General features: G+C 63.7%; 106 protein-coding genes, 1 tRNA gene and 2 pseudogenes (2 of these 109 cut by a window edge). 43 read left to right on the plus strand and 66 right to left on the minus strand.

Annotation, left to right across the window (positions count from 1 at the left end):
- The 3 genes in view from NHH73_12875 to NHH73_12885 are tightly spaced (at most 9 nt apart) and all read left to right on the plus strand, a layout consistent with a single transcriptional unit that may run on beyond the window.
- Nucleotides 1-1490: the 3' portion of a carbamoyltransferase gene (locus tag NHH73_12875; protein USX29114.1), read on the plus strand. It extends 211 nt beyond the left edge of the window; only the last 1490 of its 1701 coding nucleotides appear in the window; its start codon lies off the left edge, out of view; its stop codon occupies nt 1488-1490.
- Between the two features lie 9 nt (nt 1491-1499).
- Nucleotides 1500-2900 (plus strand): hypothetical protein, encoded by a 1401-nt coding sequence (locus NHH73_12880; protein USX29115.1) that lies wholly within the window; start codon nt 1500-1502, stop codon nt 2898-2900.
- Nucleotides 2897-3940, plus strand: a complete 1044-nt coding sequence (locus NHH73_12885) for a glycosyltransferase family 9 protein (protein ID USX29116.1) — start codon at nt 2897-2899, stop codon at nt 3938-3940. The genes NHH73_12880 and NHH73_12885 overlap by 4 nt, the downstream gene beginning before the upstream one ends.
- Nucleotides 3941-3974: 34 nt before the next feature.
- Here NHH73_12885 and NHH73_12890 read toward each other — a convergent pair whose 3' ends face one another.
- The 4 genes and pseudogenes from NHH73_12890 to NHH73_12905 all read right to left on the minus strand — a co-directional run bounded on the left by NHH73_12890 (nt 3975) and on the right by NHH73_12905 (nt 6893).
- A complete protein-coding gene (locus tag NHH73_12890; GenBank protein ID USX29117.1) occupies nt 3975-5066 on the minus strand; it encodes a glycosyltransferase family 9 protein in 1092 nt (363 codons plus the stop codon).
- Between the two features lie 7 nt (nt 5067-5073).
- Nucleotides 5074-5922 (minus strand): glycosyltransferase family 2 protein, encoded by an 849-nt coding sequence (locus NHH73_12895; protein ID USX29118.1) that lies wholly within the window; start codon nt 5920-5922, stop codon nt 5074-5076.
- Nucleotides 5919-6590: a DUF4254 domain-containing protein gene (locus NHH73_12900; GenBank protein USX29119.1), complete on the minus strand. Its 672-nt coding sequence runs from the start codon at nt 6588-6590 to the stop codon at nt 5919-5921. Before NHH73_12900 ends, NHH73_12895 begins: the two co-directional genes overlap by 4 nt.
- A 132-nt stretch (nt 6591-6722) precedes the next feature.
- Nucleotides 6723-6893 (minus strand): annotated as a pseudogene (locus tag NHH73_12905) (DUF2795 domain-containing protein).
- Nucleotides 6894-7111: 218 nt separating this feature from the next.
- Here NHH73_12905 and NHH73_12910 point away from each other — a divergent pair.
- From NHH73_12910 to waaF, 6 genes are all read left to right on the plus strand, one after another.
- Complete coding sequence (locus tag NHH73_12910; GenBank protein USX29120.1) at nt 7112-8986, plus strand: ABC transporter ATP-binding protein/permease; 1875 nt, start codon at nt 7112-7114, stop codon at nt 8984-8986.
- A gap of 62 nt (nt 8987-9048) precedes the next feature.
- Nucleotides 9049-10002, plus strand: a complete 954-nt coding sequence (locus NHH73_12915) for a glycosyltransferase family 4 protein (protein USX29121.1) — start codon at nt 9049-9051, stop codon at nt 10000-10002.
- A gap of 15 nt (nt 10003-10017) precedes the next feature.
- A complete protein-coding gene (locus tag NHH73_12920) occupies nt 10018-11367 on the plus strand; it encodes a glycosyltransferase (protein USX29122.1) in 1350 nt (449 codons plus the stop codon).
- Nucleotides 11364-12107, plus strand: coding sequence for an SDR family oxidoreductase (locus tag NHH73_12925; protein USX29123.1), 744 nt, complete (start codon nt 11364-11366; stop codon nt 12105-12107). The genes NHH73_12920 and NHH73_12925 overlap by 4 nt, the downstream gene beginning before the upstream one ends.
- Complete coding sequence (locus tag NHH73_12930) at nt 12098-12673, plus strand: HAD family hydrolase (protein ID USX29124.1); 576 nt, start codon at nt 12098-12100, stop codon at nt 12671-12673. The genes NHH73_12925 and NHH73_12930 overlap by 10 nt, the downstream gene beginning before the upstream one ends.
- On the plus strand, nt 12655-13920 hold the full coding sequence (waaF, locus tag NHH73_12935) for a lipopolysaccharide heptosyltransferase II (GenBank protein ID USX29125.1): 1266 nt from the start codon (nt 12655-12657) through the stop codon (nt 13918-13920). Before NHH73_12930 ends, waaF begins: the two co-directional genes overlap by 19 nt.
- Here the strand turns inward: waaF and NHH73_12940 are convergent.
- The 5 genes from NHH73_12940 to NHH73_12960 form a co-directional block, all read right to left on the minus strand.
- Nucleotides 13802-15004 (minus strand): acyltransferase family protein, encoded by a 1203-nt coding sequence (locus tag NHH73_12940; GenBank protein ID USX29126.1) that lies wholly within the window; start codon nt 15002-15004, stop codon nt 13802-13804. The genes waaF and NHH73_12940 overlap by 119 nt on opposite strands.
- A gap of 113 nt (nt 15005-15117) precedes the next feature.
- A complete protein-coding gene (locus tag NHH73_12945) occupies nt 15118-15618 on the minus strand; it encodes a VOC family protein (GenBank protein ID USX29127.1) in 501 nt (166 codons plus the stop codon).
- Between the two features lie 77 nt (nt 15619-15695).
- On the minus strand, nt 15696-16445 hold the full coding sequence (locus NHH73_12950; protein ID USX29128.1) for a response regulator: 750 nt from the start codon (nt 16443-16445) through the stop codon (nt 15696-15698).
- Nucleotides 16433-17503: a histidine kinase gene (locus NHH73_12955; protein ID USX29129.1), complete on the minus strand. Its 1071-nt coding sequence runs from the start codon at nt 17501-17503 to the stop codon at nt 16433-16435. The genes NHH73_12950 and NHH73_12955 overlap by 13 nt, the downstream gene beginning before the upstream one ends.
- Before the next feature lie 8 nt (nt 17504-17511).
- Nucleotides 17512-19146, minus strand: a complete 1635-nt coding sequence (locus NHH73_12960) for a Na+/H+ antiporter (GenBank protein USX29130.1) — start codon at nt 19144-19146, stop codon at nt 17512-17514.
- A gap of 117 nt (nt 19147-19263) precedes the next feature.
- On the opposite strand from NHH73_12960, the gene NHH73_12965 reads away from it, so the two are divergent.
- The 3 genes from NHH73_12965 (at nt 19264) to NHH73_12975 (ending at nt 21243) form a co-directional block, all read left to right on the plus strand.
- Nucleotides 19264-19339 (plus strand) — tRNA-Gly (locus NHH73_12965).
- Nucleotides 19340-19584: 245 nt separating this feature from the next.
- Nucleotides 19585-20556 carry a chemotaxis protein gene (locus NHH73_12970; protein USX29131.1) on the plus strand — a complete coding sequence of 324 codons (972 nt, stop codon included), beginning with the start codon at nt 19585-19587 and terminating at the stop codon, nt 20554-20556.
- Nucleotides 20557-20718: 162 nt separating this feature from the next.
- A complete protein-coding gene (locus NHH73_12975; protein USX29622.1) occupies nt 20719-21243 on the plus strand; it encodes a DJ-1/PfpI family protein in 525 nt (174 codons plus the stop codon).
- Here the strand turns inward: NHH73_12975 and fghA are convergent.
- A complete protein-coding gene (gene fghA, locus NHH73_12980) occupies nt 21233-22084 on the minus strand; it encodes an S-formylglutathione hydrolase (GenBank protein USX29132.1) in 852 nt (283 codons plus the stop codon). The two genes, NHH73_12975 and fghA, sit on opposite strands and share 11 nt — an antisense overlap.
- Before the next feature lie 86 nt (nt 22085-22170).
- Between fghA and NHH73_12985 the strand changes: the two genes are divergently transcribed.
- Both NHH73_12985 and NHH73_12990 read left to right on the plus strand, forming a co-directional pair.
- Entirely contained in the window at nt 22171-23358 is a 1188-nt protein-coding gene (locus NHH73_12985; protein USX29133.1) for a cation:proton antiporter, read from the plus strand.
- A complete protein-coding gene (locus NHH73_12990) occupies nt 23359-24477 on the plus strand; it encodes a YbdK family carboxylate-amine ligase (protein ID USX29134.1) in 1119 nt (372 codons plus the stop codon).
- Between the two features lie 148 nt (nt 24478-24625).
- On the opposite strand, the gene NHH73_12995 is transcribed toward NHH73_12990, so the two are convergent.
- Together NHH73_12995 and NHH73_13000 are read right to left on the minus strand one after the other, a co-directional pair.
- Nucleotides 24626-25630 (minus strand): type 1 glutamine amidotransferase, encoded by a 1005-nt coding sequence (locus NHH73_12995; protein USX29135.1) that lies wholly within the window; start codon nt 25628-25630, stop codon nt 24626-24628.
- 66 nt (nt 25631-25696) lie between these two features.
- Nucleotides 25697-26608 carry a LysR family transcriptional regulator gene (locus NHH73_13000; protein ID USX29136.1) on the minus strand — a complete coding sequence of 304 codons (912 nt, stop codon included), beginning with the start codon at nt 26606-26608 and terminating at the stop codon, nt 25697-25699.
- A 230-nt stretch (nt 26609-26838) separates the two neighbouring features.
- Between NHH73_13000 and NHH73_13005 the strand changes: the two genes are divergently transcribed.
- The gene (locus NHH73_13005; protein ID USX29137.1) at nt 26839-27825 is read left to right on the plus strand and encodes a DUF4105 domain-containing protein; all 987 of its coding nucleotides are present in this window, start codon (nt 26839-26841) and stop codon (nt 27823-27825) included.
- A gap of 18 nt (nt 27826-27843) precedes the next feature.
- Here NHH73_13005 and NHH73_13010 read toward each other — a convergent pair whose 3' ends face one another.
- The 7 genes and pseudogenes from NHH73_13010 to NHH73_13040 form a co-directional block, all read right to left on the minus strand.
- Entirely contained in the window at nt 27844-28545 is a 702-nt protein-coding gene (locus NHH73_13010; protein USX29138.1) for an ABC transporter ATP-binding protein, read from the minus strand.
- A complete protein-coding gene (locus tag NHH73_13015; protein USX29139.1) occupies nt 28538-29263 on the minus strand; it encodes an ABC transporter ATP-binding protein in 726 nt (241 codons plus the stop codon). The genes NHH73_13010 and NHH73_13015 overlap by 8 nt, the downstream gene beginning before the upstream one ends.
- The gene (locus NHH73_13020) at nt 29256-30239 is read right to left on the minus strand and encodes a branched-chain amino acid ABC transporter permease (protein ID USX29140.1); all 984 of its coding nucleotides are present in this window, start codon (nt 30237-30239) and stop codon (nt 29256-29258) included. Before NHH73_13020 ends, NHH73_13015 begins: the two co-directional genes overlap by 8 nt.
- The gene (locus tag NHH73_13025) at nt 30236-31108 is read right to left on the minus strand and encodes a branched-chain amino acid ABC transporter permease (GenBank protein USX29141.1); all 873 of its coding nucleotides are present in this window, start codon (nt 31106-31108) and stop codon (nt 30236-30238) included. Before NHH73_13025 ends, NHH73_13020 begins: the two co-directional genes overlap by 4 nt.
- Before the next feature lie 16 nt (nt 31109-31124).
- Complete coding sequence (locus NHH73_13030) at nt 31125-32297, minus strand: ABC transporter substrate-binding protein (GenBank protein USX29142.1); 1173 nt, start codon at nt 32295-32297, stop codon at nt 31125-31127.
- A gap of 20 nt (nt 32298-32317) precedes the next feature.
- A pseudogene (locus NHH73_13035) lies at nt 32318-33907 on the minus strand (AMP-binding protein).
- Between the two features lie 82 nt (nt 33908-33989).
- Nucleotides 33990-34313 carry a hypothetical protein gene (locus NHH73_13040; protein ID USX29143.1) on the minus strand — a complete coding sequence of 108 codons (324 nt, stop codon included), beginning with the start codon at nt 34311-34313 and terminating at the stop codon, nt 33990-33992.
- Between the two features lie 174 nt (nt 34314-34487).
- Here NHH73_13040 and NHH73_13045 point away from each other — a divergent pair, with 174 nt between their 5' ends.
- The 3 genes from NHH73_13045 (at nt 34488) to trxC (ending at nt 37634) form a co-directional block, all read left to right on the plus strand.
- Complete coding sequence (locus NHH73_13045; protein USX29144.1) at nt 34488-36119, plus strand: OFA family MFS transporter; 1632 nt, start codon at nt 34488-34490, stop codon at nt 36117-36119.
- Between the two features lie 293 nt (nt 36120-36412).
- Nucleotides 36413-37054, plus strand: a complete 642-nt coding sequence (locus NHH73_13050) for a phasin family protein (GenBank protein ID USX29145.1) — start codon at nt 36413-36415, stop codon at nt 37052-37054.
- A 118-nt stretch (nt 37055-37172) separates the two neighbouring features.
- The gene (gene trxC, locus NHH73_13055) at nt 37173-37634 is read left to right on the plus strand and encodes a thioredoxin TrxC (GenBank protein USX29146.1); all 462 of its coding nucleotides are present in this window, start codon (nt 37173-37175) and stop codon (nt 37632-37634) included.
- On the opposite strand, the gene NHH73_13060 is transcribed toward trxC, so the two are convergent.
- From NHH73_13060 to dctP, 10 genes are all read right to left on the minus strand, one after another.
- The gene (locus tag NHH73_13060; GenBank protein ID USX29147.1) at nt 37635-38564 is read right to left on the minus strand and encodes an acyltransferase domain-containing protein; all 930 of its coding nucleotides are present in this window, start codon (nt 38562-38564) and stop codon (nt 37635-37637) included.
- Nucleotides 38561-39499, minus strand: a complete 939-nt coding sequence (gene mdcB, locus NHH73_13065; GenBank protein USX29148.1) for a triphosphoribosyl-dephospho-CoA synthase MdcB — start codon at nt 39497-39499, stop codon at nt 38561-38563. The genes NHH73_13060 and mdcB overlap by 4 nt, the downstream gene beginning before the upstream one ends.
- A 2-nt stretch (nt 39500-39501) precedes the next feature.
- On the minus strand, nt 39502-40140 hold the full coding sequence (gene mdcG / locus NHH73_13070; protein USX29149.1) for a malonate decarboxylase holo-[acyl-carrier-protein] synthase: 639 nt from the start codon (nt 40138-40140) through the stop codon (nt 39502-39504).
- Nucleotides 40141-40204: 64 nt separating this feature from the next.
- A complete protein-coding gene (gene mdcE, locus NHH73_13075) occupies nt 40205-40921 on the minus strand; it encodes a biotin-independent malonate decarboxylase subunit gamma (protein USX29150.1) in 717 nt (238 codons plus the stop codon).
- 1 nt (nt 40922) lies between these two features.
- Nucleotides 40923-41855 carry a biotin-independent malonate decarboxylase subunit beta gene (locus NHH73_13080; protein USX29151.1) on the minus strand — a complete coding sequence of 311 codons (933 nt, stop codon included), beginning with the start codon at nt 41853-41855 and terminating at the stop codon, nt 40923-40925.
- Complete coding sequence (mdcC, locus tag NHH73_13085) at nt 41852-42166, minus strand: malonate decarboxylase acyl carrier protein (GenBank protein ID USX29152.1); 315 nt, start codon at nt 42164-42166, stop codon at nt 41852-41854. Before mdcC ends, NHH73_13080 begins: the two co-directional genes overlap by 4 nt.
- 10 nt (nt 42167-42176) lie before the next feature.
- Nucleotides 42177-43838: a malonate decarboxylase subunit alpha gene (gene mdcA / locus NHH73_13090; GenBank protein USX29153.1), complete on the minus strand. Its 1662-nt coding sequence runs from the start codon at nt 43836-43838 to the stop codon at nt 42177-42179.
- Nucleotides 43839-45188, minus strand: a complete 1350-nt coding sequence (locus tag NHH73_13095; protein USX29154.1) for a TRAP transporter large permease — start codon at nt 45186-45188, stop codon at nt 43839-43841.
- Nucleotides 45185-45754, minus strand: coding sequence for a TRAP transporter small permease (locus NHH73_13100; protein ID USX29155.1), 570 nt, complete (start codon nt 45752-45754; stop codon nt 45185-45187). Before NHH73_13100 ends, NHH73_13095 begins: the two co-directional genes overlap by 4 nt.
- A complete protein-coding gene (gene dctP / locus NHH73_13105; GenBank protein USX29156.1) occupies nt 45751-46767 on the minus strand; it encodes a TRAP transporter substrate-binding protein DctP in 1017 nt (338 codons plus the stop codon). Before dctP ends, NHH73_13100 begins: the two co-directional genes overlap by 4 nt.
- Before the next feature lie 158 nt (nt 46768-46925).
- Between dctP and NHH73_13110 the strand changes: the two genes are divergently transcribed.
- Complete coding sequence (locus NHH73_13110; GenBank protein USX29157.1) at nt 46926-47588, plus strand: GntR family transcriptional regulator; 663 nt, start codon at nt 46926-46928, stop codon at nt 47586-47588.
- A 16-nt stretch (nt 47589-47604) separates the two neighbouring features.
- On the opposite strand, the gene NHH73_13115 is transcribed toward NHH73_13110, so the two are convergent.
- Nucleotides 47605-48066: an Rrf2 family transcriptional regulator gene (locus NHH73_13115; protein USX29158.1), complete on the minus strand. Its 462-nt coding sequence runs from the start codon at nt 48064-48066 to the stop codon at nt 47605-47607.
- 117 nt (nt 48067-48183) lie between these two features.
- Between NHH73_13115 and NHH73_13120 the strand changes: the two genes are divergently transcribed.
- Nucleotides 48184-48435 (plus strand): hypothetical protein, encoded by a 252-nt coding sequence (locus NHH73_13120; protein USX29159.1) that lies wholly within the window; start codon nt 48184-48186, stop codon nt 48433-48435.
- Between the two features lie 137 nt (nt 48436-48572).
- Here the strand turns inward: NHH73_13120 and NHH73_13125 are convergent, their stop codons facing one another.
- On the minus strand, nt 48573-49754 hold the full coding sequence (locus tag NHH73_13125; protein USX29160.1) for a multidrug effflux MFS transporter: 1182 nt from the start codon (nt 49752-49754) through the stop codon (nt 48573-48575).
- Nucleotides 49755-49921: 167 nt separating this feature from the next.
- Here NHH73_13125 and NHH73_13130 point away from each other — a divergent pair, with 167 nt between their 5' ends.
- Nucleotides 49922-50845, plus strand: coding sequence for a serine acetyltransferase (locus NHH73_13130; protein ID USX29161.1), 924 nt, complete (start codon nt 49922-49924; stop codon nt 50843-50845).
- On the opposite strand, the gene NHH73_13135 is transcribed toward NHH73_13130, so the two are convergent.
- From NHH73_13135 to NHH73_13155, 5 genes are read right to left on the minus strand one after another with little or no spacing between them, the layout of a single operon-like run.
- Entirely contained in the window at nt 50842-52230 is a 1389-nt protein-coding gene (locus NHH73_13135) for an LLM class flavin-dependent oxidoreductase (protein USX29162.1), read from the minus strand. The two genes, NHH73_13130 and NHH73_13135, sit on opposite strands and share 4 nt — an antisense overlap.
- Entirely contained in the window at nt 52230-53078 is an 849-nt protein-coding gene (locus NHH73_13140; protein USX29163.1) for a MetQ/NlpA family ABC transporter substrate-binding protein, read from the minus strand. Before NHH73_13140 ends, NHH73_13135 begins: the two co-directional genes overlap by 1 nt.
- Before the next feature lie 11 nt (nt 53079-53089).
- The gene (locus tag NHH73_13145) at nt 53090-53782 is read right to left on the minus strand and encodes an ABC transporter permease (protein ID USX29164.1); all 693 of its coding nucleotides are present in this window, start codon (nt 53780-53782) and stop codon (nt 53090-53092) included.
- On the minus strand, nt 53775-54605 hold the full coding sequence (locus tag NHH73_13150) for an ATP-binding cassette domain-containing protein (GenBank protein ID USX29165.1): 831 nt from the start codon (nt 54603-54605) through the stop codon (nt 53775-53777). The genes NHH73_13145 and NHH73_13150 overlap by 8 nt, the downstream gene beginning before the upstream one ends.
- Complete coding sequence (locus tag NHH73_13155; GenBank protein USX29166.1) at nt 54605-55813, minus strand: acyl-CoA dehydrogenase family protein; 1209 nt, start codon at nt 55811-55813, stop codon at nt 54605-54607. The genes NHH73_13150 and NHH73_13155 overlap by 1 nt, the downstream gene beginning before the upstream one ends.
- Nucleotides 55814-56075: 262 nt before the next feature.
- Between NHH73_13155 and ssuE the strand changes: the two genes are divergently transcribed.
- The 7 genes from ssuE to NHH73_13190 all read left to right on the plus strand — a co-directional run bounded on the left by ssuE (nt 56076) and on the right by NHH73_13190 (nt 63147).
- Nucleotides 56076-56663 (plus strand): NADPH-dependent FMN reductase, encoded by a 588-nt coding sequence (gene ssuE, locus NHH73_13160; GenBank protein USX29167.1) that lies wholly within the window; start codon nt 56076-56078, stop codon nt 56661-56663.
- 20 nt (nt 56664-56683) lie between these two features.
- A complete protein-coding gene (locus NHH73_13165) occupies nt 56684-57676 on the plus strand; it encodes a sulfonate ABC transporter substrate-binding protein (GenBank protein ID USX29168.1) in 993 nt (330 codons plus the stop codon).
- A gap of 15 nt (nt 57677-57691) precedes the next feature.
- Nucleotides 57692-58834, plus strand: a complete 1143-nt coding sequence (gene ssuD, locus NHH73_13170) for an FMNH2-dependent alkanesulfonate monooxygenase (protein USX29623.1) — start codon at nt 57692-57694, stop codon at nt 58832-58834.
- Between the two features lies 1 nt (nt 58835).
- On the plus strand, nt 58836-59672 hold the full coding sequence (ssuC, locus tag NHH73_13175; protein USX29169.1) for an aliphatic sulfonate ABC transporter permease SsuC: 837 nt from the start codon (nt 58836-58838) through the stop codon (nt 59670-59672).
- A gap of 18 nt (nt 59673-59690) precedes the next feature.
- Nucleotides 59691-60503, plus strand: coding sequence for an ATP-binding cassette domain-containing protein (locus tag NHH73_13180; protein USX29170.1), 813 nt, complete (start codon nt 59691-59693; stop codon nt 60501-60503).
- A gap of 212 nt (nt 60504-60715) precedes the next feature.
- Nucleotides 60716-61282, plus strand: a complete 567-nt coding sequence (locus NHH73_13185) for a YceI family protein (protein ID USX29171.1) — start codon at nt 60716-60718, stop codon at nt 61280-61282.
- Between the two features lie 89 nt (nt 61283-61371).
- Nucleotides 61372-63147 (plus strand): amidohydrolase, encoded by a 1776-nt coding sequence (locus NHH73_13190; protein USX29172.1) that lies wholly within the window; start codon nt 61372-61374, stop codon nt 63145-63147.
- Between the two features lie 223 nt (nt 63148-63370).
- Here the strand turns inward: NHH73_13190 and NHH73_13195 are convergent, their stop codons facing one another.
- Together NHH73_13195 and NHH73_13200 are read right to left on the minus strand one after the other, a co-directional pair.
- Nucleotides 63371-65467 carry an AAA family ATPase gene (locus NHH73_13195; GenBank protein USX29173.1) on the minus strand — a complete coding sequence of 699 codons (2097 nt, stop codon included), beginning with the start codon at nt 65465-65467 and terminating at the stop codon, nt 63371-63373.
- 449 nt (nt 65468-65916) lie between these two features.
- Nucleotides 65917-66792: a hypothetical protein gene (locus tag NHH73_13200; protein ID USX29174.1), complete on the minus strand. Its 876-nt coding sequence runs from the start codon at nt 66790-66792 to the stop codon at nt 65917-65919.
- Between the two features lie 385 nt (nt 66793-67177).
- Between NHH73_13200 and NHH73_13205 the strand changes: the two genes are divergently transcribed.
- On the plus strand, nt 67178-67816 hold the full coding sequence (locus NHH73_13205; GenBank protein ID USX29175.1) for a hypothetical protein: 639 nt from the start codon (nt 67178-67180) through the stop codon (nt 67814-67816).
- Nucleotides 67817-67847: 31 nt separating this feature from the next.
- Here NHH73_13205 and NHH73_13210 read toward each other — a convergent pair whose 3' ends face one another.
- Together NHH73_13210 and NHH73_13215 are read right to left on the minus strand one after the other, a co-directional pair.
- Nucleotides 67848-68435: a chromate transporter gene (locus NHH73_13210; protein USX29176.1), complete on the minus strand. Its 588-nt coding sequence runs from the start codon at nt 68433-68435 to the stop codon at nt 67848-67850.
- The gene (locus NHH73_13215) at nt 68432-69010 is read right to left on the minus strand and encodes a chromate transporter (protein ID USX29177.1); all 579 of its coding nucleotides are present in this window, start codon (nt 69008-69010) and stop codon (nt 68432-68434) included. Before NHH73_13215 ends, NHH73_13210 begins: the two co-directional genes overlap by 4 nt.
- A gap of 175 nt (nt 69011-69185) precedes the next feature.
- Here NHH73_13215 and NHH73_13220 point away from each other — a divergent pair, with 175 nt between their 5' ends.
- Nucleotides 69186-69410 (plus strand): hypothetical protein, encoded by a 225-nt coding sequence (locus NHH73_13220; GenBank protein ID USX29178.1) that lies wholly within the window; start codon nt 69186-69188, stop codon nt 69408-69410.
- Nucleotides 69411-69662: 252 nt separating this feature from the next.
- On the opposite strand, the gene NHH73_13225 is transcribed toward NHH73_13220, so the two are convergent.
- Together NHH73_13225 and NHH73_13230 are read right to left on the minus strand one after the other, a co-directional pair.
- Nucleotides 69663-70556 (minus strand): PAS domain-containing protein, encoded by an 894-nt coding sequence (locus NHH73_13225; GenBank protein USX29179.1) that lies wholly within the window; start codon nt 70554-70556, stop codon nt 69663-69665.
- A gap of 332 nt (nt 70557-70888) precedes the next feature.
- Complete coding sequence (locus NHH73_13230) at nt 70889-71272, minus strand: hypothetical protein (protein ID USX29180.1); 384 nt, start codon at nt 71270-71272, stop codon at nt 70889-70891.
- Between the two features lie 215 nt (nt 71273-71487).
- Between NHH73_13230 and NHH73_13235 the strand changes: the two genes are divergently transcribed.
- Nucleotides 71488-74490, plus strand: a complete 3003-nt coding sequence (locus tag NHH73_13235) for a histidine kinase (protein ID USX29181.1) — start codon at nt 71488-71490, stop codon at nt 74488-74490.
- A gap of 34 nt (nt 74491-74524) precedes the next feature.
- Here the strand turns inward: NHH73_13235 and NHH73_13240 are convergent, their stop codons facing one another.
- Entirely contained in the window at nt 74525-74938 is a 414-nt protein-coding gene (locus NHH73_13240; GenBank protein USX29182.1) for a hypothetical protein, read from the minus strand.
- Nucleotides 74939-75094: 156 nt separating this feature from the next.
- Between NHH73_13240 and NHH73_13245 the strand changes: the two genes are divergently transcribed.
- A complete protein-coding gene (locus tag NHH73_13245) occupies nt 75095-75781 on the plus strand; it encodes a hydrolase (GenBank protein ID USX29183.1) in 687 nt (228 codons plus the stop codon).
- Between the two features lie 140 nt (nt 75782-75921).
- Here NHH73_13245 and NHH73_13250 read toward each other — a convergent pair whose 3' ends face one another.
- The 11 genes from NHH73_13250 to NHH73_13300 all read right to left on the minus strand — a co-directional run bounded on the left by NHH73_13250 (nt 75922) and on the right by NHH73_13300 (nt 86692).
- On the minus strand, nt 75922-76545 hold the full coding sequence (locus tag NHH73_13250; protein USX29184.1) for a response regulator transcription factor: 624 nt from the start codon (nt 76543-76545) through the stop codon (nt 75922-75924).
- Nucleotides 76524-77372 carry an ATP-binding protein gene (locus NHH73_13255; protein ID USX29185.1) on the minus strand — a complete coding sequence of 283 codons (849 nt, stop codon included), beginning with the start codon at nt 77370-77372 and terminating at the stop codon, nt 76524-76526. The genes NHH73_13250 and NHH73_13255 overlap by 22 nt, the downstream gene beginning before the upstream one ends.
- Nucleotides 77373-77374: 2 nt before the next feature.
- Entirely contained in the window at nt 77375-77920 is a 546-nt protein-coding gene (locus tag NHH73_13260) for a DNA starvation/stationary phase protection protein (GenBank protein ID USX29186.1), read from the minus strand.
- A gap of 185 nt (nt 77921-78105) precedes the next feature.
- The gene (locus NHH73_13265) at nt 78106-78948 is read right to left on the minus strand and encodes an alpha/beta hydrolase (protein ID USX29187.1); all 843 of its coding nucleotides are present in this window, start codon (nt 78946-78948) and stop codon (nt 78106-78108) included.
- Nucleotides 78949-79056: 108 nt separating this feature from the next.
- Nucleotides 79057-80049, minus strand: a complete 993-nt coding sequence (locus NHH73_13270) for an MBL fold metallo-hydrolase (protein ID USX29188.1) — start codon at nt 80047-80049, stop codon at nt 79057-79059.
- A gap of 98 nt (nt 80050-80147) precedes the next feature.
- A complete protein-coding gene (locus NHH73_13275) occupies nt 80148-82529 on the minus strand; it encodes a tetratricopeptide repeat protein (protein USX29189.1) in 2382 nt (793 codons plus the stop codon).
- Nucleotides 82530-82567: 38 nt separating this feature from the next.
- Complete coding sequence (locus tag NHH73_13280) at nt 82568-83395, minus strand: alpha/beta hydrolase (GenBank protein ID USX29190.1); 828 nt, start codon at nt 83393-83395, stop codon at nt 82568-82570.
- A gap of 58 nt (nt 83396-83453) precedes the next feature.
- Nucleotides 83454-83951 carry a GNAT family N-acetyltransferase gene (locus NHH73_13285; GenBank protein USX29191.1) on the minus strand — a complete coding sequence of 166 codons (498 nt, stop codon included), beginning with the start codon at nt 83949-83951 and terminating at the stop codon, nt 83454-83456.
- A gap of 15 nt (nt 83952-83966) precedes the next feature.
- The gene (locus NHH73_13290) at nt 83967-85688 is read right to left on the minus strand and encodes a molecular chaperone HscC (protein ID USX29192.1); all 1722 of its coding nucleotides are present in this window, start codon (nt 85686-85688) and stop codon (nt 83967-83969) included.
- A 68-nt stretch (nt 85689-85756) separates the two neighbouring features.
- On the minus strand, nt 85757-86029 hold the full coding sequence (locus NHH73_13295; protein USX29193.1) for a hypothetical protein: 273 nt from the start codon (nt 86027-86029) through the stop codon (nt 85757-85759).
- 36 nt (nt 86030-86065) lie between these two features.
- Complete coding sequence (locus NHH73_13300; GenBank protein ID USX29194.1) at nt 86066-86692, minus strand: response regulator transcription factor; 627 nt, start codon at nt 86690-86692, stop codon at nt 86066-86068.
- A gap of 148 nt (nt 86693-86840) precedes the next feature.
- Between NHH73_13300 and NHH73_13305 the strand changes: the two genes are divergently transcribed.
- Nucleotides 86841-87107, plus strand: a complete 267-nt coding sequence (locus tag NHH73_13305) for a UBP-type zinc finger domain-containing protein (GenBank protein USX29195.1) — start codon at nt 86841-86843, stop codon at nt 87105-87107.
- A 14-nt stretch (nt 87108-87121) separates the two neighbouring features.
- Here the strand turns inward: NHH73_13305 and NHH73_13310 are convergent, their stop codons facing one another.
- Nucleotides 87122-87526, minus strand: coding sequence for a hypothetical protein (locus NHH73_13310; GenBank protein ID USX29196.1), 405 nt, complete (start codon nt 87524-87526; stop codon nt 87122-87124).
- 170 nt (nt 87527-87696) lie between these two features.
- Here NHH73_13310 and NHH73_13315 point away from each other — a divergent pair, with 170 nt between their 5' ends.
- The 3 genes from NHH73_13315 to NHH73_13325 all read left to right on the plus strand — a co-directional run bounded on the left by NHH73_13315 (nt 87697) and on the right by NHH73_13325 (nt 90599).
- Nucleotides 87697-89142, plus strand: a complete 1446-nt coding sequence (locus NHH73_13315) for an NAD-dependent succinate-semialdehyde dehydrogenase (protein ID USX29197.1) — start codon at nt 87697-87699, stop codon at nt 89140-89142.
- A gap of 88 nt (nt 89143-89230) precedes the next feature.
- Nucleotides 89231-90013: a hypothetical protein gene (locus NHH73_13320; protein USX29198.1), complete on the plus strand. Its 783-nt coding sequence runs from the start codon at nt 89231-89233 to the stop codon at nt 90011-90013.
- A 118-nt stretch (nt 90014-90131) separates the two neighbouring features.
- Entirely contained in the window at nt 90132-90599 is a 468-nt protein-coding gene (locus NHH73_13325) for an FKBP-type peptidyl-prolyl cis-trans isomerase (GenBank protein USX29199.1), read from the plus strand.
- 34 nt (nt 90600-90633) lie between these two features.
- Here NHH73_13325 and NHH73_13330 read toward each other — a convergent pair whose 3' ends face one another.
- Nucleotides 90634-91230, minus strand: coding sequence for a TetR/AcrR family transcriptional regulator (locus NHH73_13330; protein USX29200.1), 597 nt, complete (start codon nt 91228-91230; stop codon nt 90634-90636).
- A 125-nt stretch (nt 91231-91355) separates the two neighbouring features.
- Between NHH73_13330 and NHH73_13335 the strand changes: the two genes are divergently transcribed.
- Nucleotides 91356-92114: an SDR family oxidoreductase gene (locus NHH73_13335; GenBank protein ID USX29201.1), complete on the plus strand. Its 759-nt coding sequence runs from the start codon at nt 91356-91358 to the stop codon at nt 92112-92114.
- 40 nt (nt 92115-92154) lie between these two features.
- On the opposite strand, the gene NHH73_13340 is transcribed toward NHH73_13335, so the two are convergent.
- Entirely contained in the window at nt 92155-92805 is a 651-nt protein-coding gene (locus NHH73_13340) for a phosphohydrolase (protein USX29202.1), read from the minus strand.
- 122 nt (nt 92806-92927) lie between these two features.
- Between NHH73_13340 and NHH73_13345 the strand changes: the two genes are divergently transcribed.
- Complete coding sequence (locus NHH73_13345; protein ID USX29203.1) at nt 92928-96062, plus strand: NAD(P)-binding protein; 3135 nt, start codon at nt 92928-92930, stop codon at nt 96060-96062.
- On the opposite strand, the gene NHH73_13350 is transcribed toward NHH73_13345, so the two are convergent.
- From NHH73_13350 to NHH73_13360, 3 genes are all read right to left on the minus strand, one after another.
- Entirely contained in the window at nt 96063-96605 is a 543-nt protein-coding gene (locus tag NHH73_13350) for a GNAT family N-acetyltransferase (protein USX29204.1), read from the minus strand.
- Entirely contained in the window at nt 96605-97186 is a 582-nt protein-coding gene (locus NHH73_13355) for an XRE family transcriptional regulator (protein ID USX29205.1), read from the minus strand. Before NHH73_13355 ends, NHH73_13350 begins: the two co-directional genes overlap by 1 nt.
- Before the next feature lie 75 nt (nt 97187-97261).
- On the minus strand, nt 97262-97585 hold the full coding sequence (locus tag NHH73_13360; GenBank protein USX29206.1) for a hypothetical protein: 324 nt from the start codon (nt 97583-97585) through the stop codon (nt 97262-97264).
- Between the two features lie 297 nt (nt 97586-97882).
- Here NHH73_13360 and NHH73_13365 point away from each other — a divergent pair, with 297 nt between their 5' ends.
- Nucleotides 97883-98290, plus strand: coding sequence for a DUF3597 domain-containing protein (locus NHH73_13365; GenBank protein ID USX29207.1), 408 nt, complete (start codon nt 97883-97885; stop codon nt 98288-98290).
- A 17-nt stretch (nt 98291-98307) separates the two neighbouring features.
- Here the strand turns inward: NHH73_13365 and NHH73_13370 are convergent, their stop codons facing one another.
- Nucleotides 98308-101214 carry an ATP-binding protein gene (locus NHH73_13370; protein ID USX29208.1) on the minus strand — a complete coding sequence of 969 codons (2907 nt, stop codon included), beginning with the start codon at nt 101212-101214 and terminating at the stop codon, nt 98308-98310.
- 183 nt (nt 101215-101397) lie between these two features.
- On the opposite strand from NHH73_13370, the gene NHH73_13375 reads away from it, so the two are divergent.
- Entirely contained in the window at nt 101398-102030 is a 633-nt protein-coding gene (locus NHH73_13375) for a LysE family translocator (protein USX29209.1), read from the plus strand.
- 244 nt (nt 102031-102274) lie between these two features.
- Here the strand turns inward: NHH73_13375 and NHH73_13380 are convergent, their stop codons facing one another.
- The gene (locus tag NHH73_13380; protein ID USX29210.1) at nt 102275-103024 is read right to left on the minus strand and encodes a YceI family protein; all 750 of its coding nucleotides are present in this window, start codon (nt 103022-103024) and stop codon (nt 102275-102277) included.
- A 483-nt stretch (nt 103025-103507) separates the two neighbouring features.
- Here NHH73_13380 and NHH73_13385 point away from each other — a divergent pair, with 483 nt between their 5' ends.
- Together NHH73_13385 and NHH73_13390 are read left to right on the plus strand one after the other, a co-directional pair.
- Nucleotides 103508-104209, plus strand: coding sequence for a glutathione binding-like protein (locus NHH73_13385; GenBank protein ID USX29211.1), 702 nt, complete (start codon nt 103508-103510; stop codon nt 104207-104209).
- Between the two features lies 1 nt (nt 104210).
- Nucleotides 104211-104837: a glutathione S-transferase family protein gene (locus NHH73_13390; protein ID USX29212.1), complete on the plus strand. Its 627-nt coding sequence runs from the start codon at nt 104211-104213 to the stop codon at nt 104835-104837.
- Between the two features lie 9 nt (nt 104838-104846).
- On the opposite strand, the gene NHH73_13395 is transcribed toward NHH73_13390, so the two are convergent.
- The 4 genes from NHH73_13395 to NHH73_13410 form a co-directional block, all read right to left on the minus strand.
- Nucleotides 104847-105716 (minus strand): chemotaxis protein, encoded by an 870-nt coding sequence (locus NHH73_13395; protein ID USX29213.1) that lies wholly within the window; start codon nt 105714-105716, stop codon nt 104847-104849.
- On the minus strand, nt 105704-110617 hold the full coding sequence (locus tag NHH73_13400) for a response regulator (GenBank protein ID USX29214.1): 4914 nt from the start codon (nt 110615-110617) through the stop codon (nt 105704-105706). Before NHH73_13400 ends, NHH73_13395 begins: the two co-directional genes overlap by 13 nt.
- Nucleotides 110618-110621: 4 nt before the next feature.
- Nucleotides 110622-112529 carry an EAL domain-containing protein gene (locus NHH73_13405; protein ID USX29215.1) on the minus strand — a complete coding sequence of 636 codons (1908 nt, stop codon included), beginning with the start codon at nt 112527-112529 and terminating at the stop codon, nt 110622-110624.
- Between the two features lie 248 nt (nt 112530-112777).
- On the minus strand, nt 112778-114205 hold the full coding sequence (locus NHH73_13410; protein USX29216.1) for a CehA/McbA family metallohydrolase: 1428 nt from the start codon (nt 114203-114205) through the stop codon (nt 112778-112780).
- Between the two features lie 418 nt (nt 114206-114623).
- On the opposite strand from NHH73_13410, the gene NHH73_13415 reads away from it, so the two are divergent.
- Nucleotides 114624-115343, plus strand: partial view of a CHASE domain-containing protein gene (locus tag NHH73_13415; GenBank protein ID USX29217.1) — the beginning only. It continues 2505 nt past the right edge of the window; the window shows 720 of its 3225 coding nt (coding positions 1-720); it begins with the start codon at nt 114624-114626; the stop codon falls past the right edge of the window.

Genomic DNA, 115343 nt, shown 5'->3' on the forward strand with positions numbered 1-115343 from the left:
CGTCCGACGCCGAGATCGACAATCTGGCCGCCTACGAGCGCGAACTGGCCGCGAGCCTGAAGCTGGCGCCGCATGCGCGCCGCGCCCGCATCTCGCACCACGTGGCGCATTTATATAGCGCCTTTCATCCGTCGCCGTTCACGCGGGCCGCCGTCATGGTCATCGACGGCCAGGGCAGCGCGGTGGCAGATTTCACCGAGCATTGGGCCGACGCGGCCGCCGTGCCGGGGCACTGGCGCGAGGTGTCGTCGTTTTATATGGCCGACCGCGGCCACCCCGGCCACCCCGCGCGCATCGACTGCATCGGCAAGCAGCTGTGGGAGCGCGACGAGCAACAGCCCGCCGGCCTTGGCATGTTTTATTTCATGCTGACCCAGGCGATTTTCCCCGGCGAAGGCAATGAAGGCAAGGTGATGGGCCTGGCGCCGTTCGGCGACCCCTACGCGCTCGGCATGCCGCCGCTGGACGTCGACGGCTGCCGGGTGTTCATGCCGGATCGCTGGCGCGCGCTGCTGGCCGAGCGCCAGCGCTTCCGCTACGCGCCAACGGGCGGCGGCGTGTTCCAGGATATCGCCAATCTGGCGGCGGCGGGCCAGTCCGCCTTCGAGGATGCCCTGTTGCAGGTGGCGCGCTGGCTGCATGCGCGCACCGGCGCCGACCACCTATGCTTTGCCGGCGGCACCGCGCTAAATTGTTCGGTCAACGAGCGGCTGATGTGCGAGACGCCGTTTCGCTCGCTGTTCATCCCGCCGACGCCGGGCGATGGCGGCACCGCGCTCGGTTGCGCGGTCTACGGTCTGACCGAGCTGGCCGAACGCGGCTGCGATTTCCGCTGGCGCGACGATTATCTGGGCCCGCAGCCGGATGCCGCCGCTATCGAGGCGGCGCTGCGCGACGCGGACGACCTTGTCGTCGAGCGTTTGGATAGCCGTGAGGCGCTGTGCGCGCGCATGGTCGATCTGCTGGCGGGCAACAAGGCGCTGGCGCTGTACCAGGGGCGCAGCGAATTCGGCCCGCGCGCGCTGGGGCACCGCAGCATACTGGCCGATCCGCGCACCGAACGGATGCGCGACTGGATCAATGCCCGCGTCAAGCAACGCGAATGGTTTCGGCCGCTGGCGCCGGCGGTGCTGCTGGAGCGGGCCGGCGACTATTTCGACCTGATGCATCCGGCGCCGTTCATGCAGTTCGCGGTGCCGGTCACGCCGTTCGGCGCCGAGCGCCTGGGCGCCACCACCCATATCGACCGCAGCGCCCGGCTGCAAAGCGTGGGGCCGGACGACGACCCCTTGCTGCGCGCCTTGCTGCTGGCGTTCGAGGCGCGCACCGGCGTGCCGGTGCTGCTCAACACCTCGTTCAACCGCAAGGACGAACCGATCGTAGAGACGCCCGCCGAGGCGGTGGAGGCATTCAGGGCCACGCCGTTGCATGCCTTGGCCATGCCGCCTTTTTGGGTGCGCAAACGGGTCGAACCCGATGCGCCGTTCTGAGGGCGCGCCATGATTCAGCTCTATCCCGCGCCCGCCAGCGTGCTGCCCGGACAGCGCCTGGTGCTGCATGTGTCGACCGACCAGCCGCGCTTTCGCGTGCACTTCTTCCGCTGGAGCGTGGCCTTGCAACCCGTGCTGCGCTCGGACTGGTTGCGCGGCGAGCATGCGCCGCCGCGCGGACCGGATCAGGATTGGCACTGGCCCGCCTATGGCTTCGAAATCCCCGGGGACTGGCGCTCGGCCGTCTACATCGCCTGCTGTGAAACGGACGGCGCGCCGCCGCCGGCGCCGTGGATGCCGCAGGCGGCTGCGCTGTTCGTGGTGCGCGGCGCCACGCGCGGAAGCCTGCTGGTCAAGCTGCCATTGGCGACCTGGCACGCCTATAACCACAGCGGTGGCGGGTGCTTTTACGACAATCCGCCGCGCTCGACGCACCCTCCTGGCGCGCGGTTGTCGCTGCGGCGGCCCGGCGGTGGGATCGGCGGCGCGATCTTCGGCGCGCCGGATCATTACGACACCAGCTCGCCGCGCCAGAGCTTTGCGCACTGGGACGCGCGCTTCATCCGCTGGCTGCTGCGCAACGGCTACGAGCCGGCGTTCTGCACCGATTTCGATATTCACGCCGACCCCGATTTGTGCGGGCGTTACAGTTTGTTGCTCAGCGCCGGCCACGACGAATACTGGAGCGAGCCTGCGCGCGACCATGTGGAAGCGTTCATCGCCAACGGCGGCAACGCTGCCTTCTTCGGCGCCAATCTATGCTGGTGGCGTATCCACTACGTCGATCAGGGGCTGGCGATGGTTTGTCATCAAGGCGGTCCGCAAGGCGCGCTCGATCACTGGTGGCCGCGCGGCGGGGTTGGCCGGCCGGAGGACGCGCTCGGCGGCGCCAGCTATCGCCACGGCGGCGGATGGTGGGACGGTCCGCGCCGTGTCCCGGGCTATACGGTGCATGCGGCCGATCATTGGGTCTTCGCCGGGACCGGGCTGCGGCGCGGAGAGGTGTTCGGCGCCGCCACCCGGCCGCCGTTGATTGGCTACGAGTGCGACGGCGTTCCGTTGGAGCGCGAAGCGGAAACGGGCGCTCGCGCAGGCGCCGGCATCGGAGCGTCGGATGCGTTGCCGCGTGTCGCCTTGGCGGCGTCCAGCTACGGCACACCGGCGACCTACGAACTGCTTGCCAGCAGCGTGTTGGGCGACGACTGGCAGGAATTGCCTGCGCGCGAGCAACACGCGGCCGGGCAGGGCATACACGCCGCCTGCATGGGACTCTTCGAACGCGGCGGCACCGTGTTCAGTGCAGGCACCACGGACTGGGCCCAGGTGCTCGACAGCGGCCAGGACACCCCCGTTGAGCGCATCACCGCCAACGTCATCGACCGCCTGCTGTCGTCTGGTGGTGCGCGATGAACACGCCGTTGCTGCAGCGCATAGGCGAAGGTCCGGTAGCGGTGTTCCGCGCCTTGTACCTGGGCGACATGCTGTGCGCGGTGCCGGCGTTGAGGGCGCTGCGCGCGGCCTTGCCGCAGGCCCGCATAGTGCTGGTGGGCCTGCCGTGGGCCGAGCAATTCTCGAAGCGCTACAGCGCCTATCTCGATGGCTTCGTCGCCTTTCCCGGCCATCCCGATTTGCCGGAACAACCCGCGCTGCCGTACGCCCAGGAAGACTTCTATTCGTACATGCGCGAACAGGAGTTTGCGCTGGCGTTGCAGATGCATGGCAGCGGCGAGGTCACCAATGGAATCGTCGCCGCGTTCGGCGCCGGCACCCAGGCCGGCTACGGCACCGTTGCCAAGTCGCCGTGCGGCCGGAAGCACGCGTTGCCTTTTCCGCAGCACGGGGCCGAACCATTGCGTCTGCTGCGGCTGGCCCGATGGCTGGGGGCCGACACCATGGGCTGCCGCCTGGAGTTCCCCTTGATGCCGGAGGACTGGGAAGAGTTGGAACACACCGGCGCCGCGCGCGGCCTGCCGGCCGGCGGCTACGCATGCATTCACGCCGGTGCGCGCCTGCGCGATAAATGCTGGCCGCCGGCGCGCTTCGCCGAAGTAGCGGACCGCCTGGCCTTGGAGCATGGGCTGAAGATCGTTTTGACCGGTTCCGCCAGCGAGGCCGATCTGGCAAGCGCCGTGGCAGCGCGCATGGACACGCCCGCGATCAACGCGACGGTGCCGATGTCGGTGGGGGCGATGGCGGCGTTGATGAGCGGGGCGCGCTTACTGATTTGCAATGACACCGGGGTGTCGCATATCGCCGCCGGCCTGGGGTTGCGGAGTGTGGTGATATTCAGCAAGGCCGACATGGGGCGTTGGGCGCCGCTGAACCGGCGACTGCACCGCTGCATCCGCGATCCGGAAGGGCGCAAGACGCAGCTGGTGCTCGCGCAGGCGCGTTCGCTGCTGGCGGGGGCGCGCATGGCGGACGCGGCGGCGCGGCGGCATTGGGCCTAAGTTTTGGGTGTTGGGTGGTGGGTTAGGCCGATAGTCATTCGACGTCCCGGAACAATTCCAACGCCAGCGCGATCACGTCGTCGTGCCCCACATCGGCGACGAAGCTGACGTCATGGGTGCAGCGTGTACGCAGATTCTCCTGGCCGCACTCGGGACAGTGCACGCGTGTGGATATGGCCGGCCGCAACAGATGCTGCGCCAACGGGCACGACTCGATGATGTTCGTCAGCCAAAACACGCCAACCGCCGGCTTGCCCAGCGCCAACGCCAGATGCAGCGGCCCCGTGTCATTGGAGACGATCAGCTCGGCCCGGTCGAGCAGTCCGCACAGGCCCGACAGCGGCAGCCTGCCGGTCAGGTCGATCGGGCGGTGGCGCATGTGTTGCAGGACAGCCCTGGCGGTGTCTGCCTCGGCATCGGTGGCGCTGATGACGACTTGTGCGCCCGCATCGGCCAGCGCATCGGCCACTGCGGCAAATCCCGCCGGCGGCCAGCAGCGGCGCGGGTCGCTGGCGCCGGGATGCACGACGACCAGCCGTGCGCCGGCATGTCCGGGCAGTATCCGCTGAGCCATGGCGCGGTCGGAAGCGGTGACCTGCAGCTCCGGCGACACCAGGCACGGGCGCGCGCCGGCCAGCGCCGCGATCTGCAGCAGCTCGATGCGGCGGTTCGCCAGACGGCTGTAGGCGATGCTGCGGTCGAGCGTCGGAGCGCCCGGGGTCGTCGCGCCGGCGCTGACCATCGCGCCAAGCGAGGCGACGAAGCCGTTCGAGTAGGCGCCGCCGCCGTACATTTGCAGCGCCAGGTCGATGTGCATGCTGCGTAGCGCCGCCACCAGCTGGCGCGCGGACTCGGGTATCGGCCCGTCGGGCGGCGCGCCGATGCCCGGCAACGGCGGCATGGCGATGACATCGTCCACAGGTCCCGGCCGCCCGTGCAGGAACTCGGCATGCCAGGGCTTGCCCAACAGTGTGATGCGCGCGGCGGGATAGCTGTCACGCAGCGCGTGTAAGGCCGGCAACGCGAAGACGTAGTCGCCCAGCGCGTTCGGCCGCAATACGACGATGTGCCGGACCTCCGGCGGCAGCGAATCTGGCGGTTCCGGTTGCGTTTTTGGCGTCGACATGCTGGACTTAGCCTTGTCGCGGCGGCGGGACGTCGCCACGGAGCATCTCGGCGTGTCGCAGCACATGCGGCGCGTTGCAGGCGCGCTCCGTGATGGTGGTCGGCAGTTCCATGTGATAGGCGCCGGACGGGATGATGCCGCAACCGCCGAAGCGCGCCATCACTTGCAGCTGCGCTTGCGCGTCCTCGCCGCAATGCTCGGCGGGCAGCTGGCGCCAAAAGTCGAAACCGCCGGCCGCGCGCAGCTTTGCCGTGTCGTACAGCACGCAGCCGCCTATCCACGCCACCCGGTAACATTGGCTGTTGGCGCGGGTTATGCCCAACCTTGATTGCACGTGGAACAGGTTGGCGGCGCTGTGCAAGTGATGCCGCCGCCATGCCGGCCCGTCCGGGGCGATCGATTCCGGCGCCACTGGCGATTGCCAAAACTCAATGGCCTCCTCGTCCGGGCGCACGTCGCCGACGTGGCTCAGGCCGTGCAGTGCGCTGCCGACGAAGCCGCATCGCTGTTCTGTGATGGTACTTAGCAGCCGCTCGATCAGGTCGCTGTCGAGCAGCACATCGTCATCGAGAAACAGGCTGTAGGGCGCGCGGGCGCGGGACAGCAGGAAGGCGCGCTGTTCGGCCATGCCGCGCCGTGGCAGGTGGCGCGACGCGCTGACCTCGTGCCCTTGCGCGAGCAGAAAGCGCAGCGCGGCCAGTACCGATGGTTGCTCCAGCGAGCCGCCGCCGTCCGATTGGTCCGAGATGACCACCTGCAGATGCGGCGTGGACTGTGCCGCCAGCGATACCAGCGTTGCCGTCAGCGCTTGCGGGCGGTTGCAAGTGGGTAGCAGGACATCGACCAGGCCGCTCACGGTCCGCCCCCTTGTTTGTAGGCACGGGCTGCCCTCGTTCCATACAGCCACGGGTTGAGCGCGGGGTCGTTGTACATCTTGAACTGGCGGTAAACCTTGAAGCAGGCGGCGCCCGACGCCACCTCGGCCAGCAGGCGGTCGAGGCAGCCGGCCAGGTCGTCGCGTTGCGCCGCGAGCCGCTCGAGCCGGGCGGCGCACTCGGCCATGTGCGCCGCACCCGCCTCGGCACGGTGCGCCTGTATGCGCATGTGAAATATCTTCAGCGCGAGTATGGACAACCTGTCGATCATGGCGCCAGCCGTTTCACTGCTCAGCCGCGCGGCGGCCTGACCGGCGCCGGTGGGCGGCGGCGTCGCCAGTGCGGACAGCCGCGCCAGCAGCGCCTCGTCGATCGCTTCGACGGCGTCGTTGCGCAACTGGTTGTGGCGGTCGATCGCGCGCTTGCTGGCCGCGATGATCTCGGCGCCCACATCCTTGCGCCGCACGCGATCCTCTTCCTGCCACAGCAGGCGGTTGTGATGGTGGTTCACGCGGATGGCGCGCCAGACGGTATCCGCCACATCGCGGCGAATGGTGTCGTGTTCGCCGGCTTGCGGATGCAGCAACGCTTCGTCGTGGAAGTGGACGATGGCGCGGGCGTCCGGCGGCGAGGGCAAGTGGCCTTGCATGGTCGCCGCTCAGTGGTCGCGGCGGCGGCTGCCGATGCCGTCGCCGTCGCCGTTGCCGTCGCTATCGTCGTTATCGTCGCGGTCGGCGTCGCCACGCTCCGCGTGGTCCTGCGACGGCCCCTTGAACGCCGCGCTGACGTCGGCCGGCGTCTGGAACTGCTCATCGGGCAACTGGTCCAGCGACGCGCAAACGCTTTCGTCCGCTCCCTGCTGTTTTGCGGTGTCGATCAGCGTCTGCTTGTCCGTGGGATAGTCGACGCCTTTCAAATACTTTTGGATCTGGATCGGATTTGCATGGGCCATCTCGGTCTCCTTGAAATCTTGCGTCTTCCCGGACGCTGCGCTCGACGCTGCCGTTGACACCGCGCCTGATACATATGACCGCCGGATGGCCGTCGGGTTCCGGAGACGCGCTACAAACTTGTGCGGGATCGACGACGGGCACTTCTGCCGCCAATGCCGGTCCAACCGAAGCGCGTGCGCACCGTGCGTGCCGGGTATGGGCCAGGGGGACGGCAAAGATGAACGAGCGCAAGGACGGCGCAGGGGACGGCGCGCGGCAAGTGGAAACAGCGGTGGGCAGGGAAACGGCAACGGCCGGCGTGCGCTGGAGCGCGTGGTGGCGGCCGCGACCGGGCGAGGCCGCCTACGACATGTGGTGCCTGCTGATCGGCTACCGCTGGCGCATCGTCGCCGCGCTGCTGGTGCTGGTGCTTGCCAAGCTCGCGACCGTCGCCGTGCCTTTGCTGCTCAAGCGCATCATCGAGGCGCTCTCCGGTCCCGTGCAACTGGCCGCGCTGCCGCTGGTCCTGCTGGCAGGCTACGCGCTGCTGCGCTTCGCCGCCACCCTGCTCAACGAGTTGCGCGACCTGCTGTTTTCGCGTGTGGCGCAGAGCATGGTGGCCTTGTACGCGCAAAAGACCTTCGCCCATCTGCATGCGCTCGGCGCGCGGTTTCACACGCGGCGCCAGATCGGCGGCCTGCTGCCGGACATCGATCGCGGCACCAGCGCCATCGCCTTCCTGTTGGGTGTCGGACTGTTCACGCTGGTGCCGACCCTGATCGAAATCGGCATGGTGCTGGCGGTCATGCTGGCGCGCTACAGCGGCTCGTTCGCCGCCATCATCGCGCTGACCTTTATCGCCTACGGCGCTTACACGCTGTTGTTTACAGGGCGCCGCAGCACCCATCAGCGCCGCGTCAACAAGCTGGACTCGCACGCCAAAAGCCGCCTGGCCGACAGCCTGATCAACTATGAAACCATCAAATACTTCTGCAACGAGGCGCTGGAGGCGCGCCAGTTCGCGGCCATCATGCAGAACTGGCGCGAGGCGGTCGGCCACAACCAGCGCGCGCTGTTCATCCTGCATGTCGGGCAGAGCGCCATCATCGCGGCCGGCGTCGCCGCCGTGATGCTGCTGGCCGGGGACGCCGTCTGGCGCGGCCGCATGACGGTGGGCGACCTGGTGCTGGTCAACGCCTATGTATTGCAGGTTTGCCTGCCGCTGAACGCGCTTGGTTTCATCTACCGCGAAACGCGCGACGCCAGGGTCAACGTCGAGCGCCTGTTCGCGCTGCTGGGCGAGCGGCCGGAAGTGGACGCATCGGCGGCGCTGCCGGCGTTGCGGACGGCGGGCGGCGAAGTGGTGTTCGAGGGCGTCGGCTTTCATTACGAGCCGGAACGGCCGCTGCTGGGCGATATCAGCCTGCGCATCGCACCGGGCCGCACGCTGGCGGTGGTCGGCAGCAGCGGCTCCGGCAAGTCGACCTTGGCGCGCTTGCTGCTGCGTTTCTACGATCCCACGGCCGGCCGCATCCTGGTCGACGGCCAGGATATCCGCACCGTCAGTCCCGCCAGCTTGCGCCAGGCGATCGGCGTGGTGCCGCAGGAGACCGTGCTGTTCAACGACACCATCGCCTATAACATCGGCTACGGCCGCGTCGGCGCCAGCCTGGCGGACGTGAAGCAGGCCGCCCGCGCGGCCCATTTGCACGACTTCATCGCCGCGCTGCCGCAAGGGTACGACACGCTGGTGGGCGAGCGCGGCGTCATGCTGTCCGGCGGCGAGCGCCAGCGTCTGGCCATCGCCCGCATCGTGCTGAAGAACCCGCCGATGCTGATTTTCGACGAAGCCACGTCCGCACTTGATCCAGCTTCAGAACACGCAATTCAGCTGGAACTTAACCGCCTGTCAAAAAATCGAAGCATTATGATCATCGCGCACCGGCTCTCGACGGTCGTCGGCGCCGACGAAATCATCGTGCTGGAGCACGGTCGCATCGAGGAGCGCGGCACGCACGCCGAGTTGCTCGCGCAGCAGGGTTTTTACGCGCGGCTGTGGCAGCTCCAGCAGCGGGTGGAACAGGAAACGGCGCAACGTCACGTGGTGTTTTGAACCGGAGGCGGAATGAAAGAACCGGCAATCTCGTTTGTCATGGGCGGCGTCATGTCCGGGGGATGCCCATGCGTGCCCTAGACATCCTGACCTGGCATACGCACGGCAGCTATCTCTACTATCTGAGCCAGGCGCCGCACCGCTTCCACGTCGTGTCGCGGCCGGGCCGTCCGCCAGGTTATGGCGGGCGCTGCGGCGATATGCCCTGGGGCGACAATGTCATCGATCTGCCCGCCGAGCAAGTGCGCCGGCGGCGCTTCGATTGCATCATCTACCAGGACGACCCGCAGTATTTCCGCGACCAGTACGAGCTGATGACGCCCGAGCAACGCCATCTGCCGCGTATCTACATCGAGCACGACACGCCCCGTCCGCATGCGACCGATACCGTGCATCCGATCGACGACCCCGGCTTGCTGCTGGTGCATGTGACGCCCTACAACGCGCTGATGTGGGACAGCGGGCGCACACCGTGCACGGTCATCGAGCACGGCGTGAGCGTGCCGTCCGGCATCGCCTATCGCGGCGCCCGCGAGCGCGGGCTGGTGGTGGTCAACCACTTGGCCCGGCGCGGACGGCGGCTCGGCGCCGACCTGTTCGCCGCCACGCGCGCCCAGGTGCCGCTGGACCTGGTCGGCATGGGTTCCGACGAGCTCGACGGCCTCGGCGAGGTCGCGCACCGGCAATTGCCGGATTTCATGGCCGACTACCGCTGGTTTTTCCATCCGGCGCGCTACACCAGCCTCGGGCTGGCGGTGATCGAAGCCATGATGGTCGGCCTGCCGGTGGTCGGACTGGCCACGACGGAGCTGCCGACCGTGATCGAAAACGGCCGCAGCGGCTTCATCGATACGCGGCCCGAGCGGCTGGTCGACGCCATGCGCGCGCTGCTTTGCGAGCCGGGACTGGCGCGCGAACTGGGCGCGCGCGGCCGCGCGGTGGCGCTGGAACGCTTTCATATCGACCGTTTTGTCGCCGACTGGAACCGTGCGCTCACGCGCGTGACCGGACTTTAATCAGGAGCCCTTGCCATGCTGAAAATAGCCCTCATCAGTGATCACGCCTCGCCGCTGGCCGCGCCGGGAAGCATCGACTGCGGCGGCCAGAACGTCTATGTCGCGCACCTGGCCTGCCAGTTGGCGCGCCTCGGCTGCGCGGTCGACATCTTCACGCGGCGCGATAGTCCGGGCCAGGCCCTGCTGACGCACTGGCAGCGCAATGTGCGCGTGATCCATGTGCCGGCCGGCCCCGCCAGCTTTGTCGGCAAGGAAGAGATGCTGCCGCACATGGCCGAGTTTGCGCGCTTCGTGTCCGGTTTCGCGCGCGACCAGCGGCCCCGCTACGACATTGTGCACGCCAATTTCTTCATGTCCGGGCAGGTGGCGCGCGAGTTGCGGCGCGCGCTGGGCATCCCGTACGTGGTCACGTTCCACGCGCTCGGCATGGTCAGGCGCATGGCGCAGCGCGGCGCCGACGGCTTTCCCGACGAGCGGGTGGCGATCGAGCGCGTGCTGATGGGCGACGCCGATCGCGTCATCGCCGAATGCCGGCAAGACTTGCAGGACATGGTGCGCCTGTATGGCGCTCGGCGCGCCAACATCGACATCGTGCCGTGCGGCTTCGATCCGCTGACCTTGTGGCCGGTGCGCGAGAGGGCGCGCGCCCGGCTGGGACTGGCGGAGGACGAGTTCGTCGTGCTGCAGCTGGGCCGCATGGTGCCGCGCAAGGGCATCGACACGGTCATCGAAGGCGTCGCCGAGCTGGCCGCGCGCCATGGCGTGCGGGCCCGCCTGCTGGTGGTCGGCGGCGCGGCGGCGCCAGGCGGCGGGCACGAAACCGCCGAACTGCGCGCGCTGATGGCGCTCACCGGGCGGCTCGGCCTGGGGCAACAAGTCACCTTCACCGGGCCGAAGGCGCCGGCCGAGCTGCGCTACTGGTACAGCGCGGCCGACGTGTTCGTTACGACGCCCTGGTATGAGCCGTTCGGCATCACGCCGGTGGAGGCGATGGCTTGCGCCACGCCGGTCATCGGCGCGGCGGTGGGGGGGATCAAAAGCACCGTCGTCGACGGCCGCACCGGCTATCTGATCGCGCCGCGCGACCCGGTTCAGCTGGCCGCGCGGCTGCACCGGCTGTATGCCGATCCGGACCACGCGCGCAAGCTCGGCCGGGCCGGCTGGCGGCGCGCGCATCGTTACTACACATGGCGCGGCGTCGCCCAGCGCATCCTGTCGGTCTACGAGGGCGTGATCGCGAGACACGTGCGCCAGGCCGGCGGCGCCGGCAAGGCCGACAAGGTCGAGCAGCTCGCCCAGGTTGGGCGGCTGGAAGAAACGGCCAGCGCGCCGACGCGGGAATTTACCTTGGGAGGTGCCTCATGATGCATAGCGATCTCGATAGCAGTCTGGAGGGCAGGGTGGTGCTGGTGACGGGCGGTGGCAGCGGCCTGGGCGAGGCGCTGTGCCGGTTGCTGGCCGGCGCCCGCGCCTGCGTCACGGTCGCCGATATCGATGGCGGGAAGGCCGGTGCGCTGGCGCAGGCCTTGCGCGCGAAGGGCCTGCGCGCTGATTCCGCCGGGCTGGATGTCGGCGACGCGGACGCGGCCGAGCGCATTGTCGGGCAAACCGTCGGTGCCTGGGGGCGGCTCGACGTCTTGATCAACAACGCCGGCACGGATCTGACCTTGCCGATGACGGAGCTGGCGCCGGCGGACTGGCTACGCGTCATCGGAACCAATTTCAACGGGCCATTTTTCCTGTCGCGCAGCGCCGCGAGGCACATGATCGGGGCCGGCGGCGGGCATATCATCAACATTGCCTCGACCGCCGCCAAACGGGCCTGGCCCAACGCGTCGGCCTACCACGCCAGCAAGTGGGGCTTGCTGGGCTTGTCGCATGCGATGCATGCGGAATTGCGCCCGCACGGCATCAAGGTCACGGCCGTCATTGCCGGCGGCATGCGCACGCCGTTTCTGCTGGACCGCTTTCCCGATCTCGATCCTGAAACGCTGCAAGACCCGATGAACGTGGCGCGCGCCGTCAAGGCCGCGCTGCTGCTGCCCGCCGAATCGGTGGTGGCCGAATTGACGGTGCTGCCGCTGCGGGAGACGTCATGGCCGTGAGCGCGGCCGGGGCGGCCGTCTTTCTCGACAAGGACGGCACCTTGATCGACGACGTGCCTTACAACGTCGATCCCGGGCGCATGACGCTGGCGCCCGGCGCGGTCGCGGGTCTGCGCAGGTTGAGCTGCCTGGGCTACCGTTTGCTGGTGGTCAGCAACCAGCCCGGTGTGGCGCAGGGCCGCTTCGACGCCGGCGCGCTGGAGCCGGTGCGGCAACGGTTGGCGCAGTTGCTAAGCGAGCAGGGGGTGCGTCTGGAAGGATTTTATTACTGTCCCCACGCCCCTGACGACGGCTGCGCCTGCCGTAAGCCGCTGCCCGGCATGCTGTTGACGGCCGCCGCCGAGCACCAGGTCGATCTGGCCGCCTCGTGGATGATCGGCGACATCCTCGACGATGTCGAAGCGGGCGCGCGCGCCGGCTGCCGCACCATCCTGGTCGACAACGGCAACGAAACCTTATGGCTGCGCTCGCCCTTGCGCACGCCAACGTGGATCGCCTCCGACCTGGACGCGGCCGCGCAGCTGATACAGGCGACCCAGGGAATGTCATGCCTGGCGTCGCTATGAGTGCCGTCGCCATGGAGCGGCATGATGCGCGGGCGGGTGGCGCGCGCGCCTGGGCCGGCGCCACCCGCATCCTGTGCGTGCGTCTCGACAACATGGGCGATGTGCTCATGTGCACCCCCGCGATGCGCGCGCTGGCCCAGGCGCTGCCGGGACGTCAGCTGACATTGCTGGCATCGCCCGCGGCGGCCGCCGTCACGCCCTTCATTCCCGAGTTGCACGCCGTGCTGACGTTTTCGGCGCCGTGGGTCAAGGGCCGCCATCCGGCCGATGTCGATGACACGCGGGAGTTCGCGGGCCGTTTGCGCGCGGCCGGTTTCGATGGGGCGGTCATCTTCAGTTCGTTCAGTCAGAGCGCGCTGCCGGCGGCGTTGCTGTGTTTTCAGGCCGGTATTCCGCTCAGATTGGCGCACTGCCGGGAGAATCCGTATCAATTGCTGACCGACCGGGTGGCCGACCCCGAGCCGGAACAGGGCATCCGGCATGAGGTGCTGCGGCAGTTGTCCTTGGTCGCAGATATTGGATGCCGCACCGACAACCAGCGCTTGTCCTTCGCCGTGCGCGAGGCCGACCTGGCGTGGGTGCGGGAGCGGCTGCGTCCGGTGCTGGCCGGCGCCGCGCGGCCATGGGTGCTGATGCATCCCGGCGCCAGCGCGCCGTCGCGCCGCTATCCGGCCGCGCACTGGGCCGACGTGGTGCGCCGTTTGAACCAGGAGCGAGGATTGCCGGTGGTGCTGAGCGGCGAGGCGGCAGAGGCGGAGCTGATCGCCGCGATTATCCGCGAGTCCGGCGTGTCCCGGGCCTCGACGCGGGTGGCCGACGCGTCGGCGCACTCGCTGGCGGGCGAGCTGGATTTGGGGAAGTTGGGCGCGCTCATCGCGCTCGCGCCGGTGTTCGTTTCCAATAACACCGGCCCGGCGCACATCGCGGCCGCGCTCGGAACGCCGGTGGTCGATTTGTATGCATTGACCAATCCGCAGCACACGCCGTGGCAGGTGGAAAGCCGGGTGCTGTTCCACGACGTGCCCTGCCGCTACTGTTACAAGAGCGTTTGTCCGCAAGGGCATCACCGATGTCTGGCTGGCGTCGCGCCCGAGAGAGTGGTCTCCGCCATCGACAGCCTGCTGGCTCTTACACCGTCGTCGCCTCCGCCTGGTAACCGTGCTGCGCCTTGGCCGGCCGCCGACCCAAGCCAAACAACGGCCGCAACACCCCAACCCGCCGCACCGCTTCGAACACCCCGAAGCTGATGCAGAACGTCAGTACGACCAGGATCAAACCCTCGGTCACCGGCGCCAGTTTGAGCGGCTTGAAGCTATGCGCCATGGTGACGATCAACGTCTGGTGCAGAATGTAGACCGGGAACACGGCCTCCGTCAGATACCGACGCTTGGCGCTGTCGAACGACAGGTGCCGATGCCCGAATCCGCAAACGGCCACGATCGGCACCCACTGGCACAGGCAATAAACCAGGCGCATCACCGGCTTCCACTGTGCGACGGCCGGCGATGCCGCCTGCGCCTCCGGGATCGAGTAGTAGCAAACGATCGCCGCCCAACTTGCCAGCCATAAACCCAAACTGGTCCAGCGCAACTGCTCCACGTTCGCCCAGAAGTCGCGCTGCGTCGCCAGCAGTGCGCCCAGCAAGAACAGGTAGAAAGATTGCGCATGGTTATACCAGTCGTCGAACAGTCCATGGGTGGTCGGGAAACTATCGGCCAGCGTGAAGCGGGCGATCGCCAACCCGATCACCGGCAGGACAATGATCTTCCAGCCCGTCAACAGCCGCCCGAGCGCGTTGGAACAGGCTTGCAGGCGCGGTCCGGCCAGCCAGGCGATGCCACCGATGAGCATCGTATAAACCCACAGGTAGGCGACAAACCACAGGTGGTTCCAGGTCGGCATGTCGAGGCAGTCGTCGCCACGGCAAAATCCCTTGTAGCTGGTGATGTACAAATGCATGAATTCGCCGTAACCGCCTTTGTAGGCCACTTTCTCGACGACTTCGAAATATGCCTGCGGCGGCACGATGACCAGCATGCCAAACACCAATGGCACCAGGAGGCGCCAGCTGCGTTGCTTGAGCAGCGTGCCAACGCGGAGCTTTTTCAACATGAAGGCGCTGGCGGCGCCCGAGATCATGAACAGCAATCCCAGCCGCCATGGCGACGACAGGATCATCAGCGGTTCGATGGCGTGGCTGGTGTCGGGGCTTTTGACATGCCAGTCCCACGTTACGTAATACATGCCGGTGTGGTAAAGAATGAGCAGGAAAAACGCGAAGATGCGTATCCAGTCGAGGAAGTACAGGCGGTCGTTGTCGGGGTTGTGCATTGCTGGCTCTCGTCGTAGGGTGCGATGGAGCCAGTCTAGGTACTGCGCCCCGTGCGCGTCCAGCGCGATGGGGCGAAGCGGGATGCCGTTGGGGCGAGCCGGCCGGCGTTGGTTTATGGACCCGCGTAGGCCTTCTTCAGGCCGGCGATATCGAGCTTTTTCATTTGCAGCAACGCGGTCATGACGCGGTTGCATTTTTCCGGGTCCGGGTCGATGACCATGGAGGTCAGTATCGTCGGCACGACTTGCCACGACACGCCGAATTTGTCCGCCAGCCAGCCGCAGGCCTGGGCCTCGGTCGCGCCGCCTTCAGAGAGCCTGTCCCAGAAGTAGTCGATCTCATCCTGGCTTTCGCAATTGATCTGGAACGATACCGCAGGGGAAAACTGGAACTGCGGGCCGCCGTTCATCAAGGTGAAGCGCTGGCCGTCCAGTTCCACCGCCACGGTCATGACGGCGCCCGCTTCGTGGCCGTGGTGTTCCTTGCCGACCTCGGGGTAGCGCGAGATTTCGCACAGTTTGGCGTTGCGGAAGATGCTGGTGTAGTACTCCGCCGCTTCCTCGGCCTGGTCGTTGAACCAGAGGCATGGGGTGATCTTCTGAAGACTGTGCATGACGGCGCTCCTGATCGTTGATGGTGGCCGTTCAAGGCTAGCAGGATGAGGGCCGTTCAGGCGCACGGCTGGGTGGTCTAACGGATGCCGCCCGTTTGCAGGCGCTCCATCAGTTCGGCGCGGTATTGGCGCGAGCAGGGGACGCGGGCGCCGCTGCGCAGTACCAGTTCGCAGTCGCCTTTGTCCAGCGCTTGGACGCTGCTGATCCAGTCCAGTCGCACCGCCGCGCGGCGGTGGCAGCGCAGGAAGCGCGGACCGAGTTTTTCAATCAGTCCGGCCAGCGTTTGCCGCATCAGCGGATCGCCGTCGGCCGTGTGCAGGACGACGTAGTTATCGGCCGTCTCGATCCACTGGATTTGTTCGACCTTCACGATGCGCGTGCCGCCCCGTTCCGGCACCAGCAACTGGGTGATGGCCGGCAGCGGCTGCGGCGAGGGCGCTGTCGCCAACGTCGGCGTTGCCGGCACCGTGACGCCCAGCCGCTCGCGCACCCTTCGCAACGCCCGCTGCAAGCGCTGTTGGTCATAGGGTTTGAGCAGGTAGTCGATGGCGTTGGCGTCGAAGGCGCGGATCGCGTAGTCGTCGTAGGCGGTGACGAAGACCACCAGCGGGGCCGGCGATGGCAGCGAGGCGGCGACATCGAGTCCGCTGATCTCCGGCATCTGGATATCGAGCAGCAGCACGTCCGGGGCGAATGCCTGCAGCATCTCCAGCGCTTCGATGCCGTCGCGCGCCTCTTCGATGGCGCCGATGTCCGGTTCCAGCGCCAGCATGCGGCGCAGCTTGTCGCGCGCGGGACGTTCGTCGTCGACGATCAGCAGACGCATGGCAATCGCATTTCCGCCCGCACGCCGGCCGGCGCGAGCTGTATCAGGTTGAACGATGCGCGCTCGCCATACAATCCCGCCAGGCGTTCGCGCAGATTGCGCACGCCGATGCCGGATCCGCGTTCGATAGCCACGTCGGCCCCGGACAGCACGCCGGCGTCGTCCTCCAGCCGCACCACGATGACATCCTGCTCGCGGCTGACGGCGATGCTGATCGCGGTGTTCTGGCGGCGCCGTTCGACGGTATGCTTGAAGATGTTTTCCAACAGCGGCTGCATGCTCATGACCGGGACCGGGCAGGCCAGCAGCGAGTCGTCGATGTGCCAGGCGATGTGCACGCGGTCCGCAAAACGCTCGGTCATCAGCGAGGCGTAGCCGCGCAGCAGGCGCAGCTCCACATCCAGCGGCACCTCGTGCTGCTCGCCCACATCGAGCGTGGCGCGCAGCACGTCGGCCAATTGGATCAGCATCGCGTCGGCCCGCGCCACGTCGCTGTGCATCAGCGACGAGATGGTGTTGAGGGCATTGAACAGGAAGTGCGGCTGCAGTTGCTGCGTCAGGCGAAGCAGCTGGGCCTCGCGCAGCGAAGCGTTGACACGCTCGACCCGCAGTTTTTCGTTCAGCATGGCGTGATACGACAGCACGCCGAATGTGATGGTGGCGAAGATAAAGAAGAACACCGTCATCTTCACATCCTCGTACAGATACACCTGCGGCCACGCGTGGTGTGTGTACGTTTCGCCGGCCAAGCGGTAGACCACGTGCCGGATGCCGAAGGCGATCGGCACGAAGGCCACCCAGTAGACCGGCAGCCACGCAAGCTGGCGGAAGAACCAGCGCAGGGGGGATGAGATCAGGTGGTCATGGCGGCGTGTGAAGTAGCGCTGGAGGATGAGCAGCACCGTGCCGGTGAAGGCCGACGAGGTTTCCCACAATATCGGCTTCCACACGCCGTGATCATTCTCGCGCAGGTATTCCTGCACGGCGGTGGTGGTCATCAGGAGCCAGAACAGCACCCAGGCGACCGCGATGATGGTTTGTGTGCGTGTGGGTCGCATGGCGGGTCTTAGCGGTAGCGAGTTTCCATCAAGTCGATCTCGCGTACGAGCTTGCGCGAGATCGCATCGGAAATGCGGTCGGTGCGGGCCAGGTCGAAGACCGCGCGCCGTTCGGCCGCCAGCGCCGCCAGCCGCAGCTCGTTCTCGGCATGGTCGGTCTTGCGCCACTCCGAGTCGTCATCCCGGTCGACCTCATTGAGCCGATGCTCGTAGAACGCGATCACGCGTGCCGCCGCCTGCGGGTAGACCTCCGGGTCGATGCAGGTTTCCGCCTCCATCAGCGAGACCTGCGTCTTCTCGATCGCCCTGATGGCCGCATTGGCCGCTTCGCGGCGCGCCAGGTCTTCCTCCTGCTGCTCCTCCGGCTCGGCCGGGAAGGTCATGCCGGCCAACAGGCGGGGCAGGGCGATGCTGGCGGTCAGCAGCGAAATCAGGATCACCGAGCAGGCCAGGAAAATGACCAGCGCGCGCGCCGGGAAGGGGGCGCCGCTGGGCAACGCCAGCGGCAAGGTCAGCACGCCGGCCAGGGTGATCGTGCCGCGCGCGCCGGCCAGCGTGGTCGCCAGCAGCAGGCGCGGATTGATCTTCTGGCGCTCCTCGTGGCGGATTTTCTGCTTGAAGATGGTCAGCCGCAGCGAGGCCCACACCCACGCCATGCGCAGCACCAGCAGGCCGGCGGTGATGGCGAAGGCGTAGACCAGCAGCCACCACGGGTTCAGATGGCCGCTTTCCATGATCGACAGGCTGGCGCCGCGGAAGATGTCCGGCAGCTGCTCGCCGAGCAGCACGAACATCACGCCGTTGAGCGCGAACTGCACCGTGTCCCACACGGCGGAGCGCTGGATGCGGGTATTGGCCAGCGCATGGCCGCTCAACTCCACGTAGCTCATTGTCACGCCGGCGGCGACGGCGGCCAGGATGCCCGAGCCATGCAGGCGCTCGGCCACCAGATAGGCGCCGAACGGCAGCAGCAGGTTGACCAGGATCGGCGAGCCGACCGGTTCGCCGAAACGGCGCGACAGCCAGCGCTGCGCCCATGTCACGGCCAGGGTCACGCCGACGCCGGCGCCGATGCCGGCCACCACCAGCCAGACAAAGGTGATGGCGGCCGTACCGACCGAGAAGCTGCCGGTCATCGCGGCGGCGACGGCAAAGCGGAAGCACACCAGGCCACTGGCGTCGTTGAGCAGCGATTCGCCCTCCAGGATGTGCATCAGGCGCTTGGGGATGGGCGTGTTGGAGGCGATCGAGCTGACGGCGATGGGATCGGTCGGCGAGATGATGGCCGCCAGCGCGAAGGCGACCGGCAGCGGCATCGCCGGGATCAGCCAGTGGATCAGGAAGCCGGCGCCGACGACGGTGAAGATCACCAGGCCCAGGGCCAGTTCCAGGATGGTGCCCTTGTCGCGCAGCAGGCCGCTTTTGGGAATGCGCCAGCCGTCGAGGAACAGCAGCGGCGGCAGGAAGGCGAGGAAGAACAGCTCCGGTTCCAGATCCACGCCGTGCGAGGACTTGGCGGCGATCAGCGCGCCGAGCGCGATCTGCACCAATGGCAGCGGTATCGCCGGCGGCAGCAGCCGCTTGATATAGGCGCTGGCCACCACCGCCAACAACATCGCCAACACCACTTCGATTGAATCCATTCCCATCCTTTTCCATTGCAAATCGCTATCAAGCTTACACTATCGCCGGTCCGGTAAAAAGTTGGCGGCGAGCACTGGTCAAGCGGGGATCTTTCTGTCATAATCTGGCCTCTCCACGCGGGAGTAGCTCAGTTGGTAGAGCGCAACCTTGCCAAGGTTGAGGTCGAGAGTTCGAGACTCTTCTCCCGCTCCAGAATTCTTCAAGCTGCAACACACTCCCATGTTCGGCTACCAAAAAGAAACCCTTGAGGTTTCTTTTTTTTATGCCAATGTTTTACCTCCCGGCGACCACCAACCGTTGTAAATCGTGCTTTAAATCAATATCTTGTGGTCCAAAATGTGACGCGGGCGTGTTGCTCCCGCTATACTTGGACAGCAATGGAAGCCAAGCCCGCCGTGGGCCATTTCCTATCAGCGGACCCTAGTGGAGACCAATTTATGAAATCAGTTCAGCAGGAAGTGGATGAGCGCAGTAATTTAACAAATTCCAACAAGTTCGAACTGCTGCTGTTCCGTTTGGGCGGCGACGCCAACGGCCAACACTCCGAGTTGTTTGGTATTAATGTCTTCAAAATCCGCGAGATCGTCGCGATGCCGGAAGTAACCGCAGTGGCCGGATCCCCGCCACATATGCTGGGCGTCGTCAATCTGCGCGGTCAAATCATTACGGTGCTCGATTTGCCGGGCATCGTGGGTGTGACCCCAAAAACCGGTCTGAATATTATGTTGGTCACCGAATTCGCGCGCACCACGCAGGCGTTCGCGGTCGAATCGGTCGATGAAATCGTGCGTCTGGACTGGAGCCAGGTGCTGACCGCCGAAGGCACGGCCGGCGGCAAAGTCACCAGTATCGCGCGCGTCGACGGCGACGTGCAGAACACCCGCCTGGCGCAGGTGCTCGACGTCGAAACCATCTTGCGCGAGCTGGTGCCGCCGGAAGGCAAGGACGTCGACCCGGAAACCATCGGCCCGAAAGTGCTGTTGAAACCGGGCGCCGTGATCCTGGCGGCCGACGACTCGGTGGTCGCGCGCAACCTGATCGAAAAAGGGCTGGATGCGATGGGCGTCCACTTCATCATGACCAAGTCGGGCAAGGAGGCGTGGGAGCGCCTGCAGCACATCGCCGACGGCGCCAAGGCCGAAGGCGTGGCCATCACCGACCGCGTGGCGATGGTGCTGACCGATCTGGAGATGCCGGAAATGGACGGCTTCACGCTCACGCGCCTGATCAAGCAGGACGCGCGCTTCTCCAAGATTCCGGTGGTGATCCACTCCTCGTTGTCGGGCAAGACCAACGAAGATCACGTCAAGGGCGTGGGCGCCGATGCCTACGTGGCCAAGTTCTCGGCCGAGGATCTGGCGGGTACCATCCGCACGGTGATCGCCAAGGCCGCCGGCGCCGCAGCCTAAGCGTCCGCCAACAAATCAGGGTAGTATCGAAGGGGCCGTGACGGTGACGTCGCGGCCCTTTGTTTTTACGACGCTTTTTATAACCCGTTCTCGAAAGGACATACCGTGGCAGCTAAGAAAATTCTGTTTCTGACTGGCGATTTTGCGGAAGACTACGAGACCATGGTGCCGTTCCAGGCGCTGCAGATGGTTGGGCACACGGTGCACGCGGTTTGCCCCGGCAAGCAGTCCGGCGACACCATCAAGACCGCGATTCACGATTTCGAAGGCGACCAGACCTACACCGAAAAGCCGGGCCACCTGTTCGCGCTCAACGCCAGCTTCGACGACGTCGACGTCGCCAACTACGACGCGCTGATGATCGCCGGCGGCCGCGCGCCGGAATACCTGCGCCTCAATCCGCGCGTGATCGCCATCGTCCAGGAGTTTGCGGCCGCGTCGAAGCCGATAGCGGCGGTGTGCCACGGCGCGCAGTTGCTGGCGGCGGCGGAGGTCATACGCGGCAAGAAGATCTCGTGCTATCCGGCCTGCTCGCCGGAAGTCAAACTGGCCGGCGGCGAGTACGCCGACATCGCGGTCGACCAGGCGGTCACCGACGGTAATTTCGTCACCGCCCCCGCGTGGCCGGCGCACCCCGCGTGGCTCGGCCAGTTCCTGCGCGTGCTGGGAACGGAAATCAAACTGTAGCGAGGTTGCGGGCGTGGAAGCGGATGTGGTCTTCCATGAACGTCGAGATGAAGTAGTAGCCATGGTCGTACCGCGCGTGCCGCCGCAGTTCCAGCGGCTGCGCCGCGCTGCGGCAGGCTTCCTCGAACGCCTCCGGATACAGCTGCTCGGCCAGGAATTTATCGCCCAGTCCCTGGTCGATCAGGATGCCGGCCGGGAAGGGCGTCTTCAGGCCGGCCATCAATAAACTGGCGTCGTACTGCGCCCATGCGGCGGTATGGTCGCCGAGGTAGCCGCTGAAAGCCTTGTGGCCCCAAGGGCACTTCGATGGCGCCGCGATCGGCGCGAACGCGGACACCGAGCGGAAGACGTCCGGCCGTTTGAGCGCCATCGTCAGCGCGCCATGTCCACCCATCGAATGGCCGAAGATGCCGAGGCGCGTGCCGTCGACCGGCAGCTCTTTGACCACCAGTTCGCGCAGCTCGTGGATGTAGCTGTACATCCGGTAGTGCCGCGCCCACGGCTCTTGCGTCGCGTCCAGGTAGAAGCCGGCGCCGACGCCAAAATCCCAGCTGTCCGCCTCACCGGCGACGCCGGCGCCGCGCGGGCTGGTATCCGGCGCGATGAGGATCAGCCCCGCCTGCGCCGCCGCGCGCTGCGCGCCGGCCTTGGTCATGAAGGTCTCTTCGTTGCAGGTCAGTCCCGCGAGGTAGAACAGCGCCGGCATGCGGGTTTGATCGCCTTCCTGGCGTTCTGGAATGAAGACCGAAAAGCGCATCGGCAAGCCGATTTCGCGCGAGTCGTGGCGGTAGAAACGCTGGGTGCCGCCGAAGCAGGCGTGTTCACTGATTAGTTCAAGCATGTGTTTTTCCTATGTTCCCTAGCGAACAGTCGTGGTCCGGTTTATCGGCCATAATAATCGAAGTATGGTTTACAGAGGAGAAGTACATGCCGGATATTCAGGTCATCATGGCCGATTTGGGCTGGCCGTTCGCGATCGCGCTGGCTTGGCTGTCGGGAGAGTTCCTGCATCGCTGGACCAAGCTGCCACGCATCAGCGTCTACGGCATCGTCGGATTTTTACTCGCGCAGGCCTTCCCCGCAGCGCTCAGCAGCGGTGCGTCGAGCACCGTCACCACCCTGGCCAATCTGGCTTTCGGACTCATACTGTTTGAATTCGGTTACCGCATCAATCTGCGCTGGCTCAGGATTAATCCCTGGATCGCAGTCAGCGGCCTGGCGGAATCGGCGGCCACTTTCGGCGTCGTCTATTTCATCGCTTATCTCACCGGCATGCCGTCGCTGACGTCGCTCTTGCTCGCGTCGCTGGCCATGTCCACATCGCCGGCCGGCGTGCTGCGCGTGATCAATGAGCAGAACAGCTCTGGCCAAGTCACCGAGCGCGTGCTCCACCTGGTTGCGATCAACTGCGTACTGGCGGTATTCGTCTTCAAAGTGGTGGTGGGCTTCTGGGTGTTCCAGACCTCCGGCAGCCTGCCGCAGGCGATCTCGCACAGCCTCATCGAGCTGGTGGTATCGGCGGTCATGGGCGCGGTGATGGGCTTTATGGTCCCGGCCTTGCTGCGCCGTCTCGGCGCGCTGGCGCAGGACGGCACCGTCGCCTTCGCGCTTGGTGTGGTGCTGCTGGTCGCCGCCGCCGGCGCCTTCGATGTCTCGCCGGTTCTCGCCACGTTGACCTTCGGCCTGGCCGCGCGCCATAGCCGCGTCGCCTTCAGCCGCACCGAGCGCAATTTCGGCGGCATCGGCGAATTGCTGACGGTTCTGCTGTTCGTGTTTGCCGTCTCCACCCTGGAGTGGGAGCGCGTGGTCGACGGCGCGGGCCTCGGTATCGTGCTGCTGCTGGCGCGCTTCCTGGTCAAGACGGCCAGCGTGGCGGCATTCGCCAAGGTTGGCGGCATCTCGTGGCGCAAGGGCGTGCTGACCGGCGTCGCGCTGGCGCCGATGTCGGTCTTCGTCACGCTGCTGCTCGAACAAACTAAATACATGGGGATCGTGCTGGTCGACGAACTGGCGGCGCTGGCGGCGATGACGCTGCTGCTGGAAGTGGTCGGACCGATCGTCACGCAACGCGCGCTGATCTGGGCCAACGAAACCCAGGTCAAGGAGGAAAAGTAAATGCCATTAGAACCATTCAACACATCCGAACCGCTGACGATGGGCGTGGAGCTCGAGCTCCAGCTGATCAGCCTTTCGGACTACGACTTGACGGCGTCCAGCCCGGACTTGCTGCACCTGTTGGGACGCAAGCCGTTCCCCGGCAACGTCACGCCGGAGATCACCGAGAGCATGATCGAGATTAACAGCGACGTGCACACCAATCACACCGAACTGGTGGCGCAGTTGCAGCTGATCCGCGACACCCTGGTCACCGCTGGCGAACAGCTAAACATCGGCATCTGCGGCGGCGGCACGCACCCGTTCCAGAAATGGTCGGACCGGAAGATCTTCTCCAAACCGCGCTTCAAGGAAGTATCGGAGCTGTACGGCTACCTGGCCAAGCAGTTTACGATTTTCGGCCAACACGTGCACATCGGCTGCGCCAATGGCGACGACGCGCTGTTCCTGCTGCATTCGCTCAGCCGCTACGTGCCGCACTTCATCGCGTTGTCGTCATCTTCGCCGTACGTGCAGGGGAACGACACCTTGTTCAATTCCGCGCGTCTGAATTCGGTGTTCGCGTTTCCGATGAGCGGACGCGCGCCGTTCGTGCAGAACTGGGCGACCTTCGAGAATGAATACTTCGCCAAGATGGAACACACTGGCGTGATCAAGAGCATGAAGGACTTTTACTGGGACATTCGTCCCAAGCCGGAATTCGGCACCATCGAGCTGCGGGTGTGCGACACGCCGCTGACGGTGGAGCGGGCGGCGGCGCTGGCGGTGTATCTGCAATCGCTGTGCAGCTATCTGCTGGAGCGCCGGGAAGAGGCGCCTGCCGAGGATGACTATCTGGTATATAACTACAACCGCTTCCAGGCTTGCCGTTTCGGGCTGGATGGCACGCTGGTGCATCCGAAGAGTTATGACAGCCTGTCGCTGCGCGAGGATATTTTGACGACGCTGCGCAAGATGGAGCCGTATGGCGCCAAGCTTGGCGCCACTGCTGGTTTGCAGCATCTGATGCAGGTCACGCACGAGGGCAGCGACGCGCATTATCTGCGGCAGCAGTTCGATCGGAGTGGTAGCGCCGAGGGCATGGTCGACGCGGCGATTCACCGGTTCCGGGGCCGATAGTTTCGGTGTTGGCGGACCATGGCGGATTACGGCGTGCCGCCTAATCCGCCCTACGTGTCGCCGTTGTCAAGCAGACGATGATGAATTCTGAACCACGTAGGGCGGATTAGCGTAGCGTAATCCGCCACGATCCGCCAGCGGCGCACGTCTAAAACCGCGTCTCCCGCGCCACGCGCAGGAAGTTATCCAAAATCCCGGTGCAATCGAGCAGCTCCACACCACCCGCGCTGTGAAATTCCGGGTGCCACTGCAATCCCATCACAAACGGCGCCTTGCGATACCTGATCGCCTCCACCATATTATCCGGCACCGACAACGCCTCCACCACCATATCGCGGCCCAAGGTCTTAACGGCCTGATGGTGAATCGAATTGACCAACCCCGTCGGACGTCCCTTGAACAGTTTGCTCAACGACGACCCCGCCGGGAAGCTGATCTCATGCCGGTTGCGGTCATACTCGTCATTCACGTGCGCCAGCGAATCGGGCACGTCCGACGCGATATCCTGGTACAACGTCCCGCCGAACGCCACGTTGATCAGCTGACACCCGCGGCAAATCCCCAGCACCGGCTTGCCGGCCTCGACGAATTCGTGCAGCAGTTCCAGCTCGTACATATCGCGCGCGCGGTCGCCGCCCCATTCCGGCCGGGTCGGTGTTTCCGAGTAGCTCTGCGGCGAAACATCGGCGCCGCCCTGCAGCACCAGGCCGTCCAGGTGGCGCGCGTAGTCGCGCAGGCGGATGTTGGAAGGGTGCAGCAACCCGTCGGTATTGACGGTCGGGATCATAAAGACCAGCACGTCGCGCGACATGACCCATTGCGCAATGGATTCCTCCAGATATTGCAGGTTCTTGCTGCGCAGGCCGGTGGCACCTGCTTCCGGGTGGAAAATCCGCGCCGAGACGCCGATGTGCAGCGGCCGCTGAATAATGTGCCGCGTGACCGAGGCGGCAACCCTGCGGTAGCGCGCCATGATGACCCGGCCCCACAGGCTGAAGACGTTGTCGCCCGGATCCAGATAGCGGGGCGTCCCAACCTCGGGACGCGCCGAGCGGCGCTCGTGGTCGCTGGCGCGGCGGTGGGGCGTTTCCTGCACGTGCACGTCTTCTGGCGGTACGTCTATGATGTCCTTATCGTCCGGCCCGGTGCTCATGCTGTCCCTCATTAACTATTGACATGATGCCAGTGTGCCATACACCGGCGTCGGCGGTCGCCCGCTTCACAAATCCTTACAACTGTCGGACTTCAGGAAAGCGAGGAAGGCGTCGGCGAAGCCGGCCACCAGCGGGTCGGCCTCGCGCAGGCAGACCAGGCCGACGGACGATATCAACTTGCCGCTTGCCAGTGGCACGAAACGCACGCCCGCCGGCGCCATCAGTTGCATGCACTCAGGAACGATAGCAATGCCCAGATCGGCCGCGATAAGGCTCAGCTGTGACGATTTGCGCGACAGTGCCCGGGCCGGTATCGGAAAGAAACCCTGTTCCAGGCACAGGTTGGCGACCAGGTAGCTCAGGCCGCCCCGGTCCTTGTGCGGGATCGAGATGAACTTCTCCTTGCTCAGGTCGGCCAGTTCGACGTTGTCGAGCGCGGCCAGCGGCGAGCTCTGCGACACCGCCACCATCAGCCGCTCGGTCGACACCTCGCGCACGTGGATGTGCGGATATTTGCGCAGCGTCGGCAGGCGGATCAGGCCGATGTCGGCGCGGCCTTCCTCGATATCGAGCGTCTGGTTTTCCGACGGCGCCATCGACACCTCCAATGTCACGCCGGGGAACTGGTCGAGCAGCTGGGCGATGGCGCCGGTCAGGGTGGGCGTCAGGATCACCGAGCTCGAATGCTGGAGCCGGATCACGCCGCGCGCGCCGAGTCCGACCTGGCGCGCTTGCACCACCGTGTCGTCGATGTCGTCGAGAATGCGCTTGCCGCGTTCGAAGAACAGCTGGCCGGCGGGCGTGAGCTCGATATGGCGCGAGTCGCGCGTCAGCAGCTGCGTTTGCAGCTCGTCTTCCAGTTCCTTGATCTGGCGGCTCAGCGCCGATTGGGCCACGTACAGTTTTTCGGCGGCGCGCGAATAGCTGCCCGCCTCGACGATTTCAACGAAGTATTTGAACTGTTTAAGCGATATCACCGTGTATGCCGTTTCGAGATAGATGGCCGCCGTATTTGATATTGGCTCGAATGGGGCGGCGCCGTTAAAGTGAAGCGTCTCTTCTTCATTTATGGAACCGCCATGTTGGAGCTTATCGGAATCATCGGCATGGTCTTGAGTATTGCAGTAAAACTGATATGCGTCCAGATCGGGTGCGGCAGCGGCAAAGACGAACACGAGGATTGACGCGGCAGCCCATATAATTGGGCATGACTAAAAATAATCTTCGTATCGCGGCCCGCGCGCTGGCGTTGGTGGTGCTGTCGGTGCTGGCGGTGTGGGGCGGCCTGGCGCTGTGGTTTCAGCTGCCCGCGCTGCGCGTGCCGGCGGTGGTGGCGTGGGGCGTGGGCGCCATCGTCACGCTGGCCCTGTGGTGGCGCCGGCGCGACGCGCGCGTGGCGCTGCCATGGCTGGCCGCGATGATTGCGCTGGTGGCGTGGTGGAGCACCTTGCAGCCGACGCATAACCGCGTGTGGGCCGACGACGTGTCGCGCATGGTCGCCGGCCAGGTGCGGGGCAGCGTGGTGACCCTGGACCAGGTGCGCAATTTCGACTGGCGCAGCGATACCGACTATACGCAGCGTTGGGAAGCGCGCAGCTACGATCTGGCGCAACTGCGCTCGGTCGATGTCGCCATGTCCTACTGGATGGGACCTGCGATCGCGCATACGCTGGTGTCGTTCGGCTTTGCCGATGGACGCTACCTGACGTTTTCGATCGAGATCCGCAAGCAGCGCGGCGAGAGTTTCGACGCCATCGCCGGGTTTTTCAAGGGTTTCGAGACGGTGCTGATCGCCGCCGACGAACGTGACATCCTGCGGGTGCGCACCAATGCTCGCGGCGAGGACATGTATTTGTACCGTTTGAAGATGTCGTCCGAAGCGATGCGCTCGTTGTTTCTGGCGTATCTGGAGGAGGGCGCAGCGCTCAAACGCGAGCCGCGTTTCTACAATACGTTGACGGCCAACTGCACCACCATCATTTTCGAGATGGCGCGCCGCATCGATCCGGGACTGCCGTTCGATTGGCGCTTGCTGGCGTCGGGTTACCTGGACCGGTATCTGTTCGATATCGGCGCGTTGGCGGGCGGGCAGGATTTCGAGACGCTGCGCCGCAACGCCCACATCACCGAACGCGCGCGCGCCGCCGACAAGGCCGAGGATTTTTCAGCCCGCATACGTACGGTTCCCAGATGAGGCATCGTCCTGATTTTTCTACCGCGCGAAATACAGCTCGTTCACCCGATCGAGGCTGACCTCCGCCGCCCGCTGCGACAGCGCCACTTTCCCGCTCTGCATCAGGTAGACATGATCGGCGATGCCAATCGCCCGTTCCGTGTTCTGCTCAACCAGAATAATGGTCCGCCCGCCGGCCTTGAGCCGCTCGAGGGTCTCGAACACCTCGTTGACGATCACCGGGGCCAATCCCAGCGACGGCTCGTCGACAATCAACAAGCGCGGCTCGGACATCAACGCGCGCGCCATCGCCAGCATCTGCGCCTCGCCACCCGACAGCGAACCGGCCAACTGTGCGCGCCGCTCCCGCAGGCGCGGAAACATCAGGTACGACTTCTCCAGACGCGTTTTGACATGCGCGCGGTGCGACGGATGATACGCCCCCATGATCAAATTCTCCTCCACGCTCATGTCGCGGAAGGTCAAACGATCCTCTGTGATTAGCGCCACCCCATGGCCGGCCATATGCCAGGTCGGCGTACCGTTCAAACGCTTGCCATCGAGGCGGATCTCGCCGCCGTTCACCGGCAGCAGTCCCATGATCGTGCGCAGCAGCGTAGTCTTGCCCGCGCCATTCGGTCCGATGATCGTCGTCAGCTCGCCCGCCTGCGCCCGCATCGACACGTCCCATAACACGTTGATAGCGCCATAGCCGGCACGCACCCGGTCCATCTCAAGCATTGCCGGCTCCCACAACGGTTCCCGTATAACTGCGCATCACCTCCGGATCGCGGAACACGGCGTCCGGCGTGCCATCGGCGATCAGCTGGCCGAAATTGAGCACCACCACCCGCGGGCACAAGGCGCTGATGGTCTCGATATCGTGCTCGATCATGACGATGCCGACGCCGAAACGCGCATGCATCTCCCTGAGCATCTCCATGAAGCGCCGTTTGCCTGTGGTTTCCAGCCCGGCCAGCACTTCGTCGAGCAGCAGCAACTTGGGCGATGTGGCCAGCGCCTTCGCCACTTCCAGCGCTTTCAACTCGGTCAGCGATAGCTCCGTGGAGGCGTCGCGGGCGGCCTTGTCGGCCAGGCTGGTGAACTCCAGGATCTCGTCGATTTGCCGTGTGTCGATTTTCTCGGCGCCGAAGCGCTGGGCCACGATCAGGTTTTCGCGCACCGTCAGTTCGTGCATTGGCTGCGGCACCTGGAAGGTGCGGCCGATGCCGAGCCGCGCGCGCCGGTACATCGGCGTGCGCAGCACGTCGTGGCGATCGAAACGAATGCTGCCGCCCGTTGTGCGCACCAGTCCCGAGATGGCGTTGAACAGCGTGGTCTTGCCGGCGCCGTTGGGACCGACCAGTCCGACCACATCTCCTGCGCCGACGTTGAGCGTGACGTTGTTGACCGCTGTCAGGCCGCCGAAGCGCACCGAGAGGTTGTTCAGTTCAAGCATGGTCGTTCCTTCCTGGCTTGGATGCTGGCTTGTGCAGCAGCGGCAGCAGACCGGTGGGGCTGAAGATGATTATCGCGACGAGCAGACCGCCCAGCACCAGTTGATGTCCGGTCGGGATCAGCGACTTGAACACCAGTTGATCGAGCAGATAGACCACCAGCGCGCCGATCACCGGTCCGCCGATGGTGCGGTAGCCGCCGAAGATGGCGGCGACGATGGGCAGCGTCACCCAGACGCCGTTGAACGCGTAATCCGGTTCGAGGAAATTCAGGTAATGGGCGTTGAAGGCGCCCGCCACGCCGGCCATGAAGGCCGACACCATCAGCATCGCCCCTTTGAGCAGCGTGCTGTTGACGCCGACCACGCGGGTGGCGTCTTCGCTGTCGTGCATGGCGCGCAGGGCGAGGCCGTAGTGGCTGGCGCGGATGGCGCGGTAGGCCAGCGCGAACAGCAGCACGATGGTGAGGATGACGAGGTAGGCGCCGGTCTTGCCGCCCATGCCGATGCCGAACAGGTTCGCCGGCAGCACCGGGATATTGCCAATGCCGGCGGCGCCGCCCGTCACCGAGGTCCATTCGGTGGCGACGATGCGGAAGATGTGCGCGTACGCCAGTATCGCCAGCGCAAAGTAGGGGCCGCGCAGGCGCAGCACCGGCAGCATCGCCAGCGAGGCGATCACCGCGCCGGCCCCTCCCAGCACCATCCCGGCCGGCACCGGCAGCCCCGCCTTGAGCGTGACGATGGCCGAGACATAGGCGCCGACCCCGAAGAAGGCGCTGTGGCCGAAGCTGACCATGCCGCCCAGATTGCCCAGCAAGGCCCATGACAGCGCCACGCAGCCGATCACCAGCGCCGCGACGATCAGGCTCATAATGTATTGGTTCGCGCCGAGCATCAGCGGCACGCCGACGTAGCCGACCGTCAGCAGCGCGATGAACAGCGCCCAGTCGCGTCTCGATGCGAAGCGGCCACTCATCCGCGCCTCCGGCTCGCACCCATCAAGCCATTCGGCATCACGAACAGCACCAGCAGGAATAGCATCATGCCGGCCAGCTCCTGCAGCGCGGAACTGGCCAGCGTGACGGTCAGCGCCTCGGCGACGCCAAGCAGCACGGCGCCGAGCAGCACGCCGGGGATCGAACCGACGCCCGCCAGCACGGTGATGATGAAGGCCTTGACGGTCAGCGCGCCGCCGTACGCGGGCTGGATCACGCCGTAGCTATATAACGCCACGCCGGCGAATCCCGCCAGCATGCCGGCGACGATGAAGGACACCAGTTCCGTGCGGGCCGGCGGAATGCCCATCAACTTGGCAGCTTCGCGGTTGCTCGAGACGGCGCGCAGCGCGCGGCCATACCAGCTGCGCGACAGCCACCACCACAAGCAGGCCATCAGCAGCAGGCTGACGATGAAGAACACCGCCTCGCCGCGCATGCTGTACAGCGGCCCGACGACAAAGGCTTCCTGCAGCCAGCTGGAACTGGTCGAGCGCACGTCGGCCTTCCAGATCAGCAGGATCAGGTTGGTCATGATCACGCCGATGCCGAAGGTGAGGATCAGCGAATTGATTTCGCGGTCCTTGCGGATGCCGCTGACGATGCCGTACACGCCGGCCGACGTCAGGCTGACGACGATCACCGCGACCGGAATCGCCCACGCGGGGTTGAGTCCCAGCCCGGATTCCACCGCGTAGGCGATGTAGGCCGCCAGCAGCACCAGCTCCCCGTGGGCGAGGTTAATCACCCGCATGGTGCCGAACACCAGCGCCAGTCCCAGCGCGATCAGCGCATACGAGCCTCCCTGGAGCAGGCCGGAATACAGCGCTTGCAGTATCAGGTCGGTCATGCGCCGCGGTCCGGCGTTACCACGGCTTGGCCGGATAGATCATCTTGCCGGTGGCGTTGGAAGCCGGCCAGACGATGACGATGTTCTTGCCCTGATGCTGGGCCATGCGGTGGACGAAGTTCAGGTTGTCGCCGTTGGCGCCGAACTGCACGCGTCCGATCAGCGTTTCGCGGTCGGTCTTGCGCAGTTCCTCGGCCACGCCGCCTTTTTTAACCGTGCCCTTGTCGGCGGCCCGCGCGATGGCCTCGAACAGCAGCATCGATTGCACGTAGCCGAATTGGCCGAGGTAGTCCGGCTCCTTCTTGTACAGCGCCTTGTAGGCGGCGGCGAAAGCCTTGCCGTCGGCCGTGTCGAAGGTGGCGGGGAAGGGCAGCAGCGCGGTGCCGTACACATTGGGCATCAGGTCGGGGAATTCGGCCGCCATCTTCGGCGTCGCCAGCGACCACACGCCGATCAGCGCGTTGACGGGCGGCTTGAGCACGCGCGCCGCGCGCAGGATGCCGACGTAGTCGTTCTCGTACCCGACCATCAAAATCACTTCGGACTTGTCCTGCAATCGGATCTTGTTGACGATCGGCTTGAAGTCGGTGATGGCCGGGTCGAACGAATGCGCCGTCGCTTTTACACCTTTCCCCGCCAGCGCCTTTTGCACCGAGCTGGCCAGGTCGGAAGTGGCTTCCTTGGTCGAGAAGACGATGGACACGCTCTTGGCGCCCATGTGGGCCAGGGTGCCCAGGACGGCTTTTTCGTAGCCCGCGGTGTTATTAATACGGAAAAAATTCTTGCGGCCGCTGTTGACCAGGCTATCGTCGACGCCACCGGAGGTGATATAGGGCAGTCCCAGTTTGTTGGCCGCGTCGGAGGCCGGGGAGATATTGTTGGAGCCGTAGCCGCCGGTGATGGCGATCGCGCCATCGCTGGCCAGCTTCTCGACCGCCGCCACCGCCTTGGCCGGCGCCGATTCGTCGTCGATGGTGACGATCTTGACCTTGTGCTTGCCGTTACTCTTGTTGAAGACATCGGCGGCGACCATCACGCCTTCCTGCATGCCCGCACCCACCCGCGCCAGGGTGCCGGTCAGCGGCAGCTGCGCGCCGACGATGAATTCCTCCGCGTACGCCGGGGACGCGGTTGCCACCATTGCCGTCATCAGTACCGCGATTGACGCGGCCATCGTTATTTTTTTCATGACTGTCTCCACCTTTTGGGTTATTTTTGTGCCAGTTGCCGCAGCCGTCCTTTCAAGATCTTGCCGGTCGTTGCCGCTGGCAGTGTTTGCATCGCGATGATCTCCGACGGGCATTTGTAAGGCGACAGCCGGCCCGCCAGGTACTGCTGTAATTCCATGGTCAATTCCGCGGTCGAACCGCTATGGCGTGGATCGAGTTCGACGAAGGCGACCACCTCCTCGTTGCCGTCGCCATCGTTCGAATCGCGGCCCACCACCGCCGATTGCGTCACCGCAGGATGGGCGTTGAGCACCGTCTCCACTTCCAGCGGATAGACGTTGAAGCCGGAGCGGATGATCAGCTCCTTGGTGCGGCCGACGATGAACAGCGCGCCATCCGGCTCCTGGCGCGCCATGTCGCCGGTGTTGATCCAGCCGCCGGGCCGCATCGCCGCCGCCGTCATTTCCGGTTCGCGGTAATAGCCCAGCATGATGTTGGGGCCGCGCACCCACAGTTCGCCGTCGGCGCCTGCCGCCACATCGGCGCCGGTCTGGTCGACCACGCGCACCTCCACGCCCGGAATCGCCATGCCGACCGAGGCGTCGCCACGCGGCGCGTCCAGGCGCGTCTGGCTCACCGTCGGCGAGGTCTCGGTCATGCCGTAGCCGTTGTGCAGTGCGACGCCTAGTAAAGTTTCGACTTGCGTTTTCAGGCTGGGCGACAGCGGCGAGCCGCCGGCATAGGCGAAGCGCAGGCGGTTTTCCAGCCGGGGCGGCTGGCCGTCTTCGCCGGTCCCGAGCCTTTCCAGCAGGCGCGCGTACATCGCCGGCACGCCCTGCAGGATGGTCAGGCGGTCGTCACGTATCGCCGCGATCAGCGCGTCGGGCGTGAAGCGCGGGCACAGATACAGGCATGCACCCGCGTACAGGGTGCCCAGCATGACCGAGGCCAGTCCGTAGACGTGCGTGATCGGCAGCACTCCGTAGGCGCGGTCCTCCGGCGTCAGGCCGCGCAGCGTACTCGAAATGGCGGCGATGAACAAGAGGTTGCGGTGCGTGAGCATCACGCCTTTGGGATTGCCGGTGGTGCCGGTGGTGTAGATCAGCGCCGCCACCTGGCTTTCAGGCGCGGCATGCGGCGCCTCCTGCGCGCATTCGGCGTTCAGCGCCCCGATCATCCATGCGACATCCTCGAAGGGCGGCTGCGCCGGCTCGGCGCCGTGGCGCCGGCCGTGGGCCGTGGTTTCAGGGGAGGCTGGCATCGAGGTCTAGATCACGCGCCGCGCGCCGCTGTGGTCGAGGATCTGGTCGACCTCGCGCGCGGAGAGGCGGCCGTTGACGTGGACGATCCAGGCGCCGATGTCGGCGGCGGCGAAGGTCAGCACCACTTGTGCGACGCAGTTCTCGCCGACCACCATCAGGCGGTCGCCGGCGCGCACATCGAGGCGGCGCAGCAGCGCGGAAGTTTGATCGACCGCCGCCGCCAGTTGCGCGTAGCTCCAGTGGCGCCGGCCGTCGTGCAGCGCCGGCGCGTCGGGCGCGCGCGCCGACCAGCGGCGCGGAATGCCGCTGACGCGGTCCGGCAGCGATGTCAGCACCTGCTTGACGTCGATAGCGGCGCTATCCTTCATCCGGCCCGCGCCGGGGTTTTCTGGTCTCTTGTCATGGTCTCCCTTTCGGAAGTCCCCAATGTGCCGATTCGGCCAGACCCTGTCAAGCTTTGATGTCGATCAGCGTGCCGAGGTTTTGGTCGGCGGCCTGTATCACTTTGGCCGACAGGTCGAATTGCGCCTTGTAGACCAGCGAGTTGGTGGCCTCGGCGGCGTAGTCGGTGCCGCTGGCCTCCGACGACTGCATTTGCCGCCCCTCGACCGACAGCGTGACGCCGCCGCCGGCCGGCGAGCTTTCCTGGAACGAGGCGCGCGCCGGCTGGAATCCGGCGGTGCTCATGTTGGCGACCGAATGCGCGCTGTTGGCCAGCGCGCCGGCGCTGGCCTGCAGCCCCGAGGCCGCCGTGTGGATCGTTGATATCGCCATGATAGTTGCCTGCCTGTTAATTACTCTATGGAAATCAGGTCCAGTGTAGCTCAGATATTGCCCATATGTATGTTAACTAGATCGTTAGACAATGTATTGGTTCAAAAATCGCGGTTTCTATGCTACTCTGCGCGCCTTAGTTGTTTTTGAGAAATAATCAGGGGAGTAGTAATCATGGCGTTTTTTGATTTTCTGGAGAAGGACCGCACGATAGCGGGGTCCGGCTTCAACCGCTGGCTGGTACCGCCGGCGGCGTTGGCGATCCACCTTTGCATCGGCATGGCCTACGGTTTCTCGGTGTTCTGGCTGCCGCTGTCGCGCGCGGTCGGCGTTACCGAACCGCTGGCCTGCGCGGCCGAAATGGATTTGATGGCCCGCATCCTGTCGTCGACCTGCGACTGGCAGATCTCGATGCTGGGCTGGATGTACACAATGTTCTTCGTCTTCCTCGGCCTGTCCGCGTGGCTGTTCGGCGGCTGGCTGGAACACGCCGGTCCGCGTAAAGCGGGCGTGGTGTCGGCGCTGTGCTGGTGCGGTGGTTTGGTGATTTCGGCGCTGGGCGTATACCACCACCAGATCTGGTTGATGTGGATCGGCTCCGGCGTCATCGGCGGTATCGGCCTGGGTCTCGGCTACATCTCGCCGGTGTCCACCCTGATCAAATGGTTCCCGGACCGTCGCGGCATGGCGACCGGCATGGCCATCATGGGCTTCGGCGGCGGCGCCATGATCGGCGCACCGCTGGCCGACATGCTGATGAAACACTTCGCCACCGCCAGCGGCGTCGGCGTCTGGCAAACCTTCCTGGCCATGGCGGCGATCTACTTCGTCTTCATGATGGCGGGCGCGCTGTCGTACCGCGTGCCGGCCACCGGCTGGAAACCGGCCGGCTGGACGCCGCCGGCGACCAACGCCAACGCCATGATCACCACCCGCCACGTCCACGCCAGCAAGGTGTGGGGCATTCCGCAATTCTGGCTGGTGTGGCTGGTCCTGTGCCTGAACGTGACGGCCGGTATCGGCATCCTGGGCATGGCCTCGCCGCTGCTGCAGGAGATCTTCGGCGGCCAGCTGCTTGGCGTGACCACCGCGTTCAACGAATTGACCCTGGCGCAGAAGGGCCAGATCGCCGCCATCGCCGCCGGCTTCACCGGCTTGCTGTCGCTGTTTAATATCGGCGGCCGCTTCGTGTGGGCGTCGTGCTCCGACTTCCTGGGCCGTAAAGTCACCTACGGTATCTTCTTCGTGCTGGGCTTCGCGCTGTACGCGTCGATTCCTTCGATGGCGCACGGCGGCCATCTGGGCCTGTTCGTCGGCTTCTTCTGCATCATCCTGTCGATGTACGGCGGCGGCTTCGCCACCGTGCCGGCCTACCTGGCCGACTTGTTCGGCACGCAGATGGTGGGCGCCATCCACGGCCGCCTGCTGACCGCATGGGCAGCCGCCGGGGTGTTCGGCCCGATCCTGGTCAACTACGTGCGCGAGTACCAGATCGCCAACGGCGTGCCGAAGGCCCAGGCCTACGACTTCACGATGTACGTGCTGGCCGGCCTGCTGCTGGTCGGCCTGGTGTGCAACCTGCTGGTGCGCCCGATCGCCGACAAGCACTTCATGACCGACGCCGAACTGGCGGCCGAGAAGAAGCTGGCGCACGAGCGCGACGCGGCCGCATCGACCGGCGCGGCCGCTGCGGCGGGCGGCACCACCAGCCCGATCGCGGTCGCTTTCGGCTGGCTGGCCGTCGGCATCCCGATGGCCATCGGTATCTCCATCACGGTGCAGAAGGCTTCGGTACTGTTCAAGTAAGGCGTTAGTTTACTAGCGGCCGACGGGGCCGGTTCAGCTGATGCTGGGCCGGCCTTTTTTTATTGCCCGGATGCTGCGGCATGTCATTGGCTAGCGGCATGTTTGCTGACGGAGAGCAAAACGGGCGGGCATTCTATCGGAAGGGCGGTTCGGTGCACCTTTGATCTAGATCATATAGCGCGGGTTGGGCTGACGTAGCCTTGTCTCTCGCGCTGCAGACGCGTCGTCGAAAACCGGATCGACACCATCGCTAGATTTCAAGGCACCTTTTACTTTCTTTTCGAGGCATATTTATGTACCCATTTTCCCAGTCAGTCACCCCAGCCGCCAGAACCCATCTGGAAGCGCAGTTGTCGTTCTTTAACGACATGTCGAAATCCTTGTTTCGTACCGTTCAGCAATACAGCGACCTCAATATCCAGTTGGCCCAAACCATGCTGGAAGAAAGCACGATGAGCGGCCAGAAGTTCATCACCGCCAATCGTCCGACCGAAGCGATGGCGGCTGCGGCGGCACACGCCCAGCCCACTGCGGAAAAGCTGCGCGCCTACCAGCAGCACCTGTCGCGTATCGCCGCCGACACCCAGGTTGACCTGTCCAAAGTGGCCGAAGAGCATGTGCAGGAAACCAGCCGTACCGCCCGCGCCCTGGCCGACGAGGTGGCGCGTGTGACGTCGGAAGAAACGGAAAAAAACCTGCGCAGTCAGCAGGACGCGGTCAGCAAGTTCACCGATCCGTTCATGAGCCAGTACGACGGTTCGCGCCAGTCGCGTGGTACCGAAATGCACGGTAGCCAGTCGCTGCAGAGCGCCGGCCAGAACGGCGCCGACAGCCAGGCAGGCAGCATGCAAGGCGGTCAAGCGTCCCAGGCACAAACGGCGGCCCAGGCGGCCGCCCAGGGCAGCAAGCAAGCCGGAGCCCGCAAGGAAACTTGATAACGGTTGCAGTAAAATAAAATAAGATTTGCCGTGTGCGGGATCGGGAATCGCCGCGCGCGGCATTTTTTTCGCCCATGCTTTATCATGGCCGGCTTATGCTGTCTGGAGATAAAGTATGACGACGTCCACCACCGCGCAGCCGGAATCGCTGCACATCGTTTGCCCCCATTGCGACGCGGTCAACCGCGTGCCGGCCGCCAGGCTGTCGGCCGAGCCGGTGTGCGGCAAATGTCAGCGCGCGCTGTTCACCGGCCAGCCGGTCGATCTGTCGAGCGCGCGCTTCATCAAACATATCGAACGCAGCGATATTCCGGTCCTGGCGGATTTCTGGGCGCCGTGGTGCGGTCCGTGTCGCACGATGGCGCCGTTTTACGCACAGGCGACCCAGCGGCTGGAGCCGCAGTTCCGCGTCGTCAAGGTGAACACCGAAGAGGCGCAGGATTTGTCGGCGCGCTACGCCATCCGCAGCATTCCTACATTGGCCTTGTTCAAGGGCGGGCGGGAAATCGCGCGCCAGCCGGGGGCGATGGATGCGACCAACATCGTCGCGTGGGCCACGCAGAATAACCGTGGATGATTATTCGGCCGCGCGGTCCAGCCATTTCCTGATGCCATCGAGCGTGCGGAAGTCGGCGATCGAACGGGTGTTGATGTGCGGGTGCCTGGCTTGCATCATTTTGGTCAGCGCCGATCCGGGGCCCAATTCCAGCGCGTAGGTGATGCCGGCTTCCGCGCAGGCATCCATGCAGGCCAGCCAGCGGATTTTTTCCGCCATCTGGCGCGACAGCAGGTCGACCGCTTGGGCTTTGCTATCGACAGCCGTTGCACTGATCCCGGCCAGCACCGGTGCGGTCATCGGGCTAAATTCTGCTTGCCGCAGCAGTTCCGCGAACGGACGCACGGCGTCGCGCATGAATGGCGTGTGCGATGCCACCTCGACCGGTAGCCGCGTGCATCGTCCTCCCGCCGCGATGACGGCCGCTTCCAGCGCCTGCGCCGTTTGTGCCAGGCCGCCCGCAATACAGGCGTCGTCGCCGGTTTCTATGCTGACTTGGAATGCGTGCGATGTCGCCAGTTCCCCGAGCCGCTTTGAGCTCAGACCAGATAATGCCAGCAACGCCTGGCCCGGATGCGTCGCCAGGCACCCGTCCATCAGTTGCGCGCGCCGCGCTGCCAGTTCGGTCGCCGTCGCGGCGGTGAAGGCGCCAGCCACGCCATAAGCCGACAATTCGCCGATGCTGTACCCGGCGACCAGCGCCGGCCGCGGCGCAAACTCCCGGATCGCTTCCCACATGCCCAAGGTGGCGGCCACGATCAGCGGCTGGGCGTTGCCGTTCGCGTAAATATCGCCGCCATCGAAAGCCTGCGGCATCATGGCGGACAGGCCGTCGAGCAGGGCGGCCGCGCCGGCGCTGGTGCGCGCCAGGTCGAACATGTGCGCATGCTGCCCGCCCTGGCCGGGGCAAAGCAGCAGCAGTCGTGATTGGGCGCCGTATGACATCGTCACGGTCCGTCCGCGGCCAGCGCGGCGATGGACTGCACAAGACAGCTTGCCGCCAGCAGGTCGGCGGCGCCGCCCGGCGACAGTCGCCGCTGGACAAACACTTGATGGCTGGCCAGCGCCTGCCCAAGCCAGTTGGGGTTCGCGGTGCCGCCGGCATCGAGGAAACGCTGCGCGTGCGTCCGCACCGTTAGCGCGCCGTTCGGGCCGGCGCGGTGATACACGTTGCTGTCGCTGATGTGCGCCATCAACGCGAACAGCGCGTCGATGCGTGCCATCGTCATCGTGGCGCCGCGTGCGCGCGAGGCTTGCAGCGCCGGCACGCCGATCTCGAACACCGACGGCAGGCCAAGCGCGCCTTCCTCCCGCGCGCCGCTCGCCGCGTATTGCGCCGCCACGCGCAGGCCGTTGCTGGCCGGCGCTGCCGGCGTGGACGGCGCGCTGGCGTGCATCGCCAGGTCCTCGCCCCAGCGTATCAGCATGGTGGCGCGCAGAGCGGCCGGTGTCATCGGCGTGCCCTGGGAGCGGGCGCGGCCCGCCGCCGCGCACAGCAGGCCAAGGCTGAAGATGGCGCCCCGGTGGGTGTTGATGTCTTTCGTCGCCTTCAGCATGGCCTTTTCCGCCCCAATGCCCAGTTGCTTCAATCGAGCAAAGGGCGCGTCTTCCAGGCCCGCCAGGCAGATATCCCTGAAGTAGTGACGCAGCGAGAACAGGCTGCGCATGAAAGTGGCCGCGTTCATGTCGCTATGGCTGCCCGAATCGACCCGCGACACCAGTCCGGGCTTGGGATACAGGCATAGTTCCGTGTACAGGCTGCCGACGGCAAGCCGCGCGATCTCGCGGGCGAAGCGCCGTTGCGTCGAGGCGCTTAACTGCCGTGGCGCGGCGTGCGGAGTGATCGCGCGCAGAGCAGGGGCACGGGCAAGGCTGGTGGTGCGCATCGTTACGGCTCCAATAGCGCCAGCAGCGACGCCGTATCCGCCAGTCGCACCACGCCCAGCTCCTTGACGATCACCTTGGCCGGATTGGCGATCGCCATCCGCCACTCCTTCCACGATACGGCCGCACCGCCCGGGAAGACGATCTCGCCGTCGAGCGGCAGCAGCGCGGCATGACGGGACAGCATGGCGACGCCGTCCTCCAGTTGCCGCCGGCTCGTCGGGTGAAACAGGATGTCGACATCCGAAGTCTCCGACACATACGGAAGTTCGGTGATCGCCTCCATCGCCAGCGAACCGTAGGCCCGCAGATGCATTCCCGCCGCGTCGCGCTGGAGCGCCGCCACTTGCGCGCGCCAGGTGCTGGGCGACGAGCGCAATACGGATGCCAGCGACATCGCGGGCGCCGACTTTTTGATATGGGCCGCATGCGCCCGCAGCGAGATGCGCACCTTATGTCCGCTGTCTTCATCCGGCGGCAACGGCAGTCCAAGGCAGATTTCATCCGGCGCCGCATCCGCATCGGCGCGCCGCACGACCACCGGCCATGACTGGATTTGCCACAGCCTGAAGGCGGCCTTGTGTTGCGGCTCCTCGGTGCGCTGCGCGGCTATCCAGCCGGCGTCGTCGAGCCAGACGAGCATATGCCGTTCCAGCACCGGGACGGTTGTCGCGGCCCCGGGCTTGCCAGCGGTTTTGCCAGCTTTTTCAGGCGGTGAGTACATCGCCGTCCGTCATGACCGCTTCGATCACCGGCTGCGCCAGGCGCCGTCCGCCGCGTTCGAGGCCAAGTGCGCTGCGCCGGTCGCCGGCGGTGGGTTCGGCCAGCGCCGCTTTCAGTCGCGCCGCCAGGTCGCCCTCCCAGATCGCCTGCAGGCCGCCCATGCGCAGATAATTCTCCGGGCCGGGCGCGAACACGGGGTTACTTTGCGCGAGTTCCGTCAAACGTTCCTCGGGCACCTTGGTGATACGGGCCATCGCCGGCAACCCCATGACGCGGATGGTGGCGTCGGGCAGCGCGTAGCAGGCGTCGGCCATCAGACCGCTGGTGATGAAGCCACCCGACAAGGCCTGGTCGTACACCAGGCCGATGATCTTGTGGCCCTTGCGCCGCGCCAGGTCCACGCATTTCCCAAGGTGGGCCATATAGCTGTTGATGCCCAACATCTCGTCGCGATGACGCAAACGCTGGCCTTGCGTATCGATCAGCATCAGTATCGGCTTGCCGGGGAATTCACGCACCGTGTGCAGTATTCCGCGCGCCTGCGCCAGCGCGATCTCCACGCCGATGGGCGTGTGGCCGGTGGTGCCGATCACCGCCACCGTGTGACCATCCACCTGTCCGCTGCCGGACAGGAAATCGTCCTTTTCGATGATCGAGTGACCTTGCGGGAACAGCGCATCCGCCAGTTTTTTCCAATCCATGTCAGGCTCCCATGCGGCGCGCTGCCGCCACCGCGATAAAACTGTCCACTTCCAGCATCGGCACGTTGGCCGCGTCGGGTATCTGCATCGCGCTCCAGATGTCGACCGGATCGGGCAGGGCGCCGAAGCGGGCGATGCGCTCGCCGAGCATTTCCTGCTCGGCCTCCAGCGCCTCCAGCGACAACTCGGCCGGATCGCTGGCATACTGCGCCACCGCCTCCTGCGCGGCCGCGCGGAAGGCCGCGATGTCGTCGGCGACGATGCGCTGGCAATCGCCCATCAGGTAGCGGTGCTTGCCGCCGGTGCTGCGCCAGACCAGCGCGCGGTCGCGCGAATCGAATTCCTCGACGCCGTTGGCGGTTTCGATCACTTCCGGACCGGACATCGCCAGCCGGCCTTCCTCCGACATCACCACCACGTTGGCGCAGCGCGAGACGATGCCCATGCCGCCGAAGGCGCCGTTGGAGCCGCCCACCAGCACGATCACCGGAACGCCGGCGGCGCGCGCGTCAAGCAGGGCGCGCATCACTTCCGACACCGCGATCAAGCCGGCGTTGGCCTCGTGCAGCCGTACGCCGCCCGATTCCACCAGCAGCACCACCGCCGCGACCTTGTCGGCGACGGCGCGGCGCAGTAGGCCGACCAGCTTTGCGCCGTGGACCTCGCCCACGGCGCCGCCCATGAAACCACCTTCCTGCGCGGCGGTGTAGACCGGCACCCCGCCCAGCAGCGCGCGGCCGACGGCCACGCCATCGTCGAACGCCACCGGCGCGTTGAGCTGGCCCAGGTGCGGGCTGATGACGCGTTTGGACGGCGGCAGGAATTCCTTGAAACTGCCTGGATCGAACAGCGACTGCAGGCGCTCGCGCGCGGTCGCTTCCTGATAACTGACGGCGCGGATTGGATCGGCGGCGGGGTTCACGGCGGTGATCACGATCCTTCTCCCAGCATGGTCTGCACGGCCTGGTCGAGCCGCAGACTGACCACGGCCGGCGTCGCGCCCATGTCGTTGATCGAGATGCGGGTGTCGGCCAGTAGCCAGCGCGCGTGGAAGTCGTTCATCACGGCTTGCCAGATCGGGCCGAAGCCCACCGCCGCCGTGGTGATTTCGATGGTGCAGGCGCCATCGAGCGCCGCCGGCTCGATCAGCACTTCCAGATTGCCGGAACCGACCACGCCGACCACTTGCGGATCGGTCTTGAGGCGGCGGGTTCCTTGCTCGAATCGGTAGTTCAGGGTTTCCATAATTATTCCTTTACCAGTTGCGGAAACGCTTGGGCGGCTGATACAAGCCACCCGATGCGCGCACCAGGTCTTTCATATTGCGCGCGGCCAGCAGGTCGCGCGTGGCCAGGCGCTTGTCGACGCCAAGGTCCTCCGCACGCTGGATGATTCCACGATCGCGCAGGTTTTCCACCATCTTCGCGTCGCGCCCCAGTCCGACCGGCGTGTAGCCCGCTACGCCGCGTATCGCCTGCTCGCGTTCCTCGTCGGTGCGGCACAGCAGCAGGTTGGCGATGCCTTCCTCGGTCAGGATGTGGGTGACGTCGTCGCCGTAGATCATCACCGGTGGAATCGCCATTTTGGCCTGTTCCATCAATTCCCAGGCGTCGAGCTTTTCGACAAAGGCCGGCTGCATATGTTCGCGGAAGGTTTCCACCATCTGTACCACCAGTTTCTGGCCGCGCGGGATGGTGTTGCGGCCTTCGCGGGCCTGCTGGCCCGCCTTCAGCCATGCCGGACTGGCGTGACGGCGTCCGCGCGCGTCCGCGCCCATGTTGGAGGCGCCGCCGAAGCCGGAGATGCGGCCCGCCGTCGCCGTCGACGAGTTGCCCTGCAAATCGATCTGCAGGGTGGAGCCGATGAACATGTCGCAGGCGTAGTGGCCGGCGGCCTGGCACATGGCGCGGTTGCTGCGCATGGTGCCGTCGGGGCCGATGGCGAAGACGTCCGGCCGGGCGTGGATGTAGTCCTCCATGCCCAGCTCCGAACCGAAGGAATACACCGATTGCACGAAGCCCGCCTCGATCGCCGGAATCAGCGCCGGGTGCGGATTCAGCGCCCAGTGCTTGCCGATCTTGCCGCGCAGGCCGAGCGACTCGGCGTACGTCGGCAGCAGCAGTTCGATGGCGGCGGTGTCGAAGCCGATGCCGTGGTTCAGACGCTGCACGCCGTATTCGGCGTAGATGCCTTTGATGGCCATCATCGCCATCAGCACCTGGATCTCGGAGATCTGCGCCGGATCGCGCGTGAACAGCGGTTCGATATAGTAGGGGCGCGGTGACTGCACGACGAAATCGACCCAGTCGCCCGGCACGTCGACGCGCGGCACGCTGTCGACGATGCGGTTGACCTGCACGATGACGATGCCCTGCTTGAAGGCGGTCGCCTCGACGATGGCCGGCGTATCCTCGGTGTTCGGGCCGGTGTACAGGTTGCCGTGGCGGTCGGCCGCCTCCGCCGCGATCAGGCAGACGCGCGGCGGCAGGTCGATGAAGTAACGGCTGAACAGCTCCAGATAAGTGTGGATCGCGCCGATATTCAGCTTTCCGGCCGACGCCAGTCGCGCCACGCGCGCCGCCTGCGGGCCGGAGAACGAAAAGTCCAGCTTGGAGGCGACGCCGCGCTCGAACACATCCAGATGCTCCGGCAGCGCCAGCACCGACTGCAGCATGTGCAGGTCGTTGACACGTTCCGGATTCAGATGCGCGAGCGCGTGGCCGAGGAAGTCGGCCTGTTTCTGGTTATTCCCTTCAAGGCAAACGCGGTCGCCGCATTCGATCACCGCGTGCAGCAGATCGGCGATGCGCGCGGCCGGCAGGCTTTTGCCCGTCAGGTCGGTGCCCAACTCCGTGCCGGCGCGCTTGAGTCGTGCGGCGCGGTTAAGCTGCAAGGTGTTCCATGCGGCGACTGTCATTTACTTTGCTCCCATAATCATGTCAGGCAGGCCTGTGGCGATGGACGGGAACAGGCATAACAAAATCACCGCCACGAACATCAGCACCAGGAAGGGGAACACGCCCCAGATCACATCCTTGAGCGGTATGTCTGGCGCGATGTTCTTGATAACGAATATATTGAGCCCCACCGGCGGATGGATCAAGCCCATTTCCATCACCACGGTCATCACCACGCCAAACCAGATCAGGTCGAAACCGGCGTCCTTCAACGGCGGAAGGATGATCGGCGCGGTCATCAGGATAATCGAAACCGGCGGCAGGAAGAAGCCGAAGACGACCACCATCAGCAAAATCACCGTCAACAGCAGCCATTTCGACAGGTGCAGGCTGACCACCCAGTTGGCGGCCGACTGGCTGATGTGCAGATAGCTCATCACGTAGGAATACAGCAGCGACATCCCGATGATCAGCAACAGCATCGTCGATTCCTTGATCGATGAACTGAGGATGGGCGACAGGTCCTTCGGCTTCCATACGCCGTAGATCACGGCCAGCAGCACCATCGCCAGCAGCGCGCCCAGGCCCGCCGTCTCCGACGGGGTGGCGAAGCCGCCGTAAAGCGCGACCATGACGCCGATCAGCAGCACGATGAACGGCAGCACGCGCGGCAGCATTTCCACTTTTTGCTTGAAGGTGAAATGCTCGTCCTCCAGGTAGGGCGACTTTTCGCCGCCGTTCTGGTAGATGGCCAGCGCCATTTTGTATTCCTTCTGCGCGCGGTAGACGGCGTAGCCGGCGAACAGCGCGACCAGCAGGACGCCGGGGCCGATACCGGCCAGGAACAGGCGGCCCAGCGACTGCTCGGCGGCGACCGCGTACAGGATCATCGTGATCGACGGCGGCAGCAGGATGCCCAGCGTGCCGCCGGCGGCGATGATGCCGGCCGCGAAACCGGGCGAGTAGCCGCGCTTGCGCATTTCCGGAATCCCTGCCGAGCCGATGGCCGAGCAGGTGGCGGGCGAGGAGCCGGCCATGGCGGCGAACAGCGCGCAGGCAAAGACGTTGGCGATACCCAGGCCGCCGGGAACCTTGTGCATCCAGGTGTGGATGGCGGAGTACAGGTCCTTGCCGGCCGGTGACTTGCCGATGGCCGCGCCCTTCAGGATGAACAGGGGGATCGACAGCAAGGTAATCGATGCCATCTCCTCGTAGACGTTCTGCGTGATCGTGTCGAGCGAGGAGGACGGCATGAAGAAGTACATGAAGCCCGTCGCCACCACGCCAAGCGCGAAGGCGATCGGCATCCCGGAGAACATCACCACCAGGGTGACTGCGCCATACAGCGCGCCCAGAGTCAGTTCGCTCATGCCACACGCTCCAGCGTTGGTTTGGATTTGTTGGTCATTCTCGCCAGCGTTTGCAGCACGATCTGGAGTGTCAGCAGCGTCATGCCGGCCGCCATCATGGAGTACGGTATCCACAGCGGCGGCGCGAAGGTCGACGACGTGGTCTGGCCATCGACCCAGGCTTCGTGGAACAGCGCCCATGATTTCCATGAGAAGAAGGCGCAGAACAGCGCCGACATGATGTCGACGAACAGCAGGCGCGCCGCGTTGACGCCGCGCGGCAGCAGCGAGGCCACCGCCTCGATGCCGATATGGCCGCGATGCGACTGCACGAAGGCCGTGCAGAAGAACGTCACGCCGACCAGCATGAACACCGACGCCTCGTCCTGCCAGTCGGTGGGCGCGTTGAAGAAGTAACGCGACACCACCGAATAGGTCAGCACGAGGGCGGTGAGCACCAGCGCGATCATCGACACGAGCAGCAACGCGCGGTTCAGACGGTCGAGCAGCGCGGTTGCCGCCGCCACGACGGCGTTGTCGGGGGGCGCGGGGCCGCGCCCCGGCTCTATCTCGACGCCGTGGCTCATAGCGTTTGCTCTGCCAGTTTCAGCAGTTTGGCGCAGTTATCGTTCTTCTCGCCGTAGTCCTTCCAGGCGGTGGTGCGGGCGATGGCCTGCCATTTTTTCACCACGGCCGGATTCAGGTCGACCACCTTGGCGCCGACCTTCTGGTACACGGCGGCCACCTGCACATCGTCGGCCTTGGCCGATTTCAGGGCGAACGCTTCCAGCTCGGCGCCGACGGTCAGGATCAACTGCTGCTGGTCCTTCGGCAGCTTGTCGAAGATCGCGCGCGACATCATCAGCGGCTCGAACATGAACCAGTAGGCGCCGTTGCGGCCCGTGGTCAGCGCCTTCGACACTTCCTCGAGCCGGAAGGAGATCAGCGAGGTGGAGGAGGTCAGCGCCGCTTCCATGGCGCCGGTCTGCATGGCGGCGTAGATTTCGTTGGACGGCAGCGACACCACGGCGGCGCCGGCGGCCTTGAGGATCAGGTCCATCTCGCGCGAGCCGCCACGGATCTTCATGCCCTTGGCGTCGTCCGGATCGACCACCGGCTTGGTGCGCGAGGCGACGCCGCCGGCCTGCCAGATCCAGCTTACCAGCACGATGCCTTTGTCGTAGAGGATGCGACTCAGTTCCTTGCCCACTTCAGCGTTCTTCCAGCCGTACGCCTGTTCGTACGACGTCACCAGCCCTGGCATCAGGCCGATGTTCACCTCCGGGACTTCGCCGCCCGCGTACGACAGCGGCACCAGCGACAGATCGAGCGCGCCCTTGCGCATGGCCGAGAACTGCGCGTTGGTCTTCATCAGCGAGGAACCCGGATAGATCTCGAATTTCAGGCCGCCCTTGGAGCGTTTTTCCACTTCGGCCGCGAACATGCGGGTCATGCGGTCGCGGAAGTCGCCTTCGTTGATCGTCCCGCCGGGGAACTGGTGGGAGATTTTGAGGGTCTTGGTCTGCGCCCAGGCGGGTTGAAACAGTAACGGGCTGGTGGCCAGTGCGGCGAGTACGGACCTGCGGGTAAAAGTGGTCATACATTCCTCCAAGAAATTGATGTTTAGAAATATTATATTTATTGCATAGCTTATGCAATATTCTTTTTTGTGTATACAAGATCGTCCACCTTGGATACATTGTCAAGGTCAATTTGGCACTTATAATGAAGCCTGTATTACGGAAGGCATCGCAAACCATGACTACCCACTCCGCAACCCTGCGCGAACAAATAGAAGAAATGATCGCGGTCGGGGTGTTCAAGCCCGGCCAGCATCTGGACGAAACGGAACTGGCGACGCGCTTCGGCGTCTCGCGCACGCCGATCCGCGAAACGCTGATACAGCTGGCGTCAATGGGACTGGTGGTGATCCGCCCACGGCGCGGCGCCATCGTGGCCGAATTGGGGCCGCAGCAGCTGGTGGAGATGTTCGAGGTGATGTCGGAACTGGAGGCGACCTGCGGCCGGCTGGCGGCGCGGCGCATGACGGCGGAGGAGCAGAAGGCTTTGCTGGCGGCGCACGAGGCCTGTCAGGCGGCCATGGAGGCGCACGAGCCGGACGATTACTACTACAAGAACGAAGTGTTCCACGAGGCGATCTACGCCGGCAGCCATAACCAGTTTTTGATCGAGCAGACGCGCAATCTCTATCGGCGCCTGCGGCCGTATCGCCGCCTGCAGCTGCGCGTGCGCGACCGGCTGTCGAATTCCTACCGCGAGCATGACGGGGTGGTGCAGGCGATCGTATCGGGCGACGGCGACTTGGCGGCGCGGCTGCTGCGCGATCACGTGATGATACAGGGGCAGCGGTTTTCCGACCTGATGGCGTCCCTGCCGCAGTTGACGCAGTACGCGGCCTGATTGCGCCGCGCCGGTGTTAATCCTGGTCGGCGGCGCCGCGCATGATGCGCACCGGTTTGATGTTGGAGCTGGCCGGATCGGCCGGCAGCATGTCGGCGAGGGTCTGTCGGTCCAACACGTCGAGGAAGGCCTTGGTGGCGTCGTTGAGCGTGTGTTTGAGGCGGCAGTCCGGCGTCAGCGGGCAGGTATCGTTGGCGCGATCGAAGCACTCGGCCATGAAAAAATCCGTCTCCGTGGCCCGCACCAGCGCGCCGATGTTGATGTCCTTCGGCTCCTTGCCAAGCCGCAGGCCCCCATTGCGGCCGCGCACCGTCTCCACCAGCCCCGATTGGCCCAGCTGGTAGACCACTTTCATCAAGTGGTTTTTCGAGATCACGTGCAGGTCGGCGATATCCTGGATGGTGACCAGGCGATCCCGGTTCGCGCTGAGGAAGAGCAGCGTTCGCAGCGAATAGTCGGTAAAAGAGGTCAGTCGCATTGATGAGTACTTAAGACAGTTTAAGGCGCTATTCTAACCGCGGATGTATATTCGTGCGTGGGCGTACCGACGCTAGCTTGCAGGGACCTTACACTTAGTTAAAATCAAGGAGAAATCATGGTTAACGAAGACACGCGACGCCAGTTCGTCAACGACCTTTGGCAGCGGTTTGAAGAATTACAGAAGTGGGCGGAAGAGAACTGGCCGGACAAGGACAATCCGCTGTCCAGCGCCGATTTTGTGGAGTCGCGCAAGGAGATACTGGGCTTGCGCAATCCGGCCCAGGCCCCTGCTGGCTTGCCGGCGGACCGCGAACCGGAACAGGGCGGCGCCCAGTACGAGAATTTGAATCCCGCGCCATGGCCTTAATTAGGCAAACCTTGCATGCCACGGCGACACGTAGGGCGGATTAGGCGGAACGCCGTAATCCGCCATCTACGAGCCGCTGACGGCGCAGGCATGGCGGATTACGCTTCGCTAATCCGCCCTACGTGTTTCCAAGTAACTCAATGCGTTACCGGCTTGCCGGTTTGTGCCAGCAACCATGCAATCACGCTCAGCACCAGGCTCGCCAGCACGCCCCACGCCAGCTTCAACGCGCTGTCGAACAATAACGGCGCGACCAAGCCTGATACCAGCGCGAACAGCAGCATCTGGATGAACGACTGCATCGACGAGGCCAGCCCGCTGTTGTTCGGGAAATAGTCCAGCGCGATCATCGACAGCGGCGTCATGGCCAGCGCCAGTCCGAACGAGTAGATAAAAAGCGGCATCACAGCCCAGGGCACCGCCGCCACATAATTGTAGTTGTAGGCGACATTGATCACGCCCGCCGCGATCATGACGGCAAAGCCCACCCACGCCTGCGTCTTGCGCGCGAATTTATGCGCGAATTTGCCCGACAGCGCCGATCCCACCACCATGCCGCCGATCAGCGGCACGAACATCCACGCGAACGCCGTCTCCGGCAGATGCAGAATGTTCATGACAAAGTAGGCGGCCGAGCCGATATACAGCGCCACGCCGGCGAAGCACATGCCGACCGCGATCGACAGCAACAGGAAGTGGTGGTGGCACAGCACCTTCCAGTAGTTTTTGGCGATCGGTCCAAGGTGGAAGGGATGGCGGTCCTTGACAGCCAGGCTTTCCGGCAGCGCGCGCTGCACGGAGATGAACATCAGAAGGCCGAAGGCGGCCAGGAACCAGAACACCGAGCGCCAGCCGAAACCGACCTGCAACCATCCGCCGAGCACCGGCGCGATGGCCGGTGCCAGACCGAACACCATCATGATATGGGCCAGGATCTTCTGCGCCTCGGCGCCGGAGAACCGATCCATGACGATGGCGCGGCCCACCACCGAGCCGGCGCCGGCGGCCAGGCCCTGCACCACGCGGCAGGCCAGCAGGACGCCGATCGACGGCGCCATCGCCGCGCCGATCGATGCCGCGATATACAGCACCAGCGAAACCAGGATCACCGGACGGCGGCCGAAGGAGTCCGACAGGGTTCCGTAAAACAGCATCATGAAGGCGAAGCAGAACAGGAACATGCTCAAGGTCTGCTGGATGATCAGAGGACTGGCATCGAAGGTCTGGGCGATGGCCGGGAACGAGGGCAGATAGGTGTCGATGGCGAGCGGTCCGACCATGGTCAGCCCCGCCAGCAGCAATGTCAGCAAAATATTCATGAAAGGCGTATTGTTCGTTAGACCCGGCATTTTACGCGATATGCGATTACCGCATATGGAAGGATAAAAAGCTTCGTTCTTATTTAAAGGCGCGGCGGCTAAGCTGCACAGTGGGTGATTTCGCTCGCGTTTTGCGCCCGCGTTTTTATTTCTATATTTGAGACATCATGACCATCGATACATTTGACGGAACCGGCGTGAAGCCGTCGCACTGGAATTTGGACAGCGTCGTCGAGCAGCTGCGCGTCTCGCGCGAGGCGACGCACAACATCCGCCATCACGGCAAGGTCAGGGAGCTGCCGTCCCGGGAGGCATTGACGATCATCGTCAACGGCCTGTCGGCGGTTTTGTTCCCCACCCATTACGGCCGGCCCAACCTGACCGACGAAAGCATCGACTATTTTGTCGGCGATACCCTCAACACCACGTTGAACCGCCTCACCGAGCAGGTTCGGCGTGGCTTGCAGTTTTCGTGCGAGGAGGCGGTGGTCGACGAGGAAAAGCTGACCCGCTGCGCGCACGCCATCACGCGCGAGTTCGCGGCCGGCCTGCCGGCCATCCGCGCGCTGGTGGTCTCCGACGTGCAGGCGGCATTTTCCGGCGATCCGGCGGCGACATCGGTGGCGGAGATCATGCTGTGCTATCCGGGCACGATCGCGATCCTGTATTACCGTCTGGCGCATAGCCTGCATCGTCTCGGTTCTCCGTTCCTGGCGCGTTTGATCTCCGACATCGGCCATTCGCTGACCGGGATCGACATCCACCCCGGCGCGCAGATCGGCGGCAGCTTCTTCATCGACCATGGCACCGGCGTGGTGATCGGCGAGACGGCCATCATCGGCCAGCGCGTGCGCCTGTACCAGCACGTGACCTTGGGCGCGAAGCGCTTCCCGGCCGACGACAAGGGAATGCTGATCAAAGGCGTGCCGCGCCATCCGGTGGTGGAGGACGATGTCGTCATCTACGCCGGCGCGACGATTCTGGGCCGTATAACCATCGGCGCCGGTTCCACCATCGGCGGCAATGTGTGGCTCACGCAGAGCGTCCCGGCGGGCAGCAATGTCTCGCAGGCGCAGATGCGCAACGATTAGGCGGCGGATTTCAGCGGCTCCGTATCGATGCGCACTTGCCGGCCGGCGTGTTCCGCCGCCAGCCGCGGCCCCTGTCCGAACACCTGTTCGCGCAGGGTGCCTTGTGTGTATTCCTTGCGATAGCGCCCGCGCCGCTGCAATTCAGGCACGATCAGCTCCACTACGTCGCGCATGCTTTCATGGGCCACCGCGAACGCCAGATTGAAGCCATCGATTCCCGTTTCGTCCTGCCATGCCTCCAGTTGATCGGCCACCTGCGCCGGATCGCCCACCAGCACCGGTCCGCGTCCGCCAAGGCCGATGAACTCCGCCGCTTCGCGCACCGTCCACTTGCGGTCCGGGTCGGCCTGGCTGAATGACGCCAGCGCCGAACGTCCTGCATCCGAGTCGATATATTCGATCGTCGCGTCCAGTGCAAAACGGCTGAAGTCCACGCCGGTCCAGCCGGACAGCAGCGCCAGAGCCGCCTCGATATCGATATGCCGGCGATACTCCTCGTGCCTGGCCCGCGCCTGCGCTTCGGTCGGCGCCGTGACGATCAACGCCTGCGCGTAGATCTTCAGTTCATCGCCATCGCGTCCCGCTGCCCGCACGGCAGCCCGCAGATCGTCGGCATATTTTTTCACCACCTGCTTGCTGGGACCACTGACGAAGGTGCACTCCGCGTGCTTTGCCGCGAACGCCGTGCCGCGCGGCGAGGTGCCGGCCTGGTACAGCAACGGCGTGCGCTGCGGCGACGGCTCGCACAGATGGAATCCGGGCACCTTGTAGTGTCGCCCAACGTGATTGATCGGGTGCACACGCGACGGCTCCGCGTACACGCCGCGCTGCTTGTCGTTGACGACGGCGTCGTCTTCCCAGCTCTTTTCCCACAATTTGTAGACGACATCCATATACTCGTCCGCCAGGTCGTAGCGCTCGTCGTGGCCCAGTTGCTGGTTCAGTCCCAGGTTGCGCGCCGCGCTATCCAGGTAGCCGGTCACGATATTCCAGCCGATACGGCCGCGCGTCAGGTGATCGAGCGTGGAGATGCGGCGCGCGAAGGTGTAGGGATGCTCATACGTCAGCGCGCACGTCACACCGAAGCCCAGGTGCGTGGTCGCCTGCGCCATCAGCGGCACCAGCGCCAGCGGGTCGTTCAGCGGGGCTTGCACGCCGTGGCGCAGCGCCGCGTCGGCACCGCCTTGATACACATCGTAGGCGCCCAGTACATCTGCCAGGAAGACTGCATCGAAGCGGCCCGCCTCAAGCAACCGCGCCAGCTCGGTCCAGTGGTCAGGATCGGTGTAGCGGTGGCCGTTATCGCGCGGGTGCGTCCACAGCCCGGGCGACTGGTGGCTCACCGTATGCATCTGGAAGGCGTTAAAGCGTATTTGCTTGCCCATTATTTTCCGGCGGCGGGCTTGCCGCCGGCTTCCAGTGCCAGTTGATAGTCGGTCTTGGCGTAATCGGCGAAGTGCTTCTTGGTCACCTCCAGGAACTCGCGCGAGCGGTAGGCGGCCGCGATGTCCTTGGCGAACTGCTTATCCTTGTCGGCCGTGCGCACCGCCACCAGATTGGCGTAGTTGGGCGAGATCTTCTCGGTCGTCAGCGCATCCTTCAGTTTCAGGCCCGACGCCAGCGCGTAATTGCCGTTGACGAAAGAGTAGTCCGTGTCTTGCAGCGAGCGTGGCAACTGCGCCGCTTCCAGCGGTATCAATTTGATTTTCTTGATGTTGGAGGCGATGTCCTTTTCCGACGCCCGCACCGGATCGTATTTGTCGCGCAGCTTGATCCAGCCCAGTTGATCGAGCAGCACCAGCGCGCGCGCCTGGTTGGTCGGGTCGTTGGGCAGCGCTACGGTGGTGCCTTCCTTCACATCGTTGAGCGTCTTGTGCTTTTTGCTGTAGATGGCGATAGGGGCGGTAGGCACTTTCACCAATTCGCTCAGTTGCAGCTTGTGCTCCGTCGAGAATTTGGTCAGGTAGATAATATGCTGGAAGATGTTGGCGTCCAGCGAACCCTCCGCCAGCGCGAAGTTGGGCTGGATGTAGTCGTTGAACTCCACCAGCTTGACCTTGTAGCCCTGTTTTTCCAGGATAGGCTTGATGCCCAGCTTGACCTGGTCCGCGTACGGGCCGGCGCTGGTGCCGATGACCAGTTCCTTGGGGTCCTTGGCGTTGGCGATGGTGTTGGCGCCGGCGGCGACGAGCAGGGCTGCCAGCAGCAGTCGGCGGCGATTCGGGGTTTTCATATTGTTTTCCTCTAGCGTTTATCGATACGTTTGGCGATGCGGTTGCCGGTGAACTGGATCAGTTGCACCATGACGATCAGGATGGCGACGGTGGCGACCATGATGTCGGTCTCGAAGCGGTAGTAGCCGTAGCGGATCGCCAGGTCGCCGATCCCGCCGCCGCCCACCACGCCGGCCACGGCGGAATAGGACAGGAAGCTGATCGACAGTACGGTCAATGCCAGAACGAGTCCGGAGCGCGCTTCGACCAGCAGCACCCGCAGCACGATTTGCAGTTCCGACGCGCCCATCGCGTGCGCCGCCTCGACGACGCCGCGCGGCACATCGCGCAGGTTTTGCTCCACCATGCGGGCGAAGTAGGGGATCGCGGCGAACGACAGCGGCACGGCCGCCGCCAGCGGTCCGATCGAGGTGCCCGCGATGATGCGGGTGAACGGCACCAGCGCCACCAGCAGGATGATGAACGGGAAGGAACGCACCGTATTGACGAACCAGCCCAGCACCAGCGCGGCCGGACGGTTTTGCAGCGATTGGCCGTCGGCGACCAGGAACAGCAGGATGCCGAGCGGGCCGCCGATCAGCACCGCCGCCGTCAGGCCGATGCCCAGCATCGTCAGGGTCTGGCCCAGGGCGGTCCACATTTCGGGCAGCATGGCGATGATGTTGACCGCCGAGACGCTCAGGGAGCTGATCGACTCAAACATGGGCGCTCTCCCGGCTGGCTGCGGAGAAGCGCGAGGCCGCATCGGCGATGCCCAGGATGGCCGCGCCATGCTGCGCCAGCTCGCGCCCCAGCGCCGTTTTGCGCGGGACCGTCAGGCTGGCAGCATCGCCCAGCGCGAATTGTTCGGCGATGGCGCCGTCCTCGATGACGGCGACACGGTTGCAGATCTCGCCGATCACCGACAGCTCATGGCTGACGATCACGATGGTGACGCCAAGCCGGTGGTTGATGTCGCGCAGCGTGGCGAGCAGGGCGCGCGTGGTTTCGGCGTCCAGCGCGGAAGTCGGCTCGTCGCACAGCAGCACTGCCGGTCCGCTGGCCAGCGCGCGGGCGATGGCGACGCGCTGTTTCTGGCCGCCGGAAAGCTGCGCCGGATAGCTGGCCGACTTGCCGCCCAATTCGACCAGTTCCAGGCATTGGTTGACGCGTTCCGTAATGCGGTCGGCCGTCAGCCCGCCGTGGATGCGCAAGGGGAAGGCGACGTTATCGAACACGCTGGCGTTTTGGAGCAGATTAAACTGCTGGAAGATCATGCCGATATTGCGGCGGGCGTCGCGCAGATCGCGCTTGTTCAGCGACGTCAGCTCGCGGCCATCGACCTGGATCAGGCCTTGGTCCGGGCGTTCGAGCAGGTTGATAAGGCGTAGCAGCGTGGATTTACCGGCGCCGCTCTTGCCGATCAAGCCAAAAATATCGCCTTGGGCTATCGATAGCGAGACGTCGCGCACAGCGTGGAACGCGCCGCCGCCGGGCAGCGCAAAGGTTTTGTCCGCGTGGGTAATATTAATCAAGGGAGTCGTCATCAGGAATAAGCCGTAGGTTCGGGCACGGTACCATCGAGCGCGTAGCGTCCGAGATCGCGGATCTTGTAATCGACCGGGTCGTGCAAGGTGTGTACACGCACGTTGCGCCAGAACCTGTCGTAACCGTAGCGGGCCGAGGTCGAGCGCGCGCCTGTCAATTCGAACATCTGGTTGCTGACATCGATGCCGGCGGTGTGGGCCAGCACCTTGGCCTCGGCCACTGCGACGGCCAGTTCGCCGCGTTGGCGGGCGGTGACCGCGCTCCCGAGCCGGAACAACCGGTCCAGCTCTTGCGCCGCATGGTCGGCCAGCACTGCGGCGGGCCGTAGCTTGAGCCACAACTGGCCGAAACGGTGTTGTATCAGCGGATCGGCGGCGGCCGATGCCGCACCGGAGGCGAACCATGGCCGCGCCTCGCTCAAGGTGTAGGCCCGTGCCGCCTCGAAGGCGCCTTCGCCGATGCCCAGATAGAGATTGGCCATGATCAGCTGCGCGATCTGCGAACGCAACGTTGCCCGCGCGGTCGGCGTGTGGCCCGGCGCCTGCAGCACTTGCGTCGACGGCAGCGCGACCTGGTTGAAGTGGACGTTGCCGCTGTCGGTCTGGCGCTGGCCGAAGGCGTCCCAGTCGGCTTGAACGGATACGCCTTCCTGGCGCGTCGGCAGCACGCCGATCAAGGCGGTTTCCGTTTCCGCGTGCCAGGCCGAGATGGTGAGCCAGTCGGAGCCCACGGAGCCGGACGAAAAGCTCTTCACGCCATCGAGCACGAAGCCATAGTCGGCTTCCACGACCGTGGTGCGGCGGTCCAGCGGATTGAGCGCGTTGCCCCAGAACAGATTCTGCTCCACGGTTTGGGTGAGGAAGCGGCGCTGCTGCTGGGGCGTGCCGTATAGATCGACGCCCGCCAGTTGTAGATAGTGGAAGCCGAGGATGTGCGCCAGCGCGCTGTCGGCACGGGCGACGATGCGTATCACCTGGTAGACCGTCGGCCAGTCCGCGCCCTGGCCGCCGAAAGCGGTGGGGATCGACAGCGTGAGCAGGCCGGATTCGCGTATCCATTCGCGCTCCTGCGCCGCATGGCCGCCGGCCTGGTCGCGGGCATTGGCCGTTTCCGCCAGGCGTTTGGCCAGATCGGTGGCGACGCCCAGCGGGTCCGGTGCCGCGTCCTGTGCCGGATGCGCCGCCGGTTTAAGTAAAGCTTTAGACATGGTATGTCCGTTTAAAGGTATCGGTGCCGTCAGTATTGCACCCGAGCCCTTAAGCCGTACACGAAGAAATCCGGCTTTCCTTATGCGGAAAATTGTTGACGCGTCGCGTCCGGCGAGGTCCTGGCGAGGTAGAAGAAATTCAATTTACCTTAGTTGGAAAATTCATGGAACGTAATCCGAATATCAAAGCGTAAAACTATTCGTTTTGATTTCAAAGGTGCGGATTTATTCTGGTCGCCACAACATCAATGGGGACCAGAGCATGAGCATTCTTCTTCTAGGCGGCAGTCCTGCGGCGACATCGAGCACCGGCCGTTTGCTGGATCATGTCGGCGAACAGTTGGCCCTGCACGGCCATCGATACAGCAAGCTGCAGGTGCGCGATCTGCCGCCGCAGGCGCTGCTGCATGCCGATACGTCGGACCTGGCGATTAAGCGCGCGCTGGCAGCGGTGGCCGCCGCCGACGCCGTGGTCATCGCCACGCCGGTCTATAAAGCGTCATTCACCGGCATTCTGAAAGCCTTCCTCGATTTGCTGCCGCAGGACGGCCTGGCCGGCAAACTGGTGCTGCCGCTGGCCACGGGCGGCAGCCAGTCGCACATGCTGGCGCTGGACTACGCGCTGCGGCCGGTGCTGCACGCGCTGGATGCGCGCCATGTCCTGACCAGCGTCTACGCCACCTCCCAGCAGCTGGTATGGGTCGAAGGCTCCGGCCTGGCGCTGGATCAGGCGATTTCCTGGCGCGTGCAGGCCGGCGTCGAAGCATTGGCAGCCGGCCTGAATGCCCTCAGTGGCCGTATAGGCGACAGCTATGTGGTCCAGGCAGAACCAGTGCGCCTGGCGAGCTAAGTCACTTCAAGGAAGAATTCATGAGCATCGAACAAAAACGCGCAGCACGCCGCTACACATTGGGTCTGCTGTTCGCCGCCGCCGTGCTGGCTGCTGGAGCACCCACCATCGCCGCCGCGCAGGCCAAGCCGGAGGCGCAGACGCTCCGCATCGGCTATCAGAAATACGGCACCCTGACCTTGCTGAAAGGGCGCGGCACCCTGGAACAGCGTCTGGCGACCAAAAACATCACCGTCAAATGGACCGAATTCCCGGCCGGGCCGCAGCTGCTGGAGGGCCTGAATGTCGGCAGCGTCGATTTCGGCACGGTCGGCGAGGCGCCACCGATCTTCGCGCAGGCTGCGGGCGCGAACCTGGTCTATGTCGGCAACGAGCCGCCGTCGCCGGCCAGCGAGGCGATCGTGGTGCCCAAGGATTCGAAGATCCGCAGCCTGGCCGAGTTGAAAGGCAAGAAGGTCGCGCTGAACAAGGGCTCCAACGTGCACTATCTGCTGGTCAAGGCGCTGGAGAAGGCGGGCATCGGCTACAAGGAAATCGATATCGTCTTCCTGCCGCCGGCCGACGCGCGCGCCGCCTTTGAGCGCGGCAGTGTCGATGCCTGGGCGATCTGGGACCCGTTCCTGGCCGCCGCCGAGAAGCAGTTGGGCGCGCGCGTGCTGGCCGATGGCAAAGGCCTGGTCGCCAACCACCAGTTCTATCTGGCCGCGCGTCCGTATGCGGAGAAGAACCAGGAAGTGGTCCGCATCGTGCTCGAGGAAATCGCCAAGGTCGACGAGTGGGGCGCCAAGAATCCGAAGGAAGTCGCCACCATCCTGTCCGCGCAAACCGGGCTCGATACGGACGTGGTGGCGCTGGCCGCCTCCCGCTATGCCTATGGCGTCAAGCCGATCACCGCCGACGTGCTGCAACAGCAGCAAAAGCTGGCCGACGCCTTCTCCAATCTCAAGTTGATCCCGAAACCGATCGTGGTCAAGGACGCACAACTGCCGGCCAAACAGCTGGCGGCGCAATAAAGGAACATCATGTCATTGAATATCTTTTGGTTTATCCCGACCCACGGCGACAGCCGCTATCTTGGCACCTCGAAGGGCGCGCGCCCGGTCGATGCCGACTATCTGAAACAGTGCGCGGTCGCCGCCGACACGCTGGGCTACGACGGCGTGCTGCTGCCGACCGGCCGCTCCTGCGAGGACGCATGGGTGGTCGCCTCGTCGCTGATCAGCGTCACGCAAAAGCTCAAGTTCCTGGTCGCCATCCGCCCCGGCCTGACCACGCCGGGCCTGGCCGTGCGCATGGCCGCGACGTTCGACCGTTTGTCGAATGGCAGGCTGCTGATCAACGTCGTCACCGGCGGCGACCAGGGTGAGTTGGAGGCGGACGGCCTGTACGCCGACCATGCCAAGCGCTACGAAATTTCCGATGAATTCATCCGTGTGTGGCGCGCGTCGCTGGCGGGCGAGGGCGGCGACGCCGGCTACGATTTCGAGGGCAAGCATATCAAGGTCAAGGGCGCCAAGACGCTGTACCCGGCGGTGCAAAAACCTTATCCGCCGCTGTACTTCGGCGGCTCCTCCGAGCCGGCGCATGAACTGGCGGCCGAACAGATGGACGTCTACCTGACGTGGGGCGAGCCGCCGGCAGCTGTCGCCGAGAAGATCGCCGACATCCGCGCGCGCGCCGCCAAGCATGGCCGCACTGTGAAATTCGGCATCCGCCTGCACGTGATCGTCCGCGAGACAAACGAAGCCGCCTGGCGCGCCGCCGATGAATTGATCAGCCATCTGGACGACGACATCATCGCCAAGGCGCAGGCCGCGTTCGGAAAAATGGATTCGGTGGGACAGCAGCGCATGGCGGCCTTGCACGGCGGCCGCCGCGACAAGCTCGAAGTTTCGCCCAACCTGTGGGCCGGCGTGGGCCTGGTGCGTGGCGGCGCCGGCACCGCGCTGGTCGGCGATCCGGAGACGGTGGTCGCGCGCATCCAGGAATACGCCGACCTGGGGATCGACACCTTCATCTTCTCCGGCTATCCGCATCTGGAGGAGTCGTACCGCTTCGCCGAGCTGGTGTTCCCGTTGCTGGGCAAAGGCAAAGCGGTGGGCGAGCAGTCCCTGAGCGGGCCTTTCGGCGAAGTGATGGCCAGCGATATCGTGCCGAAGAAGGCAGCCTGAGATGGCGGCCGTCTTACCCCAACCCCTGGTCAAGAGCACCCGCAAGCCCGCACGAAAAAGTAGCGGCAGCGCCGGCGGCCGGACGCAGAGCAGCGCGTTCGCGCCGTGGATCTTGCCCGTGCTGCTGATCGCCGGCTGGCAGGCGGCGTCGCAACTGGGCTGGCTCTCGAGCCGCATTTTGCCGGAGCCGTGGGCGGTCGCCAAGGCTTTCTGGACGCTGGCGGTGTCGGGCGAGTTGTGGGTGCACCTTCGCACCAGCCTGTGGCGCGCCATCAGCGGCTTCGCCATCGGCGCCGGACTGGGTCTGGCGCTTGGCCTGTTGACGGGCAGCTTCCGCCGCGCTGAAACGCTGCTCGACACCACACTGCAAATGGTGCGCAACATCCCCGCGCTGGCGCTGATACCGCTGGTGATCCTGTGGTTCGGCATCGACGAAACGGCCAAGCTGTTCCTGCTGGCGGTGGGCGTGTTCTTCCCGGTGTATCTGAACACCTTCCACGGCATCCGCTCGGCCGACCAGGGGTTGATCGAGATGGCGCGCAGCTACGGCCTGTCCGGCTGGCCGCTGTACCGCGACGTGATCCTGCCGGCCGCGCTGCCGTCGATCCTGGTGGGCGTGCGTTTTTCGCTGGGCCTCGTCTGGGTGCTGTTGATTGTGGCGGAGACGATTTCGGCGCAAGCAGGCATCGGCTACATGACGATGAACGCCCGCGAGTTCCTGCAAACGGACGTGGTGCTGGTCGGGATACTGCTATATGCGTTATTGGGCAAGGCGGCCGACCTGCTGTCGCGCGGCCTGGAAAAGCGCTTCCTGCGCTGGAATCCGGCCTACCGTTGATTTGATGGAGTACATGATATGAACCTTTCGACCGCGTTATTCGATGCCCCTGGTTTCACCAAGGCGAGCAAGCAAAGCACGCCGTCGCCGGCGCCGGCCAAGCGTCAGGGCGTGTCCCTGGCGCTGGAAGGCTTGAGCAAATCCTTCGGCGAGCGTAAAGTGTTGAAGGATGTGCGGCTGGAGCTGCACCCCGGTGAGTTTGTCGCGGTGGTGGGACGCAGCGGATGCGGTAAAAGTACCTTACTGCGCGCGATCGCGGGACTGGAAACGGCCGACGAAGGCAGCATCGCGATCGGCAAGGGCGCCATCGGGGCCAGCATCCGCATCATGTTCCAGGAGGCGCGCCTGCTGCCCTGGAAGACGGTGCTGGAGAATGTGGCGCTCGGGTTGCCGCGATCCTTGAACGCGGCGGCGGCGACCTTGTCGACGGTGGGGCTGGCCGAACGCGCCGACGATTGGCCCGCGGAGCTGTCGGGCGGTCAGCGGCAGCGCGTCGCGCTGGCGCGGGCTTTGCTGCACGAGCCGCAGTTGCTGCTGCTCGACGAGCCGCTTGGCGCGCTGGACGCGTTGACGCGCATCGAGATGCAGCAGTTGATCGAGGCGTTATGGTTGCAGCGCGGGTTCACGGCGGTGCTGGTCACGCACGACGTGCAGGAGGCGCTGGCCCTGGCCGATCGCGTGGTGCTGATCGAGGACGGGCGCATCACGCTGGATTTGAAGGTGGATTTGCCGCGCCCACGGGCCCGGGGCAACGCTGCCTTCGCAGCGCTTGAGCAGCGGCTGTTAAGTAGTATCCTGCATCATCCGGCAGCGGATTCAGTCGCAGCCTGATCTGAAGTTCCGTCACCTCATCCGCCTTTTGGCGGATTCGCCCCCCGCCAAACTCCGCTATGATCGATTTTATCGATAGTAACGCGGTAAATTTTTCGTTTTACAACTTTAGATGTCGCGAGCATAATCGTTCGCACTCGAGAACATTTGCGGGCTGGCAAAACCAACCCCGTCGCGTTCTCATCCGTATGTCAACATTCTGGAGTTCTACAATGAAAAAAATCTTTGCCCTGCTGGTCGCCGCTGGTATCTCGATGTCTGCCTTTGCCGCACCGGAGACGTTCTCGTCCGATGCCAACCACACGTTCTCGAGCTTCTCGTACAGCCACTTCGGCTACTCGCTGCAGACGAGCCGCTTCAACAACACCAGCGCCAAGATCACGATCGACCGCGCCGCCAAGACCGGTTCGGTCGAAGCGACCATCGACACCAAATCGGTCGATACCGGCTCGAAACTGTTCGACCAGCACATCCAGGGCGAGGATTTCCTCGACACCGCCAAGTTCCCGACCATCACCTACAAGTCGACCAAGGTCAACTTCAAGGGCGACACCCCGTCGACCATCGAAGGCAACCTGACCGTCAAGGGCGTCACCAAGCCGGTGACCCTGACCGTGACCGGCTTCAAGTGCATGGATCACCCGATGATGAAGAAACTGGCATGCGGCGCCAACGCCACCGCCACCATCAAGCGTACCGAATTTAACGCAGGCAAATACGCACCGAACGTCGGCGACGACGTAACCCTGACCTTCGCGGTCGAAGCACTCAAAGACTAAGCGAACCGGGCTCGCTCGATTCGTTGGCCTTTGATGCGGGCCGGCGCGGTACACATGCCGCGCCGGCCCTTTATTTTAGGAGTAGTACGATGAAATTGAAGCAGCTCGCTTTTGCAGTCACCCTGATCCACGCCGCCGGCCTGTCCACTTTGGCGCAGGCGGCCACGGATCTGATCATCACCAACGGCAAGATCGCCACGATGACGAAAGAGGGCGCGTTCGCCCAGGCGCTCGCCATCAAGGACGGCAAGATCGAGGCCGTCGGCAGCAATGCCAGCATCCTCAAACTCAAATCGGCCAACACCCAGTTGATCGACGCCGGCGGCAAGACCGTCATTCCCGGCCTTAACGATTCCCACCTGCACATCATCCGCGAGGGCTTGAACTACAACGCCGAGCTGCGCTGGGACGGCGTGACGTCGCTGAAGAAGGCGCTGCAAATGCTCAAGGAGCAGGCCGCGCGCACGCCGGACGGCGCCTGGATCAAGGTCGTGGGCGGCTGGAACGAATTCCAGTTCGAGGAGAAGCGTCTGCCGACCCTGGCGGAGATCAATGAAGCGGTCCCGGACAAGCCTGTGTTCCTGCTGTACCTGTACGGCCTGGGCTTCCTCAACCAGAAGGGCATCGCCACGCTTGGCTACAACGCCGACACCAAGTACAAGGACGGCGTGGTCGAGCTGGGCCCTGACGGCAAGCCGACCGGCCTGCTGATCGCCAAGCCGAACGCGATGATTCTGTACACCACCTTGGCCAAGACCAACGTGCTGCCGCGCGAGCAGCAGATCAATTCCACGCAGCAGTACTACAACGAACTGAACCGCCTCGGCATCACCAGCGCCATCGACGCGGGTGGCGGTGGGCAGGCCTATCCGGACGATTACGCGGTCAGCCTGGAGCTGGCCAAGAACGGCAAGTTGACGGTGCGCACGTCGTATTATCTGTTCGCGCAGAAGCCGGGCAAGGAGCTGGAGGACTACCAGCGCTGGCTGACGCAGACCAAGCCGGACAAGAATGACCACCTGTTCTACGCCAACGGCTACAACACCGAGGGTGGTGGCGAGAACCTGGTGTGGAGCGCGGCCGACTTCGAGAATTTCCTCGAGCCGCGTCCCAATATGCCGGCGGAGATGGAAAGCGAACTGGAGCCGGTGCTGCGCCTGCTGATCAAGAACCGCTGGCCGTTCCGCATCCACGCGACTTATGACGAGAGCATAGACCGGGACCTGGCCGTGATCGAAAAGGTCAATAAAGATACGCCGCTGAACGGCCTGCGCTGGTTCTTCGACCATGCCGAAACCATCAGCGACAAGCAACTGGCGCGCGTAAAGGCGCTGGGCGGCGGTATCGCCGTGCAGAACCGCATGCACTTCCAGGGCGAGCTGTATTGGAAGCAGTACGGCGCGCAAACCCGCCAGATGCCACCGATCAAGAAGATGCTGGAGATGAAGATTCCGGTCGGCTTGGGGACGGACGGCACGCGCGTCAGCAGTTATGGGCCGTGGCCGTCGATCTACTGGGCGGTGACGGGCAAGACCGCCGGCGGCCTGAGTTTATGGCAGCCTGGCGATGTGCTGAGCCGCTATCAGGCGCTGAAGCTGATGACGCAGGGCAGTGCCTGGATGAGTGGAGAAGAGAAACTCAAGGGTACGCTGGCCAAGGGTCAGTATGCGGACGTGGTGATCTTGCCGCAGGATTATTTCTCGATGGATGTCGAGAAGATCAAAAATCTGGAAAGCAGCCTGACCATTGTCAACGGCAAGGTGGTGTACGCGGCGCCGGAGTACAAGCAATTGGCGCCGGCGGTCCCCGAGGTGCAGCCGGAATGGAGCCCCGTCAAGTATTACGGCGGGTACCAGAATAAATAACCGGTAGTCTAACTTGGTGCCACGTATCGAGATACGTGGGGCGGATCAGCTGTGTTGGTTCAGACTTGAGCTGGCGCAGCTATCCACGACCGGCCATCTCCGCCCCCAAGAGGAAGCTGGGTTCAGCAGCTTATCCGAAGACATACCTCATAATTTCATAGAACATACGAGATGCAGGTAGTCACTATGCCCAATAGCAGTCGGCCAAATAAATTCTTTGGCTTTAATCGGATAAGATTTTCTCAAATACATTCTTCATTCCTAAGGGTTTTATTCCTTGTTGAGTCATTTGGCCAACGATTAGATTTCTGAATAACTCGTACCCTACGATTCCACCTTCACCGGAGATAAACTGCTTTAATATATCTCGACCTGGAAGTTTCTTCTTCCATGAGCCATCTGCAAAACTTTGCTCAAAAGTAGTCCGAAATTCCAACTCACGACTATGCAGTTCGTCCTCAGATAAAACGCCAGCCATTAGTCTTGAAATGTTGCTTGCAGAACTAGATGCAGCGTTATGAAGATCTGTACCAATTGTTAAAGTATTGGGATCAAAGCCAAGCCTTATCGACCTAACTATTGCCGAGTTTACATAGGAGCGCATCTTATTAACAAGCATGCCGGGGACCACTTTTCTGGCAGCCTCACTTAATTTCGTTTCGATCATTCCAGCGTCGTATTTTGCTGTAAGTTGTAACGAATTCAGAACTTCTGCGATAATCTGTGTATCAAGTAGATAGTTTTCTATATGATAAACATCCCAAACAAATCTGTTCACGCCTTCGCCATCTTCAATAGATTCCTCCGAATCACTATCGGTCACTGCATAAAATTTCGTCGGCAGGTCTCCATTCTTATATGCTCTATCGAGTATTTCATGTAGTAACTTAACTCTAATTTTATTAGATCCAGATATTAGGTTGATTCCTTTTAATTCAGATGGAAAAAGGGAGTACGAAAAAGTTTTATCAAAATCCGAGTCCCCTCCACCTTCAAAAATCAAACCTTTTCCACCAGGTCTATATGTGGCCAAGTCGCCTACAAGATCTGCGGTCGCCATCTCCAAATCCGCAGTCACAACCAAGGGGCGAAGTTGCGATGAACCATCAGGCTCTGTTCCACAAGGCAGCATATGAAACACGTTAAAACCAGGCTTGCCAACAGCCTCTCTAATAAGAGCATCGGAGTGCGTAACGAGCCAAAGTTGATTTTCGAGTGCTTCACCCAAATTTTTTCGATAAAATTCTGGTAGACCTTTGATTAGCCGTGGATTTAAATGCAATTCAGGTTCATCTAAAAGGACTATTGAGTCGTGAGGTGCTGAACTTCGGATACGTAGATAGCCATAAAGAATTTCCTTTTCACCTGAACTGAGTTCGTCGAGATCATGCATCGCGCCCGACGATGTCCGCACAGGAAATGCCAAACTACCATCAGGGGTAGGTTGGGGTCCCAGAAATTTCTTATCAGGGAAAAATGATTCAAAAAGCTCTTTAAGCGTGTTATTCAGTGAGATCTCGTCTGGAGTTCTATTTGGGTCAGATTTTTCGGCAAGCAGCTCTTTTATATAACTTCCTGCCATTTCGCTTTTAACGTTATTGTATTTATTATTGTAATTGTACAATGTATGTTGACTTTGTTGTTGATTAGCCTGATCTAGATTCAAATTTATACCTTGTACATTTTCACGATTATAGTGGCGTTGAGCACCATGAAAATCTATCACGCCAATATGGCGGGGCCGATAATTTGAAAAGATAACAGATAGCAAATGCGAAGAAGCAATTGTAATAACTCCTTCGGGACGGATTTCCATTTTTCCGACAATCTGGGGAAGAGCAAGCTCTGCCATTAATATCGGCAACTCAGCGTTTACTCGCGCGGTGACCTCCGGCTGACGTTCTCTAAACTGGGTAGCAAATAAGGCCTTCCTATAACCACCAAATTGAAACGCCTCGGGTAGCAAAGTTTGCCAAAGTGTAGTTTCTAGGAGTTCGGCACCATTTGAATTAATGTATGCGCGTTCGGCGTTTCGCAAACGGAAAGTGCATTCTATCAAGACAGGATTTTCGGATTTATTAAAAAGGCCCTTCAGATTTGCTGAGCCGCCATGAAGCTGAATAGCAAACTCTCCAAAAAATTGCTGAAATTCATTTTGTTGGTATCCTCCGTACACACTTTTTAAGAGCCTTATCGCATCGAATATGCAGGATTTTCCAGATCCATTTTGTCCAGCGATAATTATTGTATCCCCCAAGTCTCTGGCTTCAACATTAGTTATACCTCGGAAATTTTTAATGGTTATATTGTCAATTTTCATTCGAGCAATCCTATTGTATTTTCCGTGTGATTTAATTTTCCCGCTTCTACATTTGCGGCTATTGCCGCTTTGCGGTCTCATAAGCGGTTCAATTTCGACAACAAGAGTTTTAAATATCTCAATAATTCTTCGTGTTCCGCAGATAGCCTTTTTTGATCGCTACATCAGAGTCGATCAGCCATGACGGGCTCGTCGGGATGAACGATTGGCGGTTATTGATTTCGATGACTGGAAATTTGACCATGTACCAAAAGATCACGCACGCTCATAGATATCGAATTTCGCGGAAATAAATTCGCTCGTCGTTCGATTTCGGAAGTTTATCTAATTCAATTAATTGTATAAATGCACAGTTGCTTTAACTACGAACCTTCGCTCCTGGCCGGTAGTGGAGATTCATCATGGACAGTGTAAGAGGCAAGTGTCAAAATTGTGGACACTTTCCGGGTCTAGGCCGTGACGCGCGGCGAGTACTCGTGCGTTTTCGGATCGATGTCCAGTCCAAGTTGATACCCGATTCCCTTAAGCAAAGCCTCGAACCCTTCGCCCTCAATTGCAAGAGTCTCGGCTCTTGCCTTAAAAACAAACTCTGAATAGATGACAGCTAGGGCTGCTGCTACTCTTGGCGCATCTGAACACTTGTCCAGATTTTGCGCTTGCCACTCCTTCACCAGCCGAGAACTCTCGAATTCGCGCTTTGGATCGTGGAACACTGAAACGATGAGTTTGTTTTGAAGGGTTACCGCAAGCATGCCAAACGGCAACAGCGCGTCAAGCTTTACGCCTTGGAAGACCGTCGAGCCGAACACATGCGCTAGCCACCCACCTGGGACGCTAGTTGGCAATATCAATGTCGATCCATTGCGCTTGAAGGGTTGTTTGCCCGCGAATTTTTGAAAGTCCTTACGAAAATCTTCGAGTGTAGATACCAAGTGGCGTGCATCGAAATCTTTTGGGGCCTGGGGGTGAAATCTATTCTGTGCCATGCGCCAATGGCAGAGCATCATTCCTGCAGAAATCTTTTTATGCCAGAGATGCAGCCCGTCAAGCGACCACTTCCCTGACTTAACATGATCCTCTAGAGCGCCGAACCTACCGTTAGCAGTAGGGTCGGCGCGTGTACGAAACATCTTGATTTCTGCGAGACCTCCTGGCCATCCCATTTCAATTCGCTTACGGTTGAGTTCATAGTCAGCTATCAACCAGCGTGGGATCACATGCTCTCCTTGTCTGGTTTTTTTGACCGGCGCGCCAGTGAACAGGCACATCTGGTCAAAATCGTCGCGTTCAAACTCTGTTTTCCGTAGTACAGGGACTGAAGTCATATGTTTCCATCAGGTTAATGGGAATTGTGTGAACTGTTGTGTCTTTTGCATCAAGAAGTTTCTTTGTACGTCAGATTCTGGCCGACAGGCGCCGTTTTGCAAGGATAGCATCTTGCTCAACTGAAAAACTCAACAATTGTCACGCCATCTGCGTGCTCGCGCCGAAGCTGGCATTGCGCATATTGGATCGTCATCCTGAAGGTCTATCAGGAACAAGCAAGTGAAAGGTTTTAGCCAACCTACCCTGTGGAACGAGGGCAAGTTGGTTGGGCGAAATGGCCGAGAAAGCGGATGCTTGTAACAGGGCGACTGCAGCAGTCGCCCCCAACGCAGGCGCGGGACTCGATCATTCTGTAAGATGTGTCCCTTGCCAAGCGCCGTTCACATGGCAGCCATTGTTGGGGAAAATATGCTACGTTTAATCATGTTACTTACCGTGCTGTCGTCATGCTCGCCTTCCGCATGGGCGGACCCATGGTGCGGCCCGCGTCCCGAAGAAGTATTGCGCTTTAAATGGTTGCCTGAGGGTGGCGTCGAATCGCAAGTTGGCAGTGTGCAAGTTGAAGACATTAAAAGCGGCAAGATTCTTCAGGTACTTGAGCACGTGGAAAATTATCGGGCTGACAGCGAGTCCCTTTCCTCCCGCGATTTCAATAACGACGGTTGTGGTGACCTGGTTGTCACCAGCGCCATGGCGGCGATAGGCAATGAAAGCAGTTCCGTGTTTCTTTACGACCGCGCGAGCCGGCGCTTCGTTTTCAGCAAGGTGCTATCCGACCTCGGAGGGATCGATATCGATCCCGGCAATCCAAATTGCGTGACGAGTTCGTGGAAGGGTGGCGCCGAAAATATGTATGCGGCGACCCATTGCTGGCGAAAGGGCAAACTCGTCCTGCAAAGTGAATCTTCTTTAACGATGCTCGTGGACGAGGACGGCGACTTCTCGTGCTATGAACAGATCAACACGACCTACGTGAACGGCCGAAAAAAAATCCGCAAACGCTGCACGAAGAATATTAATTAACGGCAAAGTAACTGCTGTCAGATCGTTTAGTTCACACCAGCCCGTACCAACCCAGCGCGGCGCCCGCACCAAGCAGCCACAGCAAATGCAGCTTGGTGCGCCAGATGATCACGCCAGCCACCACCGACAACAGCCACAACGGCCAGTCGGTGGTCCAGTTGCTGTTGGCGCTGCCCAAGATGATCCCGACGGATACCATCAATCCCACCACCACCGGCGTCATGCCTTGCTTGAACGCCCGCACACCCAGCAGCTCGCGGTTGCGGTGGCCCCAGCGCGCGGCCAGATAAGTCAACGTGGTGCTGGGCAGCAGAACGCCGAACATCGTCACCGCCACCCCGGCAAACGCCGCCGCATAGCTGCCAGCGTTCAACCCCACATTCCAGCCCATCAGCGCGACGAACAGCACGTTCGGTCCCGGCGCGGCTTGGGCGATGGCGATCGAGTCGTTGAATTGCGATTGCGTCAGCCAATGGTGCTCCTCAACCAGAAACCTGTGCATCTCCGACGTGGTCGAGATCGCGCCGCCGATCGACAGCAGCGACAACAGCATGTAATGGCCGAACAGGTTCAGCCAGTCGGTAAAGCTTAAAACGATATGGATCGGCGCCGCGCTCATGGCAACTTCGCTTTCATGGTGCGGTAGGTCAAGGTGACGGCAATGCTGCCGAGTATCAGCAGGGTGTAGGCCAGCGGCAAACGCATGACCACGACGAAGCCTACGCACAGCACGGCGATCAGGCCGGTCAGCCATATCGGCAGTGGATGCTTGCGCAGCGCCGAGGCCAGCTTGACACCGGTGGCGGCGATCATGCCGGCCGACACCGCCGCCATGCCGCGCAGCGCGCCCGCCACGCCTGGATGGTTGGCGTATTGCGCATGCAGCAGCGCCAGGCACAGCACGACTATCAAGGGCACCGTCAGCATGCCGGCCAGCGCCGCCATGGCGCCCCGCAGGCCGTAATAGCGGCTGCCTATCATCAGCGACAGGTTGACCACGTTGGGACCGGGCATGATCTGGGCGACCGCCCAGTCCTCGACAAACTCATCCTGAGTCAGCCAACGCTTGCGCTCGACCATCTCGCGCTGTACGACCGCGAGCACGCCGCCGAAGCCCTGCAGGGCCAAGATGGTGAACGATAGGAATAAATCAAACAGCGAAGTGGGGCGGGGGCGCGGCGTCTCTGGAGTCATCCGTTCATTATCGCCCCGGTTATTGCCTTGTGTCTATTGAGTTCAGTACGAGCAATATTTTAATTCTGGAATGATAGGAACCTGACATTGACTTTGAGTTCGTGTCGCTCATACTCTCGTTGCACGTCACTTTGATCGGGATCAAATGTCCCTCAACCTCTTGCAAAGGATCATGATGAACGCTCTCCTATCCCCCCGTCTGGAATCCGTCCCGAAAGCCGACTTCACTCAGCAGCGGCACGACGAACGCAGCAGCGCCGTCGTCGAACGCGGCATCATCGTTCAGTCGAGCTTCAATACGATTTGCGCGATCGAGTATATGAAGTCGCACAACGTCGCGCCGCAGGTGATCGAACGCGTCTTGCTGCATCCAGAGCAACGCCGCAGGGAGCATCACTGACCAGCACATGAACCGGGTTTGTGTTTAGTTATGCACACATCATGTTGACAAGAATTTTTTTTAAATAATTTCGTGTGACAATCGATGTCACCGTAAGTTGTTGATTTCCAAGGGCTTTAATTTTGCCTTTTGGATGGGCAGTTTGTAGAAAACCGCGTCGTTACAGGCGTTCCGCGATGTCAATGGGGTGTTGTCCACATAGATATCCACAGAGGCTGTGGATATCCGAAAAAGTGCTTAACAATCCGTAACTTACAGGAGTTTTTTGAGCGGTTGCAAAACGCTGGCCACCACAATGTATGGCGTGGCCGGTTCTTCAAGCGGGCTGACTGTCACACGCAGCCGCACCTCCTGGCCGTCGCGGCGCCAGGCGGTGACGACGTCGGTCCAGCTTTCTCGCTCTTTGACGGCTTGCAAAGCATCGGCCAGTTGATCCTCCGGGTAGGGTGGCGGATGCAACAGGCGCAGATCGGCCCCGATCAGTTCGTCTCGCGTGAACTGCAAGACGCTGCTGAACTTGTCGTTGACGGTGGCGATCTTGCCGCGCGGAGTCAACGTCATGATGATGGCGTGCTGGTCGACGGCGGCCAGCAGCCGCTGCGCATGGTCCAGCTGTGTCTGCAGCGCCACCGTTTGCCGGTGAGCTTCTTCCAAACCGTTATATGCGCGCAACGAAGAGATCACCGTCGTGAACAGCTTTCGCGTGGTCAGGTCGGTCTTGCACCAGAAATCGTTGATATCGTAGTCCAGGATGATGCTGTGTTCGAGCGCCTGTCCCGGCTGGCCTGTGCGCAGCACGATGCGCACCAGTTGGTTATGCAGCGCGTCGCGGATCTGGCGCGCGACATTGAGGCCGGCGTCGCTGGTCTCCATGATGACGTCCAGCAGCACCAGCGCGATGTCGGGCGTGTTGCGCAGCGTATTCAGGGCTTCCTCGCCGCTGTAGGCATGCAGAAAGCTGAGTCGCCGCCCGAGGAAACACACATTACTAAGGGAAAATTTGGTGACCACGTGGACATCGACGTCGTCGTCCACGATCAGTACCCGCCACGGCGGTGGCGCCGACGGCGCTCCCGCCTGCGGCGCGCCGACCGGTGCAACCTCGTCTTCTATCATCCAATCGGTGTCATCGTCATTCTGGTTCATGCATCAATCCCGAGGCGAGTCTATGGAGGCCATGCGTACCTCCAGAGCCACACTATTCCTCACACGTACTTTTGTCAAAGGATTCCCCTGTGCGGCGTGACATAGTTGTCTCCCACCCTACTTATGCACAGAAAAATATTTTTCAAGCGGCCTCAAAAAGCTTGGCGGCTAAAAAATTTGATGTTGTAAGTGATTGATTTTATTGGGGAAAAAATCTGCCTTCAGATTGGGCATTTTATTAAAACCCCCGTCGTTAAAGGCGTTCTCTGCTGTCAAGTGGGGGTTATTCACAACGTTATCCACAGTTGGTGTGGATATCTGCGAAATCCGCTTTAAATACGCTGGCTTACCGCTGTTTGTTGAGAAACAGCGTAGGCCGCCCCCATCAGCACCGCCCAGACCAGCAAGGCATGCAAGGCCAGTGCGCCGCCGACGACGGCATCAGCCTGGCCGCCGGCCAGTGTCATGTAGGCCAGCAGGGCGATCGCCGGTGGCGTGCTGTAGATGATCAGGCGCTGCGTGTGATGGGGCGTGCTGCGCGTGAGCATGCGCACCACCGTCCTGCCGTCCGCCATCATCCATACCATCGCGCCCACCGCGAACAAGGCCCATCCCAGCATTTCAGCACCCAGCATGCCCACGGCATACGCGAGTGCCAACAAAATGCCGCTGAGCGGAAGAGGGCGGACGGAAATGGCTGCTGCGGACTTGTTCATGACGATACTCGTTTGGCTGGGTTGGAGTTGTCAGAATACGCACCTGAAGGCGATTGGTAAATTCTATTATTTCTATGGTTTCGATAGCAATCGTCAAGTGGTGGATGCCCCTGATGTGGTTGTAGGGAAAATCGCCTATGATGGCGGGTTGTTAATTTCTCTTTCGCCGTATGACTTTTATGTTGCTGTCGTTACGTCGGCTAGTGGTGTTGTTGGTGTTCGCGTCTGCCAGCGCGATGGCGCTCGACGGCAAAGTTCCCCTCGACGAGCTGCATCACGACATTTGGACCGGCAAGGATGGCGCACCGGCGCAGGTGTCGTCGATGGCGCAGACTACCGATGGCTGGCTGTGGATCGGCAGCGTCGACGGCTTCTACCGCTTTGACGGCATGCGCTTCCGGCGCTTCGAGGCCTTGAACGGCGAGACCGCGCCCAAGCGTCCCGTGACCGCGCTGACGGCGCTGCGCGACGGCGATCTGCTGATCGGCTATCTGTTTGGCGGACTCAGTCGGCTGCATGGCGGCCATATCACCCATTACCCGGCCATGGTGGGCAAAGCGCGGATAGGGCCTGTGACCAGCGCCACCACCGATGAGCGCGGCGAGCTGTGGGTCGCCACCACCAGCGCGCTGCTGCAACTGCGCGGCGGCGCCTGGCACAACGTCGGGCCGGAACTGGGCTTGCCGGCGGGCGAGGTGTCCAACGTGGTCGCCGATCAGTACGGACAAGTCTGGGTCGCCGTCGGCCACGCGGTGTATGTGCGGCCCGCCGGCGCCAAAAACTTCCGCCAGGTGCAACGCCAGGATGTGCATACCGTCAACCTGATCGAATCGCCGGATGGACGGTTGTGGCAGGACATGCACGACCGGCTGATACCGGTGCCGGCCCAGCATGTGGGCCCGCTCAAGCCGCGTCCGGCCTGGCTGGCGCAATCGCAGGGCCAGGAAAACGGCCTGTTCGACCGTGATGGCAATTTCTGGGCGCTGGCCTGTCCTGTCGGCGTCTGCCGGACCGATGGCGTGGGGGCCATGCCCAGCCGACTGATGACCCCCAACGCCCGGCCTGGCCACAGGCTGGACCAGCCCTGGCAGCTCAGCAGCCTGACCGGCAACATCCTGTTCGAGGACCGCGACGGCAGCATCTGGATCGGCACCCAGGCCGGCGTGGAGCGTTTCCGTCACAACCGCCTGGCGCCGGTCAAGCTGGCCGGCGGCGGGCGTGCTTTTAAATTGGCGCGGGACGACTCGGGCCATGTGCTGGCGCTGAGTCTGCCATCGGGGCAAGTGTGGCGCCTGCGGGCCGACGGCGCGCAAGCCATCGATGAACGCTTCCCGCCCGGCGATGTCGGCGCCATCGGCAACGCCCGCGACGGCGCATTGCTGCTGGCCCGCCCGGACGCGATCGAGCGGCGCTATCCGGATCGTTCCGAGCGCATCGCTTATCCGCCGGACCCGCTCGACGCCGGCGACCCCGTGGCCGTGGGGCGGGTGTTCGACGATGGCGTCGGCTTGTGGGTGTCGATCTCGCGGCGCGGTATGTTCAGGCTGGTGGACGGAAAATGGACCAGCCAGGCCGATCTGGGCTTGCCGCCTGGCCGCTTCGTGGCCGATGCGGGCGCTGGCAAGGGAACGCTCTGGCTTTGCTACGATGACGGGACTATCGTGTATTTCGATAATGGCCGCTTCACGCGCTATCGCATGTCGGCGGAGAACGATATCGGCCCGTCCACTCATCTGCACGTCGCCGGCGACGAAGTCGTGGCCGGCGGCATCGGCGGCCTGGCGGTGTTGCGCGGCGGCGCGTTCCACCGCCTGGTTGCCGCCGATCCCGATGTGCTCGCGGGTGTGACGGGCACCGTGGTGGGCGCCAACGGCGACCGCTGGCTCAACGGCAGCAAGGGCGTGGTTCACGTTGAGGCGGCGGATTGGAGGGCCGCGACGGCCGCGCCCGGCGTACCGCTGAAATACGTGTTGTATGGCGTACTGGACGGCTATCCCGGTTTTGCCGATACCAGCACCCGCGGGACCACGGCCCTGGGCGACGTCGACGGCCAGCTATGGTTCGTCGGCGCCACCGGCATGGTCCGCCTGGATACCACCAAATCCTATCCGCCGCAGTATGCGCCGGAGGTGGTGGTCGAGACGTTGGTGGCCAAGGGCAAGCGCTATCTGGATTTTTCGAAGGCTGTACAACTGGCGCCGGGCACGACCTCGTTCCGCATCGAGTTCACCGCGCTCAGCTACAGGATGCCGGAAATGGTACGCTTCAGGTATCGACTGGAGGGTGTCGATGCCGACTGGCAGGAATCCGGCAACCGCCGCGCCGTGTCGTACACCAACGTGGGGCCGGGCGACTATCGCTTCCACATCGCCGCCGTCAATGAGCTCGGGCAGTGGAACGAGCGCGACACCTCGATCACGCTGACCATCCTGCCGACGTTCAGACAAACGCCGCTGTTCTTCGTCCTGTGCGCGCTGGTCGCCGCCGGCTTGCTGTACCTGCTATATCGGCTGTGGCTGCGCCAGGCCACCTTGCGCATCGCCGAGCGCATGGCCGAACGCGAGCGTATCGCCCGCACGTTGCACGATACCTTCCTGCAAAGCGTGCAGGGACTGGTGCTGGGCTTCCAGAACGCGATGAGCGCCTTGCCGGGGGACTCTTCCACCCGCGCGCGGCTGGAGCGCATGCTGCTGCTGGCCGACCGCGTGATCGAGGAGGGGCGCGACGAGGTCCAGGACCTGCGTTCGAGCGCGATGAGCGACGGCGATCTCGAGCGCGGCCTGACGATCGTCGGCGAGGTGCTGCAGGAGAGCCACGATAGCGTCTTCAGCCTGCGCAGCGAAGGCGATGCGGTGGACTTGACGGAAGATGCCAGTTGCGAGGCCTACAGCATCGGCCGCGAGGCGCTGATGAACGCTTTCCGCCACGCGGGCGCGAAGTCGATCCAGGTAACCTTGCGCTATGGTGCCGACCAGTTCGTCATGCAGGTGGCCGACGACGGCAAGGGTATTCCCGCCGAGATCCTGTCGGAAGGTAAGCGCGCCGGCCATTGGGGCCTGCCGGGCATGGCGGAGCGTGCCGCGCGCATCGGCGCCGCGTTGGTGATCGACAGCCCGTTGATCGGCACGCGCGTGAGGCTGACGATTCCCGCCGCGCTGGCCTATGTCGGCCAGTCGCGGTGGAAGCGCTTGCTGCGCCGCTTGCGGCTGCGCGGCTAGCCATGCACTGCCGCACGGATTAGACCAGGCGAAGCTAAGCGGCCGGTGCGGTGCCGATCGCGGCCAGCAGCTTGCGCACCGCGCCGTGCGACATCACCACTTCCGGCGCGTCGTGCAGCAAGGCGTTGTACTTGGCGCGGAATTCCATGTCGCCTTCCTCGGACGGGCCGATCAGCGCCTCCACCGCGCGGCGGAACACCAGCGCGTCGGCCACGGCGATGGGTTCCGGCTCGTCGAGCCGCTCGTCCATCTGCGCCATCAGGCCGGAGAGCTTTTGCAGCCAGGCGAAATGCGGGTGGTTGGTCACCAGCTGCAACAACTCGAGCGGACTGCCGACCGCGCCGAAATACTGGGTTTCAATGTGCAGCAATTGTTTGTGCAGGTCGCGCAATCCGCGCGCCAGCGCTGTCAGTTGCGCGCGTTGCGCGGCGTCGTCCGGTGTGGTCATGTCAGGTCCGTTAAGTAATGTTAAGTAAGGTTAAGTAAGATTTAGCGGGCAGCTTAGCAGACTTGCCACGTCGCCGGAGCCTACATTTAGATAGTGGTGTTCGCGCGGTCCAGCACCTAACATGATCGTTCTCCTTTACACCATATGGAAGCCATCATGATGAATCCAAAACTCGAAGTCCTGACCCCGACCAACTGCCAGCTGATCTTTATCGACCAGCAACCGCAGATGGCGTTCGGCGTGCAGTCGATGGACCGCCAGGTACTGAAGAACAATACCGTCGCGCTGGCCAAAGCGGCGAAGATCTTCAACATTCCGACCATCCTCACCACCGTCGAAACCGAATCGTTCTCCGGTCACACGTATCCGGAATTGCTGGATGTGTTCCCAGGTAAAGACATCCTGGAACGCACCTCGATGAATTCGTGGGACGACCAGAAAGTGCGCGACGCGCTGGCCGCCAACGGCAAGAAGAAAGTGATCGTTTCGGGTCTGTGGACCGAGGTGTGCAATAACAGCTTCGCCCTGTGCGCGATGCTCGAAGGCGGTTACGAGATTTACATGGTGGCAGATGCTTCGGGCGGTACCACGAAGGAAGCGCACGACTTCGCGATGCAGCGCATGATCCAGGCTGGCGTGGTGCCGGTGACCTGGCAGCAAGTCATGCTGGAATGGCAGCGCGATTGGGCGCACCGCGAGACCTACGATGCGGTGATGGCGGTGGTGCGCGAGCATTCCGGCGCGTACGGCATGGGCGTGGATTACGCTTACACGATGGTGCACAAGGCGGCACCGCGCACCACCAGCGACCACAAAACGCTGGCGCCGATCGCGGCCAAATAATAGCTTCACCTCGGAGAAACGTAGGGCGGATTAGGCGAAGCCGTAATCCGCCATGCATGCGCCGCCGATTGCTCCTGCATGGCGGATTACGCTTCGCTAATCCGCCCTACGTGTCTCCGTTGGAATTGTTGATGCCGCGCTCAGAAGACGCTTAGCAGGCCTCGACGTGCAGCCACCGTGGCCGCCTCCGTCCGGCTCGCGACATTCAGTTTCGCGAGAATATTATTGACGTGGAACTTGACCGTTCCCACCTCGATTTCGGCGCTGCGCGCGATCATCTTGTTGCTCTTGCCGGTTGCCAGATGCGCCAATATCTCCAGCTCCCTGCGCGACAGCCTGGTCGTCTCGGCCCGCTCGGCCAGTTTGCCCGCCACCTCCGCCGGCAAGAATTTCTGCCCCGCAGCCACCGTCCTGATGCACTTGGCCAATTGCTCCGAACCGCTATCCTTCAACAGATAGGCCATCGCTCCCGCCCGCAAGCCGCGATACACATCCTCGTCCCCCTGGTAAGTCGTCAGGATGACAATCCGCGCCGCCGCATCGAATTCGCGGATATGCCCGATGGCATCCACCCCATGCATCTCCGGCATGCTCAAATCCATGATCACCACATCCGGCCGGTGCTGCCGGTACAGCTCCACCGCCTGCAAGCCGTTGGCCGCCTGCGCCAACAGCCGGAACTCCGGCATCGAATTGATCAGGGCGCTAAGCCCGGCGAGGATAAGCGGATGATCGTCGGCGATCAGGATGGAGATGGTGTCCATGTGGAATTTCCCTTCAGGCTGATGTGAAATGCGGTGCCGTGCGGCTGGCGCGAGGTGCTCCAGATGCGCCCGCCATGCGCCAGGATAATCGTGCGGCAGATCGACAGGCCCAGGCCGGTGCCGCCCGGCTTGGTGGAAAACAGCGGATCGAACAGCCGCTCGGCCAACTTGGCGGAGACGCCGACGCCGTTGTCTTCCACGCTGATACGCAGCGTGCCCGAGATGTCGGCCAGCGCCGAGCGCAGCGCCAGCTTGCGGGGACGGTCGTGCACGTCCTTCATCGCTTCGATGGCATTGAGCACCAGATTCATCATCACTTGCTGCAACTGCACGCGGTCGGCATGTAGCTGATGCTCGCCCAGCGCGAGGCCGTCGCAGACTTCAATACTGTGTTTGTGCAACTCCGCGCGCAGCAGGCGCAGCACTTCGCGCAGCGCCTCATCGACGGCGAACAAGGTCGGCACGGGACTGGTCTTGCTCGACATGCCGCGAATGCTGCGGATGACGTCGCCGGCGGTGGCGCCCACGTGCATGATCAGTTTCAAGGCGTCGCGCGCCTGCTCGGGCTGCGGCGGGTTGTGCGTCAGCGCGTTCAGGCCCACTTCGGCGTGCAGCACCATCGCTGCCAGCGGCTGGTTGACCTCGTGCGCGATCGATGCGGCGAACTCGCCCATGGAGGTGATGCGGGCCAGCCTTGCCAGTTCTTCAGTGGCATGCTGCAGCGCTTCCTCGGCTTGCAGCCGGCGCGCTTTTTCTTCCTGCAAGCGGCGGTACAGTTGCTCGTTATCGAGCGTCAATACCGCCGCGTTATCCATGGGCTTGGGCATCGTTACTTGGCGGACTGCGTTTGCGCCGCCAGGTGCTCGCCGATGAACCAGCTTTGCAACTCGTTGCTGCGCACCACCTGGCTGACGATCAGGTCGTTGGTGCCGTCATCGCCGGCTTCGGCGGCCGCGCGCGCCAGCGGACGGGCTTCGACCAGGATGGTTTCGTGCGAGTCCAGCAGGCGGCTCAGTTGCGCCTGGGCCGATTCGCGGCCGCGCGGCGCGGTGCGCGAGATGGTCGACTCGTCGGCGATGTCCTGCGCCAGCGCGAAGGTTACGCCGCCCAGGGTTTGCACGCGCTCGGCGATGGCGTCCATGATCGCGACCTGTTCGGTGTAGTGCTTGTCGAACAGCAGGTGCAGCTGATGGAAGGTGGCGCCGGAAGTTTGCCAGTGTGCTTTCTTGTAGGCATCGCGCATGGCCATGGTGTGGGCCAGCAGGCGGTTCAAGGCGCGCACGCCTTGCGAGCGCACTTCCGCGCTCAGGCCGATGCGCACGTTGGCCAGTGCGCCGAAGTCTTGCAGGATGTCGGAGGATTTTTCGTTGCTCATGATGTGCTTTCAAAATTGTTCCGCGCCGCAATCGGCATGGGGCACCCGGTGCTGACATTATCCGGCGCGCGGCCGGATAATCCCTTATCCGAAAGGGTGACGTGGAAAGTTCATAGGGGAGGGGGATCGATTACCCGATAGGGGTACCGGCATGCCGCCGGCACCGCTACCGTCCGGCGCTACGCTCAGGACTTGAGGAAGTCCAGCAGGTCGGCGTTGAGCTTGTCCTTGTGGGTGGTCGGCAAGCCGTGCGGCGCGCCTTCGTAGATCTTCAGCGTGCCGTTCTTGACCAGCTTGACGGCGGCCTTCGCGGCGGCGTCGATCGGGACGATCTGGTCGTCGCTGCCGTGCACGAACAAGGTTGGCACGTCGATCTTTTTCAAGTCTTCGGTGAAGTCGGTTTCCGAGAATTGCTTGATGCAGTCATAGGCGTTCTTGATGCCGCACTGCATGCCTTGTGCCCAGAAGGTATCGCGCACGCCCTGCGAAGGCTTGGCGCCGTCGCGGTTGTAGCCGTAGAACGGCAGGGTCAGATCCTTGAAGAACTGCGAACGGTCGGCCAGCACGGCGCTGCGGATGCCGTCGAACACCGACATCGGCAAGCCGTTCGGGTTGTTGTCCGACTTGACCATCTGCGGCGGCACGGCGCCCACCAGCACCGCCTTGGCGACGCGGCCGGTGCCGTGACGGCCGATGTAGCGCGCCACTTCGCCGCCGCCGGTGGAGTGGCCCACCAAGGTCGCATCCTTCAGGTCCAGCGCGTTGATCAGGGTGGCCAGATCGTCTGCGTAGGTGTCCATGTCGTTGCCGTTCCATGGCTGGCTCGACAGGCCGTGGCCGCGGCGGTCATGGGCGATGACGCGGTAGCCGTTGCTGGCCAGGAAGATCATCTGGTCTTCCCAAGCGTCGCCTTGCAGCGGCCAGCCGTGGCTGAAAACCACGGCCGGGCCGGTGCCCCAATCCTTGAAGTGGATGCGGGTGCCGTCTTCGGTGATGACGCTGTCGACTGAGAGTTTGCTGTTAGACATTTGAAGCTCCTTGATGGGTGGGTGGATGCTGCCATAGCAGTGTAGTCAGCCCATCGAAGTAAAGCTCCTGCCAAAAGGCCAGTCCGCAACTCGGCGTTTGGGTGGGCGTTACCGCTTGTTGGATGCCGGCGCGCCGTCGTAGTTCACGGGCAACCAGTCATAGCGGCCGTCGCGCTGGCGGATGTGGCCCAGGCCCGGGAAGGCGATGTGCGCCGCGCCGACGAGCATGTGCTTGCTGGCCGCCAGTTGCAACAGGCGCGTGCGCGTACCGTGCGCGTCGTCCTCGCTGCTGTCGTATTTGACGGTCGCTTCCGGATTCGGCAGCTGGATGGCGGAGACGTGGACGATGTCGCCCCAGATCAGCAGTTGCTGGTTTTTGCTTTGCACCAGGTACATTGCGTGGCCCGGGGTATGGCCGGGCGCCGGCAGCGCCTCGATGCCCGGTTCCAGCTGGCCGAACTTGCCGTAGGGCTGGTAGCGGCCAGCGGCCTGGTAGGGCGCGACGGCAGCCTTGGCGGCGTCGAAGAACGTCGACAGGAAATCCGGCGCTTTGGCCTTGTTGGCCGGCGTCAGCCAGTAGTCGGCCTCGGCTTGCGACAGCCGCAGCACGGCGTTGGGGAAGGCCGCTGCGCCCTGCGCCATGATGCCGCCGGCGTGGTCCTTGTGCAGATGGGTGATCAGCAGTTCGTCGACCTGTTCCGGCCGGTAGCCGGCGGCGCGCAGGTTGGCCAGCAGCTTGCCGCAACAGTCGCCGTACAGGGCGCCGGCGCCGGCGTCGACCAGGATCAGCTTTTTGCCGGTGTTGATCAGGAAGGCGTTGATCGAGCCTTGCACCGGTTGCGCCAGGTCGGCGTCGGCCAGGTCCCGCGTGATCGCGGCCGGCGTGATATGCGTCATCACGGTGTCGATCGGAAAGGCGTGGCTGCCGTCGGAGAGGGCGGTGATTTCGTAGTCGCCCAGCATCATGCGGTAGTAGCCGGGCGCCTGGGTTCCGACCAGCGGCGCGGCGGCCTGGGCGGCCGGCGGCGCGGCGAGGGTGGCGGTGACCGCGATCAGCAGCGAGGCGAGCAGGGGCGCGAGGAGGTTGTGGCGAGGGGGCATGGGGCATCCTTCGTTGGCGACGATGACGCCGATGCTAACCGAAGCAGGGGCGCGCCACACCTGTACTGAAGACAGGGGGCGCGCCGTACGCCGCACGATCAGGGCCGCAAGCCCATGCGGGCATACTCATCGTCGACGCCGGGCGACGCCAGGCGTGCCTCCTTCAGGTCGGCGTCGCCGCCGGCGCGGTCGCCGGCGCGCCGCTTGGCCAGGCCGCGGCCGAAGCGGGAAGACGCCATGCCGGAGCGGCTTGCAAGCACCTTGTCGTAGGCGGCCACGGCCTCGCGGTCGCGCCCCATCCGCAGCAGTACCATGGCCTTGGTGTCGAGGTAGGCCGGAATCTGCTCCGGGCCCGCCAGCGCCGCGTCGATGGCCGACAGCGCGCGCGGCAGCGCGGTGTTGTGGGTGGCCAGGAACCACGCCAGGTTGTTCTGGGCCAGGCGCGTGCCGGCGGCGGCGCGCGCCGCGTCGAATCCGGCCTCCGCCAGCTTGGCCTGCCCCGTTTTCGCGTAGACGAGGGCGCGATAGGCCAGCATGGCCGGCTGGCTTGCATAGTCGAGCTTGCCGCCGTCGATTTCGGCGGCAATCAGTTTCAGCGCGGCTTCGGGTTTGCCGTCGTCCAATTCGAGCTCGATCCGCTGCTCGAGCGCATAGTGGACGCAGAAGCTATTGGCGACGCATTTGGCGATGTCGTCGCGGCGGCCGGCGAGGTCGGCGCGCTCGCGCAGCAGTTCGCGCGCCAGGTACAAGGTGCTGACCGGCGCCTCGGCGATGCCGCGTTCGAGCATGAAAATCGCCTGGCGCTCCTGGCCGGCGTTGCGGTAGAGGCTGGCGGCGTAATAATAGGCCTCCGCATTGTTTTTGTTGGCGCCGATCATGGTTTCGATCTGCGCCAGCGCGTCCGCTTCGTTGCCCTGCCTGATCAGGATCTGCAGGCGCAACCGGTAGGCGTCGACGTTGCCGGTCGGCGCCACCTTGAGGCGGCGGTCGATGTCGGCCAGCGCCAGGTCGTACCGGCCGGCGCGCGCGTAGGCTTCGGCGCGCTTGTCGAGCGTGTACGGATGGTCGGGATACAGTTCCTGCGCGCGGGAGAATTCGGCGATCGCCTCGTCGTAGCGCTCGTGCCGCAGCGCCAGCAAGCCGCGTGCCCGGGGCACATTGGCGTTGTTGCTGTCCAGTTCTGCTGCCCGGTCGAGATCGGCGACGATGCCGGCCTCGCCGGCCTTGGTGAAGAGCGCCGCCAGCGCCCGGTTGGAGTAGGCGACCGAATTGCGCGGGTCGAGCTGGATCACGCGCGTGTAGGTGGCGATGGCGCCGTCATAGTCGCCCTGCTGGAGCATGTCGTCGGCCTTGGCCAGCAGGCTGGCGAGGTTCTCGCGCGCGGCGGTCGACGGCTGGCCGGTGGATTGCGCGTGGCGCCGGGTGGTCTCGTCCATGTTGTTGTCCGCGCTCCCGCTGTTCCAGCCGACGCGCGCCAGGGTGATCACGGCGATGAAGATGGCCCACTTCCAGTTGAAGCGCCAGCGGAATTCGTGCTCGCTTGTGCGCGCCTTGGCGCGCTGGAACATGCGCCGCCAGCCCGGCAGCGCACCTTCCTTTTCGCGCCAGAGCGCCATGTTGGCGGCGCTGGTGACCAGCGGCATCCAGGTCGGAAAGCGCGAAAACAGCATCGCCATCGGCGTCGTGTGGGCCAGCAGTTCGCGCGCGGTCGGCGGGCGCGGATCGCGCAGGCGCTCGATCAGTTGTTGCTGGTAGTCGCGGTCGGCCAGCGTGTCGAACATGCTGCGCTCGTCGATCGCACTGTCGAGCACGTAGCCGGCATAGCCGAGCGCCCGCGTGCGGCGGCGGTCGTTGTGCCAGCCGAAGACCTTGGTGGCGGCTTCGAGCAGCACGTCGTGGCCCGGTTGCCAGCCCTGCGCCAGCAGATCGGCGACGTGCTGTTCGAACAGGTCGCGCGCGATGATGTGCACCAGCCGGTCGTCGGCGAGGCAGAGGCCCAGCGCGTGGCGCCAGGGCGCGTCGCTGCTGATGGCGCGCGCCTCGACCAGGGCGCCGGCGCGCCGTAGGAATTCCTCAAACACAGCGGCCGCCACGGCGTGCGGATCGTCGGGCGTCGATGCCGGCGTCGCGCTGTGGCTGTCGGACGGCGCTGTGGGATGGCCCTCCGCCGGCGCTGCCTGTTGCCGCTCCGCCGCCGGTGCCGGCCCTGGCGTTGCAAACGCCGCGATCGGTTGGCCGGCGTCGTCAGGCCGGTCCTCGCTGCCGATCTGCGCCGCGAAAGGCTGGGCCGCGTGATGGCGTTGCCAGTCCAGCGCGGTCTCGTAGGCCTCGCGCAGCGTCTGGAAACCGATCGGGTCGGTCTCCTGGTCGATCAGTTTCAGTTCGCGCGCGTAGGCGCGGCGGATGGCGCGCTCGTCGGCGTCTTCGCCCACGTTGAGTCGCTGTAAGAAATTCAAGTCGGTGGTCATATGCTGTGTCATGTGTCGCTGGCCGGTGTTCGTTCCCCCGGGCTCGGGGCTTACTCGTTGCTTGCGGCCGCTGGCGCGCCGAGCATGCCGATTACGGCGTCGATGATCGCCGACGGTTGCGCGTCTTTCACTTCGGCCACTTTGATGTCGCCAAACGGCTTGCGGGCCGTTCGCAGCTGGCCGGCGCTGGTTTCAAGGCTGTCCCACTCGGAGGCGCGGGCGCGCCAATAGGTCGGTTTGGCCGCTTGCGCCGCCTGGGCGGCAGCCAGCGCCTGGCCAATGTCGCCGTTGACGCTGGTGGCCGGGTAGGTACAGGCAGGGTCGCCTTTGCCCTGTTCCGCAGAGGTCAGGCAGGCCAGCGCGGTATCGAGCTGGGCGGCGCGGTCCGCCGGCAGCGCATCTTCGTGCAAGGGCTGCACCAGGATCAGGCCGGAGACGGCCGTGCCGCGCGATCGCAGCGCGAAATGTTGCGCCACCATGCCGCCATAGCCGGCGCCCACCACGACGAAAGGCGCCTCCAGTCGCGCGTTCTTGATCAGGAAGTTCAAATCCTTGCTGGCGTTGGCCACGGTCGATGCGCGGATGATCGGATCGCTGGAACCGAGGCCGGCGCGGTCGTACACGCAGGCGCGGGTGCGCTTGGCGACCTCGGGCAGCACCGCCGACCAATCCCAGCCGGCCCGGCCGATGTCGGCTTCAAACAGCACCGTCGGCGAGCCTTTGCCGATGCAATACATATTCAGCTTGCGCCCGCCGACATCCACCTTGATTTTAGGGCCGGCGAGGGCATCCTGGCCGGGCGGTGGCGCAGCGTGGCTGCCGGCGCTGGCCAGCAGGAGGGCGGTGGCGACGACGGCGGGAAGAGTGAATTTGGTCATGGACTTAAATAGGTATGTTGAAAAACAAGGTTTCAGCGATTAAATGGCCGCACCGCCATCAGGTTCCGGATTTGGTCGTTACGGTGAAAACCGGGCCGTGCCAGTGTTCGTCATTTATCGTCACGGCATTTTCCTGGCCGGGCCAGTTGGCCTTGATGAGGTTCTGCCAAAAAACAAACGCCGCCGGATTTTCTTGTATGACCTTGATCTCCCAGCGGCCCGGATGGGCGCCCAGGATTGCTTGCGCGGCGTATTGGCCGACGCCATGGCGGCGGTATTTTCGCAGGATAAAGAACTCGACAATCGTCGCCGAGTTTTCAGGATTGAGAACCTCGTCGTTAACCAGGACGAATCCGGCCCACTTGTCATCGACCTTGATGATAAACGCGGAGAAGTTCGGATTGATCCAGAAGCAGTCCAGGTCGTAGTAGCCGTACTGGCCATGTTCATCGAGGTCGGTGCCGTCGAACTCCGAAAAATCGTGCTGGTACAGCTCCATCATGTGGCGGACCACCAGACGCTCGCTGCTATGCGCCAATCGTACTTCGATGTTCATAAAATTCCTGCTGGCTTACTGCGGATCATTGAACGGCACCGTAAAACTATCGTGCTCGATATCGTTGAGCGTCGCCTCGAACTGCGCGCACACCGGGTCGATCACGCGCTTGTCCTGTGTTTCCAACGCCTGCTCGAAGGCGACGATTTGGCCGCCGAACCATTCGCGGCCTTGCCCGCGCAGCTGCTGGTACAGCCGCTCCGCCCGTGCCAGCAAGGTGCGGTGTTCGATGCGGTCGCGCGGGTGGATTTTCAGTTCGGACAGCGTGATGAAGCGTGCGGCGATCTCCGCCTCGGACAGCATGCCGGGATTGCCCTCGATCACCAGCGTATGCGTCTCCTGCGTCCTGGCGACGGTGGCCTCGACCTGCAACAAGCCGTTGACGTCGTAGGTGAACCGGATATCGATACCGCTGTCCTCGATCGCCAGGGTGGGCAGCGGAATCTTCAGGCTGCCGAGCCGGATGTTGTCGCGCGCCATGCGCGCCTCGCCCTGGTAGACATTCAGTTCCAGATATTTCTGATTGTCGCTGACCGGGTGGTAGCGCTTGACGCGGCTGACCGGCACCGGCGTGTTGCGCTCGACGATAGGGTCGAAGTGGCCCGACGAATAGCTGCGGTCGCCCAATTGCATCGATACTTCGATGCCGAGCGAGTAGGGCGAGACGTCGGTCATGACGACCTCGTCGAGCGCGGCGTCGCGCATCTTCAGGCCGGCCTGCACGGCGGCGCCCAGCGCCACAACCTCGTCCGGATTGATGTCGCAGGCCGGGAAGCGGCCGAACATGCGCGCGACCAGTCGCCGAACGACCGGCATGCGGGTGGCGCCGCCGGCCAGGATGACGTTATCGAGTTCGGTGATGCGCAGGTTGGCGTCGCGCAGGGCCCGCTCGACCGGATCGCGCAAGCGCTGCAGCAGGCCGGCGCAGACGCGCTCGAGCGCCGCCTCGTCGAGCGTCATCGCGTAGTCGGTGTCGTTGTGGGTGATCTGGATCGTTGCCGACGGCGCCTCGCTGAGCGCGCGCTTGGCGCGTTCGGTGTTGGCGATGAGGCGCTGCATGAAGTGGGCGTCGCTCTTGAGCGCGAGCGGAATCTTTTGCTGCTCGAAGAAATGGTTGATCAGGCACAGCACGAAATCCTCGCCGCCGAGCATGTTGTCGCCCGCCGAGGCGCGCACTTCCATGACGCCCTCGAACAGGTCGAGCACGGAAACGTCGAAGGTGCCGCCGCCCAGGTCGAACACCAGGAAGCGGGTTTCGGCGTCGCGCAGGTTGATGCCGTAGGCCAGCGAAGCCGCCGTCGGTTCGTTCAACAGCCGGTCCACGCGCAGGCCGGCGAGCTGGCCGGCGGCGCGGGTGGCCTTGCGCTGGGCGTCGGAGAAATAGGCCGGGACGGTGATGATGGCCTCGGTGACCGGATGGCCCAAGGCGGCTTCGGCGTCTTCCTTCAGCGAGCGCAGGATGAGTGCGGACAGCTCCTCGGGGCGGAACTCGCGGTTGCCGAGGCGGATCTGCTTGTCGCTGCCCATGTAGCGCTTGAACACCGAGGCGGTGCGCGCGGGATGGGTTTGCAAGCGTTCGCGCGCGGCGCGGCCGACCAGGATGCTGCCGTCTTCGTCAACGCTGACGCACGACGGCGTCAGCGTTTCGCCCAGGCTATTGGGAATCAGGCGCGGCGCGCCGTTTTCCCACACCGCGATCAAACTATTGGTCGTACCCAGGTCTATCCCGACAATCATTTTTTCTTCCCGGAAAAATTACCATTTTATCACGGGACTAGGCGTTTTGATTGTTGGATGGCGCCGGCTTACAGGTCGGTTTCCGCCTCGGCGATGGTCTCGCGCACCTCGTCGGCGAAGCCGAACTGCACCTCGTGGCCGCCTGGGCCGTCCTGGTACATGAAATGCACCGGGCCGTCGTCGTCGGCGACGATCCAGGCATCGACCTCGGCGCGCTTGTGCGGATCGGCCAGGCTGGCGACATCGATTTTCTCCCGCATGCCAGGGCGTAATTCCTTGACGACGGCCTTGGTCCGTTCCGTGCTGACCGGAATATAAGTTGCCGCGTGACGATCTATCATGGTGCCTCCTTGTTGTTGAATAGTGAGTTTAGCCGATCAGGCCAAATGGACGAGTCCGCGACGCGCGGCGACCATGGCGGCCTCGGTCCGGGTGCAGACGTTCAGTTTGGACATGATGCTTTTGACGTGGAATTTGACGGTGCCGACACCGATGCCGGCCGCGCGCGCGATGACCTTGTTGCTCATGCCGGTGGCCAGGTGGCCGAGGATGTCGCGTTCGCGCGGCGTCAGCTGGTTGCCGTGGATGCGGCTGGCGAGCTTGAGCGCCAGTTCCGGCATCATGTATTTTTTACCGGACAGCACGGTGTGGATGCAGGCCATCAAGTCGTCGAGCGGGGCGCTTTTGAGCATGTAGGCGCTGGCGCCGGCGCGCATGCCGCGGTCGGCGTCCTCTTCGCGCTCGTGGCCGCTGAGGATGATGATCTTGGCGTCCGGCCGGCGCGCGCTGATGCGGCCGATGGCTTCGATGCCGTCGCAGTCCGGCATGTTCAGGTCGATCAGCAGCAGGTCCGGCTGCAAGCGTTCGCACATTTCGACGGCCTGGCTGCCGCTGCTGGCCTGGCCCAACAGTTTGAAGTTGTCCTCCGATTCGATCAGCGACGCCATGCCGGCGCGGATCAGCGGATGAACGTCGGCGATGACGATGGATGCGGATGTGTTCATGTCGAGCTCCTCTGTGTTGTTGATGAGCTCATTTTGCGCAACATTGCCCGGCGCCGATAGTTATACCTTGGTATGGTGCCCGCCAAAAGACCAGGAGGCGGACGCGGCGCCGCGCGGTAAGATGGACCCATCTTAAGGAGGAGCCACCATGGGCAACAGCTGTGCACACTTGAATTTGATCCACACACGCGGCGCCAACACGGCCGGCTGCGAGGAATGCCTGAAAATCGGCGACAGCTGGGTACACCTGAGGGTGTGCATGATTTGCGGCAAGACCGGTTGCTGCGACGACTCGAAGAACAAGCACGCCAGCAAACACTTCGCCGAAACGGGCCACCCCATCATGCGCTCGAAGGAACCGGGCGAGACGTGGGGCTGGTGCTATGTCGACCGCAAGATGTTCGATCCGATCTAGGGATCGCGCCGGCGTCAGGTCAGCTTGGGTAAGGTGTCGCGCGTGAGCACGACGCCTTGCGGCATCTGATCGGCCGAGAAAAACAGCCAGTCGTGGTTGCCCAGGCTGATGCTGACGCCTGGAACATGGAAGTGGCCGCTGTAGTTCGCCGTGAAGAACAATTGCGGGCTGTCGTCGTATTTGGCGTCGAGCAGCGCCACGTACAGCGACGAGCCGCCGGCGTCGACGGTCAGCGCGGTGTCGCTCAGCGCCGTGATGCGGCCGTGCCCGGTTTGCATCAGGCCGCCCAGCGAGCGCATATAAAGGAAGGAAAGCAGGGTGCCGGTGCGCTGCCATTCGCGCAGGCTGGCCAGGGATTCCTCGGCGCGGCTCAGGGTGGGCAGGGCGGCTAATTTCAGTGTCGCAACATTCGAGTTCATGGTCGGAAGGTCCTTTCACGCGATGGCTCCATTTTGCGCCAAGGACCCGTCCACGGTCCACCAGAATCGGAATGACAAGCGGTGTGATACCCAGTTGTCGTATTTCTGGCAAAGTAGAGGATGGAGCGGGCGACCGCCGCACGCACTCACCACCCGATTGGAGATTATCAATGACCAACGCAAGCTATCCCGACGTCCGCCTTCTCATCGACAACGAATGGCGCGAAGCCTCCGGCGGCAAGACTATTCCGGTGCTGAATCCGGCCACGGGCCAGGCCATCGGCACCGTCGCCCACGCCAGCATCGCCGACCTCGACCACGCATTGGCGGCCGCGCAGCGCGGCTTCGACGCCTGGCGCAAGATCCCGGCCTTCGAACGCACCGCCACCCTGCGCCGCGCCGCCAGCCTGCTGCGCGAGCGCGCCGACGACATCGCCCGCCTGCTGACGCAGGAACAGGGCAAGCCGCTGTCGCAAGCGCGCGCCGAAGCGCTGGCCGGTGCCGACATCATCGACTGGTTCGCCGCCGAAGGCATGCGCGTGTACGGCCGCATCGTGCCGTCGCGCAACCCGGCCGCGCAGCAGCTGGTGTTGAAGGAACCGGTCGGCCCGGTCGCCGCCTTCACGCCGTGGAACTTCCCGATCAACCAGATCGTGCGCAAGCTGGCGGCCGCGCTGACCACCGGCTGCTCGTTCCTGTGCAAGGCGCCGGAAGAGACGCCGGCATCGCCCGCCGCGCTGATGCAATGCTTCGTCGACGCCGGCGTGCCGCCGGGAACCGTGGGCCTGGTGTTCGGCGACCCGGCCGAGATTTCCGGCTACCTGATTCCGCATCCGGTCATCCGCAAGGTCACCTTCACCGGCTCGACGCCGGTGGGCAAGCAGCTGGCCGCGCTGGCCGGCGCGCACATGAAGCGGGCGACGATGGAACTGGGCGGCCACGCTCCGGTCATCGTGGCCGAGGATGCGGATGTGGCGCTGGCCGTCGCCGCCAGTGGCGGCGCCAAGTTCCGCAACGCCGGCCAGATTTGCATCGCGCCGACGCGTTTCCTGGTCCACAACAGCATCAAGGCCGAGTTCACCCGCGCGCTGGTGGCGCACGCCGAGAGCCTGACCCTGGGCGACGGCATGGCCGACGGCACCACGCTCGGCCCGCTGGCCAACGCGCGCCGCGTGACCGCGATGAGCCAGGTGGTCGAGGACGCGCGCAGCAAGGGAGCCGAGGTCGCCACCGGCGGCCAGCGCGTCGGCACCGCCGGCAACTTCTTCGCGCCGACGATTCTGGCCGACGTGCCGCTCAACGCCATGGTGTTCAACGACGAACCGTTCGGTCCGATCGCGGCGGTGCGCGGCTTCGACACCTTGGAAGAGGCGATCGCCGAATCGAACCGCTTGCCGTTCGGGCTGGCCGGTTACGCGTTCACGCGCTCGATCAAGAACGCGCACCAGCTGATGCACAACGTCGAAGTCGGCATGCTGTGGATTAACCAGCCGGCCACGCCAAGCGCCGAGCTGCCGTTTGGCGGCGTCAAGGATTCGGGCTATGGTTCGGAGGGCGGCCCGGAGGCGCTGGAGGCGTACCTGAACACCAAGGCGGTGTCGATGGTGGGCGTGTAGGTCTGTCCGGTCCCAGGCGGCGGTTTCCGGCGCCGGGGATTGGTTTCGCGGGTGCCAAATAAAAAATTCTCATGGAGAGAAACATCCAATGTCTAATGCTGATCACCGCCGAGTGGCGCAACTGACGCGGGAAGGCGCGTCGGAAGAGGCGCTGTCCGTGCTTGAACAGTTGTTTAAGAATGCCGAGCTTGCCGTGGCGCCGGCTCGGCCGGGTATTTTCATGACGATGTTTCAATTGCAACTGCTAGCCGAAAAATACGAGCCCGCGCGCGCTTTTTTGCGAGACATACGTGCTACGCAAGCAGAACGTCTGCTTGCCGGAGATATCCACTTTGGTCTCGATGGCGACCCCGCCATTGAAGAGTTTCGTCGTATCCGACGATTTTCGCTGATTGTTGAAATCAACGACATTTTGGAAGACCACGCGTCAACGTGCGAAGTATTCTCGCAGCTCGATAGCGGTCATCCCGAGTTGGCGCGGCGATATGCCTGGGCAGCACTTCCAGCCTTGGTGGCGGAAGGGCACTTCGAACTGGCCGATCGATATCGCGATGATCCGCTGAAGTTGCTGGATGCGGTGAACGAAACAGCGCTTTCGCTCCCGTTGCATCCACCTCCACGTCAAGCGCCGAGGCTGGCGGCCGAGTTGAGCAATCTCGTTCGTGATGTGCGCATCGGCATCGCGGTTTTACGGGGCACGGGACATCGCGGCAAGGCCGACCTGCTGGGCCCGGCGCTGGTGGCAGGGCTCGATTCGGATGAGCTGAAGGCGCTGGCGCGGCGCGAGCTCGATGCGCCGGGAACGATCACACGCGAGATCGGCGATCGACAAACGGCGCAGGAGGCGGTTGAAGCCCAGCCGCCAGGCTAAGCCGGCGTTGCGGCGGTGGGAGCCATCGGTTGCCGCACGCGCGGGCTCAGGTGTTGGCATCCGCCCGCGCGCAATGTATGCTGCGCCATCCGCACCCCAACCAACAAGAAAGAATCACATGAACAAGCTGTTTTCCACCTGCGCCATCGGCCTGACGCTCACCTTGGCGTTGGTCGCCTGTGACAAGAGCAAGCCGCCGCAGCCCGCCACCACCGAGGCCGCGCCCAACGCCGCCAACGTCGCGCCCGTTGTCTTGCAAAAGATCGATACCGTGACCGGCACCGGCAAGGATGCCGTGGCCGGCGCCACCGCCGTGGTTCACTACACGGGCTGGCTGTACGAGCCGAACTCCCCGCAGCAGCATGGCGCCCAGTTCGACTCGTCGAGCGGCCGCTCGCCGTTCAGCTTCCAGCTTGGCGGCGGCCAGGTCATCAAGGGTTGGGACGAGGGCGTGCAGGGCATGAAGGTCGGCGGCAAGCGTACCTTGATCATCCCGGCCGCAATGGGTTACGGCGATAGCGGCGCCGGTCCGATTCCGCCCAACGCCAATCTGATCTTCGACGTCGAACTGCTCGACGTGCAGTAAATCCGCATGCCTGGCGCGGCCCACATCTGACAAGTCAGGCAGATGTGCCGCCGCCGGGCACGGCCGACAAGGCTTGTTCGGCCACCGCTTCCAGCATCTCCCGGGTGAAGCCGGCTTTCGCCTGTATCGCCATGCCGTGCATCACCGCCATCAGGAAGGCCGCCAGCGCCTCCGGATTGGCGGTCGGCGGCAGGTCGCCCTCGGCCTTCGCCCGCACAAAACGTTTCCGCAACTGCACCTCGCCAGCCGCACGAAAGTCGATCAACGCCTGCCGCACCGGCTCCGACTCGTCCGATCCCGCCACCGACCCATTAATGCCCAGGCATCCGGCCTGCTCGGGCGAGCGCGTATTCAGTTCGACTGAGCTGAACAGTATGTGCCTGGCCACCTCGCGCGCGGTCGGCATTCCCAGTGCTTCCGGGAGATGGTTCATGAACCGTTCCTGGTAGCGCTCCAGCACGCGGCGAAACAGTGCTTCCTTGTTGCCGAACGCCGAGTACAGGGCAGGGCGCTCCACGCCCGCAGCCTCGGTCAGGTCCGCATAAGACGTGCCCTCGTAGCCCTTGCGCCAGAAAACGCACAACGTCGCATCGAGCACCTTGTCGACATCGTATTCGCGATGACGTCCCATCAGTTCACCTCAAATTTAAAATAACGACTGTTACGAAATCGCTTGACAGCCGGTTTCAAAATTATATACTAGTCGTTATCGTAACGAGCGTTACTGATACTTTTAAACAATCAACAGGGATTTTTATGCTGAAAACATTGACGGGTAAGGTAGCTTTGGTAACAGGCGGTTCGCGCGGTCTGGGCGCAGCGACGGCGGAAGCGCTTGCCGACTTGGGCGCGGATGTCGCGATCAGCTACGTGTCGTCGGCGGGCAAGGCGGAGGACGTGGTCGCGAAGCTGAAGGCCAAGGGCGTGCGCGCCATCGCGATCCAGAGCGACCAGGCCGACATGGCCGCCGCCAAGCCGCTGGTCGACAAGGTGCTTGCGCAGTTCGGCAAGCTCGATATCCTCGTCAACAACGCGGCGATCGCGTTCCAGGGCAAGACGGTCGATGATCCCGAACTCGACACGGTCAAGCTCGATCGCCTTTGGCAGGTCAACGTCATGGGCGTGGTGGCGACTACCCGCGCTGCGGCGCCGGTTCTGTCTAACGGCGGCCGCATCATCTTCATCGGCTCGCTGCTGGGCACCCGCGTGCCGTTCGCCGGCGTCGCCGACTACTCCGGCACCAAGGCGGCAATCGCCGGCTACGCCCGGGGCGTGGCGCGCGACCTGGGCGGCCGCGATATCACTGTCAATGTGGTCCAGCCGGGCGTGATGCCGACCGACATGTCGACCGAGGCACTGGGTGATAGCGTGCCCGAGTTTCTGATGGACCTGCACCCGATCCGCCGCATCGCCACCTTGGAAGAGGTCTCGGCACTGGTGTGCTTCCTGGCGGGCCCGAACGGCGGCTACATGACCGGCGGCACGCACGACGTGTCCGGCGGCCTGGGCGTCTGAGCCGTGCGGACTTTACCCATAATTAGCAAGGGACGGCCACTCAGGCGCTCAACGCCTTGAGCCGGTCCAGTTCGGCTAAAAACCGCTCGGCGGCCAACGGCGGCGCCCACGGCTCCCACGCCGTGCCGCCGTAGATCGCATGCAGCGGGTCGTCGGTAAGCGGCGGCACGGTGATCTTCAGCGTGTGCAGCACTTCCTTGGCCGACCAGCCGACCACATGCACCGCCTCGCTGGCGGCGGCGAGCCGGTCGGCCAGCTTGTGCGCGGCGTGTTCCTTGTCCGTCCAGTGCGGCAAGCCGTAGCGCAGGAAGACGGCGTTTTCCAGCCGCACCGTCAGCGCGCGGAAACCCTCCCCGAGAAACGGCTTGAGCGGCGAGACGCAGTCGAAGCCCAGCAGGCCTTCCTCGGCGTCGTGCAACAGCTCGCGCATCGCCGCCAGCGGCGCCAGCTCGACGCCGACCGCCTTGCAGGCGGCAGCGCGCAGATGCATGACGGTGAGCGAGTGCTGCGCCACCGATAGCGGACGCGGCCAGGCCGAGTGGCCGCCCCAGCGATAGGTGCGCGCCAACCCCAGCGCCAGGTCCGAGTCGTCCCAGTCGAACGGCGTCGGGTCGAGCAGATCCAGCCGTCGCTCCGACGGCATGCGCACCCAGGCGCGGTGAGGCTGATTCCGGTGATCGTCGCGGCCCATCGATTTCCCTTTTTTGTGGCGTAGACGCCATCCTACACCCTGAAAGATGAATTATCTTTAGGCAACATGATCGCGTTTGTCATACACTAAAAAACTGTTCATCTTTTGATATCGGTCAGGCTATGGCGACACGTCCTTCATATATCTATCAGGGTGGTTCGGTGCTGATGCATTCACCGCTGCAACTGAAAAACGCCGAGATGTACGGCTACTTTGTGCGGGGCGATCTGGCCAAGCTGCAGGCCACGCTCGACGGCACGCTCAACCAGGTGGCAGGCCGGCGCATGCGCTTCAAGGCCATCTCGCCGTATGTGCTGCTGACGTTCACGCGCGTCAACCACGCCGATTCGGCGGTGGCGGTCGATCAGAACAAGGGCTGGATCAGCGAGATCGATATCGTCACCTGGATCATGGTGGGGGCGATGGACGAGGAGGGCGAACTGGCCCACATCTATTACTACCCGGCGCATATCTTCGTCGACGACGCCATGGCGCTGATCAACGGCCGTGAGCTGTTCGGCTATCCGAAATACCTGTGCGAATACGAGATTCCCGCCGCCGGCGCCGAGCCGTTGCGCTGCGCCGTCTCGGCCAAAGGCTTCCATCCGTTCTCGCCGGAGACCAAAATCGCCATGCACCCGCTACTGGAGGTGAACGCGACGCAGAAGACCGGCATCGATACCCCGATCCATAGCCTGTTCGACCTGATCGAGGAGGCCATCAAGCTGTTTTTCTCGATCCCCGATTTCTTTAACCTTGATGCCGCCGGCTGGGACGACATCGTCTCGCTGCTGCGCAATCCGCGCATCGATCAAATCTTCCTCAAGCAGTTCCCGGACAGCGCGGGGCTGAAGGCGGTGTACCAGGCGATCCTGGCGGCGCCGGCCACCATCGAGAAGATCCACGGCGGCGGCCTGCTTGGCTATGAATACGAATGCGTGCTGCACGCCTTCGACAGCTTCCCACTGCACGAGACGCTCGGCCTGCAATTGGGACCGCAACAGGCGATCCTGCCGTACAAGCTGAATTTCGATTTCACCGCGCAGCCGGGCGAGGAGTTGATCGACAATTCCAGCGTGGCGCCGAAGAAGATCGCCATCCTTGGCGGCGGCGTCGGCTCCATGACGGCGGCCTACTACCTGAGCGACCAGCCGGGGTGGCAAAACAACTATGACATCACCGTCTATCAGCAAGGCTGGCGGCTGGGCGGCAAGGGCGCCAGCGGCCGCAATGCCCGATATGGCCAGCGCATCGAGGAGCATGGCCTGCATATCTGGTTCGGCTTCTACACCAACGCCTTCAAGATGATCAAGGACGCCTACACCAGCCTCGATCGGCCACCGGGGGCGCCGCTGGCGACATGGCGCGACGCCTTCAAGCAGCACGATTACGTGGCCTTGTCGGAGCAGGTCGGCGACCGTTGGCACAACTGGTCGATCGTGTTTCCATCGCTGCCCGGGGAGCCGGGCGAGGGCGACCAGGAGATCTCCATGTGGCAGCTGGCCGTGGCGATGATGGGCTGGATCGAACAATGGATCAACTGTATCGACGAGCTGACCGCGACGCTGGACGTGGACGAGCCGCCGCACCACGGCGGCATGCTGCCGGACTGGCTGCACCGCCTGGCGGAGGGCGTGGCCAACACGGTCAACGAGCTGGCCGACGACCTGACCCTGGCCGCGAGCGCGCTGACCGGGATGGTCACGAACATGTCGGCCGATACCGGCGTGCACACGGAGGTCGAGCATCATGCGCTGGCGGGCGTGCTGGTTGGCGTGCGTGGCCGGCTGCGTACGCGTTATCGCGGCCTGGCCGACCGCGCCCATGCCGATGGCGACATCTTCGACGACATCCGCCGGCTGTTCATCTGCCTCGATCTGGGCATCACGGTGATGAAGGGCGTGTTCGACGACGGGGTGCTCAAACACGGCTTCGATGTCATCAACGATATCGATTTCCGCGATTGGCTGCGCAAGCATGGCGGCGACGAGGACCTGTGCGTGAACTCGGCTCCGGTGCGCGGCTTCTACGATCTGGTGTTCGCGTACGAGGGCGGCGATTTCACCAAGCCGAACGCCGAGGCGGGAACCTTGCTGCGCTCAATGGCGCGTATCGGCCTTTGCTACAAGGGCGGCATCATGTTCAAGATGCAGGCGGGGATGGGCGATACCGTCTTCACGCCGCTGTACGAGGCGCTGCTCAAGCGCGGCGTCAAGTTCAAGTTCTTCCACAAGGTCGAGGAGCTGGTGCCGGAGGGACGCGAGATCGGCGCCATCCGCATGACGCGCCAGGTCGATCTGGCGGGTGACGACTACCACCCGCTGGTCGACGTAAAGGACCTGGCATGCTGGCCGAGCGAGCCGAATTACGACCAGATCGACCCGGAACAGGCGGCGCTGCTGCGGGCAAAGGAGATCAATCTGGAGTCGTATTGGAGCGATTGGCCGCGCGTGTACCAGGAGCGCTTCGACAAGCCGCTGCCGGCGCTGACGCTCAAGCGCGGCGTGGATTTCGACCAGGTGGTGTTCGGCATTTCGGTCGGGTCGTTGCCGGCCCTGTGCCCGCAGCTGCTGGCGAAAAGTCCGGCGCTGCTGGCCACCTCCGAGCATGTGAAGACGGTGGCGACGCAAGCCTACCAGGTTTGGCTGGACAAGGACCTGGCGCAGATGGGCTGGAGCATCCAGCCCAACGGCCAGCAGCCGGTGCTGAGCGGCTTCACCGAACCATACGACACGTGGGCGCCGATGGACCAGCTGCTGGTACGCGAGGATTGGCCGGCCGGCCAGGAGCCGCGCAACACGTCCTACTTCTGCAGCGCGCTGACGGTCGACAGCTATCCGCCCGCCACCGATACCGACTTCCCCAAACGGATGGCGGAAATAGCGAAGGAGGGCGCGGTCCACCAGCTCAGTCAGCAGATCGCATCATTGTGGTCGGCGGCCGGACCCGCAGGGGCGTTTCCGTGGCAGTGGCTGACCGACGCCAGCGAGGGCACTGGAGCGCAGCGCTTCGACGCGCAGTATTGGCGCGCGAATGTCGATCCGTCCGAGCGCTACGTGATGTCGGTGGTGGGCAGCACCAGATACCGTTTGCAGACCGACCAATCGGGCTTCGATAACCTGTTCCTGACAGGCGACTGGATCAAGACCGGCTTGAACGCCGGCTGCGTGGAGGCGGCGGTGATGGCCGGCATGCAGACGTCGCGCGCGATGAGCGGCCATCCCCGGATGATCGATGGTGAGACCGATTTTATTTAGTCAGGCCAGATGCTTATAGAAAAACGTGGTGCCGCAATAGGCGCCATCCGGCATCAATGCGTATTTCGGCACCACGCCGGCGCTGTGCCAGCCGGCGCGCTGGTACAGCCGTTCGGCGTCGCCGCCGGTGACGGTGTCGAGCACCAGCACGCTTTTGCCACCATCGCGCGCGGCGTCGTCAACGGCCGCCATCAATAATCCGGCGACGCCACGCCGCCGCGCGTCGCGGTGCACCAGCATCTTGGCGACGTCCGCGCGGTGCGGTTGATTGTCCGGCTGCGCGGTGATCAACTGCACCGTGCCGACCACGCGCCCGCCGCCGTCCTCCGCCACCAGCAGCACGCGCTCCGCACGCGCGACACCGGCCAGTACGCCGCGCCAGAATTCCAGCGCCTTTTCGCGGGCTAGCGGCAGCATGAAACTGACCGAGGCGCCGCCTTCCACGCAATCGATCAGCACATCGGCCAGCGCCTGCGCCAAGGCTTCGCCGCGCTCCCGAGCTTCATCGGCGTCGATGCGGCGCACGGTGATTGAATCGGACATCAGTTTCTCCTTGTCGCGTGTTGGGAGGTCAGCACGACCAGATAGCGCGCGCGTTCATCGGTGGGATTGAAGTAGACGATGTGCCGTTCGAGCCGCATGGCGAGCGTGTCGCCCGCTTGCAGCCGCCATTGCTGGTCGCCGACGCCGATCTCCATCGTGCCTTCGATGATCCAGATTTGCTGGTGGATGTCGGCGCCGTGCGGCGCGCTGTCGTAGGCGACGCGCTGGCCCGGCGGAAAGATCACGTCGACCAGTTGGATCGGGGAAGGGGCGGCGGGCGAGAGGCTGCGCCGGGTGTAGCCGGAGGCGGGGTCGGTCCATACCGGCTGATCGGCGGCGCGTCCCACGGGCGACGGTTGTTCGGTTGGCGCCGCCTTGTCCTCGAACAGGCTGGCGAGGGCAACGCCGAGGGCGCTGGCCAATTTATCCAGGACGGCGGCGGTGGGGCTGCTTTCGCCGCGTTCGATCAATGAGATGGTGGAGCGGCTGACGTTGCTGCGTGCCGCCAACGCATCCAGCGACAAGCTTTGCGCATCGCGCAATTCCCGCACGCGGCGGGCAATCAATAAGTTGATATCCATGGATTTCCATTTTACAGGAAATCCATGTCCAGTAAAATGGAATCGATATCTTCGCTGCCGGTGAGGGTCTAGCCGTTAGCGGCCACGGTTGGTGTCGGTGATGTTGTCGCCCCGGGCGCCGGCGGCGCGGTCGCGGTGCGTGGTCTCGGCCGAGGCGGCCGCTGCATCCTGTTTGCTGTCCTGGTAACTGCGGCTCAGGTTGCCTTGGCGCATGCCTTGGTCGGAACGCGCCGGCGCACGGCCGTGCTGCTCGTTCACATGCGGAGTGTCGTTCGCCACATGGCCGACGGCATGGTTGCCACTCTCCGACATACCGTCCCGCTCGGGATCGTAGCCGTCGTGGGGCATGTTGGCGCCGGGTTTGAAACCTTTTTCGCTCGGTTTGTTAGGTTGGCTCATGGTGCTTCTCCTTGGAAAGGGGAGGAACCATTGTCCTTCCCCGAGTTCACATCCTAAGCCGGCCCAACGGTTCAGTGAGTAGGCGCACATCCCGCGGCCATGTAGGAGTGCACGGAGGGAAACTTTCGACATGACACCGGGTGTGATGGGCGCGGCAAGCAGACGGCGGGGGAACGTTATCTCGGCTACTATGAACCAGACGCCCCGCCTGGCGTGGCCGACGTGGGACGCACGGGAAGCACGGAACGGATGGCCGCGCAAGCGGTCTATATTTTATCAACGTTGAAAGGATCTACCATGGGCATACTCAGCAACATTTTCCACAAGATTTTCCCGGGCTCGAAGCCTGAAGCGGCGCAACCCGCCGCCGCGCCGGCGCCTGCCGCAGCGGCACCTGCTGCCGCGCCGGCCGCCGCACCACAGCCCGCCGCCACGCCGGTGACGCCGCTGGTCGACGTCGAGGCGATCCTGACCACGATGCAGCAGCAGAACTCGCAGCCGCTGAATTGGCGCACGTCCATCGTCGACCTGCTCAAGCTGCTCAACCTGGACAGCAGCCTGGCCTCGCGCAAGGAGCTGGCCGACGAGCTGCATTACACCGGCGACAAAAACGATTCGGCGTCGATGAATATCTGGTTGCACAAGCAGGTGATGATCAAGCTGTCGGAAAACGGTGGCAAGGTGCCGGCCGAGTTGAAGGATTAATGCCTGCTGCCTAACGCCTACGCGCTGCTGACGTCCGGCGCCCTGGCGTGGTCGACGGCGGTGCGCAGATCGCTGCATGCCTTGTGCAGCGCCGCCTCGACGTCCGGCAGCATGTCGGCCACCTCGACCAGCTGGCCGGCGCTGGCCGCCGATTCCATTTCGCTGCACAGCGTGTGCAGGTGCGTCGAACTGAGATAGCCGGCGCTGCCCTTGAGGGCGTGGATGGCCGCCGCCGCAGCGCCGGTGTTGCCGGCGATGACGGCCGCGCGCGCCGTTTCCATGCGCCGTGGCGCTTCTTCCAGGAAGGCTTGGGTTATGCGCTGCCTGTGTTTGTGCGACATGCCAGCCAGCGGCATGATCTGCACCGCCGCCGGGTCCTCCGACTGCCCGGCGTCGCTGTCCGGGTCCACGCCGAATTGCTGGTCCAGCGCCTCGGTGCGTGCCGCCGTCAGGCGCGCCGAGTCGGTCGCGCGCAGCGGCCGGCCCAGGCTCAGGTGCAGGGCGATGATTTTCTCGATCTGATCGTACAGCAGGCGCTCGTCGACCGGCTTGCTCAGGAAGCCGTCCATCCCGACCGCCAGGTAGCGCGCGCGGTCGTGGTCGCTGGCGTTGGCCGTCAGCGCGATGATCGGGATGCCCGGGTCGAGCACGCGGTAGTCCTCGCTGCCGCCGCTGCGGATCAGGCGCGCGGCCTGTTCGCCGTCCATCATCGGCATGCGGCCGTCCATCAGCACCAGGTCGTAGGCGGCGGTGCTGAGCGCGTGCAGCGCCTGCAGGCCGTTTTCGACGATGCGGATGTCATGGCCCATGTTCTCCAGCAAGGTGCTGACGATGATCTGGTTGGTGCGCACGTCCTCGGCGCACAGCACGCGCAGGCGGTAGGCGTGGTGTTCCTTGCGCGGCAGGCTGGACGGATCGATCGCCGGTTCCCTGCCCAGCGTTAGCGGCAACGTCACGTTGAAGGTGGAACCGACGCCGACCCGGCTTTCGGCCGCGATCGAGCCGCCCATCAGCTCCACCAGTTCCTTGCAGATGGCCAGTCCCAGGCCTGTGCCGCCGTAGCGGCGGGTGGTCGAATGGTCGGCCTGCTCGAACTTCTGGAACAGGCGCGGCAGGGTGTCGGCCGGAATGCCGGGGCCGGTGTCGGTGACATCGAAGCAGACGGTGGCGTGGCCTTCGGCGGTCAGCATGGCCGAGGCGTCGAGCCGCACCTCGCCCCGGTCGGTGAACTTGATGGCGTTGCCCAGCAAATTGAGCAGGATCTGGCGCAGCCGGGTCGGGTCGCCGCTGACATAGCGCGGCAGGTCCAGCGCCAGGTCGCTGCGCAGCAGCAGGCTCTTGGCGTCGGCCTGGCCTTGCAGGATGCCGATGGCGTCGTCGATCAGCGCGATCAGGTCGAAATCGACCGTCTCGATCGACAGGCGGCCGGCGTCGATCTTGGAAAAATCGAGGATGTCGTTGAGGATGGCCAGCAGCGATTCGCTGTTTTGCAGGCCGATGCGCAGATATTCCTCGGTCCGGCCGCGCACCGACTGGTCGCGCATGGCGAACTTGATCATGCCGATGACGCCGGCCAGCGGCGTGCGGATGTCGTGGCTCATCGCCGACAGGAAGTCGATGCGGTGGCGGCTGACCACCTCGGCGTGCTCCTTGGCCTCGGTCAGCTGCGCGGTGCGCTCCTGCACGCGCTGCTCCAGCGTGTTGCGCAGCAGCCGGATCTGGTCGGCCAGCGCGAAGGCGAGCAGCACGCCGTCGAGCGTGCCGCCCAGCAGGGTGAACAGCTGGGCGTTGGTCACCATCGCCGGGATCAGGCCGACGTTGGCCGGCAGGATCAGCAGGCCGGGCACCATCAGCGCGACGAAGCCGAGCACGAAGAAGCGCGCCGGCTGGTAGCCGCGCCGCCATACCACGATGCCGCTGGTGAGCGCCATCGTCATCCAGATCGTGATGACGATGGTGGCGATGGTGTGGGCGTAGCTGAGCGCCAGGAAGCAGCTGGGCAAGGTGAGCAGCGGCAGCACGATGTTGACGCGGCTGAGTTTATACAGGCGCGGCGCGTGGTCCTTCAGGCGCAGGAAGGTGGTGTAGAACAGCGTGCTGAGCACTGGCAGCAGGAAGAACGGCACGTAATGCCAGTGCAGGTTGTGCCAGTTGAACAAATCGGCCGACAGGTGGAACGTCATGCCCCAGGCGATGGCGTAGCACAACACGTAGAGCGAGTAGTACAGCGAGGAGCGGTCGCGCGTGATCGAGTAGATGAAGAAGTTGAACACGGTCAGCGCCAGCAGGGCGCCGATGGAGCCGATGATCAGCACGTTTTCGCGCGCGACCAGCTGCTGGTAGGCGGTGCGCGGCATCACCGAGAACACCGGCGTGCGCGCGTAGTACGGGCTGGAGAAGCGGATCAGCACATGGTAGCGCTGGCCCGGCTGCAGGTCGATGTCCTTGCCGTAGTGCAGCAGGTAGGAATGCGGCTGGCGGTAGCCGGTCAGCATCTGGCGCACGCTGCCGTCCTCGCCGTAGAGTTGGATGTCGACCATGTCGATCAGCGTGTCGTTGGGGTCGATGACCCAGGCCGACTGGCGGCTGTCGTTGCGCAGCTCGGCCACCAGCCAATAGCCGCCGCCGAGCAGGTCGACTTTGTCGGCCGGCTTGAGGCCGGCCACCAGCGCCGGCAGTCCGGCCGCCGTGGCCGGGTAGGGCTGGCCTTCATCCAGGTAGAGCCTACCAACTTTGGCAAGGTCGATGCCGCTGTCTTCGTCGGCCACGCTCAAACCGATGGGGGCGGGCGCTTCGGCGGCCACGGCAACGGCCTGGGTCGCGTGCCACAGGCAAAATAAGCTCAGCAGCAAGAGCAACGCGTAGCGCCCGGCGTGGCGGGCCGGCACAGTGAGCGCGTGGGACGTCTTGCTTGCTTTACTCATCGGTGTTCCGTAGGGCCGCCGGTCTGGGGGTAGTTTTTTGATCATTTTAAACGAGAACATGTCTGCCTTAGACAAAATTTGACCGTCGCCGGCGGCAACTTTGTTGGCAATATTGCAGGCGAAGAATTGCAGCGGAAGATAGCAGGCGGTTATCATGCTCGCTTTTGCATCGGGACCACACGCGTGTTAATTACTCCAGAACAATTCTTCGGCTTTCTCAGCGCCGCGCTGTTGATCACCATTTCACCGGGTCCGGACAATCTGATGGTGCTCAGCGTGGGCATGTCGCGCGGGCGCCGGCAGGGCATGGTTTTCGGTCTGGGGTGCGCGCTTGGCTGCGTGAGCCACACGGTGCTGGCGGCGCTGGGCGTCAGCGCGCTGATCAAGGCGTCGCCGCTGGCCTTCGGCGCGCTCAAGCTGGTGGGCGGCGCGTATCTGATCTGGCTCGGCATCGGCGCCTTGCGCAGCCGTGGCGGCGCGCGCGTCAATAGCGCCGGCGGGGTGCCCGATGAAAGCCTGGGCAAGTTGTTCGCCAAAGGCTTGTTCGCCAACGCGATCAATCCGAAGGTGGTGCTGTTTTTCCTCTCGTTCCTGCCGCAGTTCGTGGTGGCCGAGCGTGGCAACGCCAGTTGGCAGACCGCGCAACTGGGGCTGCTGTTCACGGCGCAGGGTGTGCTGGTGTTTGGCTTGCTGGGCTATTTTTCGGGCACGGTGGGCGCATGGATCAACCGCCATCCCGGCGCCGGGATGTGGATGGACCGGGTGGCGGGCGTGATTTTCGTCGGTCTCGGACTGCGCCTGATCGTCGCCCGCTAAAAAATTTGTTAAAAAAGTTTGTTCATGCGGGCGATTGTCATCATGTCGTCATGCGGCGTTGACATACTGGCCTTGCTCTTTCAAGTCTCTCCCGATTTGAAAACCTTCGGCCCGCGCTCCTTGCTGCGGGCCTTTTTTTTATTCGGGGTCAGGTCCACCATTTCTACACGGTCTCTGCTTTAAGCCCCATTTCCAGCGTCCCATTGCTCAGCTTGTGTAGAAATAATGGACCTGACCCCGGAGTTTATTTTGCAACCAGCGTGAAGCGCAGCGCCATTTTGTCCTGGACGGTCATGGCGCCGCCCATCACCGAAAACGGTACGAGGCCGAAATCCGTCTGGTTCAGATCGACCGTGCCGCTGACGGTCATCACGCCGTTGTCCTCGCGCAGATCGACCGGGATGGCGTAGTCGCGCGTGACGCCGTGCAGTGTGATCGCCACGCGCAGCGGTTCGCCGGCCGCGCCGCGTTCGGCGCGCACCGACACCACGGGATAGCGCTCGGCGTCCAAGACCTTGGTCAGCATATTGGTTCGCGTGCCGTCGATGGCGTCGGCCGACGGCTGCTTTTCCAGACCGGCGGCGCGCCGCAGATCCGGTTCGTCCACCGTCATCTGGTCAAGACGGAACTGGAAGTCGGCGCGGTTGTGCGCCGGCGCGACCGTGCCGGTGACCGTGCGGCTGGCGACCACGTGATCGTGGCCGAGCCGCGCCAGCACGCCGCCGCGCCGCACGGTGACGGCGATCAGCGATTGGGCGCTGTCGATGGTGAGGATGCGCGCCGCGCTCGGGGCGGAAGGCGCGGCGGCACGCGCGGGAGCGGCCGGCGCTGGTTCGGATGGGCCGGATGCCGCGCCGGTGCCTGCGCTTGGCGCTTGCAGCGGCGAGCAGGCGGCCAACGTAATCAGCAGCGCGGCGCCGGCCAGGCTGCGCAGCGCGGCGTTCGACGGATTTCTCGCTGCGCGACGAAGGTGCGTGATTTGTGTATGCGTCATTTGGCCGTCATATTGTAAGATTATTATGCGTTCGCTGATCCCAGCGTGCTCCAGTTGGTCGCCGTACCCAAGCAGGTGCGGGATTTCACAAAGCATGACTCAGCAGGCTCGCCGGTGGCCTGAAACACCGGCACCATCCTACCTAAGTTTCCCTTCCCGCTACAAACTTAATGAAGTCCTAAGCCTGACTTTGCCGATAACTGGCAAAGTACTACCCATAGCGCGCGGTAAAGCCAAGCGCCCGGTTGCCGGACCCGTACAGTCCGGCACAAATACGTTCAGGCGGCACGATCGCCGCCGGACACCGTCCATCCCCACGCTCTCGAGCGTTTTACGACCAGTTTCATCTCACGATGACGCTGGTTTTTTTTTGCGCCGCCGGCCGTCGCTTTGTGTTATCTTTTTTTTATCGTTGATCGCAGCACCATTTTTCGAATCGGGCTATTATCCCTTTAGACAAACTACAAGCAAAGGCAGAGACAAATGATCGACCTTTACACCGCCGCCACGCCCAATGGCCACAAGATCTCCATCGCGCTCGAAGAGCTGGAACTGACCTACACGCTGCATGCGCTGGAGTTGTCGACCAATGAGCAGAAGCAGCCGTGGTTCCTGGCGATTAACCCGAACGGCCGCATCCCGGCCATCATCGACCGCTCGGAAGACAATTTCGCCGTGTTCGAATCGGGCGCCATCCTGATCTACCTGGCCGAGAAGACCGGCGAGTTGATGCCCACCGATTTCAAGGGCCGCTCCAGGGTGCTGCAATGGCTGATGTTCCAGATGGGCGGCGTCGGTCCGATGATGGGGCAGGCCAACGTCTTCTACCGCTACTTCCCCGAGAAGATCCAGCCGGCGATCGACCGCTATCAGGGCGAGAGCAAGCGCCTGTTCCGCGTGCTCGATGGCCATCTGGCCGACAACGAATACCTGGCCGGCGATTATTCGATCGCCGATATCGCCAATTTCGCGTGGGTGAATATTCACAACTGGACCGGGATCCCGGTCGACGATTTGCCGAATCTGCAGCGCTGGCTGGCGGCGATCCGCGAGCGGCCCGCCGTCAAGCGCGGCTTGATCCTGCCGCCGCGCGTGGAGCGCACCACGCCGGAGGAACTGGAGCAAGTGGCGGTCGAGGCGCGCAAAATGCTGGAGACCGGCCAATCGCGCGCAGGGGGCGTGTGAGATGAAGTTCTACACGTCGAGCCGCACGCCCAACCCGCGCCGGGTCGCCATGTTCATGGCCGAGAAAGGCCTGGCGGATGTGGAGCAGGTGCAGATCGATCTGGGCACGGGCCAGAACCGTAGCGCCGAATTCCTGGAGAAGAATCCGTTCGGCCGCGTGCCGGTGCTGGAGCTGGACGACGGCCGTTTGCTGAGCGAGACGCGCGCCATTTGCAGCTGGCTGGAAGGCTATGCGCCGGAGCCCAATCTGATGGGGGAGGGCTACGACGAGCGGGCCTTCATCGAGATGACGGACCGCCGGGTGGAGCTGCATCTGTTCTTCGGCATCGCCAACTGCGTGCGGCATACGCATCCGGGGCTGGCGATATTGGAGCAGCCGCAGTTTGCCGATTTCGGCGCGTCGCAGGGAGAGAAGATGCGCGACACGGCGCGCTGGCTCGACCGCCTGCTCGCCGAGCAGCCGTTCGTCGCCGGGCAGCGCTTCACCATCGCCGACATCACGGCGTTCTGCGCGCTGGAGTTCGCGCGCGGCTTGATGAAGTTCCGGCCGTCCGCCGAAGGGATGCCGCATCTGCAGGCGTGGCGCGACCGCATCGCGGAGCGCCCCAGCGCGTCGACCAGGTTTTAATTAAGCTTGCTAAACCACCCGCTTGTACCAGGGCTGGCGCGGGAAAACCTGTTTGTACTGGCGCGCCAGCGGTTCGTCGTCGTCGAACGGGCGGTCCAGCACCAGCATGCCCGATTGCGCCAGGCTGTCGTCGAACAGGCGCAGCACGCGCTCCCGCAGCGGCGGGCCGAAATCCGGCAGCGCGCGATCGGCCACGATCATCTGGAATTCGTTGAACGAGGCGTCCGTCACCAGGTTGTATTGCGCCCAGGTGATGCGGCTGCGCAGATGCGGCAGCGGCACGGCGCGCGTGCCTTCCGCGTTCACTTCGAAATAGTCGATCAGTCGGCCGACGCCGCCGCTCTTGATGTAGTTACCCTGCAGTTCACCCAGGCGCGCCATTGGCAGGCTCGCTTGCAGCGCTTCGTCCAGCAGCGCGTCGCTGGCGACGGTGGCGTAGATCTCCGTGCGTGGACCCAGTTGTTCCTGCTCCAGCAGGATGGCCAGGGTCCACGCCTGCTGGGCGCCGGCGCAATCGGCCAGCCAGACGCGCGGCAACGCGGCGCCGTGCAGGCAGACGCCCAGCGACATGCGCAGCAGCGCGGTTTCCGAGGCGTTGTCGAACATCAGCGCCGGTTCGACGTAGAGCGCTTTGAGAAACGCGTCGTGGGCGGCCGGTTCGTGCAGCACCTTCGCTTGCAGCGCCGAGATGCTCGTCGCGGACATTTCCGTCATGAGGCGCCGCACCTTGCGACGCACCTGGTCGCGCCGATAGCCACGATAGTCGTAGCCGTGGCATTGGAACAGCGCTTCCAGGAGCAACTCCAGTTCCAGCTCCTCGACCGAGGACGGGGAGTGGCGCCGCGCCGATGGCATCATGTCGCCCATCAGTGCAGCCACACCCGCATCAGCGACAGCAGTTGTGCCACGTCCACCGGCTTGGTGATGTAGTCGGACGCACCGGCGGCGATACACTTATCCCGGTCGCCCTTCATCGCCTTGGCCGTCAACGTGATGATCGGCAGCGACTTGAACTTGGGGATGCGCCGGATCGCGCGCATGGTGTCGTAGCCGTCCATCTCCGGCATCATGATGTCCATCAGGACGATCTCGATGGTCGGATCCTTTTCCAGCACCTCGATGCCATCGCGGCCATTTTCGGCGAACGACACTTGCATCTGCTGGCGCTCGAGCAGCGACGACAGCGCGAAGATGTTGCGCAGGTCATCGTCGACGATCAGCACCTTGCGCCCGGCCAGGCCGCCATCGGCCGCGTGGATTTCCTCGAGCATGCGGCGTTGCGCCTCCGGCAGGCTGGCCTGGGAGCGGTGCAGGAACAGCGCCGTCTCGTCGAGCAGGCGTTCCGGCGAGCGCGCATCCTTGATGACGATGGTCTTGGCGTAGCGTTTTAGCTTGGCCACTTCCTTGCGGTTCAAGTCTTTGGCGGTGTTGATGACGATCGGCAGGTCGCGCAGCGATTCGTCCTTGCCGATGATGTCGAGCAGGTCGAAGCCTGAGATGTCCGGCAAGGTCAGGTCGAGCACCATGCAGTCGAAGCGCTGTTCGCGCAGCGCTTCCAGCGCGGCCTTGCCGGTGTCGACGGCGACGATGTGCAGGTCGGCGTCGCCGATCAGCGCGACGATGGAATCGCGCTGCGCCGGTTCGTCGTCGACCACCAGCAGGCTGCGTTTTCCGCCCAACAGGAATTTCTGTATCCGCGCGAATTCCTCCTGCAGCGCCGCCTTGCTGACCGGCTTGTTCAGGTAGGAGATCGCGCCCAGGCGCAGCGCGCGTTCGCGTTCGCGCAGGCTGGACATCACGTGCACCGGGATGTGGCGCGTGCTCGGGTCGCGTTTGAGGCGGTCGAGCACCGTGAAGCCGTCGATGTCCGGCAGGTCGAGGTCGAGCAGGATCGCCGACGGCAGGTAATCGCGCGCCAGGCTCAGGGCGGAATCGCCCTGCATGGTGACGACGCCTTTGAAGTTCTTCTCGCGCGCGAAGCCCAGCACGATCTTGGCGAAGCGTTCGTCGTCCTCGATGATCAGCACCGACGGATCGCCCGGCGCCACCAGGCCGCGGTCGTCGCTGGTGCTGTACTCGCTGATATCGGCATCGAGCTCGCCGGCGGCGGCGGCGCTGTCATGTTCCGGCATCGACAATTCGCTGTAGTGCGGCGCGGAGTAGACGATGTGCGGCGCCGGCGCGGCAGGCATCGGCAGGCGCACCTGCGGCTGGCGGCCCATGTCATAGTTGATGAAGCCCGCGCGGTTGTAAGGCAGGAACAGCGTGAACGTGGAGCCGTTGCCGACCACCGATTCGACGCGGATTTCACCGCCCAGGAGTCGCGCCAGTTCGCGCGAGATCGACAGACCCAGGCCGGTGCCGCCGTATTTGCGGGCGGTCGAGCCGTCGGCCTGCTGGAACGCTTCGAAAATCAACTGCAGTTTGTCGGACGCGATACCGACGCCGGTGTCGCTGACGGCAAAGGACAATACCGCGTCGGCGTGGATCAGGTTGGGGTGGTCGTTGGAGAAGCCGCTGTTCACAAGGCTGATGACCAGCGAGACCTGGCCGTGCGTGGTGAACTTGAACGCATTCGACAGCAGGTTTTTCAGCACCTGCTGCAGGCGCGTGGTGTCGGTCATCATCGCGGTCGGCAGGTTTTCGCGCAGGTCGACCGAGAAGCCCAGGTGCTTGGCTTCTGCCATGTGGCGGAAGGTGCGGTCGACGTAGTTGCGCAGATTCTGGAAGCGGTATTCGGAAACGTCCAGGGTGACCGTGCCCGACTCGATCTTCGACAGGTCCAGAATATCGTTAATCAGCGTAAGCAAGTCGGAGCCGGAGCCGTGGATGGTCTTGGCGAATTCCACCTGCTTGCCCGACAGGTTGCCGTCCGGGTTGTCGCCCAGTTGCTGCGCCAGGATCAGCAGCGAATTCAATGGGGTGCGCAGCTCGTGCGACATATTGGCCAGGAACTCGGATTTGTACTTGGACGACAGCGCCAGCTGGGTGGCTTTTTCCTCCAGCGCCAGCTTGGCCTGTTCCACCTCGCGGTTTTTGCGTTCCACCTCGATGTTCTGCTCCGACAGCAGGCGGGCTTTTTCGGCCAGTTCCTGGTTGGTCTGTTGCAGTTCCTGCGCCAGCGACTGCGATTGCGTCAGCAGCGATTCGGTGCGGCTGTTCGCCTCGATGGTGTTGAGCACCACGCCGATCGATTCCATCAGCTGGTCGAGGAAGGACAGGTGGGTTTCGGTGAAGCGGTCCAGCGAGGCGATCTCGATGACCGCCTTGACCTGCTGCTCGAACAGAATCGGCAGCACGACGATGTTGGTCGGCGGCGCCGCGCCCAGGCCCGACGAGACGACGATGTAGTCGCGCGGCACGTCGGTCAGCCAGATGCGCACCTTCTCCAACGCGCACTGGCCCACCAGGCCTTCGCCCGGCAGGAAGGAGGTCGGCAGCTTGCGGCTGGAACGGTAGCCGTAGCTGGCGATCATGCGCAGGCGGGCGTCCGATTCCTGCGAGTCCATCATGTAGAACACGCCGTGGTGGGCCGACACCAGCGGCGCCAGCTCGGACAGAATCAGCTTGGTCACGGCCTGCAAGTCGCGCTGGCCCTGCAGCAGGCGGGTGAAACGCGCCAGGTTGGTCTTGAGCCAATCCTGCTGCGCGTTCTTGAGCGTCGTATCCTTCAGGTTGCGGATCATCTCGTTGATGTTGTCCTTCAGGTAGGATACCTCGCCGCGCGCTTCCACCTGGATGGAGCGCGACAAGTCGCCGCGCGTCACCGCGGTCGCCACCTCGGCGATCGCGCGCACCTGGTTGGTCAGGTTCGCCGCCAGCTGGTTGACGTTCTCGGTCAAGTCCTTCCACGTACCGGCCACGCCTGACACGTTGGCCTGGCCGCCCAGCTTACCCTCGGTGCCGACCTCGCGCGCCACCCGCGTCACTTCCGACGCGAACGACGACAGTTGGTCCACCATGACGTTGATGGTGTCTTTCAGCTCCAAAATCTCGCCCTTGACGTCCACCGTGATCTTTTTCGACAGGTCGCCGCGCGCCACGGCGGTGGTCACCGCCGCGATGTTACGCACCTGGCCCGTCAGGTTGGACGCCATGAAGTTGACGTTGTCGGTCAAGTCCTTCCAGGTGCCGCCGACGCCGGGCACATACGCCTGGCCGCCCAGCTTACCTTCCGTACCCACCTCGCGCGCCACCCGCGTCACCTCCGACGCGAACGAGGACAATTGATCCACCATCACGTTGATGGTGTTTTTCAGTTCCAGGATCTCGCCCTTGACGTCCACCGTGATCTTTTTAGACAGGTCGCCGTTGGCCACGGCGGTGGTCACGTCGGCGATGTTACGCACCTGGCCCGTGAGGTTACCCGCCATCGAGTTCACGCCGTCGGTCAAGTCCTTCCACGTGCCGGCGACACCGGGCACGTTGGCCTGGCCGCCCAGCTTTCCCTCGGTGCCGACCTCGCGCGCCACCCGCGTCACTTCCGACGCAAAGGAGTTCAACTGGTCGACCATCACGTTGATGGTGTTCTTCAGTTCCAGGATCTCGCCCTTGACGTCCACCGTGATCTTTTTCGACAAGTCGCCGTTGGCCACGGCGGTGGTCACGTCGGCGATGTTACGCACCTGACCCGTCAAGTTACCCGCCATCGAGTTAACCGAGTCGGTCAAGTCCTTCCAGGTGCCGGCCACGCCTTTCACCTGCGCTTGTCCGCCCAGCTTGCCCTCGGTGCCGACCTCCCGCGCCACGCGCGTGACCTCCGATGCGAACGAGGACAATTGGTCCACCATCACGTTGATGGTATTTTTCAGTTCGAGAATCTCGCCCTTGACGTCCACCGTGATCTTTTTCGACAAGTCGCCGTTGGCCACCGCCGTCGTCACCGCCGCGATGTTACGCACCTGGCCCGTCAGGTTGGACGCCATGAAGTTGACGTTGTCGGTCAAGTCCTTCCAGGTGCCGCCGACGCCCGGCACATACGCCTGTCCGCCCAGCTTACCCTCGGTGCCTACCTCGCGCGCCACCCGCGTCACCTCCGACGCGAAGGAGCGCAGCTGGTCCACCATGACGTTGATGGTGTCCTTCAGCTGCAGGATCTCGCCGCGCACATCGACCGTGATCTTCTTGGACAAGTCGCCGTTGGCCACGGCGGTGGTCACTTCGGCGATGTTACGCACCTGCGAGGTCAGGTTGCCCGCCATCGAGTTGACCGAGTCGGTCAAGTCCTTCCAGGTGCCGGCCACGCCTTTCACCTGCGCCTGGCCGCCCAGCTTACCCTCGGTGCCGACCTCGCGCGCCACGCGGGTAACCTCCGAGGAGAACGACGACAGCTGTTCCACCATCGTGTTGGCGGTGGTCGCCGCCCGCAGGTACTGCCCCTTGAGCGGATGGCCGTCGACCTCCAGCGCCATCGTCTGCGACAGGTCGCCTTTCGCCACCGCGCCGATGACGCGCGCCATTTCCGTGGTCGGGCGAACCAGGTCGTCGATCAGCGCATTGACCGCGCTGATGATGGTGGCCCAGCCGCCGGCCATGTTGGGCACCTGCGCGCGCTGCGTCAAACGGCCTTCGCGGCCGACCACGCGGCTCACGTCCGTGACCACGTGGACCATCTTTTCCTTGGTCTCGATAATGTCGTTCAGCGTGTCCGCTATTTTGCCGGACATGCCGGTCCAGTCGGAGGGCATGCGGGCGGAGAAGTCGCCTTTTTTCAGGGCCATCAGCGTCGCCAGCAGGATTTTCAGATCCAGCTGTTCGCCCAGGTCGGTCATGTTATTCATCGGCTTAATCCTCGTTGTTCAGGAGGGAATTGGTGGTGGATAGGGTTGAGAGGGTTGAAACGGGGAAGGGCGCGCCCGGCGCGACGTGCCGCAGCACGTCGCCGGCCGCCTGCGGCGGCGCAAAGAGCTCGCCCTGGCAGCTGTCGCAGCGCAGCTTGCGCAGTACCTCAAGTTGCTGGCGCTGGTCCACGCCCAGCGCCACGACGCGCATCGACAGGGCGCGCGCGAGGTGGATCACGGCGGCGACGATGTCGGTGCCGCCCTGGTCGTTGCCGATGGCGTGGATGAACACCGGGTCGATCTTCAGCACCTCGAGCTGCCAGCGCTTGCAGGCGGCCAGCGACGAGCGCGCGCTGCCGAAATCGTCCAGCGCGCCGCGCACGCCGGCCGCCTGCAGTTGCGCCAGCACCTGTTCGAGCGGGCCGGCGGCGCCCTGGAGCAGTTTTTCATTGAGTTCGATGCCGATGCTGCCAGGCGCCAGGCCGTGCATGCGCATCGCCGGCAGCAGCACCTGCAGCAGTTCGCCGTGCAGCTGCGGCGTGGCCAGGTTGATCCAGATGCACAGCGGCGCGGCGGGCTGGCCATCGTCGCCCGGCACCGCCCGCTGCCACAGCGCCGATTGCGAACACGCCTGGGCGATGACCCAGACATCGACCCGGTCCAGCAGCACGCGGTCCTGCACGTGCGGCAGGAACTGCGACGCCTCCAGCTCGCCCCGTTCGGGATGGTGCCAGTACAGACGCGCCTCGGCGGCGACGGTGCGGCCGCTGCGGATTTCGATTTGCGGCTGATAGCGCAGTTCCAGCTCGCCGCCGCTCATCGCCTGGCGCAGCTCCAGCGTCCATTGCGTGCGTTCGCGCTCGCGTACGTTCAGGCCTTCGTGGAAGAACTGCACCGGCGCCGCCGGATTCTGCTTGGCGTGATACATCGCGGTATCGGCGTGCTTCATCAGCAGCTGGGCGTTGGCGCCGTCCTGCGGGTACAGCGCGATGCCGATGCTGGACGCCGTTTTCAGGCGTTGGCCGCCGATCTCGAAGGGCAGGGCGCAGGCCATTTCGATCTTGCGCGCCACGCGGGCGGCGTTGGCCGAGGCGGCGCGCCCTTCGATCAGCACGACGAATTCGTCGCCGCCCAGGCGCGCGACGATGTCGGCCACGCGCACCGCCGCCGACAAGCGCGCCGACACCTGGCGCAGCAGCTCGTCGCCGGCTTCATGGCCGTAGTTGTCGTTGATTTGCTTGAATTTGTCGAGGTCCAGGAACAGCAACGCGAAGCCGATGCCGTTGCGGTCGGAGACGGCAACGGCGTGTTCCAGGTGCTGGATCAGCGCGCGGCGGTTGACCAGGTTGGTCAGCACGTCGCGCGTGGACAGGTCGTGCGCGCGCTGCTCGGCCACCTTGCGCTCTTTGATCTCCAGTTCCAGCTCGCCGTTGATGCGCTGCAGATCCTGCATGCGCTGCACGCGCAAATCCTGGTTGAGGCGCACCAGCTCCTCGGTCTTGCTTTGCAACTCCATGTTTTTCACCGCCATATCGACGAACACCGCCACCTTGGCCTGCAGGATCTGCGGGATCACCGGCGTAAACAGGTAGTCGGCGGCGCCGGCCTGGTAGGCGCGCAGCCGGTTCATTTCGTCGGCGTAGTGGGCGGTGATGAAGATGATCGGCACGCCGGCCGAGCGGGGATGCGAGTGGATCGCCTCGGCCGTCTCGAAACCGTCCATGCCCGGCATGCTGACGTCGAGCAAAATCACGGCGAATTCGTGCAGCAGCACGTGGCGCAGCGCTTCCTTGCCCGACGCTGCGGTGATCAGCTCGTATATCTGCTGTTCGACCGCATTTGTGAGCAAGCTTTCCAGCGCGTACAAGCTTGCCGGATCGTCATTGACGAGAAGAACTTTCGGGATCTGCACGGCGGGCTGTGTGGTTGTCGGGTTACGGTCCGGGGATGGAGTCTGGAAGGTAAAAGATACTCCTGTGTATCTGGGAGTCAAGCAATATTGTGCAATGCCGCAACATGGCGGTTTCGGTTATTGTATCTATCTGACAAGGTAGTTGGCAACGTTTTCACCCGGCTCGTAGAGTACAGGAAAGATATGCTCCCGCGCGCACGGTTAGCCTGAATGTTTTGTCGGTGTTTGTACGGTACAACAGGTGCGCGTTAGCGCCGGCGCTGGTTGATCCAGACCGGTGCGCTCCACAGCATTTTCCCATCGTTCTGCGTCACGCGCGCATAGTAAAAATGCGCGCCGGCCTTGGGGGTGAACACGGCCCTTGCCTTACGGCTGAGAACCTTCACCTCGCCGTTTCTTCGTGGCACGCCGGCAAACAGCTTGATAGCGGCCGGGCGCTGGCCTCGCTTGCCGGTGTAGCGTACCTGCAAGGTCAGCTTGCCGATGTTGTCGAAACGCTCACCCATCATGCGCCCGTTGGCCGTTAAAATCAGTTCGGCATGCTTGTCCATCGTCGCGTAGACGCGGCGGGCCTGGAGGGCGGCCAGGAAGGTGCCGGCGGTGAGCGGGTGGCCACGCTCGATCAGCACGCCCGTGCGATTCGGCGACGACGCGCCCCAGTTGGCGCAATGGTTGTCCTGGTTGCTGCTGAAGGCGATGTGATAGCCGGCTTCGAGCAGCTTGTTGCAACCGGCTTCGTAGGTGCTGTGCTGCGGCTCGGATTCGTCGTCGCGGCGGGAGAAGGCGTTGCTGTTCATCACCTCGCACAACACCATGGCGGCATCGCCGTCCGGGGTCCAGGCCAGCGGTTTGCCGCCGATGGCGAACTGGTCGGCCCTGGGGTGGTTGAACTGGCCGAGCCAGCCGCGCTGGCGCATCTGCGCGTACAGGCTGGCGTAATCGCTCCGGGGTGTGGCGGTGTCGGCCAGCAACGCGCCGGCGGCGTTGCGCTCCCATCCGAGCAGCTCGGCGCTGTTGAGGATGTTCAAATGGCCGCCGTTGTTGATCACACCCCATTCCTGTCCATAAACGGCGAGGAATCCGGGATGGGCCAGGTTCCAGGTGCTGGCCGCGCGCAGGCCGCTCTGGTAGAGCGCCTTGACGGCCGTCGGGTCGGCGCCGGCGTTGGTGCCGTCGGACCCGTCGAACATGTGGTTGTGCTCGGACGTCATCAGGAAATCGAGGCCGTGCCGCTGCGCGTAACCGAAGGCCTCGGTGGGCCCGAGCGCCGCGCTCTGCGGCGCTTGCGAGCCGGTGCAGTGGTCGAGCGCGCCGCCGCCGTCGCTGTGGTTGGTCTGGCTGTGCAGGTTGCCGAGGTAGGTCGTGTAGCGCGTCGCGCGGGGGCCGGCCGGCGCCGGAGCGGTGGAAAATGCCGGTAGACGGGCGATCGATGGCGTCGGGGCGGGCAGACCCACGGCCACGTCCCAAGTTTGTTCTACATCAATATCGTTATCGAGTGTGTTGCCGATACTCATTTCAATGCCGGCGCGCAAGCGCAGGTGGTAGATGCCCGACCGCATGCGGGCAGCCCGCCCGACGCGCGCGGCCGTGCTCCAGCGGATCGCCACCTGCACCGGGGCGGCGGCGAGCGTTTGCCGTCCGTTCCAATGCTTGAGTACGTGTCCATCGTCACGCAATAATTCCAGGCGCCAACGCACTTGTTGCGTTCGCTCACTATCCGGGTAGTGGAAATGCAGTGTAATGGTCCGGATACCTTTGTTGTCCGCATGAAAGGGTGTTTGTAGCACGGCCTCGAATTCGCGATGGTCCGACGTCGAGGCCTTGCTGTCTCCTGGCATGGCCCCGCAGGCGCAGCAGAAGACCGCCAGGACAGTGACGGATACAACAGATGTGGCGGGCATGGCGTGCTCCTCTGATGTGTATTCTTACAGACTCATCAATTAGAGCGCCCGTTATGGCGTAAGGTTCCGTTAAAATTCTCACCAAATCTATCAAATTCTTTCGCTGGTTACTCGACGGCATTAATAGTATGCTGCTGTGATGCAAAAGTTTTTATGATTTGTTGTCTATCCCGAAAGAATTGAGTGATGGCGCATGCTTAAATCGGCTAACAGCAGAAAGACCGCCGTCCGGTCGCGCGCGCTGTTCTGGGCGGCGGGCTGGACCCTGGCGATGGCGATGGGCGCGACCTTGTATGGCGTCGCCACGCGGATTGTCGAGGCCGACGCCGGCCAGCGTTTCGAGAACCTGGCCCGCAGCACGCAGTACGCGATCTCGGCGCGCATCAAGGCGTATTCCGACCTGACGCGGGGCCTGGTCGCGCTGTTCCAGACCAGCGACAACCTGAGCCGCCAGCAGTTCCACCAATACGTGTCGGGACTCGATTTGCCGCGCCAGTTTCCGGCCATCGCGATGCTCAGCTGGGCGCCGGTGGTCACCGACGCCGAGCGCGACGCCTTTGTCGCGGCGGTGCGCGCCGACCGCAGCCTGTCGCCGCAGGGCTATCCCCGCTTCGACATCCGGCCGGCCGGGCGCCGCCCGTCCTACGCGCCGCTGACCTACGTCGAACCGAACAACTTGCTTGACGAGAAAATGGGCCTCGATCTGGCGACCAATGCGGTGGTTGAACGATTGAACGCGGCGGCGCGCGACAGCGGCCAGGTCAGCGCCTCGGGCCAGCCCTTCGTGATCGAACAGCCGCAGCGGCAGATCGCGCTGGGCATGCGCTTGCCGGTGTACCGGCGCAATATGCCGCTGGCCGACGTCACCGAGCGCCGCGCAGCCTACCTGGGATCGGTGGGGCTGGGCTTCAGC

It is taken from the genome of Oxalobacteraceae bacterium OTU3CINTB1 (genome assembly GCA_024123955.1).
GTDB lineage: Bacteria > Pseudomonadota > Gammaproteobacteria > Burkholderiales > Burkholderiaceae_D > Rugamonas.

Bases quoted from the DNA above. Each gene is read 5' to 3' on its own strand.
- NHH73_13285 (USX29191.1), bottom strand. From the start codon at position 83,951: ATGAACATCGAAGTACGATTGGCGCATAGCAGCGAGCGTCTGGTGGTC.
- NHH73_12990 (USX29134.1), top strand. From the start codon at position 23,359: ATGCCATTAGAACCATTCAACACATCCGAACCGCTGACGATGGGCGTG.
- NHH73_13385 (USX29211.1), top strand. From the start codon at position 103,508: ATGATCGACCTTTACACCGCCGCCACGCCCAATGGCCACAAGATCTCC.
- NHH73_12915 (USX29121.1), top strand. From the start codon at position 9,049: ATGCCCATGCGTGCCCTAGACATCCTGACCTGGCATACGCACGGCAGC.
- NHH73_13220 (USX29178.1), top strand. From the start codon at position 69,186: ATGAACGCTCTCCTATCCCCCCGTCTGGAATCCGTCCCGAAAGCCGAC.
- fghA (USX29132.1), bottom strand. From the start codon at position 22,084: ATGCTTGAACTAATCAGTGAACACGCCTGCTTCGGCGGCACCCAGCGT.
- NHH73_13275 (USX29189.1), bottom strand. From the start codon at position 82,529: ATGACACAGCATATGACCACCGACTTGAATTTCTTACAGCGACTCAAC.
- NHH73_13185 (USX29171.1), top strand. From the start codon at position 60,716: ATGAAAAAAATCTTTGCCCTGCTGGTCGCCGCTGGTATCTCGATGTCT.
- NHH73_13040 (USX29143.1), bottom strand. From the start codon at position 34,313: ATGGCGATATCAACGATCCACACGGCGGCCTCGGGGCTGCAGGCCAGC.
- NHH73_12995 (USX29135.1), bottom strand. From the start codon at position 25,630: ATGAGCACCGGGCCGGACGATAAGGACATCATAGACGTACCGCCAGAA.
- waaF (USX29125.1), top strand. From the start codon at position 12,655: ATGCCTGGCGTCGCTATGAGTGCCGTCGCCATGGAGCGGCATGATGCG.
- NHH73_13335 (USX29201.1), top strand. From the start codon at position 91,356: ATGCTGAAAACATTGACGGGTAAGGTAGCTTTGGTAACAGGCGGTTCG.
- NHH73_12950 (USX29128.1), bottom strand. From the start codon at position 16,445: ATGCGTCTGCTGATCGTCGACGACGAACGTCCCGCGCGCGACAAGCTG.
- NHH73_12885 (USX29116.1), top strand. From the start codon at position 2,897: ATGAACACGCCGTTGCTGCAGCGCATAGGCGAAGGTCCGGTAGCGGTG.
- NHH73_12955 (USX29129.1), bottom strand. From the start codon at position 17,503: ATGCGACCCACACGCACACAAACCATCATCGCGGTCGCCTGGGTGCTG.
- NHH73_13205 (USX29175.1), top strand. From the start codon at position 67,178: ATGGCAGCCATTGTTGGGGAAAATATGCTACGTTTAATCATGTTACTT.
- NHH73_13150 (USX29165.1), bottom strand. From the start codon at position 54,605: ATGACGACTCCCTTGATTAATATTACCCACGCGGACAAAACCTTTGCG.
- NHH73_13215 (USX29177.1), bottom strand. From the start codon at position 69,010: ATGACTCCAGAGACGCCGCGCCCCCGCCCCACTTCGCTGTTTGATTTA.
- NHH73_13030 (USX29142.1), bottom strand. From the start codon at position 32,297: ATGAAAAAAATAACGATGGCCGCGTCAATCGCGGTACTGATGACGGCA.
- NHH73_13350 (USX29204.1), bottom strand. From the start codon at position 96,605: ATGTCCGATTCAATCACCGTGCGCCGCATCGACGCCGATGAAGCTCGG.
- NHH73_13025 (USX29141.1), bottom strand. From the start codon at position 31,108: ATGACCGACCTGATACTGCAAGCGCTGTATTCCGGCCTGCTCCAGGGA.
- NHH73_13260 (USX29186.1), bottom strand. From the start codon at position 77,920: ATGAGCAACGAAAAATCCTCCGACATCCTGCAAGACTTCGGCGCACTG.
- NHH73_13360 (USX29206.1), bottom strand. From the start codon at position 97,585: ATGAGCCAACCTAACAAACCGAGCGAAAAAGGTTTCAAACCCGGCGCC.
- dctP (USX29156.1), bottom strand. From the start codon at position 46,767: ATGACCACTTTTACCCGCAGGTCCGTACTCGCCGCACTGGCCACCAGC.
- NHH73_13370 (USX29208.1), bottom strand. From the start codon at position 101,214: ATGAGTAAAGCAAGCAAGACGTCCCACGCGCTCACTGTGCCGGCCCGC.
- NHH73_13290 (USX29192.1), bottom strand. From the start codon at position 85,688: ATGATTGTCGGGATAGACCTGGGTACGACCAATAGTTTGATCGCGGTG.
- NHH73_13045 (USX29144.1), top strand. From the start codon at position 34,488: ATGGCGTTTTTTGATTTTCTGGAGAAGGACCGCACGATAGCGGGGTCC.
- NHH73_12930 (USX29124.1), top strand. From the start codon at position 12,098: ATGGCCGTGAGCGCGGCCGGGGCGGCCGTCTTTCTCGACAAGGACGGC.
- NHH73_13110 (USX29157.1), top strand. From the start codon at position 46,926: ATGACTACCCACTCCGCAACCCTGCGCGAACAAATAGAAGAAATGATC.
- NHH73_12985 (USX29133.1), top strand. From the start codon at position 22,171: ATGCCGGATATTCAGGTCATCATGGCCGATTTGGGCTGGCCGTTCGCG.
- NHH73_13015 (USX29139.1), bottom strand. From the start codon at position 29,263: ATGCTTGAACTGAACAACCTCTCGGTGCGCTTCGGCGGCCTGACAGCG.
- NHH73_13115 (USX29158.1), bottom strand. From the start codon at position 48,066: ATGCGACTGACCTCTTTTACCGACTATTCGCTGCGAACGCTGCTCTTC.
- NHH73_12880 (USX29115.1), top strand. From the start codon at position 1,500: ATGATTCAGCTCTATCCCGCGCCCGCCAGCGTGCTGCCCGGACAGCGC.
- ssuC (USX29169.1), top strand. From the start codon at position 58,836: ATGGCGGCCGTCTTACCCCAACCCCTGGTCAAGAGCACCCGCAAGCCC.
- NHH73_13300 (USX29194.1), bottom strand. From the start codon at position 86,692: ATGAACACATCCGCATCCATCGTCATCGCCGACGTTCATCCGCTGATC.
- NHH73_13135 (USX29162.1), bottom strand. From the start codon at position 52,230: ATGGGCAAGCAAATACGCTTTAACGCCTTCCAGATGCATACGGTGAGC.
- NHH73_13400 (USX29214.1), bottom strand. From the start codon at position 110,617: ATGAATAACATGACCGACCTGGGCGAACAGCTGGATCTGAAAATCCTG.
- NHH73_13355 (USX29205.1), bottom strand. From the start codon at position 97,186: ATGGATATCAACTTATTGATTGCCCGCCGCGTGCGGGAATTGCGCGAT.
- NHH73_13305 (USX29195.1), top strand. From the start codon at position 86,841: ATGGGCAACAGCTGTGCACACTTGAATTTGATCCACACACGCGGCGCC.
- mdcA (USX29153.1), bottom strand. From the start codon at position 43,838: ATGACAGTCGCCGCATGGAACACCTTGCAGCTTAACCGCGCCGCACGA.
- NHH73_13125 (USX29160.1), bottom strand. From the start codon at position 49,754: ATGAATATTTTGCTGACATTGCTGCTGGCGGGGCTGACCATGGTCGGA.
- NHH73_13245 (USX29183.1), top strand. From the start codon at position 75,095: ATGATGAATCCAAAACTCGAAGTCCTGACCCCGACCAACTGCCAGCTG.
- NHH73_13200 (USX29174.1), bottom strand. From the start codon at position 66,792: ATGACTTCAGTCCCTGTACTACGGAAAACAGAGTTTGAACGCGACGAT.
- NHH73_13005 (USX29137.1), top strand. From the start codon at position 26,839: ATGACTAAAAATAATCTTCGTATCGCGGCCCGCGCGCTGGCGTTGGTG.
- mdcB (USX29148.1), bottom strand. From the start codon at position 39,499: ATGCGCACCACCAGCCTTGCCCGTGCCCCTGCTCTGCGCGCGATCACT.
- NHH73_13345 (USX29203.1), top strand. From the start codon at position 92,928: ATGGCGACACGTCCTTCATATATCTATCAGGGTGGTTCGGTGCTGATG.
- mdcC (USX29152.1), bottom strand. From the start codon at position 42,166: ATGGAAACCCTGAACTACCGATTCGAGCAAGGAACCCGCCGCCTCAAG.
- NHH73_13325 (USX29199.1), top strand. From the start codon at position 90,132: ATGAACAAGCTGTTTTCCACCTGCGCCATCGGCCTGACGCTCACCTTG.
- NHH73_13120 (USX29159.1), top strand. From the start codon at position 48,184: ATGGTTAACGAAGACACGCGACGCCAGTTCGTCAACGACCTTTGGCAG.
- NHH73_13095 (USX29154.1), bottom strand. From the start codon at position 45,188: ATGAGCGAACTGACTCTGGGCGCGCTGTATGGCGCAGTCACCCTGGTG.
- NHH73_12945 (USX29127.1), bottom strand. From the start codon at position 15,618: ATGCACAGTCTTCAGAAGATCACCCCATGCCTCTGGTTCAACGACCAG.
- NHH73_13195 (USX29173.1), bottom strand. From the start codon at position 65,467: ATGAAAATTGACAATATAACCATTAAAAATTTCCGAGGTATAACTAAT.
- NHH73_12960 (USX29130.1), bottom strand. From the start codon at position 19,146: ATGGATTCAATCGAAGTGGTGTTGGCGATGTTGTTGGCGGTGGTGGCC.
- NHH73_13140 (USX29163.1), bottom strand. From the start codon at position 53,078: ATGAAAACCCCGAATCGCCGCCGACTGCTGCTGGCAGCCCTGCTCGTC.
- NHH73_13380 (USX29210.1), bottom strand. From the start codon at position 103,024: ATGACGCATACACAAATCACGCACCTTCGTCGCGCAGCGAGAAATCCG.
- mdcG (USX29149.1), bottom strand. From the start codon at position 40,140: ATGCTCGTCTGGCTCGACGACGCCGGCTGGATAGCCGCGCAGCGCACC.
- NHH73_13330 (USX29200.1), bottom strand. From the start codon at position 91,230: ATGGGACGTCATCGCGAATACGATGTCGACAAGGTGCTCGATGCGACG.
- NHH73_13315 (USX29197.1), top strand. From the start codon at position 87,697: ATGACCAACGCAAGCTATCCCGACGTCCGCCTTCTCATCGACAACGAA.
- NHH73_13365 (USX29207.1), top strand. From the start codon at position 97,883: ATGGGCATACTCAGCAACATTTTCCACAAGATTTTCCCGGGCTCGAAG.
- NHH73_13340 (USX29202.1), bottom strand. From the start codon at position 92,805: ATGGGCCGCGACGATCACCGGAATCAGCCTCACCGCGCCTGGGTGCGC.
- NHH73_12925 (USX29123.1), top strand. From the start codon at position 11,364: ATGATGCATAGCGATCTCGATAGCAGTCTGGAGGGCAGGGTGGTGCTG.
- NHH73_13270 (USX29188.1), bottom strand. From the start codon at position 80,049: ATGCCCCCTCGCCACAACCTCCTCGCGCCCCTGCTCGCCTCGCTGCTG.
- NHH73_12940 (USX29126.1), bottom strand. From the start codon at position 15,004: ATGCACAACCCCGACAACGACCGCCTGTACTTCCTCGACTGGATACGC.
- NHH73_13390 (USX29212.1), top strand. From the start codon at position 104,211: ATGAAGTTCTACACGTCGAGCCGCACGCCCAACCCGCGCCGGGTCGCC.
- NHH73_12910 (USX29120.1), top strand. From the start codon at position 7,112: ATGAACGAGCGCAAGGACGGCGCAGGGGACGGCGCGCGGCAAGTGGAA.
- NHH73_13020 (USX29140.1), bottom strand. From the start codon at position 30,239: ATGAGTGGCCGCTTCGCATCGAGACGCGACTGGGCGCTGTTCATCGCG.
- NHH73_13210 (USX29176.1), bottom strand. From the start codon at position 68,435: ATGAGCGCGGCGCCGATCCATATCGTTTTAAGCTTTACCGACTGGCTG.
- NHH73_13240 (USX29182.1), bottom strand. From the start codon at position 74,938: ATGACCACACCGGACGACGCCGCGCAACGCGCGCAACTGACAGCGCTG.
- NHH73_13320 (USX29198.1), top strand. From the start codon at position 89,231: ATGTCTAATGCTGATCACCGCCGAGTGGCGCAACTGACGCGGGAAGGC.
- NHH73_12900 (USX29119.1), bottom strand. From the start codon at position 6,590: ATGCAAGGCCACTTGCCCTCGCCGCCGGACGCCCGCGCCATCGTCCAC.
- NHH73_12970 (USX29131.1), top strand. From the start codon at position 19,585: ATGAAATCAGTTCAGCAGGAAGTGGATGAGCGCAGTAATTTAACAAAT.
- ssuE (USX29167.1), top strand. From the start codon at position 56,076: ATGAGCATTCTTCTTCTAGGCGGCAGTCCTGCGGCGACATCGAGCACC.
- NHH73_12920 (USX29122.1), top strand. From the start codon at position 10,018: ATGCTGAAAATAGCCCTCATCAGTGATCACGCCTCGCCGCTGGCCGCG.
- NHH73_13165 (USX29168.1), top strand. From the start codon at position 56,684: ATGAGCATCGAACAAAAACGCGCAGCACGCCGCTACACATTGGGTCTG.
- NHH73_13255 (USX29185.1), bottom strand. From the start codon at position 77,372: ATGCCCAAGCCCATGGATAACGCGGCGGTATTGACGCTCGATAACGAG.
- trxC (USX29146.1), top strand. From the start codon at position 37,173: ATGACGACGTCCACCACCGCGCAGCCGGAATCGCTGCACATCGTTTGC.
- NHH73_12975 (USX29622.1), top strand. From the start codon at position 20,719: ATGGTGCCGTTCCAGGCGCTGCAGATGGTTGGGCACACGGTGCACGCG.
- NHH73_12890 (USX29117.1), bottom strand. From the start codon at position 5,066: ATGTCGACGCCAAAAACGCAACCGGAACCGCCAGATTCGCTGCCGCCG.
- NHH73_13050 (USX29145.1), top strand. From the start codon at position 36,413: ATGTACCCATTTTCCCAGTCAGTCACCCCAGCCGCCAGAACCCATCTG.
- NHH73_13250 (USX29184.1), bottom strand. From the start codon at position 76,545: ATGGACACCATCTCCATCCTGATCGCCGACGATCATCCGCTTATCCTC.
- NHH73_13265 (USX29187.1), bottom strand. From the start codon at position 78,948: ATGTCTAACAGCAAACTCTCAGTCGACAGCGTCATCACCGAAGACGGC.
- NHH73_13155 (USX29166.1), bottom strand. From the start codon at position 55,813: ATGTCTAAAGCTTTACTTAAACCGGCGGCGCATCCGGCACAGGACGCG.
- NHH73_13280 (USX29190.1), bottom strand. From the start codon at position 83,395: ATGACCAAATTCACTCTTCCCGCCGTCGTCGCCACCGCCCTCCTGCTG.
- NHH73_13310 (USX29196.1), bottom strand. From the start codon at position 87,526: ATGAACTCGAATGTTGCGACACTGAAATTAGCCGCCCTGCCCACCCTG.
- NHH73_13295 (USX29193.1), bottom strand. From the start codon at position 86,029: ATGATAGATCGTCACGCGGCAACTTATATTCCGGTCAGCACGGAACGG.
- NHH73_13180 (USX29170.1), top strand. From the start codon at position 59,691: ATGAACCTTTCGACCGCGTTATTCGATGCCCCTGGTTTCACCAAGGCG.
- NHH73_13130 (USX29161.1), top strand. From the start codon at position 49,922: ATGACCATCGATACATTTGACGGAACCGGCGTGAAGCCGTCGCACTGG.
- NHH73_13190 (USX29172.1), top strand. From the start codon at position 61,372: ATGAAATTGAAGCAGCTCGCTTTTGCAGTCACCCTGATCCACGCCGCC.
- NHH73_13145 (USX29164.1), bottom strand. From the start codon at position 53,782: ATGTTTGAGTCGATCAGCTCCCTGAGCGTCTCGGCGGTCAACATCATC.
- NHH73_13230 (USX29180.1), bottom strand. From the start codon at position 71,272: ATGAACAAGTCCGCAGCAGCCATTTCCGTCCGCCCTCTTCCGCTCAGC.
- NHH73_13225 (USX29179.1), bottom strand. From the start codon at position 70,556: ATGAACCAGAATGACGATGACACCGATTGGATGATAGAAGACGAGGTT.
- NHH73_13100 (USX29155.1), bottom strand. From the start codon at position 45,754: ATGAGCCACGGCGTCGAGATAGAGCCGGGGCGCGGCCCCGCGCCCCCC.
- NHH73_13010 (USX29138.1), bottom strand. From the start codon at position 28,545: ATGCTTGAGATGGACCGGGTGCGTGCCGGCTATGGCGCTATCAACGTG.
- mdcE (USX29150.1), bottom strand. From the start codon at position 40,921: ATGGATTGGAAAAAACTGGCGGATGCGCTGTTCCCGCAAGGTCACTCG.